This window comes from Blautia wexlerae DSM 19850 (genome assembly GCF_025148125.1).
GTDB classification, from domain to species: Bacteria; Bacillota; Clostridia; order Lachnospirales; family Lachnospiraceae; genus Blautia_A; species Blautia_A wexlerae.
The window spans coordinates 92672-182500 of the sequence record NZ_CP102267.1 but is presented as its reverse complement, the minus strand read 5'-3'; the positions used below and the strand labels follow the sequence as shown (position 1 = coordinate 182500).

The 89829-nt window shown below is 41.7% G+C and carries 66 protein-coding genes and 1 other annotated feature; of the genes, 12 read left to right on the top strand and 54 right to left on the bottom strand.

What is annotated here, in order from left to right:
* Window positions 1–238 precede the first annotated feature (238 nt).
* Together NQ550_RS00765 and NQ550_RS00760 are read right to left on the bottom strand one after the other, a co-directional pair.
* Entirely contained in the window at window positions 239–514 is a 276-nt protein-coding gene (locus NQ550_RS00765; protein ID WP_029677159.1) for an acylphosphatase, read from the bottom strand.
* A 247-nt stretch (window positions 515–761) separates the two neighbouring features.
* A complete protein-coding gene (locus tag NQ550_RS00760) occupies window positions 762–1280 on the bottom strand; it encodes a nitroreductase family protein (protein WP_025580404.1) in 519 nt (172 codons plus the stop codon).
* A 218-nt stretch (window positions 1281–1498) separates the two neighbouring features.
* Here NQ550_RS00760 and NQ550_RS00755 point away from each other — a divergent pair, with 218 nt between their 5' ends.
* Window positions 1499–2695: a DUF4317 domain-containing protein gene (locus tag NQ550_RS00755; protein WP_022379957.1), complete on the top strand. Its 1197-nt coding sequence runs from the start codon at window positions 1499–1501 to the stop codon at window positions 2693–2695.
* Window positions 2685–3485 (top strand): HAD family hydrolase, encoded by an 801-nt coding sequence (locus tag NQ550_RS00750; RefSeq protein ID WP_025580406.1) that lies wholly within the window; start codon window positions 2685–2687, stop codon window positions 3483–3485. The genes NQ550_RS00755 and NQ550_RS00750 overlap by 11 nt, the downstream gene beginning before the upstream one ends.
* A 188-nt stretch (window positions 3486–3673) precedes the next feature.
* Here the strand turns inward: NQ550_RS00750 and NQ550_RS00745 are convergent, their stop codons facing one another.
* From NQ550_RS00745 to pth, 3 genes are all read right to left on the bottom strand, one after another.
* The gene (locus NQ550_RS00745; protein WP_025580407.1) at window positions 3674–4915 is read right to left on the bottom strand and encodes a peptidylprolyl isomerase; all 1242 of its coding nucleotides are present in this window, start codon (window positions 4913–4915) and stop codon (window positions 3674–3676) included.
* A gap of 122 nt (window positions 4916–5037) precedes the next feature.
* Entirely contained in the window at window positions 5038–8355 is a 3318-nt protein-coding gene (gene mfd / locus NQ550_RS00740) for a transcription-repair coupling factor (protein WP_025580408.1), read from the bottom strand.
* A 99-nt stretch (window positions 8356–8454) separates the two neighbouring features.
* The gene (gene pth / locus NQ550_RS00735) at window positions 8455–9036 is read right to left on the bottom strand and encodes an aminoacyl-tRNA hydrolase (RefSeq protein ID WP_008707705.1); all 582 of its coding nucleotides are present in this window, start codon (window positions 9034–9036) and stop codon (window positions 8455–8457) included.
* 28 nt (window positions 9037–9064) lie between these two features.
* Here pth and NQ550_RS22740 point away from each other — a divergent pair, with 28 nt between their 5' ends.
* A complete protein-coding gene (locus NQ550_RS22740) occupies window positions 9065–9208 on the top strand; it encodes a DUF6783 domain-containing protein (protein WP_416386861.1) in 144 nt (47 codons plus the stop codon).
* Here NQ550_RS22740 and NQ550_RS00730 read toward each other — a convergent pair.
* From NQ550_RS00730 to NQ550_RS00695, 8 genes are all read right to left on the bottom strand, one after another.
* Window positions 9201–10151, bottom strand: a complete 951-nt coding sequence (locus NQ550_RS00730) for a TIGR03943 family putative permease subunit (protein ID WP_025580410.1) — start codon at window positions 10149–10151, stop codon at window positions 9201–9203. The genes NQ550_RS22740 and NQ550_RS00730 overlap by 8 nt on opposite strands.
* Before the next feature lie 156 nt (window positions 10152–10307).
* Window positions 10308–11450: a CobW family GTP-binding protein gene (locus tag NQ550_RS00725; protein ID WP_025580411.1), complete on the bottom strand. Its 1143-nt coding sequence runs from the start codon at window positions 11448–11450 to the stop codon at window positions 10308–10310.
* 336 nt (window positions 11451–11786) lie between these two features.
* Window positions 11787–12020 carry a hypothetical protein gene (locus tag NQ550_RS00720; protein ID WP_022379952.1) on the bottom strand — a complete coding sequence of 78 codons (234 nt, stop codon included), beginning with the start codon at window positions 12018–12020 and terminating at the stop codon, window positions 11787–11789.
* A 213-nt stretch (window positions 12021–12233) separates the two neighbouring features.
* Window positions 12234–14120 (bottom strand): 1,4-alpha-glucan branching protein GlgB, encoded by a 1887-nt coding sequence (gene glgB / locus NQ550_RS00715; RefSeq protein ID WP_025580413.1) that lies wholly within the window; start codon window positions 14118–14120, stop codon window positions 12234–12236.
* A gap of 413 nt (window positions 14121–14533) precedes the next feature.
* Window positions 14534–15859: a polysaccharide deacetylase family protein gene (locus tag NQ550_RS00710; protein ID WP_243881478.1), complete on the bottom strand. Its 1326-nt coding sequence runs from the start codon at window positions 15857–15859 to the stop codon at window positions 14534–14536.
* Window positions 15860–16002: 143 nt separating this feature from the next.
* Window positions 16003–17283, bottom strand: coding sequence for a trigger factor (gene tig, locus NQ550_RS00705; RefSeq protein WP_025580416.1), 1281 nt, complete (start codon window positions 17281–17283; stop codon window positions 16003–16005).
* A gap of 18 nt (window positions 17284–17301) precedes the next feature.
* Complete coding sequence (locus NQ550_RS00700; RefSeq protein WP_025580417.1) at window positions 17302–18756, bottom strand: polysaccharide deacetylase family protein; 1455 nt, start codon at window positions 18754–18756, stop codon at window positions 17302–17304.
* A 36-nt stretch (window positions 18757–18792) separates the two neighbouring features.
* Window positions 18793–20586 (bottom strand): polysaccharide deacetylase family protein, encoded by a 1794-nt coding sequence (locus NQ550_RS00695; RefSeq protein ID WP_306452292.1) that lies wholly within the window; start codon window positions 20584–20586, stop codon window positions 18793–18795.
* A 349-nt stretch (window positions 20587–20935) separates the two neighbouring features.
* Here NQ550_RS00695 and NQ550_RS00690 point away from each other — a divergent pair, with 349 nt between their 5' ends.
* Window positions 20936–21391 (top strand): hypothetical protein, encoded by a 456-nt coding sequence (locus NQ550_RS00690; RefSeq protein WP_022379933.1) that lies wholly within the window; start codon window positions 20936–20938, stop codon window positions 21389–21391.
* Between the two features lie 123 nt (window positions 21392–21514).
* On the opposite strand, the gene NQ550_RS00685 is transcribed toward NQ550_RS00690, so the two are convergent.
* The 9 genes from NQ550_RS00685 to NQ550_RS00645 all read right to left on the bottom strand — a co-directional run bounded on the left by NQ550_RS00685 (window position 21515) and on the right by NQ550_RS00645 (window position 30407).
* The gene (locus tag NQ550_RS00685) at window positions 21515–21961 is read right to left on the bottom strand and encodes a YwiB family protein (protein ID WP_020993305.1); all 447 of its coding nucleotides are present in this window, start codon (window positions 21959–21961) and stop codon (window positions 21515–21517) included.
* 81 nt (window positions 21962–22042) lie between these two features.
* The gene (gene murI, locus NQ550_RS00680) at window positions 22043–22864 is read right to left on the bottom strand and encodes a glutamate racemase (RefSeq protein ID WP_008707727.1); all 822 of its coding nucleotides are present in this window, start codon (window positions 22862–22864) and stop codon (window positions 22043–22045) included.
* A gap of 42 nt (window positions 22865–22906) precedes the next feature.
* Complete coding sequence (locus NQ550_RS00675; RefSeq protein WP_008707729.1) at window positions 22907–23182, bottom strand: hypothetical protein; 276 nt, start codon at window positions 23180–23182, stop codon at window positions 22907–22909.
* Window positions 23183–23312: 130 nt separating this feature from the next.
* A complete protein-coding gene (locus tag NQ550_RS00670) occupies window positions 23313–24998 on the bottom strand; it encodes a GerAB/ArcD/ProY family transporter (RefSeq protein WP_025580663.1) in 1686 nt (561 codons plus the stop codon).
* Window positions 24995–26488 (bottom strand): spore germination protein, encoded by a 1494-nt coding sequence (locus NQ550_RS00665; RefSeq protein WP_025580665.1) that lies wholly within the window; start codon window positions 26486–26488, stop codon window positions 24995–24997. Before NQ550_RS00665 ends, NQ550_RS00670 begins: the two co-directional genes overlap by 4 nt.
* 176 nt (window positions 26489–26664) lie before the next feature.
* The gene (locus NQ550_RS00660; protein ID WP_008707732.1) at window positions 26665–27384 is read right to left on the bottom strand and encodes a GntR family transcriptional regulator; all 720 of its coding nucleotides are present in this window, start codon (window positions 27382–27384) and stop codon (window positions 26665–26667) included.
* The gene (gene ispE / locus NQ550_RS00655; RefSeq protein WP_022379930.1) at window positions 27374–28252 is read right to left on the bottom strand and encodes a 4-(cytidine 5'-diphospho)-2-C-methyl-D-erythritol kinase; all 879 of its coding nucleotides are present in this window, start codon (window positions 28250–28252) and stop codon (window positions 27374–27376) included. Before ispE ends, NQ550_RS00660 begins: the two co-directional genes overlap by 11 nt.
* 159 nt (window positions 28253–28411) lie before the next feature.
* On the bottom strand, window positions 28412–29962 hold the full coding sequence (locus NQ550_RS00650; protein WP_025580667.1) for a DUF3794 and LysM peptidoglycan-binding domain-containing protein: 1551 nt from the start codon (window positions 29960–29962) through the stop codon (window positions 28412–28414).
* Window positions 29963–29984: 22 nt separating this feature from the next.
* The gene (locus NQ550_RS00645) at window positions 29985–30407 is read right to left on the bottom strand and encodes a protease complex subunit PrcB family protein (protein ID WP_025580668.1); all 423 of its coding nucleotides are present in this window, start codon (window positions 30405–30407) and stop codon (window positions 29985–29987) included.
* Window positions 30408–30660: 253 nt separating this feature from the next.
* Between NQ550_RS00645 and NQ550_RS00640 the strand changes: the two genes are divergently transcribed.
* Window positions 30661–31407 carry a lysophospholipid acyltransferase family protein gene (locus NQ550_RS00640; protein ID WP_025580669.1) on the top strand — a complete coding sequence of 249 codons (747 nt, stop codon included), beginning with the start codon at window positions 30661–30663 and terminating at the stop codon, window positions 31405–31407.
* A 57-nt stretch (window positions 31408–31464) separates the two neighbouring features.
* On the opposite strand, the gene NQ550_RS00635 is transcribed toward NQ550_RS00640, so the two are convergent.
* Entirely contained in the window at window positions 31465–32970 is a 1506-nt protein-coding gene (locus tag NQ550_RS00635) for a recombinase family protein (protein WP_025580671.1), read from the bottom strand.
* A gap of 381 nt (window positions 32971–33351) precedes the next feature.
* On the opposite strand from NQ550_RS00635, the gene NQ550_RS00630 reads away from it, so the two are divergent.
* The gene (locus tag NQ550_RS00630) at window positions 33352–34617 is read left to right on the top strand and encodes an ATP-binding protein (RefSeq protein ID WP_025580672.1); all 1266 of its coding nucleotides are present in this window, start codon (window positions 33352–33354) and stop codon (window positions 34615–34617) included.
* Between the two features lie 156 nt (window positions 34618–34773).
* Here NQ550_RS00630 and NQ550_RS00625 read toward each other — a convergent pair whose 3' ends face one another.
* Entirely contained in the window at window positions 34774–35748 is a 975-nt protein-coding gene (locus NQ550_RS00625) for a hypothetical protein (protein WP_025580673.1), read from the bottom strand.
* A 429-nt stretch (window positions 35749–36177) separates the two neighbouring features.
* On the opposite strand from NQ550_RS00625, the gene NQ550_RS00620 reads away from it, so the two are divergent.
* Window positions 36178–40056 carry an autotransporter outer membrane beta-barrel domain-containing protein gene (locus NQ550_RS00620; RefSeq protein ID WP_055059006.1) on the top strand — a complete coding sequence of 1293 codons (3879 nt, stop codon included), beginning with the start codon at window positions 36178–36180 and terminating at the stop codon, window positions 40054–40056.
* Window positions 40057–40179: 123 nt separating this feature from the next.
* Here the strand turns inward: NQ550_RS00620 and NQ550_RS00615 are convergent, their stop codons facing one another.
* Complete coding sequence (locus NQ550_RS00615) at window positions 40180–41430, bottom strand: ATP-binding protein (RefSeq protein WP_025581292.1); 1251 nt, start codon at window positions 41428–41430, stop codon at window positions 40180–40182.
* Between the two features lie 559 nt (window positions 41431–41989).
* Here NQ550_RS00615 and NQ550_RS00610 point away from each other — a divergent pair.
* Together NQ550_RS00610 and NQ550_RS00605 are read left to right on the top strand one after the other, a co-directional pair.
* Window positions 41990–43216 carry a hypothetical protein gene (locus NQ550_RS00610; protein WP_025581291.1) on the top strand — a complete coding sequence of 409 codons (1227 nt, stop codon included), beginning with the start codon at window positions 41990–41992 and terminating at the stop codon, window positions 43214–43216.
* Window positions 43217–43410: 194 nt separating this feature from the next.
* Window positions 43411–44367, top strand: a complete 957-nt coding sequence (locus NQ550_RS00605) for a PD-(D/E)XK nuclease family transposase (protein WP_055058971.1) — start codon at window positions 43411–43413, stop codon at window positions 44365–44367.
* 153 nt (window positions 44368–44520) lie between these two features.
* Here the strand turns inward: NQ550_RS00605 and NQ550_RS00600 are convergent, their stop codons facing one another.
* The gene (locus NQ550_RS00600; protein ID WP_025581123.1) at window positions 44521–45153 is read right to left on the bottom strand and encodes a transglutaminase domain-containing protein; all 633 of its coding nucleotides are present in this window, start codon (window positions 45151–45153) and stop codon (window positions 44521–44523) included.
* Window positions 45154–45197: 44 nt separating this feature from the next.
* Between NQ550_RS00600 and NQ550_RS00595 the strand changes: the two genes are divergently transcribed.
* Window positions 45198–45389 carry a hypothetical protein gene (locus tag NQ550_RS00595; RefSeq protein WP_025581124.1) on the top strand — a complete coding sequence of 64 codons (192 nt, stop codon included), beginning with the start codon at window positions 45198–45200 and terminating at the stop codon, window positions 45387–45389.
* A 1-nt stretch (window position 45390) separates the two neighbouring features.
* Here NQ550_RS00595 and NQ550_RS00590 read toward each other — a convergent pair whose 3' ends face one another.
* A complete protein-coding gene (locus NQ550_RS00590; protein ID WP_025581125.1) occupies window positions 45391–45855 on the bottom strand; it encodes a hypothetical protein in 465 nt (154 codons plus the stop codon).
* Window positions 45848–46582, bottom strand: a complete 735-nt coding sequence (locus NQ550_RS00585) for a DUF3990 domain-containing protein (RefSeq protein ID WP_025581126.1) — start codon at window positions 46580–46582, stop codon at window positions 45848–45850. Before NQ550_RS00585 ends, NQ550_RS00590 begins: the two co-directional genes overlap by 8 nt.
* A gap of 609 nt (window positions 46583–47191) precedes the next feature.
* Here NQ550_RS00585 and NQ550_RS00580 point away from each other — a divergent pair.
* Window positions 47192–49543 (top strand): Ig-like domain-containing protein, encoded by a 2352-nt coding sequence (locus tag NQ550_RS00580; RefSeq protein ID WP_025581127.1) that lies wholly within the window; start codon window positions 47192–47194, stop codon window positions 49541–49543.
* A 103-nt stretch (window positions 49544–49646) separates the two neighbouring features.
* Here the strand turns inward: NQ550_RS00580 and NQ550_RS00575 are convergent, their stop codons facing one another.
* The 11 genes from NQ550_RS00575 to ileS form a co-directional block, all read right to left on the bottom strand.
* On the bottom strand, window positions 49647–50510 hold the full coding sequence (locus tag NQ550_RS00575) for a NifB/NifX family molybdenum-iron cluster-binding protein (RefSeq protein WP_025581128.1): 864 nt from the start codon (window positions 50508–50510) through the stop codon (window positions 49647–49649).
* A 72-nt stretch (window positions 50511–50582) separates the two neighbouring features.
* Window positions 50583–51551 (bottom strand): N-acetylmuramoyl-L-alanine amidase, encoded by a 969-nt coding sequence (locus NQ550_RS00570; RefSeq protein ID WP_025581129.1) that lies wholly within the window; start codon window positions 51549–51551, stop codon window positions 50583–50585.
* 133 nt (window positions 51552–51684) lie between these two features.
* Window positions 51685–53073, bottom strand: a complete 1389-nt coding sequence (ltrA, locus tag NQ550_RS00565; protein WP_259838938.1) for a group II intron reverse transcriptase/maturase — start codon at window positions 53071–53073, stop codon at window positions 51685–51687.
* Between the two features lie 608 nt (window positions 53074–53681).
* The gene (locus NQ550_RS00560) at window positions 53682–57797 is read right to left on the bottom strand and encodes a hypothetical protein (RefSeq protein ID WP_259838936.1); all 4116 of its coding nucleotides are present in this window, start codon (window positions 57795–57797) and stop codon (window positions 53682–53684) included.
* Between the two features lie 342 nt (window positions 57798–58139).
* Window positions 58140–58853 (bottom strand): IS200/IS605 family accessory protein TnpB-related protein, encoded by a 714-nt coding sequence (locus NQ550_RS00555; RefSeq protein ID WP_259838934.1) that lies wholly within the window; start codon window positions 58851–58853, stop codon window positions 58140–58142.
* A 138-nt stretch (window positions 58854–58991) separates the two neighbouring features.
* A complete protein-coding gene (locus NQ550_RS00550; RefSeq protein ID WP_044956342.1) occupies window positions 58992–59948 on the bottom strand; it encodes a PD-(D/E)XK nuclease family transposase in 957 nt (318 codons plus the stop codon).
* Window positions 59949–60142: 194 nt separating this feature from the next.
* Entirely contained in the window at window positions 60143–64060 is a 3918-nt protein-coding gene (locus tag NQ550_RS00545) for a hypothetical protein (RefSeq protein WP_195277999.1), read from the bottom strand.
* 269 nt (window positions 64061–64329) lie between these two features.
* Window positions 64330–64923: a hypothetical protein gene (locus NQ550_RS00540; RefSeq protein ID WP_025579910.1), complete on the bottom strand. Its 594-nt coding sequence runs from the start codon at window positions 64921–64923 to the stop codon at window positions 64330–64332.
* Between the two features lie 6 nt (window positions 64924–64929).
* Window positions 64930–65385, bottom strand: coding sequence for a DUF4869 domain-containing protein (locus NQ550_RS00535; protein WP_025579909.1), 456 nt, complete (start codon window positions 65383–65385; stop codon window positions 64930–64932).
* A 152-nt stretch (window positions 65386–65537) separates the two neighbouring features.
* A complete protein-coding gene (locus NQ550_RS00530) occupies window positions 65538–68000 on the bottom strand; it encodes a glycogen/starch/alpha-glucan phosphorylase (protein ID WP_025579907.1) in 2463 nt (820 codons plus the stop codon).
* A gap of 321 nt (window positions 68001–68321) precedes the next feature.
* Window positions 68322–71477, bottom strand: coding sequence for an isoleucine--tRNA ligase (gene ileS / locus NQ550_RS00525; protein ID WP_025579905.1), 3156 nt, complete (start codon window positions 71475–71477; stop codon window positions 68322–68324).
* Window positions 71478–71607: 130 nt separating this feature from the next.
* Window positions 71608–71843, bottom strand: a binding site (T-box leader).
* A 286-nt stretch (window positions 71844–72129) separates the two neighbouring features.
* Between ileS and NQ550_RS00520 the strand changes: the two genes are divergently transcribed.
* The gene (locus NQ550_RS00520; RefSeq protein ID WP_008707771.1) at window positions 72130–73365 is read left to right on the top strand and encodes a D-alanyl-D-alanine carboxypeptidase family protein; all 1236 of its coding nucleotides are present in this window, start codon (window positions 72130–72132) and stop codon (window positions 73363–73365) included.
* On the opposite strand, the gene NQ550_RS00515 is transcribed toward NQ550_RS00520, so the two are convergent.
* The 15 genes from NQ550_RS00515 to argF form a co-directional block, all read right to left on the bottom strand.
* Window positions 73336–74295: a 3'-5' exonuclease gene (locus NQ550_RS00515; RefSeq protein WP_008707772.1), complete on the bottom strand. Its 960-nt coding sequence runs from the start codon at window positions 74293–74295 to the stop codon at window positions 73336–73338. The two genes, NQ550_RS00520 and NQ550_RS00515, sit on opposite strands and share 30 nt — an antisense overlap.
* Before the next feature lie 60 nt (window positions 74296–74355).
* A complete protein-coding gene (locus NQ550_RS00510; RefSeq protein ID WP_008707773.1) occupies window positions 74356–75480 on the bottom strand; it encodes a DUF362 domain-containing protein in 1125 nt (374 codons plus the stop codon).
* 89 nt (window positions 75481–75569) lie between these two features.
* Window positions 75570–75833: a DUF1292 domain-containing protein gene (locus tag NQ550_RS00505; protein ID WP_008707776.1), complete on the bottom strand. Its 264-nt coding sequence runs from the start codon at window positions 75831–75833 to the stop codon at window positions 75570–75572.
* Between the two features lie 215 nt (window positions 75834–76048).
* Window positions 76049–77731 carry a phospho-sugar mutase gene (locus NQ550_RS00500; RefSeq protein WP_008707777.1) on the bottom strand — a complete coding sequence of 561 codons (1683 nt, stop codon included), beginning with the start codon at window positions 77729–77731 and terminating at the stop codon, window positions 76049–76051.
* Window positions 77732–77831: 100 nt separating this feature from the next.
* Window positions 77832–78719 (bottom strand): ABC transporter permease, encoded by an 888-nt coding sequence (locus NQ550_RS00495; RefSeq protein ID WP_008707779.1) that lies wholly within the window; start codon window positions 78717–78719, stop codon window positions 77832–77834.
* Window positions 78716–79720, bottom strand: a complete 1005-nt coding sequence (locus NQ550_RS00490) for an ABC transporter permease (RefSeq protein ID WP_008707781.1) — start codon at window positions 79718–79720, stop codon at window positions 78716–78718. Before NQ550_RS00490 ends, NQ550_RS00495 begins: the two co-directional genes overlap by 4 nt.
* Window positions 79720–80631, bottom strand: a complete 912-nt coding sequence (locus NQ550_RS00485) for an ATP-binding cassette domain-containing protein (protein ID WP_020993320.1) — start codon at window positions 80629–80631, stop codon at window positions 79720–79722. The genes NQ550_RS00490 and NQ550_RS00485 overlap by 1 nt, the downstream gene beginning before the upstream one ends.
* Window positions 80624–81637 (bottom strand): ABC transporter ATP-binding protein, encoded by a 1014-nt coding sequence (locus NQ550_RS00480; RefSeq protein WP_025579901.1) that lies wholly within the window; start codon window positions 81635–81637, stop codon window positions 80624–80626. The genes NQ550_RS00485 and NQ550_RS00480 overlap by 8 nt, the downstream gene beginning before the upstream one ends.
* A gap of 145 nt (window positions 81638–81782) precedes the next feature.
* Window positions 81783–83324 carry an ABC transporter substrate-binding protein gene (locus tag NQ550_RS00475; RefSeq protein ID WP_025579900.1) on the bottom strand — a complete coding sequence of 514 codons (1542 nt, stop codon included), beginning with the start codon at window positions 83322–83324 and terminating at the stop codon, window positions 81783–81785.
* 274 nt (window positions 83325–83598) lie between these two features.
* Window positions 83599–85635 carry a lysine--tRNA ligase gene (lysS, locus tag NQ550_RS00470; RefSeq protein ID WP_008707788.1) on the bottom strand — a complete coding sequence of 679 codons (2037 nt, stop codon included), beginning with the start codon at window positions 85633–85635 and terminating at the stop codon, window positions 83599–83601.
* A gap of 248 nt (window positions 85636–85883) precedes the next feature.
* On the bottom strand, window positions 85884–86366 hold the full coding sequence (gene greA, locus NQ550_RS00465; RefSeq protein ID WP_008707789.1) for a transcription elongation factor GreA: 483 nt from the start codon (window positions 86364–86366) through the stop codon (window positions 85884–85886).
* A 225-nt stretch (window positions 86367–86591) separates the two neighbouring features.
* Complete coding sequence (gene dusB, locus NQ550_RS00460; RefSeq protein WP_025579898.1) at window positions 86592–87551, bottom strand: tRNA dihydrouridine synthase DusB; 960 nt, start codon at window positions 87549–87551, stop codon at window positions 86592–86594.
* Window positions 87552–87603: 52 nt separating this feature from the next.
* Window positions 87604–87969 (bottom strand): DUF6145 family protein, encoded by a 366-nt coding sequence (locus NQ550_RS00455; protein ID WP_008707791.1) that lies wholly within the window; start codon window positions 87967–87969, stop codon window positions 87604–87606.
* Window positions 87970–88007: 38 nt separating this feature from the next.
* Complete coding sequence (locus tag NQ550_RS00450; RefSeq protein ID WP_025579897.1) at window positions 88008–88811, bottom strand: biotin--[acetyl-CoA-carboxylase] ligase; 804 nt, start codon at window positions 88809–88811, stop codon at window positions 88008–88010.
* Window positions 88811–89812 (bottom strand): ornithine carbamoyltransferase, encoded by a 1002-nt coding sequence (argF, locus tag NQ550_RS00445; RefSeq protein WP_008707793.1) that lies wholly within the window; start codon window positions 89810–89812, stop codon window positions 88811–88813. The genes NQ550_RS00450 and argF overlap by 1 nt, the downstream gene beginning before the upstream one ends.
* Between the last annotated feature and the right edge of the window lie 17 nt (window positions 89813–89829).

Below are 89829 nucleotides of genomic sequence, written 5' to 3'. Positions count from 1 at the left end.
TTTTAGCTGATCTTCCCGGGCTTAGTTTTTCTTAAGACCCGAAACCGAGCTGAAGAGAATTGTTTGGGGCTGCGTCCCCCTTTTAGCAGACTTCCCAGCCTCAGCTTTTCTTAAGGCCCGAAACCGAGCCGAAGAGAATTGTTTGGGGCTGCGTCCCCCTTTAGCAGATTTTCCGGGGCTTAGCTTTTCTTAAGACCCGAAACCGAGCCAAAGAGAATTGTTTGAGCTTGCGTCCCTTTCATCTGGAATAAAACCCACTCTCAACCTCCACCGGAATCACCCTCTCCTCAATCCCCTCAATCTCAATAAACCTCTGTCTCCCCAACATCTCCACCATCTGCGCAAGCAGCTCCCTGCTCCCCTGCGCCTCCATCTCCACGCGGTCATCCCAGTTATTTCTCACCCAACCGGTAACCCCCAGAGAACTGGCAATATAACAGGCCCGATAGCGAAATCCAACTCCCTGCACTCTCCCCGAAAACCAATAATGCTTCCTTATCAGATTCTCTCTCATCTCCGAACCCTTCCCATCCTGAACATCATGCTTTTTCCAGACTCCCCGGCCTTTCTCATACTCCTCAGCAATCTCCTCACCTGTCTCAGAATCCTGCAGAAACGTTCTGTACTTCTTTCTCTTAAAATCAAATATACTCAACAGCAACCCTCTCTCACAGCTACTGTGCCGGCAACTTGATTTCCCGAACATTCTCACATCTTTCCTGCCAGCCTGTTTCAGGAATCACTCTGCCGCCACACTACAATCACACCCTGATCACAAATCCGTCTTTTCTCGCTTTCGCTTTCGGATATTCCCCGGAGCGATAACCAAGCACACAATGACCAATTCCAACATAAGACTCCGGCACACCCCACTCTGCCTTCAATGCCTTTCCTTCTTCAGAAGCAAACACCTCTCTTGCACGATGAATCCAGCAGGAATCAACCCCAAGGGCATGAGCAGCATTCATCAGATTTCCCATAACCAGACTTCCATTTTCCACACATGTAGGCATATTACTGTCTGCAAAGACCACAACAACTGTCGGTGCCCCATAGAACGGATTACTCTCAGTCCCCATCACATCCGCATTCATTTTAGAAAGCTTCGCAACAAGTTCCGGATTCTGTGTTACTACCATAAGTGTACCCTGTTGTCCCATTCCGCTTGGTGCGTATTCCCCTGCTTCAAGAATTTCATTCAACACTTCTTCCGGCACCAGATCTTCTTTATAACCACGTACACTTCTTCGTTCCAAAAGATTTTTTATTGTTTCATTCATGTCTCATATCCTCCTGTATTTATTTTCATCACTGTCAAAGCAACATTACTGTCCACCACGTTCTCAGCAACACAGTCAGGCAACAATATCTTCCTATATTATAGCACTACATCTACCAAAACTCACCTGTATTTCCCATAATTTTCAGGCAATTTTCCTTGCCCCTGCATCACAACTGGTCTATAATAAAGAGCAGACTAACATGAGGTATAAACTATATGAACAAAAAAGAAATTTCTGAAATCAAGAAACAGTTCACTCCCGAGAACTGTTCTCTCACCCGCATCTGCGGATGTTACGTTGACGGAGAAAAGAATAAAAAAACCGAACTGAAAGAAGCATTTCTCTCTTTATCAGAAGAAGAAATGTTCAAATACTTTGAAATTTTCCGCAAATCCCTTTCCGGAACAATAGGAAAAAATCTGATGAACATGGAATTTCCTCTCGAGCAGGAAACTGAGGGCGGAACTCAACATTTTCTTATGAAACTGAGAGAAAGCAAACTGACCGATGATGCACTGGTAGAAAGTTTCTACGATAAGATCATTGAAAACTATGATTATCCCGAAAACTACTACATCATCCTGATCCATGGAGTATATGATATCCCCGGAAAGTCTTCCGACGGTGCAGAAATGTTTGATGCATCTGATGAGATTTATGAGCACATCATGTGCTGTATCTGTCCTGTAAAACTCTCTAAGGCAGGTCTTTGCTACAATGCCGAAACCAACAGCATCCAGGACCGTATCCGCGACTGGATCGTGGAACTTCCGGATGTTGCTTTCCTTTTCCCGCAGTTTAACGACCGCAGCACTGACATCCATGGTGTCCTTTATTATAGTAAAAATGCAAACGAGCTTCGGGATATTTTTATCGATGAACTGCTTGGATGTACAGCACCTCTTTCTGCAGGAGGACAGCGTGATTCCTTTAACGCACTGGTTGAAGATACTCTGGGCGACGACTGCAGATATGACACTGTATTAAGCATTCACGAGAAATTAAACGACCTGATCGAATCACAGAAGGATGAGCCGGAACCTGTAGTTCTGACCAAATCTGAGGTAAAACGCCTCTTTGAAGAATGCGGCGTAGAAGATGAAAAACTACAGTCATTTGATGAACAATACGAGATCACAGCCGGGGAAAAATCCTCTCTGGTCGCTTCCAACATCACCAATACAAAAAGATTCGAGATCAAAACCCCGGATGTTGTAGTCCACGTAGATCCTGAACGTGCCGATCTTGTGGAAACACGCGTAATTGACGGACGCAAGTGCCTTGTGATTCCAATGGAAGGCGAAGTTGAACTGAACGGAATCCGCGTACATACAGGAAATGAAAATCCTTCTGATGACGAATTTTATGACAATACAGATACTGAGACAGAGGAGACATCTGATGGAGAATAATCGTAAACTCTTATTTTTTGACATTGACAAAACCCTGTTAACCCCTTACCCATGGACAGTTCCGGACAGTGCGAAACAGGCTTTAAAAGAAGCCCGCTATAATGGTCATCTCCTTTTCATCAATTCCGGACGTACCTATACAATGATTCCGGAAATCATTAAAGAAATGGGATTCGACGGCTATGTATGCGGATGCGGCAGCCAGATTTATATGAATGAAGAGCTTTTGTTTTCCAGTTCTATTCCAAATCCACTTTGCCGTAAAACAACAGAATTACTGCGGGAATGCAGAATTCCTGCGTTTTTTGAACGCCCGGATAAGATTTTATATGACAGCAATTCATGTGCTGTTCCTGAAACTGTTCAGAAGCTGAAAGCAGAAGTTATAGTAGAAGATCTGGCTCTCTACCCGCCCGAAACATACAACCATTTTACATTTGACAAGTTTCTGGCTTTTCCGTCTGCTGATTCTGATATGGAAACTTTCCGCAAATTTGCAGATGAACATTTTCTGTGTTTCATACATGAAGACAAGGCCTGGGAACTGACTCAGAAAAATCTCAGCAAAGCAACCGGAATCCGGTTTCTGGCAGACCGCCTTGGGGTTCCGGTCAAAGCCACCTATGCATTCGGCGACAGCACGAACGATCTTCTTATGCTGCAGTTCGCCGGAAACAGCATCGCAATGGGCGACTCGGATCCCCTGATCCTGCCTCACTGCACTTACCAGACAACCGATATAGAGGACAACGGAATTGCCAATGCTTTGAAGCATTTCCATCTCATTTAGCAGAACATACAAAATAACGTATTATCATATCTCTATTTATCTGTGTTATTTTTGCATATTTAGGAGAATGATTTCGGATTTATTTAAACTTAAAAACAGCTATGTGAAAACACTCAGGTTTTCATCATAGCTGTTTTAATTTACAATAATCAATTCCCATCAGCAGGCTACTGACAGTTCGGATTTTCTTATTTAGCTGCTTCTGTCGGTGTTGCTTCCGGTGTTTCAGTAGTTTCTGCTGCTTCTTCCTCTGCCGCAGGTGTCTCAGTCACATCTGTATCTTCTGCTGCAGGTGTTTCTGTAACTTCCTCTGTTTCCGGTGTTGGAGTTGCCTCTTCTGTCACTTCAGGTGTCGGTGTTTCCGGAACCGGGGTAGGAGTCGGTGCCATGAAGGTATGTTTGTCAGTAATCTTAAGTGTCTTAATGACTTTCTTAACTACCTTTACATCTGCCTCATCCAGCCATTTAGCAGTTGTATCTGTAAAATAGGTACTTTCTTTGGAATTCTGAAGAGATTCTCGCTTGGAAGCTGTGGCATCTTCATCATTGATCTTGTCAAGTCTTACTACATAGTATCCTGTGTCAGTCTCAATAATATTGTCTGCAACTTCTCCGTCTTTCAGTCCTCTCAGAACCTTCAAAACCTCATCCGGATATGCCTCGCTGCCGGAATCTTCATCCTCGTCTTCGCTCTCTTTGGTTGTAAAATTACCCTGTACTGCAGAATAACTGTCATCTACACCCTTGGCAATCTCACTCATATCTGCTGTAGGATCCTCTTTCATCTTATCCAGAATCTCCTGAGCCTGTTCTTTCTTAGTCTTTTTCTCCTCATCAGTTATATCATCACCGCTTGTAGAGATACTTACATAAGTGAAGGTTGTCTGATTCGCTTCATCATCAGAAACTGTGATCTTTCCTTCTGCTACAACCGGATCATACATCTTTTTCTGAATTGTCTGAAGCTCCAGAAGTGTTTTTACCTGATCTTCCGTTACCGCAAGTTCCTTAATTGTCTCTTCACTGTTTGCAGCCATAAACTGTGATGCTGCATCTGCGATCGCTGCTTCATCATCATCTGTAAGCTCTATGTTATAATCCGCAGCCTTCTCTTTGAGAATATACATCTTCTCAACCGACTCCAGACTGCTTGTCACTGCCTGATCACCATAAGTCTCATCTGAATCATCACCTGCTGTCTGATCCCAGATATTATCTGCACTTCCCATATAATTTAAATACATGGTTGTTGTCTGCTGTTGTTGTTCGCGGGCATAAAGACTTACAACTCCAAGCGGAATATCTGTTCCGTCAACAGTAGCCACTGTCTTTGTTCCATCTAATGTTTTACTTCCACAGCCGGAAAGCATACCAACTGACATCACACCTGCCAGTGTCACAACGGCTGTTCTCTTTACCATTTTTTTCATTTCTTCCTCCATATTATCAATCTGGTCTTTCTTCCATACCACTTTCCCAGAATGTACTGTTATTAGAGTATAAACTTTTTTCCTGCGAAGGGCAAGGCAAATCGAAAAATATGTAGTATATTTCACATATTTTCCGCCATGCTCTTAAGTTCCTCTGCAAATTCCGTCAATGCCAGGATCAGATTCCCCTGTGGTTCCAGGATAAATTTCGGTTCCTGCTCATTCTTAAACTGCAGACCTCTTCTGTATTTCTGCATAAGAGCCGGAAAGCCTTCTGTATTCAGCCTTGCTTTCTCATAAAGGGTAAACCGGACTGTTTTTCCAGTCTGCTTTATTTCCGTTACGTACCCCTGATGAGCAATCGCCTTTAACTTCGCAATCGCCAGAAGATTCAGCACTGCCTTTCCGGGTTCTCCGAAACGGTCCAGAAGTTCTTCCAGCATATCATCATAATCCTGTTGTGTCTCAATCCCCGCAATTCTTTTATAAATATCCAGCTTCTGAAATTCATTACTGATGTAGGAATCAGGAATATACGCATCAACATTCAGATCAACCGATGTCTCGAAATCCTCCATTGTATGAATACCCTTCGCCTCTTTCACTGCTTCATTGAGCATCTTACAATAAAGATCATATCCAACCGCATTCATATGTCCATGTTGCTGCGCACCCAGCAGATTTCCGGCACCTCGAAGTTCCAGATCTCTCATTGCAATCTTAAATCCGCTTCCCAGATCCGTATACTCGCGGATCGCAGCCAGACGCTTCTCAGCCGTCTCCTTCAGCATCACATTCTTTCTGTACATCAGAAACGCATAGGCAGTTCTGTTGGAACGCCCGATCCTTCCCCGAAGCTGATAAAGCTGAGAAAGCCCGTATCTGTCTGAATCATGGATAATCATAGTATTTACATTGGAAATATCCAGCCCTGTCTCAATGATCGTGGTGGAAACCAGCACATCAATATCCCCGTTTACAAAGGAATACATCACATTCTCCAGTTCCCTCTCACTCATCTGGCCATGAGCAAAATCCACCCTTGCGTCCGGCACCAGCTTCGCAATACGCAGGGCAACATCTGCAATATCCGTCACTCGATTATAAACATAATAAACCTGTCCGCCTCTGCGCAATTCCCTGTTGATAGCCTCTCGGACTGTCTCTTCATCATATTCCATAACATATGTCTGGATCGGCATTCTGTCCATAGGAGGCTCCTCCAGGACACTCATATCCCGGATTCCGATCAGGCTCATATGAAGAGTACGGGGAATGGGCGTTGCAGTCAGTGTAAGGACATCCACATCCTTCTTTAACTGCTTGATTTTTTCCTTATGCGTAACTCCAAACCGCTGTTCCTCATCAACGATCAACAGGCCAAGATTTTTGAACTGTACGTCTTTGGAAAGGATTCTGTGCGTTCCAATGATCACATCCACCTGACCTTTTTTCAGATCTTCGATTGCCTTCTTCTGTTGTGCCGGGGTCCGGAATCTGCACAACAGTTCCACACGTACCGGAAATTCCTTCATCCTCTGCACAAAGGTATTATAAATCTGCTGCGCAAGGATCGTTGTAGGTGCAAGATAAGCTACCTGTCTGCTCTCCTGTACTTCCTTAAATGCGGCACGCAGCGCCACTTCTGTTTTGCCGTATCCCACATCCCCGCAGATAAGCCGGTCCATAATCCTGGTACTCTCCATATCACGTTTGGCATCCTCAATAGCACTGAGCTGATCCTCTGTCTCTTCATATGGAAACATTTCTTCAAATTCTCTCTGCCATACAGTATCAGGACCACAGACATATCCTTCCTTTTCCTGACGCACTGCATAAAGCTCTACCAGTTCTTTTGCAATATTTTTAACTGCCCCACGAACCTTGCTCTTTGTTTTATTCCACTCCTGAGTACCAAGTTTGTTCAGCTTCGGAGCCTTTGAAGCATCTGCCCCTGAATATTTCTGCAGACAGTCAAGCTGAGTAGCAGGAATATAGAGATTGCTTCCGCCTCTGTATTCAATTTTAATATAATCTTTAACGATCCTGTCTACTTCAACTTTTTCAATTCCTCGGTAAATACCAAGACCATGCTTTTCATGGACAACAAAATCGCCGATAGAAAGCTCCGCAAAATCCTGAATACGGCTTCCACTGTAATTTTTTTTCTTCTTTTTCTTCTGTTCCTGTCCAAAAATGTCAGATTCTGTCATTACCGCAAACTTGATCAACGGGTATTCAAAGCCCTTCTTTGCATGGCCATAAACCACCATGATCTCGCCCGGACAGATCTCCCTGTCATAATCTTGTCCATAAAAGGCTGCCAGTCCCTCTTCCTGAAGATCCTTTGCCAGCCTCTCGGCCCTTGTGCGGGAACCGGAAAGCAACGCGATCCTGTATCCCTGTTTCTTATACTGATGAAGATCTTTTACCAGAAGTTCAAAACTGTTGTTATAAGCGCTGATTGATTTTACCTCCAGGTAAAATTTCTCCCGCACTTTCCAGCCTGCCTGTTTCGGTTCCAGCGCACATACAGAAATACAATTGCGTTTATTCAGTTCTTTTTGAAGCTGTTCAAAAGAACAAAGCCAGTTTTCCGGCAGATTCCGGCTGCCTTTTTCCTCTCTGTGCATACGGCTCTGTCTGTACTCTTCTTCTACAGCCCCGCCTTTCTCAGTCAGTCGGTTTGGTTCATCCAGAAAGATTATGGTTCTTTCCTCCGGAAAATAATCCAGGAAGGAAACCATATCCTTGTCCCCTATATGCTCCACCGCCGGATAGATCGTAAGTTCTTCCAGATTTTCCAGAGAACGCTGACTCTCCGGATCAAAACTCCGGATAGAATCAATCTCATCTCCCCAAAGCTCGATTCTCCATGGATTTTCCTCAGTGAGACAGTAAATATCCACAATATCGCCACGCACAGAGAACTGCCCCGGCATTTCCACCTGTCCTACCCGCTCGTAACCTAAAGCCACCAGCTGGTTCTTCAGCTGTTCTGTGTCTATGGTGCTGTCACTTTCGTAATGAATCAGCTGTTCTTTTATCTTTTCCAGAGATTCCAGAAAATCCATACATCCGTCAATACTTGTAACAACTGTCAGTTCTTTCTCTTCCAGTAATGCCTTAATGACCTTCATCCTCTGACGTATCAGCAGATTTCCATGGATATCTGCCTGAAAGAACAGAAGATCTTTCGCAGGATAAGAATACACTTTTCTGTCATAAAATCTGTAATCTTCATAAATTTCTCTGGCGCGGCGTTCGTCCTCCGCCAGGATCAGACGATAAGGCGCAATCCCGGAAAGTCCGTACATCAGATGAGATTTCTGCGATTCCATACACCCCGAAACCTGCAGGATTCCCTTATTCGTTTTGCTTTTTTCTTTAATCTGTTCAAACTCTGCAAGCCCCTGCAGAGGTGTTAAAAATGCTTTCATCTTCACCCCTCATGATCCTTCGACGTAATAAAAGCGGCTTCTGTTTCCAGTTACCGCTTTCTATACCTTTTGCTGAACAATCATCTGTTTCCTGTCTGCTTATTTCTGTACAGGTACTTTTCTGTTATATTCGTTCATGGCTGCATCTGTACCCTGTGAGATTATGATATCCACAGCCTTTGCCGCCTTTGCTATTGCTTCATCCACAAGTTTCCTGTCTTCTGTGGAAAATCTGCCAAGTACATGATCTGCCAGATCCCATCCCTTCGGCTTTGCACCAACTCCTACTTTGATACGGAGAAATTTCTCTGTGCCAAGCTGGCGGATAATATCTTTGATCCCGTTATGTCCACCCGCACTTCCCTGCTTGCGGATGCGAAGCTGCCCGGGCTCCAGATCAATATCATCATAAATAACAATAAGCTCTGATTCCGGATCAATTTTAAAATAATTCGCCATCTCACGAACAGGACCGCCACTCAGGTTCATAAAAGAAAGCGGCTTCATAAGAATCACTTTCTCTCCACCGATCATGGTTTTACCGTACATGGCATTAAATTTCACACCACCCTGAGGGACATTGTAATCCTCTACCAGACGGTCAACGGTATCAAATCCCATATTGTGGCGTGTTGCTTCATACTGTTTCCCGGGATTTCCCAGGCCAACTACTAAATACATATATGTGTCTCCTGCTTAATTTAACACCATTTTCCGGAATTACCATACCTGTCCTGATGTCAAATTTATTTTTTTACATCCTCTAAAGTGTGTTCAAAAAACCAATCCTGCAAATTGTAACGCACATCTTGCGGAAAGCATTTTTCAAACACACGCTAAGATAATTAATTAAAATATACCATCTCTTCCTTAAGCGGCTCGCATTCTTTCACATCACTTGCATAAAGAACAATGCCCTCACCCTGATATTCTGTACGGTTCTCAAATGCGGCCTTCGCTGTTACTTCTACCCAGCTGCCTTCTTTGATATGCGGTGCATAATCGCTTCTGCACACGTATCCAAGGAATGTGGTATCATCTGCGCAGCAGGTCATTGCCACACGTCCCGGAACAAAGAATTTACTTCCCATTCCACGTGGTTTCATGACACGTCCTTTAAAGCGGACAATTTTGTCTACATATTTATCCGGATTATCCATGGCATCCACAAACCAGATACCATAATCTTCCGGTGGAATCTCAATAATCGGTGCATTGATATCAAACGGCATCTCATCCTGGAAAATGTCATCCATCTCGCCCTCTTCATTTTCAAAGATAACCTCTGCACTCTGATTTGCGACCTTGATCCCTCGTCTGTATGCAGGAAGCGGATCTCCCTCTTTACAGCGGTTAAATACAACCATATCTGTATTTCTGATCATATCCATGAACAGAGATTTCATGTTTGCCATATAAACCTGATAAGTAGTTGCATTCACACAGGTAATCTCCTGCTCAATGCCCCAGCCTTCCGGAAGCTCCATCTGCTCAAACTTACTTACAAGCCACATTCCGTTGTACTCGATCACAACGCGCTCCGGCTGATGGATGATATCCATGGCAGCCAGACGCTGTGGTGTCAGATCTTCTTCATCCTCGATCACTTCCACAACTGTGTTTGTAAGTTTCAGTTTATCCATATCATATTCTTCTTCGCCTTCTTCGCAAAGGATCAACAGAGTTTTGCCGTCAATGGCAAAATACTCCTGCTGCAATGTAAAATCCAGGAAAGTAGTCTTTCCGCTTTCCAGGAATCCCGTAACCAAATAAATGGGAACTCTGATATCATCCATCATATAATTTATTCCTTTATCTTTATTCTGATTCTGTTATTATCTGCCGAAATCATTCAGTCTCGCATCTATGACACAGGATTTCATGCTCCGATGAGCTGAATCCAGATGCAGTATTTTAGAGGATTGCCATAAATCGCTGCTTCCTCATGATCATTATGCAAGCCCGAATAATTCTGCAAGCTTATCTTCTTTCAGTTTGGAGCCGATCACGCAGAGACGACCTGTGTATTCCGGTGCACCTTCACGGATCTCTGTTTCCTCCGGAACCATATCAAAATAAATCCATGTTCCGTCTTCTGCAGGAAGCATTCCCTTTGCACGAAGAATAATACCGTAATCTTCAGAAGCGGAAAGAGCCTCAAGCATCTTCTCAAGACCTTCTCTTGTGTATTTCTTAATCGTCTCACGTCCCCAGCTTGTAAATACCTCATCTGCGTGATGATGGTGATGATCATGATGATCATGTCCGCAACCGCATTCATGGTCGTGATCGTGGTGATGATGCTCATGTTCCTCATGATCATGTCCACAGCCGCATTCATGGTCGTGGTCATGGTGATGATGTTCTTCGTGATCATGTCCACAGCCACATTCATGATCATGGTCGTGATCGTGATGATGATGCTCTCCATGTTCATGTACATGTCCGCACTCCGGGCATACCTCTTCCTCAGACATCAGTTCTTCCTCAAGAGATACCGGTTTCTCCATAACCTCAAGGATTTTCTTTCCGTCCAGTTTCTCAATCGGAGTGGTGATGATAGCAGCTTTCGCATTAATTCCACGAAGAAGTTCCATTGCCTGCTGTGCTTTCTTCTCATCAATGATATCTGTACGGCTCATGATGATCGCACCTGCATATTCAACCTGATTATCAAAGAACTCACCAAAGTTTCTCATATACATTTTGCACTTCTTTGCATCAACTACAGTTGTATAGCTGTTCAGAACGATATCCACATCTCCCTGAACACCCTGTACTGCCTTAATAACATCTGAGAGTTTACCAACACCTGATGGCTCGATCAGGATTCTGTCCGGATGATATTTGTCCACAACTTCTTTCAGAGAAGTGCCGAAATCTCCCACTAATGAACAGCAGATACATCCGGAATTCATTTCCCGGATCTGGATTCCCGCTTCCTTCAGGAAACCACCGTCAATGCCAATCTCACCAAATTCGTTCTCGATCAATACAACCTGCTCATCTGCATAAGCCTCTTTCAGAAGTTTCTTAATCAATGTAGTTTTACCGGCTCCAAGGAAACCGGAAATAATATCAATCTTAGTTGCCATTATCTTATTTCTCCTCTTCGTTAAAATTTATATTTCTGAATAACTGCCATATAGCCGTCATTTTTTATATTCTGCCATTTTTATGAACAAACAGAATAACTTTGGGAACTGCCATCATTATCTGTCTGTTTATATATTTACCTATAACGTACTCATTATACATAAGATGTCCAATGTATTCAAGTCTGCCATCAACGCACTTTGACCAGGAAACGCCTGTGCCCCCTGGTTTACAAATGTCCTGCAGCTGTTCAATACCTTCAGAACAACCTGCCTGTTCACATCAAAGAAAGGGGCATGATCCACCATCATGCCCCCGCCTGTATACACTAATGATCAACCGTTGATCATAAAGCTCATTAATTTATCAATATCGTCTTTCTCATAAGCAACGATCTCAAGTTCCGGAATCTCTCCGCCTGAGAAAATATTTGCCAGAGATACATACTGGGATAATTTAGATTTAAGGTTCAGTCTGTCACCTTCGCCTGTTACTAATTCTACTCTGCCTTCGCAGCTGTCAACTACAGAAAAAAATTTATCGATGTCTTTAATGTTAGATACTTTCATGTTCATTCTCCTTTCAACATGGAAACCATTATTCTCTCTATTCCTTATGTTCGCGATAATTATAACGCAGATAAATTTCAAAAGCAATTATTTATATTTCACGAATTTTTCATATATTATCATGCTTACTCTGCAATATTGTCAAATAAATAACATACCCCTGACAATAATTCTCTCAGATATTCACATATACCCTGAAATCATCCCTCAAAATTAATATGTAAAAATCGCAACCCCATAAGCCGGCAACGGATATGCGAAGGAAAACTCTCTGTTATCACATTCCTGTTTCACTGCCTTAAATGTCTTTGGCTGCTCCAGAAGTCCATTCTCGTCCATAATCAGCTTGTACTGTTTTTTCTTCGGAACACCAACCCTGTAATCCGGACGGTCAACAGGTGTAAAGTTAACTATGTAAAGAATATTGTTTCTCTTTGTAGGAGACTTTCTCACAAAGCTGAAAATACTTCTGTCCCCGTCATCCGCATTGATCCACTCAAATCCTTCCGGATTATTATCACCGGCATAAAGTGCCGGATATTTCTTATAAATAGTCAGGAGATCATGCACATAATTCTGAAGTTCCTTGTGTGGCTCTTCATTCAGAAGGAACCAGTCAAGTTCTCTCTCCTCACTCCATTCACGAAGCTGTCCGAATTCCTGTCCCATGAACAGAAGCTTCTTACCCGGATGGCAGTTCATAAATGAATAGGCAGCCTTTAAATTCCTGAATTTGTCCGGTAACTCTCCCGGCATCTTCTCAATCATGGAGCATTTCAGATGAACCACCTCATCATGAGAAAGAACTAATACATATCTCTCACTGTATGCATATGACATGGAGAAAGTCATCTTATTATGATTAAATTTACGGAAATACGGATCCAGCTTCATATATTCCAGGAAGTCATTCATCCATCCCATATTCCACTTCAGACTAAAACCAAGTCCGTCCTTCTCTGCATCCCCTGTAACCATCGGCCATGCAGTAGATTCCTCAGCGATCATCACAGTTCCATGATTCCTTCCAAGAACTACTGTATTCAGATGCTTAAAGAATTCAATAGCCTCCAGATTCTGATTTCCGCCATATTTATTTGCGATCCATTCTCCATCCTTCTTACCATAATCAAGATAAAGCATGGAAGCAACAGCATCCACACGAAGTCCGTCTACGTGGCACTCCTCCACCCAGTAAAGGGCATTTGCGATCAGGAAGTTCTTAACCTCCGGGCGTCCGTAATTATAAATCTTGGTACCCCAGTCCGGATGTTCTCCCTGTCTCGGATCTGCGTGCTCATACACTGCGGTTCCGTCAAAGTTCGCAAGACCATGGGCATCTTTCGGAAAATGTGCAGGTACCCAGTCAAGGATAACTCCAATCTTATTTTGATGTAAATAATCCACCATATACTTGAAATCCTGCGGCGTTCCATATCTGGAAGTCGGTGCATAATATCCGGTCACCTGATATCCCCAGGAACCGTCAAAAGGATGCTCTGCGATTCCCATAAGCTCTACATGGGTATATCCCATTTCCTTCACATAAGCTGCCAGGGCATGTGCGAATTCTCTATAGTTATAAAATCCTTTTTCATTTTCCTCTGACTGCGGATGCTTCTTCCATGAACCCGGATGAACCTCATAGATTGCCATAGGCTCTACCTGCTCATCAAACTTCTCTCTGTTCTTGATCCATGTGGCATCCTTCCATTTATAGTCTGTGATATCTGTGATCCTGGAGGCTGTACCCGGACGGAGTTCAGCTTCATTTGCATAAGGATCTGCTTTATATAGCTTCTCTCCATGCGCACCCACGATAAAGAATTTATACAGCTGTCCGATCTTTGCCCCCGGAACAAACACTTCATAAACACCGATCGGCCCAACCTTCTCCATCGGGTTTGCTTCTTCCTCCCAGTCATTAAATTCACCGATTACAGAAACAGACTGTGCATTCGGTGCCCAGACCGCAAAATATACACCTTTTTTTCGTCTGTATGTAGTCGGATGGGCACCCAGTTTCTTATATACTTCATAATTGGTTCCCTGTCCAAATAAATATTGATCCAAATCCGTAAATTTCATACTCACACCCATCTGGAGTCCTCCCTTAACTTCGGTTTCTATCTTTTTTGCAGATACTGATTCCATAAAATAATACTGTAACAGGATATCTTACGTTACTGTTCACTCCATTCTCAGTAACGTAGCCAAAGTTCATTCCAGATTGCCTGCGGCAATGGAATTTTGGCGTATGAACAGTAACTATCTTACAGCAAGTTCAATCAGGAATACGAACTGACTTTTAGTCATTCTATAAGCCTTATTATACCAACGGACATTCCATACGTCAATTAAAAATATGTGTATATTTAACAATTTTTTTATATATTTTATGTGTTTTTTGTAAAAAACATAAAGAGCAAAGAAGTACCATTGCTCTCTTCTTTGCTCTTTCGTATATTCGTAATTCTTCTGTATGGTCCACACTGCAGGATTGCATATGTTTTTTATTCCGTTCCATCTCCGTAATCTACAGAATCATCACTGTAATCTTCCGAATCATCTGAACTTCCATCATCATAACTTCCGTCATCCGAACTTCCATCATCCGAACTTCCATCGTCTGAACTTCCATCCGAATAATCCCCACTTCCATCTGAGGAATCTGTGCTTCCGTCAGAAGAGTCTGCACTTGCATCAGATGTACCATCTGTTCCGTCTGTGGAAGCTGACGCATCGGAACCGCCCTGATATCCCGGCACGCCTCCATTACTGAGTGTGCTCGGCCAGAAATCCACATAACATGCATTCTGTAAGGTCACATTCTTGGCTTCTGCCATCTCACTTACTGTTACAAGCTTATATCCCTGTGCAATAAGATCCGGTATCAGTCTCAAAGCAGCCTTTACAGATGGCTCATGAATATCATGCATCAGGATGATAGTTCCATCTGTCAGATCTCCATTCATTACTGCACTGTAATCCGCATCTGCATCCAAAAGTTTCCAGTCTTCTGTGTCCAGCGACCACATAAAGAATGGCTTATTTACAGTATTATAAATATCTGAATTTCCATCACCGTAAGGTGCACGTGCCACACTCGCAGCCTGGCCACATGCCTGAATCAATGCGTCATCTGTATCAGAGAACTGCTTTGCAACTGCATCAAGATCAATTCTCGTCAGCTGTGTATGATCCCAGGAATGACTTCCAATCTCACATCCAAGTTCAAGCATACGTTTTGGTGCATCCGGATATGAACTGACATTCTGACCAAGCATAAAGAATGTTGCATGAGCATTATTCTGTTCCAGACAATCCAGTAATTCATCTGTATACTGTCCCGGACCATCATCAAAAGTCAGTGCCAGCATCGGACGTACCTTACTCGGATCATAAGATCCGTCTTCATTAAAGTAATAATCCTTCACTCCCTTTTCTACCCATCCTGTCTGTATATATCCGTTTCCGTCAAAAGAATAGGTAACACCATCTATATCCTGAAATCCATTTGAAAAATATGTACCGTCTGTATTCTGATACCACTTTCCGTTAGCATCCTCATGCCATCCGGCTGTCATCGCGGCAACCTTATCTGTATCTGATTTACCCTTCAATGGCTGTCTCACAGCAGCATCGGAATTTGCCTGAACTTCCTCTGTATCTGCCTGAGCCTGTACAGTCTGATCACTGCTTCCGCCTCCGGCTACATGATGTGCGATTGGAATAATAATTCCTCTCACCACAAACACCACCGCCAGGATCATGCCAATGACACAAAGTCCGACCTTTGTATAATGCCTGATCATCATCTGGCGTTTTTTTCTGCGCATTCTTTCGCGCAACACCCTCTTATCCATGGTTTCCTTTCCCCGCTTCTTTTTGTTAATTAGTCCCTGACAGCGTACATCACAGTACGGAGTAATCCACTTTTATCAATAATCATAACTCATTTATCAGGTAAATACAATGCCAATTATTCACTCTGATCAACATCTTCCGTACCTAATTCCTCTTCCAGATTCTCATCTACATCTGAATTGTCCTGTCCGGAATCATCAGTATCTTCATCTGATACATTCTGATCACTGTCCTGTTCCGCATTTTCTGCCACAGCATCTGCATCATCTGCCAGCACATCACCGTTTGCGACTTTCTCACTCACACTCGCATTTTTTATAATGAACTCCTCCACTCTGAGAAGTCCGACTGATTCATCTACATAATCCTGTCCGTAAGTTCCAACCAGCTCTGCAATACTAGAAACACCCATCTGTTCTACCAGTTTATCCTGCAGCTGAAGGCTCTCTTTGTCGTCAAGTGACAGTCCCTCTGCATCCATAATCCCCTGCACGATCAGGTTCTGCTTAACCTTACCCTCTGCATACTGCTGACATTGTTCATCAAAATCATCCTGCGAAATACCCTGACTGTCTGTAAACTCTTCCAGAGTCATGTCGGCCTGTTTTGCATAAACTTCCATACTCTTCTTAAATTCAGAAACAGCCTTATCCACATCTTCCTGTGGGTATTCTTTTACTTCAGAGTTCTCAAGCACTGTACTCCATGCAGTATTCTTAAGAACCTCTTGCGCAGATTCCTTTGCGTTTTTCTCAAGTTCACTGCGAATACTCTCACGATAATCATCTACTGTTGTATAATCAGTGTTCTTTGCAACCCATTCATCTGTAAGTTCTCCTTCACGCCGCACGTTCTGCACCGTAACCTTGTATATAACTTCCTTACCTGCCAGAGTTTCGTCTGCATAGTCTGACGGAAAATCAATTTTAATCTCCTTTGTGTCACCTTTTTTCATCCCGATCACACCATTTTCAAATTCCTCAAACATCTGTCCGTCGCCGATCACAAAGTCATAGTTATTGGCAGTACCACCGTCAAAAGTCTGTCCGTCTTTAGTGCCTGTATAATTTACAGTCACCAGATCCCCTTCTTTCGCTGCATCAGATACAGGTTCTGCCTTATCTTTCAGATCCTCATCGATCTGCGCCTGTACATCATCGTCAGTGATCGCATCCACCGTATTGTCCAGAGTCAGTCCTTTATATTCTCCGATCGTAATATATTTCTCTACATTCTCAACAGAAACAAGACGCGTAGTTCCTGTCTCTGCTTTCTTCCCGTCAGCAGCTCCTTCTGTCTTTGTACCGTCTGTGATAACAGCACCGCCATCACCACACGCAGATGCTGTCAGTGCAAAACAAACTGCAAGCATGGCAAGATATATTTTTTTCTTCATAATAATCAATACTCCCTTCTACATTCCAGGTACCGGAGTTGGTCTTGAAGAATCCCATACTTCCGATACATCAAAAAGATCACTGAGCATTTCCGGATTATAATACATTCTGTATCCATCCAGATTTCTTCTTCCCTGTCGAAAATAATCATCTGTAATCTGTACAAAATACTGACTGGAATCTACATTACAGAAATAGCGGTATCCCTGACTCTTATAAAACTCATATTTCTCATTGTCTGCCGAATATCCTTCCCAGCTTCCGATATCCGCACCAAATGCAAAAATGATCATATCTGTTTCTCCAAGTATGGGAGCCACATATTTCTTCCATTTTTTATCATCTCTTTTCAGATCATCCAGAGAAGTGGCAGCCACATCCTTATGTCCCCATGTATGGCTTGCAAATTCCCAGCCTTCTGCCTTCATAGCCTTAGCTACCTTTTTTGCATTTTTCACTTCCTGCTTATAGTTAAAATCCGGATGATCTTTCAGGAATTTTTTCTGATCATCCTGCAGTTTTTTTCCGGTCTTATATGCAATATCCGTACGATATCCCAGAACACCGTCATAACCTGTCATTGCAAGGATTCCCTTTCTTCCATGATAGGAAAAATCCGGATGTTCTTTTACAAAAGTATCGATCAGCGGAACCATATCATAATCCCCTGTGGAAACACTTCCGTCATCCTCAATATATTCGTTCTTAACCTCACCATTGGAATCCACTACAAGTTTCGATGCGAAACCATCTCCGTCCATATAGTGATAATAACTTACATCATCCTGAGAAAGCACAAATGGAATTTTTCCCGGCGGCAGCATAATACTGCCTCTGGACATAGTTCCGTCCTCATTGATAACCGCCATGTCGTGCGGACTGACCATGACATATCCCTTATCATACATACTCTGTATGATTTTGTTAAACTCATCAATTGTTGTCATATACTGGTTATATCCATTAGTGTCTGAATCCCCGTCAAATGCTCTGGCAGTGTCTTTGATCAGTGTATGGAAGAACACATGCGTGATCTGCTCCAGCGGATATTCTGTACAGGTGGATTTCGTATTTTCGTAATCCGAAACTGCACTCTGCATATCCGTATTACTTTCGTAATCCGGCTGACTCTTAAGCAGTTCTATGGCGCCATCATAATCATACTGTACAGCCATAAGCGCTGCCTGCTCCATAGGATTTTCCTGTTTCTCATCTGCCTCTTCTGTATCTTCGTTGTCAGTCTGCTCTCCCTCATTCAGACCATCATCCTGCTGTGTATCTTCTGTACTTTTCTCTGTATCAGCATCCTGTTCATCAATTGTCTGCTGTTCTGTTTTTTTCTCAGTTTCCACATTTTCAGCTCTGGAACTCAGAAATGGAATATCCTGTTCAAACGGAATGAGCCCACATCCGCTTACTCCTAACGAAATACTCAAAATAGCTGCTGTTACACATGCTATCCTTTTTCTCATATATTGTCCCCTTTCAGTTATGCACAGAGATCATACTCACCCCATGGTTGGAACCGGCACCGGTCTGGAAGAATCAAACACAGACTGTGCATCAAACAGATCTGAGAGAAGTTCCGGATTATAGTACATTCTGTATCCGTCCAGATTTCTTCTTCCCTGCCGGAAATAATTACTGCGGATCTGCACAAAATACTGGCTTGAATCCACATTACAGTAATAATTATAGCCCTGGCTCTTAAGATATTCGAACTTCTCCCCCGAATAATCTTCAACACTGGTAAGATCTGCTCCAAATGCAAAAATAATAATATCTGTTCCGCCTATCAGAGGATCAACATTCTCTTTAAACTTCTGTGTATCTGCCTGTAATCTCTCCAGACTGATCTGACTTACATTCTGATGTCCCCAGGTATGGCTTGCAAACAGCCAGCCTTCATCTTTCATAGCCTGCGCTACTCTGGCTGCATTTTCTCTCTCTGTATTCAGATTAAAATCCGGATGCTCATCCAGCCATTTTACTTTATCTGCATCCAGATCATCCGGACGGGTTTCATAACTGCTGTCTGTGCGATAACCAAGAATTCCATTGTAACCGGTAAGGGCAACAATTCCTTTAGCACCTCTGTAAGAAAAATCAGGATGTTCCTCTACAAAACGATCGATCAGAGGAACCATATCATAATCGCCTACGGAAATACTGCCATCATCTTCCACATATTCATTGCGGATTTTTCCTTCCTCATCTACGATAAGTTTGGTTGCAAATCCGTCCCCGTCCATATAGTGATAATAACACACATCGTCCTGCGAAAGCACAAACGGTACTTTACCCGGAGGAAGAAGAATCTCCCCTGCATTCATATTCCCATTTTCATCCGCTGTCGCCATATCATAAATGCTGACCATGACATATCCCTTATCATACATGCTCTGAGTAATCTGGTTAAATTCATCAATCGTTGTCATAACCTGATCGTAATCTCCTGACTTGTAATCCCCGTCAAAAGCCTTACCGGTATCTTTGATCAGAGTATGATAAAAGACGTGTGTTACCTGGTCTAACGGCCAGGAAACGCAGGATTCCTTCTTTTTCTGATAAACCTTAACCGCATGCTGAAACTTCTCACTTGTCTGATAAGTCTCACTGTTTTGCAGCATACTTATTGCTTTATCATAATCATACTGTTTTGCAGCATACTTTGCCTGCCTGTAAAGAGTTTTGTCCTCTTCACTCAGTCCATCCGTATCCTGAACTTCAGGTGTCACCGCATTCTCAGCTTCTGCCTCTGCATTTGTCTGCTGAGCTGTTTTTTCTTCTTCTGTTTTCCTGTCTGCAGATTTCACCATCTGCGCAATCTTAACCTGCTGCTCACTGACAAAATTCTGCAGTTCTTCCCCGTAAAATCCTATTCCAATCCCAATTGCAGCGGCTGCCGCCACCACTATGCAGACTGCGATACGCAGTCTTTTTTTTCTGCGGCGAAGTTTATTGCGGCGTTCCAGTCTGGCTGCCCTACGGGCTTCATAAGCTTTATTATCATCAAAAAAGAAATCTTCGTCCTCGCTTGCTGCCGGAGGTTCTTCGTTTATCTCTTCTGTATTTGGTTTTTCTTCATTTAGTTTTTCTACATTTGGTTCTTCTGCATTTGGTTCTTCTGCATTTGGTTCTTCTGCATTTGGTTCTTCTGCATTTGGTTCTTCTGCATTTGGTTTTTCTGCATTTAGTTCTTCTGCATTTAGTTCTTCTGCATTTGTCTTTTCTGTATTTACTTTTTCCTTATCTGAAAGTCGCTCCTCTTTCTTCTCAGAGTCGGGCTTTAATTCGCTCATGCTTTTCTCCTTTTTATCATATCCGTTTTTTACTCACAAATTATTCTTTCACAAAATAACTCCACAATTCCCGTTACATATATTATAACCACACATTATGATTCCATCCTGTAAAAATGTCTTTAACTATTCCGCATATTTCCCATTACTGTTCGCTCCGGCAAATATTGTCGCATTACAGTTTTGCTACAATTATAACCTTTCATAATGTAAATTTCTACCGCTTTCCATCCATTAATTCTTTTTTTGCAATTGCGTTTTACCTTATTTAATGATAAAATAATTTTTATGCAATGGACTGTCCGTACCAACAGTCCCTGTGAAAACACATACATTAGGGAGGATGCAAATGAGTACAGTAACAATAGTCCTTCTGGTCATTCTTGTTATCCTGATCGCTGCACTGATCGGTTTATATTTCTTCGGAAAAAAAGCCCAGAAGAAACAGGAAGAACAGCAGGCTCAGATTGAAGCAACTAAACAAACCGTTTCCATGCTGGTTATCGATAAAAAGAGGATGCCACTGAAAGAATCCGGACTTCCTCAGATGGTAATTGAACAGACACCTAAACTTATGCGCCGTTCCAAGCTTCCAATCGTTAAAGCTAAAATCGGACCAAAGATTGCGATTATGATCGCAGATGAGAAGGTTTTCGACCTGATCCCGCTTAAGAAAGAAATCAAAGCCGAAGTAAGCGGTCTTTATATTGTAGGCGTAAAAGGAATCCGCGGTTCCCTTCAGACACCGGCTCCCAAAAAGAAAGGTTTCTTTGCAAAATTCAAGAAAGACAAAACTGCCAGATAAATGCAGTCAGACATATAAACTAAAGGTCAGTGAATCGTGTCATCCATACACACAGATCACTGACCTTTTTCTGTTTGGATCAGACAGATATCTGCAGCGAAGCAGAGAACTTACCAGATCTGATCAAATTGTAAAATTCTTACAGTCCTTTGGCTGTGCCTTAATCGCAAGATAACAGTCTGCCACATGCTCCTGGTTCATATCAAGCGCATAATCCACTTTCATATCAAGACCGCCATCACTCTCCTGCAGATTCAGATTCGTCGCCGCAATCCCCATTTCAATAGTTCCATAGGGAGTGGTATAGTAAGTCATATTCTTCTTACCCTGTTCAAAAACCATATGAACATTGACCACACCTTTCTTGCGGACCTCCATTCCCTTCCGGGAAATTTTTATGTAATTGACGGTAGGTTCTGCAAAATCCTCCATGACTTCCTCATAGCGCAGATAATGACTTCCGTTCCGGAAATAATACTGTCCCGGTACAACAATCTCCAGAGGTTCCTGTTCACCGTCTGCATCCATTGTCTGAAGTCCCCTTACATGAATCAGCACTTCTTTATCCATTCTTCTCATACTCCTGTTTTTATACTGTTCAAAACCTGTTTTTATGTATCTATATTATAACCATTCAGCAATCTGCTGTTTTTAATACTTCTCAATATCTATTTTTTTCGTCATCTCCACATCATATGGAAGAATCGAATTGGCAAATGCCTTAAACTCATCTGCCAGATCACTCACATAGAAGCGATACGGAAATTCATTCTTCTCTGTACCTTCACCGGCAAGTCCTTTTTCCTCCAGAAGCCTTCCCAGCTCCAGTGCGGTTTCATAAGCCGGATTCACCAGACATACTCCGTCTCCCATGATCTTTCTGATGGTGGAACGAAGCAATGGATAATGAGTACATCCCAATATCAGTGTATCCACCTGCTTATCCTGAAGTTCTTTCAGATATCTGGCAGCGACCTCATCAGTCACCGGATCATGAAGCCACCCTTCTTCTACCAGTGGCACAAACAGCGGACATGCTTTGCCGAAAACAGTGATCTCCGGATCCAAATGCTTCAGATACTCTGCATGTATCCCACTTCCTACAGTTCCCACAGTACCAATGATTCCTACCCTCTTATTTCTGGTCTGGGCAGCCGCCACCTTCGCACCCGGTTCTATCACGCCAATGATGGGAATGTCAAACTCATCCCTCACTGCATCCAGGGCAAAAGCGCTGGCTGTATTACATGCAACCACAATCGCCTTTACCTGCTGCTGCTGAAGAAAACGAATGATCTGCCGGGAATACCGGATGATAGTTTCTTTCGATTTACTTCCGTAAGGCACTCTCGCCGTATCACCAAAATATACGATTTTTTCTGAAGGAAGATTACGCATGATCTCACGCGCAACAGTCAGCCCTCCCACACCGGAATCAAATACTCCTATCGGTGCCTCTCTGTCTATTTTCATTGATTTCTATTCTCCATCTCTATTGATTGTCTCATTATTCTATCACCAATCAAGAGCCTGTGCAAGCCAGAAGGATATCTTTATGTCATCTTTCTGTCCTTTATTTTCCTCAGGGAACTGCGAGAAGCAGAATTTCGGGTACAATGTCCCCCACCATGCAGTAACTGCAGTCTGTTCCTGTCGTCTTTCAGCGATTTTTGCTATCTTCCCGGACATTCCCGGCATTGCTCTCATCATAAGAACACCAACAGCTGCCACGAACAGAACAAACGACAGTTTTCTTCTTAATTTTTTGTTCTTACTCTTTTTATTCATCATTGTCCCTCTCTCCTGTTATATCTTATCAGTTACCATATCTGCCTTTGTTATTTTCCTATATATTTTCTTATTTTATATGGAATTTTCAGGCAGCACTTTAATATTTGGATTATGCCAATATTTTCCTGATTTATACTTCCACTTCCAGACTTCCATTTCTGATCTTCACAATCGGAAGTCGCAGGATTTTATCTTCTTTATATTTTTCATAGAAAAGCTCTCTGAGTGTCACAGCCGTAATATTTCCTCCTGACATTCTGTTTCGGATCAGTCCTGTAATATATTCTCCTGCTGATGAATTATCCTCCCCATGCCAGTTCAGGATCTCCCCTGCGTCCTCCGCTTCAAACACATAAAGATCTTCCCCCACAAAAATCTCCTGTTTCAGATAATCCAGCACCATTCTCCATCTTCCGTCCTCCACCAGTGTCCTCCCCATGACCAGAACCTGCAGATGCCCCATATCAAGAAGTTTTTCCTGTGACTGATCATACATTTTTTCAATCCGGGTGAAATCAGCACCACTGATCTGCAGAACCCGGGAACCGCCATCTTCTTCCTCTTTTCCCTGCCCCGTACTCTCAGAAAGATCCGGCATCCCATAGGTAAGACAGATTCCTTCTTCTGAGGCATCCACGCCAAGTGCCATAGGATACATTCTCTTCTCCGGTTCCACAGCCACACCACATCCGCTCATAAAAAGACTGACTGACAAAATCCCGGTCACCACACCGACTGCCCTTTTCCTCTGCTTCCTGCGGTGTCCCTTTCCTCTGATAAACATATAAAACTGGCAGATGAGAATTCCCGGGACGAAAATATGCGCCAGACACCATCCAAAATAATCCAGTATTCCTTTTCCCTCTTCTTCCAGAAGCGAAATCAGGAAAACCAGTGCCGGAAGCCAGAACCTCCCCCTACCAGGATGAGATTTCCCGATAATCTGATTTCCATAATACAGCAGACTCCCTATTGCAAAAAGCAGGCTGTAAAGCAGAAATCCCATCCACAGGATGTCAAATCTGGCCAGTACATTTCCCGGAAGATCTGCGCCTGCCAGCAGAGGCAGGACCGGATAACTTTCCGCCGCTACCCTGTCATATCCCAGAACTGCCGGAAGCAGAAGCTCCATTCCAATAAGAATCCCCCCAAGTGTCAGGATCCCTCCTGCCACCGTCTTTCCTGCACTTCCGTATTTCTCCACATTTCCCAACAGAAATGGCAGCAATGCAACCGGCGAAAAAGCACACAGAGTTCCATAAAAAGACTGACTGACATTTCTCACTGTAAGCTCCTCCCACCGGATTTCTCCCATAAGATATTCCGTTTTTGCCTGTGGCACACAAAGTATCATCATTATCATAATCCCGCCAAGAAGCAGGCCACCTGATACTTCCGCCATTCTTCCTCTTCTCTGTACACCTTTGCAGGTTCCGACAGAACATACCAGAACCGCCCAGAATGCGATCCATCGGCCGGATACTCCTGTGATCAGCTTTGCAGGAACCAGCCTCCTGAGAAGTGCCAGCAGATATCCTCCCGCCATCAACACATAGATCAGAAAAAAAATCCCGATCAGCCTTCCCGCAAAAGCACCTGCAGACTTTACCGGATCTTCAAATGAAGGTGTCAGCCGTATCAGCCAGATTACATAAAACCCAAGCAATATCAGCGCAAAAATCATTCCCGCCACTGCACTGATTCCGTTCATTCCACCCTTTCCGAAAACGCAGAGCATAAATGGTGCCAGTAATGCCAGTATCATCTGCCTGTACAGCTGCCTGTGGGAAATTCTGTTATTCTCTGCAAATCTCATGAGCCGGACTCCTTTCTCTTTAAACGGATCTTCTGCTCCTCTCTTGCATAAAGCGGTCGTAATACCCTCTTGCGCAGCGGAACTCTCAGAACCCCTTCTCCTCTGCTGCCCTTCTGTTCTTTCTTTATAAAAGGAACCAGGTAAGGAATACCAAAACTTATCAGGCCTGCCAGGTGCCCTATAACCAGATATACTCCCAGCACGATTCCGTAAATTCCCAGATAACCTCCCAGGATCAGAAACCCATACTTCACCAGCCGAAATGCTGCTGCAAACTCTTCATTTGGAACAGTCATAGAGCCAAGCGCAGTCAACGCCACGATCATCACCACGATCGGACTCACAAGATTTGCCTCTACCGCTGCCTGTCCGATCACCAGTCCGCCAACAATGCCAATAGCATTTCCCAGAGATCCCGGAACTCTCACCCCAGCCTCCCGAATCAGTTCAAAAGCCAGTTCCAGAAAAATCAGTTCCACCACACTGGAAAAGGGCACTCCTTCCCTCGCCTCCGCAAAAGACAGTATCAGTGCAGATGGCAGAATCTGTGTATGGAAACGTATCACTGCCAGATAAAGTCCCGGCAGAACGGTCGCCATGATCACAGCCAGATATCGCAGTATTCTGAGAAAGGAAGCCATCTCGAACCTGTGATACCAGTCCTCGCTGCTCTCCATGAAACTGCTGAAATTTCCCGGAAGGATCAATGCTTCCGGAGAATTATCACACAGAATCACAACCTTACCTTTCAGGATTTCCTGCACAGCACGATCCGGACGTTCCGTTGTCTGATACTGAGGAAAAGGAGAATACCACACATCTTCTGTCAGCTGTTCAAGCATACCGCTGTCAAGGATTCCGTCAATCTGAAATTCTTCCAGCCGTTCCTTCACTTCTTCCAGAAGTCCCTCATGTACCAGGTCATCCATGTATAACACCTGCGTTAAGGTATGAGAGCGCACACCGATTTTATATTCTTCCACCTTGAGTCTGGTATCACGAAGCCTTTTTCTTACCAGTGCACTGTTACTTTTCACACTGTCCGAAAATCCTTCCCTGGAACCCCGCAGCACCTTTTCCGATTCTGCCTCCATCACACCTGTGGATGGATAACCTTTGCTGGAGATTTTCATCGCCTTGTCATATCCATCTATGAAAAACACTGCATTCCCTGCAAGCATGGCATCTATGGACTCGTCAAGATTCTCCAGTTTCTTTACATCTGCGATTCCAAGACTGTTATGCCTGACAAATTCCTGAATATCCTCCGGCGAAATCTCCCAGAAATGATTGATCATCTTTCCAAGAGCAGAATCATCCAGCATCATATTGGAAACCGCAACTTCTATATAGACCATAAGGCAGTCCACCTTATGTTTATCTCCCAGCCGCATGGGACGGATCAGAATATCACTGCAATTTTCCAGCCTGCTTCGCAGATATTTCTCATTCTCCCTCAGATTTGCAGATACTTTCCGGGATTCTTCCAATTTCTTCAATAATTTCCCACCTCGTTTCATACCGGTACATCGTTTTCGATGTACCAGACAGATCTGTTGCCAGTCGGCAATATTCCTAAACTCACTTATACACACATAGATGCGCAAAAAAAGAGAGGCATCCCGCCTCTCTTAGAATTTCCCGATATTCAGATATTATACCATTCTTATCTGTGTCCCCTGGATTTCTCTTTCTCTGCACGTTCACGTTCTGCATCCTCAGCCTCAATAGAACGCATGATAGCCATTCTCTGATTCTCGATATGCTGGAAAGAAAGCTGTTTCGCGCGTTCCACGTCGCGCTCTCTGATCGCCTTTGTCAGTTCCTCATGTTCCTTCACCAGAACATCTCGTGTTTCACCTTCTTTCAGATATTCTACACGATAACGATAAATCTGCTCACGCATATTGTTGAGCACCTGGATCAGTCTCTTATTATCAGAAGCCTGATAAATGACCTCATGAAATGCAACGTCAGCCTCCGCAAGCTTAACAAGATTTCCCTCTGCGATCGTATGTTCAAACTCCTTGGCAGCAAGCCAGAGTCTCCTCATTTCTTCTTCAGTCATACGGGCACATGCTTTCTCAATAGCCACATTCTCAAGAGCAATACGGACCTCCAGAACATCATTCAGATCCTTCTCTGTGATATTGGCAACCTGGGCACCACGTCTTGGGATCATCACTACCAGACCTTCCTGCTCCAGCTTACGCATTGCCTCTCTGATAGGAGTTCTGCTCACGCCAAGTCTCTCTGCCAACGCAATCTCCATCAGTCTCTCACCAGGTTTCAGTTCGCCCTTCAGGATTGCCTGACGCAGCGTATTAAAAACCACATCCCTTAATGGAAGATATTCATTCATATTTACTGAAAAATCACTTGTCATTTGTATTCCCTCCTGCTTTCGTTACTTCTGTGGCAAAAACCGTCTTCGCCAGCCGGCTCTCTCTGAGAACCTCTGCTGCCGCCTCCATCTTCTCACGATCATCAAAGATTCCGAACACTGTAGGACCACTTCCGCTCATCATCGCCTTTAACGCACCATGACTCTCCATCAGTGCTTTGATTTCGCCAATTACAGGATATTTCTCTATAATTCCCGGCTCAAAAACATTTCCCATCTTCTGTGTCATTGCCAGAAGATCTCCACGTTCTATATCTCCTATCATCCCGTCAATATCCGGATGAGAAGAAATCTTATCCAGCTGAAGGCTCTCATAGGCAGCTTTGGTGGAAACATTGATTCCGGGCTTACCGATCAGTACAAAACAGTCCGGCACCTGAGTGATCCTGGTCAGTTTCTCCCCGATCCCCTCTGCCAGGGCAGTTCCTCTCATCACACAGTACGGAACATCTGCCCCGATATTCACAGCACGATCCATCAGCTCCTTCTGGCTCAGTCCCAGTTTAAAAAGCCGGTTGATCCCCACCAGTGCAGCTGCCGCATCCGAGCTTCCGCCTGCCATACCTGCTGCCACAGGAATAAATTTCTCAAGATGGATATCCACACCACCCTTAACCTGAAATTCATCCATCAGAAGCTTCGCCGCCTTATACACCAGATTTCGTTCATCATTCGGAATATAGGAATAATTGACAGACAGGGAAATCCCCGGCTTCCTCACCCTCTTCATCTCCAGAACATCATACATCTGTATCGTCTGCATGATCATCCGGACTTCATGATAGCCATCCTCTCTCTTTCTGAGAATATCCAGTCCCAGATTTATCTTCGCCAATGCACGTAAACGCATAAAATCCTCCGTTTCCAACAATATCATCCGTATATAACTGTACTTTCGCAATTATATTTGTACTTTGTATACAATAAAACTCTTTGCGCATATTTTAAATCATTTTTTTTTAGTTTTCAATATAGGAGTTTTCATTTTTTCCGGAAATTTTTTTCATTATCATCCCTGCCTGACAAGAATTAACGACTGCCCCGGCTTTACCTCTTTTTCCGTAAGACTGTTCACACCCGAAATCTCATCCACAGTTGTATAAAATTTCTTTGCAATATCCCACAGAGTATCTCCGGCCTTTACAATATAGACCGTAATTCCCGGCATACTTTCCAGTTTCTTACGATCCAGCGGCTGTTCTTCCACAGATTCAATAAGCTGCTCTTCCCACTGTCTGAACACAAGCACATTCAGTCCCACCGCCGCCTTGACTTCAATCTCATCCCCATCTGCCATTGCAGTGGAAAGCTGTTCAAGGTCAGCCTGAAGTAAATATGTGCAATCCTTCCCGATCTCTTCTGCCTCGATCAGATGGGTAAACGGAAGCATGGCATCCATAGAATAAAACGGCATTTCATCATTTCCAATAATATACAGGATCTTGAGTGCCACAATTCCTTCTGCCACAATTCCCTTATCCGTAATCCTAGTCTTATCTACTTTTACCTTACCGCTGCTGTGGCAAAGCTGCAAAACTTTTCCCTGACTCTCCTTAACTTCTATCCGGTCTGTCAGACGACACCTGGAAAAATTCCGTACCAGAAGACTTTCCAACATTTCCTTTTTCCGATGAAGAACACATTCTTTGTGTGGGCTGTATGCATCAAGAAGAAGTTCATGCTCCTCTTCCCTGTACATTTTCATATTTAATTCCAGTACCACATCCACCTGCAGGATACGTTCTTCACCATCCGGATCAGGCTTTACCTCTATCCCCTGATGAAGAAGAGACACCTCAATATGTGGAATCAGATCTTCCATACAGCCACTGCATTCCATCTCATTGGAAAAAGGCATGGTATACTCCAGCCACTGAGGTGGATTCTCCTCTTCATACCCTGTATACAGAAGAAAAACTGCAAGCTCTCCTTTCACCCGGAGTTTGTTCTCTCCCGGCCGCAGATCCAGATTCCTCGGTTCAGCCATATACCACAGAAGGTTTTCTACATTCGGTCTGTTTGACGCAAGAGTAATATCATCCTTAATGCGCAGAGTATCTTTTTTATGTACACGAAGACTCATAAGCCGGATTTTCTCCGTTTTCACAGAGACTTCCTGATCCTCTGCGGAAACCGGAAGTTCAACGACTGCCAGTTCATCTACCACTGCATAAAAAGTTACAATTGCTTTAATATTCAGTTTTCTGGAATGGATCATATGAACACTGAGATCCTCAATCTCCCATTTCAGACACAGCTTATCTCCCCCTTCGATTCCCTCCAGATTAATCATCTCATCCAGCGGAAGCTTCGCAGAAAGGCTGTAAATCCTGCCCTCTTTTTCCCCCACATAAAGCAAATCTGCATTTAATGTCCCTTTAAGAAGCGCTCTTCCTTCACTCAGCCTCACTTCCTCCATGGAAACATCCGCTTTGCTCTGCACCAGTCTCCCGATATCCGGTTTCACATCGGGCACATTATAGTCCTCGTCAAAAGTCGCCTGCGCTGCCGCTTTGTTTTTGATCCGCAGCATCTGAATACTTTCTTTTTTTAATTCCAACCTGCTTCCTTCCTTTCTCTGTTTACTTTATGATAAAACCCAAAAATTCTATCGGTTTCTCTGTTTCTCTAATTTTCAGGACAATACAGGGATAAGACGGTTCACTGCCTGCATCCGCTTTCTCCGGACCTATCAGCCTTGTCTTGCAGAATACTGCGTTCTCTGATTCGGAAACCTCCTCCACCTGAATACTGTACCCTCCTGTAAGCTGCTCTCCATATCCCTTCATCAGATATCTTATATCTCCCACCTGATAAGTCATCTGAAATACATTCTTTTTCTTCTGTTCCATCAGTTCTGAAATCTCTTCCGGAATTTCCTCCTGCTTTACGATCGTATATTCCAGAGGTGTACGTTCGCCCTCCTCAATCCTGATAAACTGACAGCCCGCCGGCAAAAGAGCCAACAGCAACACACAGAGCAGTCCTCCTGTCCTTTTGCCCATAATGCACCCCTGCTCATTCTTCGCTAAATATTCTATGCCGGATACAGCCCTGTTATTACCATACTCTATGCTATATATCTGACAGTAACTGCTTTTCTGCAGGAAAGAATCCCGTCCGGAATGATTTATTTAACGCCAAAAAATCGTTATACCATAATTTATTTCTTGCAGGATATCTCATAATTCCTTATAATAACTTCTATACTTATATATGGGCATCAGCATTATATAATGCCCGGAAAGGAATTAACGAATGATACGATTTATCCTCGTCTGTATTGTTGTGATCGGATACCTGATCCTGTCCATCCCCATCCTGCTGGTCGAATGGATCATCGGCAGATTTTCTCCTGAAAAAAAGGATATCAGCTCCCTTAGGATCATCCAGGCAGTATTCCGATTTATCCTTAAGATCACCGGTGCAAAAATTACTGTGATCGGAGAAGAAAATGTGCCAAAGGACACACCTGTACTTTATATCGGCAACCACAGAAGCTACTTCGACATACTTCTTACTTACTCCCGCTGTCCGATCCGTACAGGCTACATTGCCAAAAAAGAGATGGAGAAAATCCCTCTTCTTTCCACATGGATGCGTTATCTCCACTGTCTCTTCCTTGACAGGAAAGACATCAAACAGGGACTCAAAACGATCCTGACCGCAGTAGACAAAGTAAAATCCGGAATTTCCATCTGTATTTTCCCGGAAGGAACCCGAAACAGAAATAAAGATGAGCTGGACATGCTTCCCTTCCATGAAGGAAGCTTCAAAATCGCTACCAAGGCCAAATGCCCGATCATCCCAATTGCGATCAGCAATTCAGCCAACATTTTCGAGGCACACTTCCCGAAGATATCTCCTGCAAGAGTTGTAGTAGAATACGGTAAGCCGATCTATCCGGATGAACTGAGCAAAGAAGATAAGAGGCATGTCGGAGAATATACGCAAAACGTAATTCGCAAAATGCTTATAAAGAACAAACCACTGACCGAAAAATAATAAGACCATCACCAGAGCGTAAAGACAAAAATTTACGCTCTGCCGGACTGTTATATATCAGAATTTCCATTGTATCTGGACTGATCCGGGAAATACCTTAAGTGACCTGATCATCTTATCAACTGTAAACCTCTTCTCCTCAAAATCAATCTCTCCCCACAGACTTATATTAGATGCTACCTTTTCCATCTGCTCCGGTGTCGCATGATTCTCCGCAAGCACCGATAATTTCTCCAGCTTTAACTGATGCATCTGGTCTATTTCTTCCACTCTCTGATTGATATAATCTGTCAGTGTTTCTCCGGCACCTGCCAGAGAATCCACAAGCAGAGAAATCTCCTTTTCCATTTCCTCAATCTCCCTGTAAATCTGCTTTACCTGCGGATTTTCCTTTAACTTCGTATAAGCGGCAGGAGACTGTCCTTCGCGCAGCTTACGTACCATCTCTTTATATACATAATTCTCCACATCTTCAGTATAAACCTTCCCGCACCCCGGGCAGGCTTTGTTGTTCAGACGCTTCGTACATCTCAGGTACTGTTTACCGGACTGTATTTTAATACTCATAAGTGCGTATCCGCAATTGCCACATTTCACTTTCCCTGCCAGCCATGTATTCACAGCTTTTCGGTTGGCCTGAATCGTTTTATTTCTCATAAGCTTGATCCTGCAGTTCAGCCACTGCTCCGAAGACACAAGCCCCTCATGAGGTGCCACCACCAGCATATGTCCCTTAAGATTCTGCAGCTTATCTGTCTGCGCATCCCGCCCCTGATAAAGATAACATCCATGAATCCCGTCAAACTGCTCCGGACTGCTTACTATATTGGTTCCATGGCTCCTGAAAAAACGGTACACATCCATATCAGCCCGCACATATACCGGATTTCTCAAAAGCTGGGCCAGCATGGAACGTATCAGTTCCTTTCCGTAGAACTGCACTCCCTTTTCCGCATAATATCTGGTGATATCCCCATAAGAAGTGTCCGGTTGTTCGTACATATCAAAAATTTCCCGCACAATTGCCGCTTCCCCGGGTTCTTCCACAAGCTTCTTTGTATGGATTCCTTCCATCAGGATCTCCTCTAGCCGATAACCATAAGGAGGCTTGCCGCCCATTCGAAAACCTTTCTGACTTCTGGAATAATATGCGTCGCTGACACGCTTCTGAATAGTCTCACGTTCCAGTTGCGCAAACACAATGCAGATATTTAACATTGCCCGTCCCATAGGTGTCGAAGTATCAAATTTCTCTGTAGAAGAGACAAATTCCACCTGATACTGCTGAAACAGATTCATCATATTGGAAAAATCCAGAATAGAACGGCTGATCCGATCCAGCTTATACACGATCACTTTCTCCACTTCCCCTCTGCGGATATCTGTCAGAAGCTGCTGAAGCTGTGGTCTGACTGTATTCTTGCCGCTGTAACCCTTATCCTTGTACTCTTTGAAACTTCCACCTTTTAACTCGTACTTGCAGAACTCGATCTGACTTTCAATAGAAATACTATCTGCTCTGTCCACTGACTGCCTTGCGTAGATTGCATTGATTCTCTTCATAGGGGTCCTCCTTTGTGAAATGAAATAATTGTTGTTTTGCCGGGCAATGTTGTTACCGTTCACCCTGCATTCCGCAACACGTCTTGCAATGCACAGAATAAACAGTAACCGGCACTGTAACCATTCAACAATTCCTCCTCCGGGAAGAAAAACCTGAGCGATTACATTTTGTCTATACAATTACGATAACAAATATTTAAAAATGTGTAAATCGACTTTTTTCTATCTTTATGTATAGATTTTTCCGACAGTTTCATTGTATAATGATGTCATAAATATTCCTCTACAATCAACTCGTTCCTCTGCTGATCATTTATAACTGTCCTGTACCGTTACCGTTCACTCTATACCTGTGTCACCGACTAAAAGGAGATTTCCCATATGAGAAGAAAATGTACCGATTCCCTGATATACTGGAAAAAAAATCCCGGCCGCAAACCTTTAATCCTTCAGGGGCTTCGCCAGACAGGCAAGACCTGGCTACTTATGGACTTCGGAAATAAGCAATACGAACATACACTCTACATCAATCTGGAAACAGACCGCTCTGCTACAGACTATCTGTCTGTTCCACATGATCCACAGGAAGTACTGCTTTTTCTGGAAACCTGTGCAGGAAAACCACTGCGCCCTGCCTCTTCCCTTCTGATTCTTGACAATATCCAGTGCATTCCTCAGATTTCCACACTTCTTACCTCTATTGCCCTGGACTTTCCACAATATCACATTGCCTCTATCTATAAAGGTGTGGTTAACTCTGATTCTTTCTCCGTCCACGACTTTGATATCCTGACTCTGTATCCACTGGATTTTGAAGAATTTCTGTGGGCCAATGCTGAGTTTGCCCTTACAAGAGAAATCCGCAATCATTTCTCCGATTTCAGCCCAATGGGAAAGAAACTCCACGAAAAAGCCCTGTCACAGTTCCGTCTCTATCTGATTATCGGCGGAATGCCTGCTGCCATTATGGAATACAAAAAAGAAAAGAAGCTCCTGCTGGTACCTGACACCCAGCAAAAGCTCCTTAATCTTTTTCTCAGCGATATTACTGCCCTGGCTCCAAAAGGAACCGCCCGCCACTGCCGCAATGCCTGGCTCTCGATCCCTGCACAACTCGGCAGAACCAGCCGTAAATTCCAGTACACCCGCATTGCAAAAGGTGCTACTGCCAAAGTCTATCATGAACCCCTGCAGTGGCTGATCAGCACCGGACTTGCCATTCCCTGCCAGACAGCTGTCTGCAGTAAACCTTCGGAAACCTCCTTACATCTGTATCCTGTTGACACCGGATTATGCTCATGTATACTGAAAATCCCTGCCTTCCAGCTTCTGTCAGGAGAAGAAACCACCGCCGGTACAGCCTGTATCGAAACCTTTCTGGCACAGCACTTTATCCGGAATGGCTATACCCTCTCCTACTGGTCCAGCGGCAACCAGGCGGAAGTTCCCTTTTTACTGTCCAAAAACAGTCATTTTATTGCCATAGACTACCGCACCACCCCACATCAGAAATGCAGGAACCTTATGCAGCTGAATAAATCTTCTCTCTCTCCTGCACCCACGCAAATGTATTTAATCTCTGCCGAAGACTTCAGGCAAAAAGAAGCTTATCGAATCGTGCCTTTATATGCGGTATTTTGCATATAGAACGTGGCAGATACAACCGGCAAAAGCAGACTCCGGCCGGTAGTTCTTCTCGCTTTCACATCTTCGGAAACGAAGAAAAAACATCTTCAGCCATATCTCTCTGATATGGCTGAAAACTTTTTACGCATTGTTGATGATTTTTTAGTTTGTCATTAACTAAATCTCAAACTCCTTATATAATTGTTCCCTGTATTTTTCATCTTCAGATGCCCTCTCTGCGTCTGCATAACGTTTGTCATTTAAAAGCATTTTCATAAGCATCCCAAGACGGTTTTCACCTTTCTTTATACCTTTTTTTTCGCCTTTCTTTTCGCCTCTTTTTTCACCTTTCTCTTCTGCATAGGAAATCATACTCAACATATCGGACACCTCCTTCTGTCGGATCTGACTGTCTGAATCCGGAATGTAGGATAGTACTTTCTTCTGATCACCGGAAAATACACCATATAAAAGATCCATCAGTCCCTTTTCATTTTGTTCTTCCCCGCCAAGCCGTACTATGACAACCTCCATAAGGTCTGCTTCCGCAGCATCGATCTGAATGTCAGGTATGCGGAAACCTTCATTTTTGTAATTATGTATCTTGTAATAAGATACGGTATTCTGCTGTTCTTTGGGAATATTCTCAAGGCAGATCCAGATACTGTAGACCTTTTCCAGATATTTATAGCCTTTCCCATTTTTCCCTACTTTATCCAACTGTGCAGATAATTTCCGGCATCCGTAGTATATGCCTCTTTTAATAACAGGATACCCCGGCCGGTAGTTCTTCTGTAATTCAAAATCCACATGGAGATTTACCAGGATATTTCCTTTTTTCTTTGGAAGCAGCGAACGAAAAAGGATATCAAAAACTGCCGGTGCCTCATCTGTTGTGTTGAATTCCGTCTGTTCGCCCCGGATGCTTCCTGCCATGTCTTCCTCTACAAATGCTGTTCCGGTCCGGATTGTATCTCCCTCAATACAGTTCATGATCTCTTCCAGAGAACAGTCCTTGTATTCTGCTACGGTGTACTTTAGAATGTTGCCCATAATCGGCTTATACGAAAAAATATTTTTAGCCGCTTTATCTTTTGTTTCTCTGCCTTTTAAGGTTCTCATTGTTGTAGAAATACTGTTTTTTACTTTCATGAGATACTCCTGCAAGTGAAATTTTCTATTTATATTTTTATGATACCTCAGAAATAAAACTTCGTCAAATGCTTCTTCCCGGTCCGAGCAGACGCCAGAGGAGGTGTCAGATTGGAGTAAATTTCCTTCACCAAAATCAGAACCGGGTTCCGATTTACTGCGTCAATTTTTCAGGCAGATCCCCTGGATATTCTATATTTTATAAACTTCATTATATATCGTTACTTTTTACAATCAGCGTAAAACCAGAAGAATTTTTCAATACAGCAACCAGTTTATTTGTAATAACTGCCTGTTTTTACTACGATTGTCAATAATTATCCACTTATAAATCATAAAATCCGGATATTCCTCAAGTTTGAAATCAATTCCCCATACGAAATTTTCTCAAAAATCAACCTGTCCATCACCCAAAGGGGAACTATAATCATGACAAAGATTAAAAACACAAAGAAGGGCATGGCAAAAAAGACATTAAGTATGTCACTTGTTGTTGCAATGCTTGCTACTTCTAATGTGCCGGTATGGGCTGCTGAGTTCAGCGATGGTACTGATGCTGCCGTTGAGACTGAAGCTCCGGCTGCTGAAACATTTTCTGATGATGCTACAGAAGCTCCGGTTGTAGAAAATACTACTGACGTGACAGATGTTGCAACTGCAACTGCACCTAAATTAACATTAGCAAATTGGACAGGCGCTTTGGCTGTATCTGGTGATCTTAAAGATGGTAGCACTGATGTTGCAAACTTTGATTATAAAGTTCGTATTGATGGCAAAGAAGTTGTTGGTCATTCAGGAACTTATACTGGAAGTGCTACAAGTGTTGCTGATTTAAATAGTAAATTAACATCAGCTACTTTTGTATCTACTGATGCTGGTCATATTGTATCTGTAGAGATTACAGGAACGGGTGCTAATGCTGGATTTAAAACTACAATTGAAGGCATTGAAATTAAGAGTGTAGATGTTTCATCTGCGACATTAAATCTTGGTGGCGCAACTGTAGCTTATACTGGTAAACAGGTGGCATTTAGTGATACTCAGATTGCTGGATTTACAATTGCTGGTATTTCAGGTCTTTCATATAATGACTTTAAGTATACATATGAGGGAGACGATCTTGTAAATGCTACACCTGCTGGAAAAACACTTCAGGTTGTTGCTACTGTAGACAAAGCAGGATATACAGGACAGATTAAAGCACCTTTTATAATTAACAAACGTACTCTGAATCCAGACAAATTAGAATTAACATTAAAGAAAAATACTGTTTCTTATGCAGAAAGATCTAAAATCTCTTCTGATTATGTAACAGTTAAAGACACTGTAACAGGAGAAACTCTTCCAACATCTGTATATACAGTTACTGGAAGTGGATTAACTGCTGTTGGCACTGAAAGCACATTGAGCATTGCTACAGACTCCTTAGATAAAGATGAAAAAACAAATCGCAATTATACAGGTAATGTAATAAAAGTTACAACAGATAAAGTTAAAGTTGTTGCTAATCAGATGTCAGATTTCAAAATTGTTACTGACAGTATTGGAAAAGATGATGCATCTAATGCAACAGCTGTAAAGAATGCAATTCATTTCTACATTGGCGACACAGAGGTAACATCTTATATTTCTTCTGCTATTACTGTTGCTCCAGCAACTTTAGCAAGTGGTGCGACAACTTTATCTGTTTCTGTAAATGGTGATAATACAAACGTTATCGGAAACACAACCGTAAATCTTTCTGTAACATTAAATAAACTTACAGTAGATGGATTAAGATATACACTTGGCACAACTAAAGATAAACAAGCAAATTCTGCTGAAGATTTAGGAGCTGAAACATACACTGGTGAGGCAATCACTAAAGATATTAAAGATGTTAAATTTGTTAGTGGAACTACAAATGTTAACTTATCTACAAGTGATTACAAAGTAGAGTATGTAAATGATAACACAAATGCTAAGGCTGTTTCCAAAAAAGACGTAGAAGTTTACATTGTAGGTACTGGAAACTATAGTGGCCGTGTTAAAATTGGTACATTTGCAATTAATGCCGCAGTAATCGAAGCTGCAGATATTACTGTTCCTGAAAAAGTTCAGTACAATGGAAGTCTTCAGACCGCATCTGACTACATGGATGGAAAAGTTACTGTTAAAGCAGGCGCTACAGGAAAGAAAAAAGATGTTCCGGCAGATGCATATAAATTAACATATACTTCAAGCACAACTCCTGTTTCAGTAGGTGCAACAATTACTACAAAATTAGTAGAAACAGATATTAAAAACAAAAACTATACAACTGGTACAACTGAAGTTACTGCTTCCAAAACAACAACTGTAACTAACAAAGATATCGCTGATACTAATGCAAAACTTGAAGTTGTAGGATCTTATACTTATACTGGAAAAGCAATTACACCGACTGTAAAATTAACAGTTGATGGTGTAGAACTGGCATCTGGTATTGATTATGAAATCCAGTCCTGCTCTAACAACAAAAATGCTGGTGAAGCTACAGTAACTGTTGTAGGAAAAGGTGATTATTCTGGAACTCAGACAGCTAAATTTACAATTAACAAAGCAAATCTGAGTGATGTTAAAGTTGAAGCAAAAGCTACTACTGACGCAGAAAAAGAAGCATTTACCTATACAGGAAGTCAGATTAAGCCAACAACTTCTAATTTTAAAATCACATTAAATGATGTTGAACTGAGCGCTTCTGATTTTGCAATTACATACCCAACAACTTCTAAAGTAAATGTAAATGTTGGTGATGCAACAGTAACATTAGCACCAGTAAAAACAAATACTAACTTTGTTGGTGAAACTAAAGAAGTTGGATTTAAGATTCTTCCTAGAGCACTTACTACCAGCTATTTAAATGGTACATTCTACGCATTTGATGAAAACGGTGATAAGATTGACTTTACCAAAACAAATTATGTATTTGGATATGACGGAACAGAAAAAACATTTAAAGACATTAAATTTGTTCCAAGCGTAGCTAAATATAGAACTATGAATCTTGTTGAAGGTAAAGATTATGAAATCAAGTATTTCAATAATATTACCGGACCAAAAGCATATGTTTATGTTACAGGTATTGGAAACTATGCTGGTTCTACAAAATTTGAAGGAAGCGATGTAACTTATACAAAAGCTCAGGACTTCGCAATTGAAGGAGTTACTGTAGGTCGCAAAAATATTACTGTATCAGACACAGAATATGCTGGTGGTGTAGCTGTTACACCAAATGTAATAATTAAGGTTGGCGATAAAACATTAGTAGAAGGAACTGATTATGAATTCACAGGACTTTCTAACAATGTAGATGTTACAGCTTCAAATAAAGTATTAAAAGCTACATTAAAGCTTAAAAATGGATATAAACTGAGCAATGGTACAGGTGAATGGACTGGAGTATTCAGCAATCCAGTTGTAAATGACACTACAAACACATATACTATTGATATAACATGGAAGATTGTTAAAAAAGACATTGCTAATACAACAGTTGAAATTTCCGAAACAAACGGTAAATTAACAACTACTGTACTTAATGGTAGCGTAATCGTTCCAGCAACAGAATACGATGTAAAAGACAATGGTGATGGAACTGCTACTGTAACAGCTAAAGCTGATAGCAAGAGCTATACAGGAAGCCAGAAAGTATCTGTAAAGAAATCTGAAAATGTTGGTGCTCCAGTAATCAGCAATGTTAAAGTTGTTGGTAACAAAGCAACTGTTATCCTTTCTGGTGAAGCTGACGGCGCTGCAGGTTATGATTATGTAATTTCTACAGACCGTGATTGCATCACAAACAAAGATTATACATCTATCAGTAAGAATCAGGTACAGACTTCTACTACATTCAAATATGTAGATCAGGGTATGTACTATGCATACTGCCACGCTTGGACACGTGATGAGAACGGTAAGAAAGTATTTGGTGAATGGTCCAATGCTTATCCATTCTCTGTAACAGCAATCACACCAGATGCTCCGGTTATCACAAACGTTAAAGTAAGCGGATCTACTATCAAAGTAACATACAAAGCAGCTGCAAATGCAACTGGTTACGATGTAGTACTTGGAACATCCTCCAAGAAAGAAAACGGTGAGACACGTCCATATCACTATGGCGATCACAAAGTACTGAACCTCAAAGAAGGTACAGTAACAGCAACATTCAAGAAAGTACCAAAGGGAACATGGGTAGTTGGAATGCATGCATTCAACAGAACATCCGAAGACGGAAAGAAAGTCTTCAGCCCATGGTCAAACCTGAAAAAGGCTACTGTTAAATAATCCATTTGGGTAATTAATACAGATTCCTAAAAAGAAGGCTCCGGTCATTGCGATCGGAGTCTTTCTTTTTAATAAACCTATACCATATATTCTAACAGAATCTTATCCTTATATTGCTTTCTGCTATTTCAAGGTGTATCTGACTCCCCTGCCTGCACCTGTTTTTTTCAGGATTTTCTTTTCAATCAGGCTGTTCAGAGTACGTACTGCTTTACTCTTTTCCATTTCTGCTGCTTTCTCAATTTCTGATCTTGACATTTTTTCTTTTCCCTTAAGGATGCTGACCAGTATCTGTTCGGCTTCGCTCAGGTCATAGTTTTCCCTTATAACAGGAAGAATTACTTTGATAGAATTAGAAAAACACTGATACGATGGTTTTATCAGTGCGTTCCTGTAAGCATGATTGATCCTCATGATTCCGGTTCCAAATTTCTCAATATATTTCAGCCGGAAGAACACATTTCCGATAATAGGATTTCTGAGTATGGATATCTGACCATTCAGGTATTCCTCTTCGCTGATTCCGGCAGGAAGCCCTCCCGGAGAACTGATCTCAATCCTGTCCGCATACATACTGACTTTTATAGATGCCGGGATATCCCACATTCGATGGATCAGAGCATTGGCTATTGCTTCCCTGAAGGCTTTTTCCGGGATTTTGTCAATACATTTCCTTTCGGCTCCCTCTATTTTTTCATACTGATAATACTTTCGGAACATCTGAAGTGTTTTTTCCAACTGAGAAAGTATGGAAATATTTTCTAGTGATTCCCTGTCCATGATCTCATCTATGGTATCACCAAAACGTATGATATCTATTCCCGTAAACTGATTATCATCAGCAAGAAGTGCAGCTGCATTATTGAACCCACTCTGATCAGAATACAGTTCAAGAGTTTTTAAAATATCTTTATTGATCTTCTCAATGCCCATCACCCGGATAAATTCTGTTTCCAATTTAGCAAAAGTAAGCTGCTGATTGAATGAAGTGATCTCCTCAAAAGTCTGATTACAGCCCTCCAGGATCAACCGGTTATATTCCAGACGATCCACTTCAACTGTAGAAGAATCATTTCTTTTATAAGCTTTACCTTTATAGAGATAAGGCTTATACCTGCCTTCATAAACAGTGAGCACGATCGTATTTTCCTGTATCTCCAGACGGAACTCCGGCACAGGACTGAGACTGTCATTGATCTTATTCTCCAGATTCAGACATCCGTTCACTGGATCTGTTATGCCGATGACGTTCCCCTGATCATTGATTCCAAATATAATCTTTCCTTCGCCATAATTAGCATAGGCACTGATCGTTTTCAGAAACGTGTTAGATGACAGATTTTCCTTATATTCCAATGTTCTGCTTTCCCTCATGATACATTTTCCTCCACATTTTCAATCCTTTGAAACCCAATATTGATTTGTAATATATAGTATAAAATCGTTCCAATCGAAATGCAACGATTTCTTTTTTCGTTTCATATAGAATACAACGATTTATATAATCATCAAATATAATTCCGCCGATCAAAAGCCAACGTAATTGTATAATTGTGAAATAATAAATATTATACGTAAATAATGCACTAAGATTACAATTACAAATAAAAATTTCTGGGGTGTTGATGCAAGCGGAAATAATATTACTACACAGCCTGCAGCTGTATACCGTTATTCTAAAATCAGCAAACCACAGGCAAGTGCTTGGACTGTTTCTACAGAAAAAGCATCTTATACTTACACAGGAGAAGCAATTATTCCAGAACTGATTGTAAAGGATGGAACAAAAGAGCTCGAAAAAGATGTAGATTACGAAATTAAGTCTATTGCAAACGGTACAAATGTAGGTACTGCAACTGTAACAATTGTTGGAAAAGGTGATGATGACAATACATCTACTACAACAACTACATTTACGATTACACCAGCTGATATGTCTTCTTTAACTGTAAATGTAAATGATCAAAGCTATACCGGACATCAGATTCGTCCTACAGTAAAAGATTCCAATAACAATACACAGATTACAGCTAAATTAGGTACTGTAAATATTGATCTTGGTCAATTTACAATTAGTTATCCAGATTCAAAGGATGCAAATGGAAAAGAAGTTAATGTAGCTAATCAGTCATTTATCTATGATGGAAAAGCTCATACTTTTGCAAGCGCAACATTCAACTATTCTTATACTGATCCGATTACACATAAAACTGTTAAATTAGAAGAAGGAAAAGATTTTGAAATTAAATACTTCCACAATGTAACAGGTAATGCCAGCCATGAAGCATATATCGCTGTAGTTGGTAAAGGCAACTATGCTGGCAACAACGATACAACAAATCAGGTTTTCGAAGATGAAAATGGTCAGAAAGTAAACGCTATTACTTATAAGAAATTTACAATTACTCCAGTTCAGCTGTCAGATCAGAACGTAACTGTTTCTAATGGTACTTATGCTGAAGGAATGGCAGTAAAACCAGTTGTTAAAGTATCATATGGTAGAGATGCTCTTACATTAGAAGAAGGTAAGGACTACAAATTAGTTGGTGTGGGTGCTTATACAGAGCCTACAACAAAGAAATATACAGTAAGTGTTGAAGGTATCAATGGATATACAGGAACAACATCTTCTGTTAACTGGGGAATTGATAAAAAAGATCTTGCTGACTGTGATATTACAGCCGCTAAGAATTCTAAAGGTTCTGTATCTGTTGTTGTAATGAACGGAAATGTTAAAGTTCCAACAGAAAAATATGTTGTTACAGAAAATGCTGACGGAACAGTAACAGTTACTCCGGCAAAAGATAGTAAATACTACATCGGTTCTAAGACAGTTACATTAGCTGGTTCTGAAGCTAATGAAAAACCAGGAACACCTATGATCAGCAATGTTAAAGTTGTTGGTAATAAAGCAACTGTAATCCTTTCCGGTGATACAGATGGTGCTGCAGGTTATGACTATGTAATCTCTACAGATCGTGACTGCATTACAAACAAAGATTACACATCTGTAAACAAGAATCAGGTTCAGACTTCTACTACATTCAAATATGTACAGCAGGGAACCTACTACGCATACTGCCACGCTTGGAAACGTGACGAGAACGGAAAGAAAGTCTTCAGCCCATGGTCCAACCTGAAAACAGCTACTGTTAAATAATCCATTTGGGTAAATAATACAGATTCCTAAAAAGAAAACCCCAGTCATTTTGACTGGGGTCTTTCTTTGTCAAAACTTATCCTGCGATTGTCGAAAAATTTTTCTGGTAAATAAATATCTGCTCTGATAAAATATAAGTACAAAATATGTGACAGGAGGTGACATCCATAATACGTCAAACGAATCTGGCACAAATGATAGACTTTGCCGCAGATCGTGCAAGATATGATGAATGTGCCAAGAAACTATTAACCTATAAGGCAGTCATTGCCTGGATCCTCAAATCCTGTACAAAAGAATTTTCCCAATATAGTGTCAATTTTATCTGTGATAACTGCCTGAAAGAAAATATCGAAATTTCCAGTCGGGCAGTACATCAGGACCATCCTGACCGCAGTAAATTACTGGATGGAAACGAACAAATAGACTGCCTTAATTCCGAAGCAAATGCTATCAAAGACCAGACTGTGTATTATGATATTCGTTTTAAGGCATATATTCCGAACACCGAAGAACCCGTACAGCTGATCATCAATTTGGAAATCCAGTTAAATGACACACCGGGGTATCCATTAGTTACAAGAGGATTTTATTATTGTGCAAGAATGATTTCCGAGCAGTATGGAACTATTTTTACTGGTGAACATTATGAAAAGCTTCAGAAAGTCTACAGTATTTGGATCTGCCCGGATCCGGCGAAAAAACGTAGAAATGGAATCTTCAGATACCATACAGTACAGGATACAGTATTGGGAAAGCCTTATGAAACTCTTGGCAGTTATGACCTTATGGAAGTTGTTATCGTAAATTTAGGTGATGCAGATAAAGAGAGTGATCTGGAGATCCTTGATCTGCTGAATACACTCTTCTCTCTTTCTACATCCTCTGAGACAAAGAAAAAACGTCTTCAGAAAGATTTTGGCATCGCCATGACAGAAGAATTTGAAAGTGAGGTGCAGGATATGTGTAATCTGGGAAAAGCACTTGTTGAACAAGGCATTGAGCAAGGTGTAGAAAAGAAAAATCTATCTCTTGCAAAAATGATGATCAAAGATAAAGAATCTCTCGATAAGATTGAAAAATATACTGGTTTTTCTGCCGATAAGTTAAAAGAGATTGCAGCATCTATCGGAACAAACCTTACTGCTTAGAATACGTCTCCTATGGCAGCTATACATAATAAGACAATAGAAAAATTTGGTACTTAAAATAAGCCCAGAATGCTGAAAATTCAACGATTCTGGGCTTATATTCTGGATTTTTTTATATAAATAACATAACATCCGAAGACGAAAAGAAAGTCTTTATCTCTTATAATCTGTTTTACTACAGGTTGGTAGTCCTTTTGTATCCCAGGACATCCCGGCCTGTTTTATCCAGGTATTTGTCCCGAGAAGAAAGCCGTTTGACTGAGCATCCAGTATGTACCATTTACCACCAACCTTTACCTGATTCCACTGGTGGCTTGGGTTACTGGCTTTGGCATTTGCATGGACGTAACGGCAGTCTACCCCGCTCGCATCACAGAGTGCTTTCATGGCTCTTGCATATCCGGAACACTGTGCCTCTCCATATACCAGTGCACCCCAGGCTGTATTTGCATAATTATACTGCCATCCCCTGTATGCATATCTACAATTGCTGCGGAGATAATTAAAAGCAGTCAGGACTTTATCATAATCTGACATTCCTTTTCGGATATAATTCAGTTTAAAGCTCTGTACAACACTTCTTACCTGCGCCAGATGGGCAGTATCCAGATATGGACCATACACACTGCCATAACTATAATCACCTTTTACAGTAGGAGATTTTAAGGTTATCTTTCTGGCTACGCTCTTATCACTATATATGTTTTTCCCATTTACATTCTCTGTTCCGCGAAGCTTCTGCAGATGAGGCATTGCAGAAATCGTATATCCGGTTACTTCGTGCACTGTTTAAAGGGGTACAGATATCTCAGTTCCTAGCAGGTTCTTATATGACAGGAAGCCTGCCAATAAAAAAATATGGAACACCGTCTGCATTGACAGACTTTCGTGAATTTTCAATGCTGGAACCGGGGCTTCTGGCAGAATATGTTAGCTTTACGGAAAAAGAAGTCAGGGATTTATGCCAGACAAATTATATGGATTTTGATGGATTAAAAACAGCAATCCAGATGCTCTGGTAACTCAGTTGCCGAGTAGTTCACTATGATGCATATATAAGTCTTTCAAATGATAAATCTCATATATTTTTGTAACCGCATTGGTAAGAGATGTTTCGTGCAGTGGATAATACTGCTTATATAATTTTTCCGGTTTTACAATGTCAATTATTTCAGAAGACCAGAGCCGGTACTTCCATTGCAGAGTAATATAGCAGTCAGACATCCATTCCAGAATAAATTCATCATAAGTATTACTTATTTCTGCATTTAAATCTACAGTAATTCCCATATTTCCCATAATCTGTTTCGGAGTTTTACATAAATACAGGGGATTCCCCATATCCATATATCTACGATAATCACTTTTCATATATTTATAGATTATACCAAAACAGTCAGAACAATTTCGAGCTATCAATTTAAATAAATATCTTCCAGATAGTTTTGCACTGTTCAGGTAACCTGAATCATATGCCGGATTATTCATAAAAATCGCCCTCCTGATGATAAATTAAAAATTTCCCCATAGCAGTTCTCACCGTAATTCCCGGAACTTCGAATCCTTCCAGCAAAATTGCACGGTTTCTTGCAGAAAGAAATTGATTTACTTCTCTGCGAGCGTGAAAGTCAGCTGTTACATCTGATTCGTCTTTGTATACCTGCCATGCATCTTTCCATTCAATCTGTTTAAATGCTTTTTGTGATTTCAAAAATATCTGATTACCAAGAGAACCTTTATAGAAAAGTTTCTTTATTTCTTCAATATTGATCTGATTTAGCAAAAAAGCTTCTATGACCTGTGTATAACTGTCATCTGCACGATAGCCTTTGATAATATCAAAATCTGCTGTAGAAATACGGTACATTTCTACAATCCGCGAACCTGTGATTTCAGCACTCTCCAGGCTTGTTCCCCTGTTGGCAATGACCTCTGCGATCCAGGCTAAGATACCATAATCGTTCAGATCCATTATTTTCAGACCAGAAGTATTCAAAATATACCGGTTAACAAAAGAGTATTCCGGATCACCATTTAAAACAGCCCAACTTTTTGCACGGTCTTTATATTCAGTGGTATAAAATCCATTTCCATAATCATTATCTGTTTTTCCACCCTGATAAATTGGTTCTTTTAAAATATGATCAGAACCATGATAAACAATTACATTCTCATATGCTATATCAGAGTCCATAATATTAACATGACTTTTCATTTTATACCCTCCTTAAATTCACTTTTCAGCTGATTTTATTATAACATTGTTCTAACATCTATGTCAGTATAAAGATTTCGACACAAAGCGTTTGATTTTTACCGACAAAAATGGAAGTGGTAAAACAAGTATATTAGATATAGTAGTATATTATATTTTATCCCAATATAAATAAAGAGCCCCTGACCAGATGGATCAAAAACTCCTGCTGATGTTTTTTTGTTTACCAGTATTTTTTTATATAGTTGACAGCTATAGTGGTTCAGTTGTCAAGACAAAAATTTAAGCATTTTATAATGAACTGATATATGTAACTGGGTAGGGGAGAAAATCCCCCCCTTAGGCTGCATGATTATTCAGTAACAGGATTGGATAATAGCAGGATGAGTAGGGTCTCCCGAGGTAAGACACTAATCTTTCGTTATATCCGCTGAGCAGTTTCTGGCTGGCAATTTCACACATTAAATCAACATAATCTGTCATAGACGTTGCAGAAGTTGTATGCTATATTGATTATATAAGAATATTTCTTTCGATGTACCAGACCACTGATTGGTACAATGCAACTCCAACACAAAACCACCATTATTTCCAAGGAGGATTTGAAAGATGAAAAAGAAATTGTCAGCTTTATTACTGGCTTCTTCTATGGCTCTAATGAATGTTGCTCCTGCATATGGTACAGATATTTTTACTGACCCGGATAATGCGGCAAACGAAGATGTAATTTCTGTTCCTGAGGAGCTTGATAACAATGGAGAGTTCAATGACACTGAAGATGAGTTTACTTCGGAACAGACAGATGATGATTTCTTTTCGGATGAAAAGGAAATGCCTTCTGTCCAGGAGGGAGATACGCTGGTTGAAAATGCTGGTCAGGGAATAACATCCGGTACTTCCACCTATTCCTCAAAATCCTCCTTTGGTAGGAGAAAAGTTCTCTCCCAGCTTCAGGGTATGGGAATCAACAGCGGATCTTACAGCTGGAACTGGGCAAGTCCTGAATATACTTCTTACTATACAGATGAAACAGGAAATCTTCACATTGTTGCCTGGAAAGATCAGACTTTATATGATGCTGTCTGCAATTCCGATCTTAATGTTACCAATGTAACAACAGTAAAGCTTCCGCTTCCATTGTGGGGAGGGTTCTACGCTGCACCCGATGGGAATTTTTATGTTGCAGTAGGACAGAAAAATCTGAATGAAGACAACAGCATAACTGCTGTCCGGATCCTCAAATACAGCCGTGCCTGGAAACTGCTTGGTGCAACGGACATTGGCGGCGGATACACAAATATGTTTGAAGGAATCTACATTCCTTTTGATGCTGCTTCCCTGCGCATGACCCAGACTGGTTCTACCCTGATCGTCCATACAGGACGGGAAATGTATGGAATGGAAGGAATACACCATCAGAGTGATGTCACTTTTGTCATCAACACTCAGGATATGACGCTTATTAATTCAGATATGCCCTATTGCAGCCATTCCTTTAATCAGTTTGTTGTAAATGACGGCTCTCATGTATATTTTCTGGATCATGGGGATTCTTGTTACAGAGGTCTGATCCTGTCCTCCTTCTCCGCATATTCCGGCGGATATATCGCTCAGGAGCGTGCGGTAAATATCTTTCCTTTTATGGGGGCTACAGGTGATAATTATACCGGATGCGAGGTAACCGGATTTTCTCTGGCCGGAAATAATCTGATCACAGTAGGCAAATCTGTTCCCCATGGCTTTGCTGTGAATGGACAGACCGGATATGAGAATCTTAATAAAAACATCTTTATGATAATCACAGATAAGAACAGTATGGCTTCCAGATTTATCTGGCTCACTCAGTATTCACCATCAGGAGCAGAAATAACTCTGACAGAACCAAAACTTATCCCCGTAGGAAATAATCAGTATGCAGTCCTTTTCTCAGAGGAAACCTCAGACCAGAGTATTCTGCATTATCTCCTTATGGATGCTTCCGGGAACGTAATATTATCCAAGTTATACAAGAATGTAACGATCCAGACGGATTCCCAGCCGATCTTATGGGGACGTAATATTGTATGGGTATCCGGAAATTATGATAACGGCAACTATGACAGTTCCCGCACATACCTGTATGAAATCCCCGTAGTGACAACTCCACTTAATGGAATTGCTCTGAACCAGACAAATCTGACAATTGACGAAGGAAATACACAAAAACTCACACCTTCCTTTACACCATCTAACTCTGATGATGTAAAAGATGTGGTCTGGACAAGCAGTAATCCTGGGGTTGCGTCTGTCTCAGAGGATGGAACCGTTCAGGGAAATGGTTATGGCCAGGCAGTAATCACTGCTTCTGCCGGAGATTTTCAGGCCCAGTGTCAGGTGACGGTAAAGGTATCTGAGAACAACACACCACTGACAAAACCTGTGCTGAAACTTTCCCAGAAATCTGCAGATCAAATACATTTAACCTGGAAAAAGGTTTCGAGTGCCAAAGGATACCAGATTTACTGCAGGACAGATTCCCAGTCTTCTTATAAGCGGATAAAAACTCTGAAAACAGGAGCTGTCAGTTTCGATGCAGCTGTAGTACCGGGAGTAACCTATTCATTTAAAGTCCGTGCTTATGGAACCAATGCAAGTGGAAAAAACAAATATTCTAAATTTTCAGCGGTGAAATCAAGAAAAGCTGCTGTCCCGGCTCCATCTAAGGTTTCATGTAAAATGAGTAACGGTGGTACAGAGGTTTCCTGGACAAAAGTAGCCGGTGCTTCCGGATATGTGATTTACCGCAATGGTTCCGCTGCCAAAACAGTGAAGTCCTCTGTCTCAACCTGGAAAGACACAAAAGCTTATGATTCCCAGACAGGCATGTACTGGGTTTATAACTATTATGTAAAAGCTTTTAAGACAGTAAACGGTAAGCGAATATACAGTAAGCCCACAAAAACAGTAAATTTTTACTCGTAAATTATAAAACTACAAAAAGCACTATCACTTTGGTAAATAAAGTATAAAACAGGGCAGTCTCATCGGCAAAATTTTTGCCAGGAGACTGCCCTGAGTATTTGTCTTATTTCACTTCTACTAATTCAATCTTGAAGTTAAGTTCTTTTCCAGCCATTTCGTGGTTTGCATCAAATGTGATATTTTTCTCATCTTTAGCTGTTACTTTAACAGGGAATGGCTGACCGAACTGGTTTGACAGGTATACCTGCTGGCCAACTGTCAGGTCTTCGGAACCTGGAAGCTGCGCGATTTCCATAGTGAAGATAGCGTTTGGATCTGCCATACCGTATGCTTCTTCAGGCATAAGGTGAACATCAATGATCTGACCAACTTCCATGTCAGCTACAGCAGCATCAAACCCTCTGATCATCTGGCCTGCACCGCAGATGAATTCCAGCGGTTCGCCACGGTCGTAAGAAGAATCAAACTGTGTTCCGTCATTGAAAGTTCCTCTGTAATGTGTGCGGCAGGTTTTTCCTACATTGCGTCCTGTAAGCGGAGGCTGTGATCCGCCACATCCACCGCATCCACCACCGCAGCTGTCTCCACAGGAGTGTCCCTCCTCATGACTGCCACAGGAATGACCTTCTTCATGATGGTGATGGTCGCAGTTAGCTCCGGAAGATACTAATTCGCCTTTTAAATAATTTTCAACTGCCTGGTCGGTATTTCCCTGGGCTCCGGCGCATAATTCGATTCCTGCCTCTGTGAGAGCTGTCTGAGCACCACCGCCGATGCCACCGCAGATCAGAACATTTACACCCTGCTCAGCAAGCAGACCTGCAAGTGCGCCATGTCCTGTACCGTTAGAACCGATTACTTCACTGGAAACTACTTTGTTGTCTTCCACTTCATAAACTTTAAAAGACTCTGTTTTTCCAAAATGCTGAAAAATCTCTCCATTATCATATGTTACTGCAATTTTCATTTGAAAAATCCTCCAAATTATTTTTTATACCCATTCAGTCCAGTATAAACTGTCTGCGACTCAAAAGCAAGGCTATTTGATCAGGTAATTCTCAATTCCATTTGCAATTCCCCGTACCATTTTTTTCTGATAAGAACTCTGCTGCATACGGCGGTCTTCGGAGGGATTGCTCATATATCCCATTTCGATAATCGTTGTCGGAACTTTGCTCCAGTTGTTTCCGGTCATAGAGTCTGTCTCCCAGATGTATTCTTTTCTGCATCCTGTAGTTGCCACATATGCATTGAGTACAGCCTCAGAAAGCGCTTTGTTTTTTCTGTACATAGATGAAATATAAGGACTGTTTCTGGTTGTACAGATAGTCAGTGCTCCACTGATAGAGGAATTATCACTTCCATTGGCATGGATACGGATATACGCATCTGCTTTTGCCTTATTTGCCACTTTTGCACGGTCAATACAGCTGAGAGCTACTTTACTGTTGGTTCTGGTCATTATTACCTTAAAACCTCTTTTCTGAAGAAGGGTTCTTAGCTGAAGACCAATGCTCAGGTTGAGCTTATATTCCTCCACACCTGTAGCAACACCCTGGGTTCCGGACGTATCTTTCTCCTTCAGCTGACTGGAACCAGGACCAAGAGGCTCATAACCATCGGCAACGACAGCAGAATGCCCCGGATCCAGTACAACAACAGGAGTCCAGACACCTTTGCTGTTGATCTTTCGTCCATTTACAGTCTGATTGATACGCATTCTTCCGGTCTGTTTGCCAAAATACCTGAAACGATTATGAATACGGTACCATCCTGTAAGCATGGTACCGTCTGCTGCAAAACAGTAATAATACTTGCCGATTTTGTGCAGGTCTGTCAGCTTTTTGCCATTCTTATAATAGTATTTTTTTCCACCGTAGGTTTTCCATCCGGTGAAAGTACTGCTGACAGATGCTGCCTGGACATCTGTAAAATCTACAGAAGGTAAGGCTGTGACCAGGAGAAGAATGCACAAGAGCCAGATAAAACATGATTTTCTTTTCTTCATACATGACTTCCTTTCATTAGAGATATTTTAAGTGATGGTTCTCTAGTAGATATGGGGATTACTCCCCATACCCCTACGCAAAACCGTACGTGCGCTATTAACGCATACGGCTTTTCACTTTATATTTCATACTTTATCTATAAAACAAACTTACCTTAATACTTGGTTCTAACAATGGGAATGTTCGAAGCAGTCCATTAAAAAAGGTATCCGACGTATAACTTCTTTTCTGGCTTCTCCGATTCAGCCATTTATACAATAACCATTTTGTCTGTACTAGGAAATTCTTCACTTCCCTTGTATTGTCGGTCACTCCATAATACTGATAATGTCCCCGCAATTTTGCATTCACTGTTTTAAATATCAGTTCCAATGGCATTGCTCGATGTGCCTTTATCCATTCTTTCATTGCTTTTATCTTACTGCGAAATTTCTTCTTGCTGGTCTTTACCCTACAACGGAAAAACTCTCTCTTTCCGTCCATTCCGCAATAAAATGTGAAACCAAGAAAGTCAAGGGTATCTGGTTTTCTCTCTCCTCTTGCTTTTCTGTTGTGCCTGGCAAACCTCCCGAATTCCAATATCTTCGTCTTTTCTCCTGCCAGTTCCAATCCGTATTTTGCAAAGCGTTCTTCCAGCCTCTGCTTAAATATTTTTGCTTCATACTGGTTCTGAAAACAACAGACAAAATCATCACAGTATCGGATAAGATAACACTCTCCTTTACACTGTCTCTTCACGATTACATCAAACCAGTTATCCAATACATAATGCAGATATATATTTGCAAGTATCGGACTTGCTCCATTTCCCTGTGGGGTTCCCTGTTCGCTGTCGAGATATTTGCCATTTTCCATGACTCCGGCTTTCAGGAATTTATCTATAATCTCAAGAAATTTCCGGTCTGCTATATCATGTGCCAACATCTTCATCAGCCATTCATGGTCTACATTATCAAAGAAACCTTTAATGTCTGCTTCTACCACATAGTTTGTCTTTCGATACTGCACCATTTCTATGATTTCCCTTACTGCCTGATGGCAGTTCCTGTTCGGGCGGAATCCAAAACTCTCATTATAAAACTTCGGTTCATAAATCTGCTCCAGTATCTGTGCAATCGCATTTTCCACCAGTTTATCTTCATAACTGGAAATTCCAAGCGGTCTCATTTTGCCTTTTGTTTCCTTCGGAATATAAACACGCCTTGTTGGATTCGGGCGATAGCTTCCGTTTTTCATCCTTTTCACAAGATTTGCGAGATTTTCTTCCAGATTCTTTTCGTAATCCTCTTTTGTCACCTTATCAATCCCATACGCTTTCTTTCTGTCCATAGTCTTATGGATTGCTCTCAGCGTATCCGCATTGATGTAGGCTGCAAGATTCTGAACCTTTCTGTCGGTTCTGTTTGCTTTTGCGATATTATACTGTATTCCAAGTAACTCATTCACCATGTTCATCAGCTCTCTTTTGTCTGCATAGTTCTTTGTTCTTGAAGCTATAAAGTGCACAGCCCTTTTCTCCATCTGCTTTCACAGACTTCTGCGATAATATGGCTGTGTCGGACTTCCTGCCATTCATTTGGATTCCTAACGCATTTCTTTGTTTTGGTTTCCATACCTTTTTTTAAGGAAATGACAGGATCTCAGCTGTTCCGATAACATACTTATCATCAACCTCGCCAAGCTCTCAGACTGGGGGATGCCGCTATAACCTTGCCATATCGGTCATAACAGTATTGTCTGCTGTGTAATAGAGCACATCGACCATTTCCAACCTCATAATAATTTCCCAGCTCAATCACTTCACTTTCGTTTCGGCTCTGTTGCTCCCTGTCCTACGCTTAAACCTAATGTTACCATTTCGGTTCCAAGGACTCGGTACAGGCGGTTGGCTAGACCTTACCTGATAGGATTTTTTTTTCCTATTGTATGATTATCAGCTTACCAAAGCTTACAGAATTTCTTCCGCTCGCTAGGGGAAATCAGCTATGCTGATTTCACAGCTCGCACCTATATGTTGATTATACCATAGGATTATCTGATAATGTGGTAAAAAGCACCTAAAAAGAAAGACTCCGGTCGCAATGACCGGAGCCTTCTTTTTAGGAATCTGTATTAATTACCCAAATGGATTATTTAACAGTAGCCTTTTTCAGGTTTGACCATGGGCTGAAGACTTTCTTTCCGTCTTCGGATGTTCTGTTGAATGCATGCATTCCAACTACCCATGTTCCCTTTGGTACTTTCTTGAATGTTGCTGTTACTGTACCTTCTTTGAGGTTCAGTTTCTTGTGATTGCCATAGTGGTATGGACGTGTCTCACCGTTTTCTTTCTTGGAGCCAGTTCCCAGTACTACATCGTAACCAGTTGCGTTTGCAGCTGCTTTGTATGTTACTTTGATAGTAGATCCGCTTACTTTTACGTTTGTGATAACCGGAGCATCCGGTGTGATTGCGGATACAACGAATGGGTATGCGTTTGACCAGTCGCTGAATACTTTCTTACCGTTTGCGTCACGTTTCCAAGCGTGGCAGTATGCGTAGTATGTTCCCTGCTGTACATATTTGAATGTAGTAGAGGTGCTAACCTGGTTCTTGTTTACAGAAGCATAGTCTTTGTTTTTGATGCAGTCGCGGTCTGTGGAGATTACATAGTCGTAACCTGCAGCACCTTCGGAATCACCGGAAAGGATTGCTGTTGCCTGATTGCCAACAACTTTAACACTGCTGATCATTGGAGCATTTGGCTTCTCATCTTCAGCTTTTCCATCAGCTGTTACGGTAACAGAACCTGTATAGTTTTTGGATGTACTTACAGCAGTTACTGTGTATGTGCCGTCACCGTTGTTCTTGGATGTGTATTCTGCTGATGCTACAGGGATATATCCGTTTACTACGGAAACAACACCATCTTTTACAGTTACTTTGCAGTCTTTGATGTTCTTCTTATCAACACCCCATTTTAAAGCCTGTTCAGCTTTAGTACCATAATTACCAAATGATGTCTTGACATCTGACATGTTATATCCGTTGATACCTTCAATATGAACACCGTAAATATTTGCAACAGTTGCTTCTGTAGGTGTTATAGTATCGTCATTTTTATCAATTAAAGTAAGTTTGTAATCTTTTCCTTCAACTAATGTACTTCCGCCAATCTGGATTGTTACTTCCGGTTTAACTGGAAGACCGGCAGCATAGGTTCCATTTTTAAGGCTTACATTTTTAGCAACAAATCTGACACTGTCAATAGAGAATGCTTTGTATGCTACAACACCTTTAATGATTGTTCCGTCAGCAGTCACGATAGTCTGGTTTCCGGCAAATCCGGTACCTTCTTTGGCAACAGCGTAAACATAGCCAACATTCTTCTTGCCTTCAACCATCTTACCGGATACGTTATCTACATATTTGATTTCAAAATCACTTGCTTTTGCAGAAGTTTTACCTGTACCAACGCGCGTGATGTCAGATAACAGAACTTTAGCAAAGGTATGCTCGTTACCGTCAAATGTAAATGGTGTATTTGCATTTGCTGTTATCTTTCCATCTGAATCTACAGTTGCAAATTTATCATTGCTTTCTTTAAATCCATTAGCATCATATGCTGTTAAGGTACCAGATACGATTTCTTTTACAATATTGAATTCAGCAGTAATATTTGAACCTGTAAAGTTCTTGTTTCCATCAAGTGGTTTTAATACAACAGTACCCTTTCCAGCTTCGACATTAGTACCATAAGATACAACCGCAAATTGATTAGTTACATCATTTCCGTTTAATGTTACCTTGAAATCACGAGGTCTTACCTGTTTTCCAGTATACTGCTGATCATCAATCGTCACTTTAACATCAGCTGTATTTGCCGGAGTAATAGTAAATGTACCTGATGCAGTTCCAGCATAACCAGATTTAGTACTTGCATCGTAAAGACCTTTTACAGTAACTTTACCTGTTCCTACATTTACAGCATCTGTGATAGATACTTCTTCATATTCTGCTTTAATTGTAGCTGTTTCAGTGATATCTCCTTTTTTGTAAAGGGCAATCGCACCATCAATTACTGCATAAGTAGGAATGATCTTACCACCAGTGTAAGTATAAGAAGATGGATTAATCACTACCATAGAATCAGATAACTGTTTTGCAGTGATTTCTGTTTTAGTTGATGCAGTAACTTTATGAGTCAATTTAATATCATTGCTATCAAGACCATAAATATAGTTCGGATTGGTGATAGTGATAGATGTTACAATTTTAGTACCGACAGCATTAGTATCATTATCATTTTCCCATTTATAATTTACTGTATAGTCAGAATCTGTTAATGTTTTTTCAACTTTCTTTCCAGTAGTTGCATGATCTTTCGCAACAACTGTTAATGGCAGTTTATAATCTGCGGCATTGGAATAAGATTTGTTGATAGAAACTTCTTTCTGTACCTTGATTGTATCTGCAGTAACCTCTAATGGAAGGATAGTAAATTTAACAGCACATGTCTTGCCTGCAAATACACCTTTGGTAATCTTGATATTTACAGTTGCATTTGGCTGAGCTACTTTACTACTATCGTAAATTGTGCTAGCATTGACATTGTTTGAATATCCGGTAATCTCATATGCATCGGTATCTAAGGTAGTTTCTACAGGTACATTTCCAGTCACCTGTGTAACTTTCAGTTTTCCTAAATCAGATTTAGAAGGTGTAATCTCGGAACCTGTATATGCTGGTTTATAAGTATTTGCATTTTCATAAGATACTGTTTTAAATGCTGCAGTTGTAGCAACAACCTGAATGTCCTGATGATTCTCACAAGTACCGCCTACAGATACACCGTTAACAGTTTCTGCTTTCTTTGCAGTAATTGTAATCTTATATGTACTTCCATCTTCAAATTTGGTAGCTTCACTTCCATCACCTGTATAAACTTTGATAGTGTAGTCTTTATTTACCTGAAGCGCAGTAAGAGAAGTACCTTCTGTACCGGTTAATTTTAAATACTGACCAAGATCGCTGACGGAAATATTGGTAGGGATTTCACCAGTTACTGTCTTGATAGAGATTTTTGTTCCTGCAGCTGAAAGATCACGTTTCTTGATTTCAACAGTGTCATCTGATTCTAACTGCTCTGGAGTACTAATCTGATCAAAGTTTTTGAACAATCTTCCATCTACATTTACATGAACTTTCTGGTTTCCAATAGCTCCACTAGCTGTTACTGCATTAATGATTGTATCAGATAAGTCAGCTCCACTGAATTTCTTATCATCGCCATTATTGTCAGATTTAGATTCTTTAACAGTTACATCCTTATTTGCAACTACAATTGGAGCACCTGTATACTGATAACTTAAACCTTTATTTGGGTTGGCGATAATATTCGCCGGTTCGCCGGTTGTTTTATTATCGGTTAATACAGCATGTTTTTTACTGATTGCAACTTTTGTTTCAATTGTTCCAGTATAAGGAGAGTCTTCTGTTGCTGTTGCTGTAACTTTTACTTCATCGCCAGCATTTGTTGCACTTGTAGATGAAAGCTCATAATAAGTTTTTCCTGATGGAACAACAATAGTCTGTCCTGCAGAATCTTTCACAGTAACTGTAGCTGCATTATCTCCTTCAAATTTAACTGCCTGTGCAAAACCCTTATATGTGAGAGTTGCGCCTGCACCACTGAGTTCAATGCTTCCAAGGCTCTGTTTTTCAACAGAAACAGTAATGCCTGTGTTGATATTATATAATATCTGATCATTATCTTTTTTGTATACATATAATGTTAAAGTTTTTCCGGCATCATTTACACTAGGTGTGAAAGACATTTTATTTACTGTTTCACTTGTTGTCACCTCGCCGAAATGCTCGCTTGCAATACCATTTGCATCAACCCACCGGTAATCATAATCTAAAGCTTGGCTGTCTGTTTTTGTAACAGTTCCTGTAATAGTAACTGTATCCTTTCCCCATACAGCAGTTTTTCTATCTGCTGTTAAATTTACAGTAACATCACCTTCTGTTACTGTTGTAGAAGCTGGAGTTGCTTCAGTTGTATCGTCAACAACCGGTGCATCTGCAGTTTCATCAGAGAATGTTTCAGCAGCCGGAGCTTCAGTAGCTACAGCGGCATCTGTACCATCGCTGAACTCAGCAGCCCATACCGGCACATTAGAAGTAGCAAGCATTGCAACAACAAGTGACATACTTAATGTCTTTTTTGCCATGCCCTTCTTTGTGTTTTTAATCTTTGTCATGATTATAGTTCCCCTTTGGGTGATGTACAGGTTGTTTTTATGGAAATTTTCGTATCCAGAATAGTTTTCGAGATTGCAGAGTATATAAGATATATCATTTATAATTATGTTTTTTGTGGGTTTTTATATTTAAATCATCAGTTATATTAAGAAATCGTTATGTTATCACATAAAAAGCTGTGAACCTCACATGACTGAAGTCACGTGCTTCCAGACGCTTTAGGCGTCAGACTGAATATCGGCGGATACGCCTGTAACTTAAGTGCGCAGTTATGTGCATTTCCCATGCCGGATATGGCAGGTTCCCACATTACAGGTAGTCCGCTGTATATCTGCCTGTATCTATGCTGCTTTTAAGAGTTCCATTTCTGAATGGAGTTTCTTCAGATCTGCATAGACACATAAGGTTCTACGCTTTACAGGAGGGACTTTTGCCTCCAGTAAAGACCTTTCCGTTGCCGGAAGGGGTTTTAAAAGTTCCCTTATAAAATATCTCGCCCCTATATTATAGGATGCTGACAGGTCACAATTATATCGTTTTCCTGTCTGGAAAGTACAGAGGCTGTGATTTTCCCAGTCACGTGTTACCGCCCCGGAACCATCATAAGCCAGTCTGCTGGTATTCCATGCGCAGATCCTGGATACCCGCATCCCTTTCCTGTGTGCCTGATGTTCACAACACTTCTGGATATCTCTTTTTCTCCACAGGTGCAGTTTCTGTTTTTTCTTTCCCGATATCTTCCCCTGCATCTCCAGATACTCGAACACGATCACATCTGCAAGGTTTTCTTCCGCATATCTTACAATCGCACCTGCAATCTTTTTACCCAGTTCTGTGTTCAGACGTTTCGTATATGCCCATCTTCCCTGTGTCTGCGCAGAGCCATGTTCCCTCTGGAATCTGCGGATCCGTCCCAGTGTGCGGTATATCCGGTCTTTTTCACTGGGATGATCTATGAATCTTCTTCCCAGGACAGTTCCGTCTGCCCGCATGATAGTACAGACTGCATCGGTATTGATCCCTAAGTCCACGCTGCAGATAATCTGTTCTTTCATAGGTGTTTTGGTACTAAAGTAACGAGAATGCGACGCGCAGTTATTCAACTATATCAACGAGATACAATTGAAAGCTCTATTTTAAGTACCAAATTTTTTTATTGTCTTATTATGTATAGCTGCCATAGGAGACGTATTCTAAGCAGTAAGGTTTGTTCCGATAGATGCTGCAATCTCTTTTAACTTATCGGCAGAAAAACCAGTATATTTTTCAATCTTATCGAGAGATTCTTTATCTTTGATCATCATTTTTGCAAGAGATAGATTTTTCTTTTCTACACCTTGCTCAATGCCTTGTTCAACAAGTGCTTTTCCCAGATTACACATATCCTGCACCTCACTTTCAAATTCTTCTGTCATGGCGATGCCAAAATCTTTCTGAAGACGTTTTTTCTTTGTCTCAGAGGATGTAGAAAGAGAGAAGAGTGTATTCAGCAGATCAAGGATCTCCAGATCACTCTCTTTATCTGCATCACCTAAATTTACGATAACAACTTCCATAAGGTCATAACTGCCAAGAGTTTCATAAGGCTTTCCCAATACTGTATCCTGTACTGTATGGTATCTGAAGATTCCATTTCTACGTTTTTTCGCCGGATCCGGGCAGATCCAAATACTGTAGACTTTCTGAAGCTTTTCATAATGTTCACCAGTAAAAATAGTTCCATACTGCTCGGAAATCATTCTTGCACAATAATAAAATCCTCTTGTAACTAATGGATACCCCGGTGTGTCATTTAACTGGATTTCCAAATTGATGATCAGCTGTACGGGTTCTTCGGTGTTCGGAATATATGCCTTAAAACGAATATCATAATATACAGTCTGGTCTTTGATAGCATTTGCTTCGGAATTAAGGCAGTCTATTTGTTCGTTTCCATCCAGTAATTTACTGCGGTCAGGATGGTCCTGATGTACTGCCCGACTGGAAATTTCGATATTTTCTTTCAGGCAGTTATCACAGATAAAATTGACACTATATTGGGAAAATTCTTTTGTACAGGATTTGAGGATCCAGGCAATGACTGCCTTATAGGTTAATAGTTTCTTGGCACATTCATCATATCTTGCACGATCTGCGGCAAGGTCTATCATTTGTGCCAGATTCGTTTGACGTATTATGGATGTCACCTCCTGTCACATATTTTGTACTTATATTTTATCAGAGCAGATATTTATTTACCAGAAAAATTTTTCGACAATCGCAGGATAAGTTTTGACAAAGAAAGACCCCAGTCAAAATGACTGGGGTTTTCTTTTTAGGAATCTGTATTATTTACCCAAATGGATTATTTAACAGTAGCCTTTTTCAGGTTTGACCATGGGCTGAAGACTTTCTTTCCGTCTTCGGATGTTCTGTTGAATGCATGCATTCCAACTACCCATGTTCCCTTTGGTACGTTCTTGAATGTTGCTGTTACTGTACCTTCTTTGAGGTTCAGTTTCTTGTGAGCGCCATAGTTGTATGGACGTGTCTCACCGTTTTCTTTCTTGGAGCCAGTTCCCAGTACTACATCGTAACCAGTTGCGTTTGCAGCTGCTTTGTATGTTACTTTGATAGTAGATCCGCTTACTTTAACGTTTGTGATAACTGGAGCGTCCGGTGTGATTGCGGATACAACGAATGGATATGCGTTAGACCAGTCGCTGAATACCTTCTTACCGTTCTCATCACGTTTCCAAGCGTGGCAGTATGCGTAGTAGGTTCCCTGCTGTACATATTTGAATGTAGTAGAAGTCTGAACCTGATTCTTGTTTATGGAATCGTAGTCTTTGTTTGTGATGCAGTCGCGGTCTGTAGAGATTACATAGTCGTAACCTGCAGCACCTTCGGAATCACCGGAAAGGATAGCAGTTGCTTTGTTGCCAACAACTTTAACGCTGCTAATCATTGGAGCAGCTGGTTTCTGATCCTGTGTTGCTGCATCTACAGTCTTAGAACCAGTGTAGTTCTTACTGTCTTTCTTAGCTGTTACAGTAACTTTACCGTCTTTCTTTTCTACAGTATATTCAGATGTTTCAACATCAACACGACCGCATTTAACAGTAACTTTGTCACCATCTACAGTTACATTTGCGTTTGCAAGATTGAATTTATCAATTCCCCATTTGAATTTAAGATCATCTGGAGCTGAAGTTGTATAACCGTTTTTAGGCTTAACAGTAACGTCCAAGCTGTTAGAGATAGTAGCGTTTGCAACGTCGGTGTTTGAACTTACATCTAAATCATAGTCCTGGCCTTCTTTTAAAGTAACACCATTTACCACAACATTTACAACTGGTTTTACAGGCAGACCACCGGCATAAACACCGTTAGAAACAGAAACATTGCTCTTTACAACAGACAGCTGTTTAAGATTAATGTATGTTACTGCCATAACATTTGTGATCTTATTGCCTTCAGCATCAGTATAAATGCCATCTTTTAAACCATAATCATTAGTTTTGCTGCTTGCATATTTTCCTTTGGCAACAGCAATTACAGCTACATACTGAGCTTTAGGGAATTCACTAGTGTATTTTCCTTCTTTTCCATATACATTATCTACATATTTAATCTCATAATCCTGGCCTTCTGTTAATTTTTTATTAGAATCAAAGTATGTAAATGTAGTTTTTGTATACTGATGTTCTTTACCATTATAAGTAAAGGATGGAGAAGCAACTTTTATACCATTTTCGTCATAGAAAGTAAATTTTCCACCCTCATTCAACATTTCACCTGAAATCTGGAATGTTGCTGTTAAGGTACCTGTAAAGTTTCCGTTTTTAGGTGTTAATGTAACAGTACCCTCACCAATCTGGATATTCTCTCCAGATGTTAATGTAAAGTTGCTTGCTACATCAATAGGATTTCCTTTTAAGGTCAAGTCAATATCACTGGCAGAAACTTCAATACTGTAACCAGTGTATTCTTTACTTCCAATAACTGCTTTTAAGTCTGCTGCATTTGCAGGTTTGATTTCATAAGTTATTTTTGCTTCGACGTCACTGTAATGTGTTCCATCGCCTTTAACTGTTAATGTTGCTGTTCCTGCATTCAGATTATTGCTATAAGTTGCTGTATAATACTGAGGATTAATTACTTTTCCATCAATTACAACATCAAATTTCGGTTCAACAGCTTTTCCGGTATAAGTGAAGTTTGTTTCTTTTAATTTAATGTTTTCTGACTTGATTGTTTTTGCAGTTAATGTAGATGTATCACTCAGTGTTACGTTTTTATTAATGAAGTTTTTATTTGTAATTTCTGTTACTGTCGCAGTAACAGCTTTACCAATTATATTTCCTTCTGTGCATTCGTATTTAACTTTGTAATCTTTTCCTTCTACAAGAGTAAATTCTTTAGCTGGTTTTGCACCATTTTTAGCTTTTACTACAAGTTTCATAGAATCTTTATAATCAGAGAAATCTGTAGTATCCAGCTTTTCAACCTTCTCATTTGTAACTTTGACCTCAGAAATTACGGCAGGATTAATTGCAAATGTGATTTTCTTTTCACTTCCAGCATAATCGCCAAGACCTTTAACGATTACATAACCGCCATCTTCTACGTTCGTATTAGTACCATTTACTAATTCATATAAGGTCGGGGAAACTGGCTTTCCGCCAATTGTAAGAGTACCTAAGTCATCTTTTGTAATGACAATCTGTTCTCCCGTATATTCTTTATTGTCAAGTTTACCATTTTTTTCGTTTGCAAATGTACCACCGGAAATATCAGTTCCTACAATATTGAAGTCCGCAGTAGTTGTTCCTGTAACATTTTTATTAAGTTCTTTTGGAGTGATTGTTACTTTGTAACTACCAATGTCTGTTGCATTATCCGGTACAGTAATAACAACATCCTTGTACAGGTCTAAAGTATTACCATTTTTATCAGTAAATGTAATATCATTTTTGTCAATGGTTACTTTCTTCTTATCGTTATATGTTTTGGCTTTTATAGAAACATTAACGTCTGATAAATCTCTACTGGTTACTTTGAAAGTATTTGTTGTTTCGATTGTTCTATGGTTGTCTCCTTCAGCAGTAATATTGTAATTTTTAAATTTACCAGTTTCCGGAGTACCGATAATCAGATTAATACGTGCATAAGCGACATCGTCAACATTTGTTGCTAAATTATTGGCGCTTCCTGCAGAAATAGATACATATCCATCTTTATCTGCATAAATATAGTTTGATAAATCTTCTTTTGTCTCTTTATCAATTAGTTTAATATCATCTTTTTTTACACGAATAACTTTTCCGGTATAAGTGAAAGCAGATGTTAATAAAGTTGCTTCCATATGTTCAGAAATGAGCTTGTCGTTAGTACCATCTAATGTTTTTGGCTCAATTTCATATGTTGTAGAAATCTGTCCTGTATATCCATCTGCCTGTGGAACTAAAGTAACAGTTGCTTTTTTAGTTGCATTTGTATGATCACCAGACTGAACTACTTTAAAGTTAGCGCCCACTGTTGCAGCATTTGCTTTTACTGTTTCATGTGTTTGTTTTCCATCGTTTAATGTTAATGTAATATCGGAACTAGCTATTTCCTGAGGCTTTCCATTATAGGTATGTGTTCCATCAACAGATGCGCTAAGATATACCTGAGATACATCAATTGCTTTTACAGCAATACCTTCTGAAGTGTAAGACCATACAGTTCTGTTATTATCATTAGAATCTGTAGCATATACAAACAATGTAAGTGTCTTTCCTGCTTCAGCTGCTACAGTAGCGCGTGTTACCGTCTGCTCATTTGTAGGTGTTTCGATATCAGTGGCTGAATCAGCAGTTCCATTTACTTTCCAAGCATAATGAAATTTAATATTTGAATCAATGGCTTTATTATCTTTAGCGGTTACTTTGAATTTAGCTTTAACAGTTGTTCCCCATGTTACAGCATTATCTTTAATAGCATTATTTGCGTTATCAGTAAATTCTGGAGTCACACTGAATGAATCGCTAGATACTTCTGCAGCAGTAGCTACAGCAGTATTGTCCGTAGTATCTTCTACAACCGGAGTTTCTGTCACGTCATCAGAGAATGTTTCAGCAACTGAAGCTTCTGCGTCAGATGTTACAGCAACGTCAGAACCATCGCTGAACTCAGCAGCCCATACCGGCACATTAGAAGTAGCAAGCATTGCAACAACAAGTGACATACTTAATGTCTTTTTTGCCATGCCCTTCTTTGTGTTTTTAATCTTTGTCATGATTATAGTTCCCCTTTCCTTAATATAACTATTTCTTTTTTGGGTAAAGATTCCTAGACATAATCTGTCTGTTATGGTTAATAATAGTGCTTTCACCACTTTTTGTCAAGGGTAATGCTCAAGAATTTTACGATTTTTTTAAATTTCATACACTTCAAAAGCATTTATTTTCCTTGATTTTTCAGGTTTAAAATCTATAACTTGTTACAAATGTGGTGAGTTTTTCTTGTTTATCACAAGATGATGTAGTATTCTCTTTTTTACCGATTCTAACAGTTAATCCTGATCTGTTCTGGAAGCTGGCTTACAATCTTTCTTTCTCCGAATAATTTATGATAGAATTCATATCCTGAATTAGAGTCTTCTGTTATTACCAGATCTGGTTGGATATCCTCTTTTGCCTGCAAATTATATAACTGATAAGTTTCATTATATATTCTTTTGGCGTTTTGATATTTCTGACTGTCTCGCTCTTGTCTCATGCCGTAAATTTCTTCGATACTATATGGTAAATGTTCCAGACTATCCCTTGTGACCAAAACGAAATAATTGTCACTGCCTTTTACCATTCTGGTAAATTCTTTACTGCGCAAAAATGGTGCTCCTTCATCAATAAATATAATGCATTGCTGCAGGGTGGCAAGCCTTTCTTTCCATGAAGCGTTTTCCATTACTACACATCGTTTTTCACATATTTGGGTAATTCCTGATGATATGCCATTGTTCTCATAATCAGAAATCATTCTAAGAAGTTCTGTTTTTCCTGTTGCAGAATCTCCCTGAATGACTGTGATATTTCTCTTTACTGTAAGATGATAATGAACTCGTTTGTTGTATATTTCAATATCATACTTTCCTGTCATGTTTTATTATCCCCTCAATAATCGGTTTACAATGATTTCGTCATCCAGTTCCAGCATGGAATGAACCGTTTTTCCTGTGTTTACAATATAGATATCAAATGACTGTTTTCCAAAGTCCATGATATAGCCCAGGCGAATTGTGATGTCTTTTTGTTCTGCCAGTTTTAAAATCCATTGTGCACAGTTGTTTCCGCAGGCAGATGCGTTAAATATATGATCTGGATCATTTTGCATCAATATCAGAGTTTTTACTCCTCCTGAGAGGCGTTCCGGTGGAATCGGGCCGAGAAATGGGCTGTCAATCATACATGGACCTTTTACCTCTGATCCATCTATATCTTTGATCATTTTTCTGGAAGTTTCTGATGTGATCCACTCATCTTCATATGTGTTATTGAAAAACACATCAGGATTAAAAATATAATTGTCTCCCGGATTGTCCCCAAAAAATATTTTCAGCATCTTGTATTCCTCCATTCTGTCAAAACTGATTATCTTTTCTTATTTTATCAAAAATATCTTCCTGTTTCCAGCATCACAAAAACAGCAGAGAACTTTTTTATCATTCTCTGCTGTTTCTCTACCATTTGCTTTAAGGTGTTAAAGCAAACATATTATTTCTTTCTGACAATAACCTTATCCAGATGCCAGATATCATCTACATATTCCTGGATGGTTCTGTCGGATGTGAATTTACCGCTGCATGCTGTGTTGAGGAGCGCTTTCTTAGCCCAGCCTTTTTCGTCTCTGTATGCTGCTTCTACGCGTTTCTGTGCGTCTGCATAGGAACGGAAGTCTGCGAGGATGAAGTAGCGGTCTGCTCTGTCTGTGTTCTTTGTGTTGAGAAGTGAATCGTACAGGTCACGGAAGAGTTCTGTATCATTGGAGAAGGTTCCGTTGATGAGCTGCATCAGTACCTGACGGATTTCTTCGTCTGTGTTGTAGATCACGTTTGGATCGTATCCGCCGTTGTTTTCGTAGTTGATTACTTCGTCGGAGCTTAAACCGAAGATGAATGCGTTTTCTGCGCCAACTTCTTCTACGATCTCTACGTTAGCACCGTCCATTGTTCCAAGTGTAGGAGCACCGTTGAGCATGAACTTCATGTTACCTGTACCGGATGCTTCTTTACTTGCTGTGGAAATCTGCTCGGAAACGTCTGCTGCTGCGAAGATCCACTCAGCGTTGGATACTCTGTAGTTTTCGATGAATACAACTTTGATCTTGCCGTTGATGGAAGTGTCGTTGTTTACTACATCTGCTACTGAGTTGATGAGTTTGATAATCTTCTTGGCTGTTGCGTAACCTGCGGATGCTTTTGCACCGAAGATGAATGTTCTTGGATAGAATTCCATTTCCGGATGCATCTTGATCTGGTTGTACAGATAGATAACATGCAGGATGTTCAGGAGCTGACGTTTGTACTCGTGAAGTCTCTTAACCTGTACATCGAAGATGGAGTGCGGGTCTACTTCTACGCCATTGTGCTCAAGGATGTATTTAGCCAGACGCTCTTTGTTCTTGAACTTAATGTTCATGAATTCCTGGAGTGCTTTCTCATCATCAGCATAAACTGCCAGTTTCTTTAACTGTGGAAGGTCTGTAACCCAGTCCGGTCCGATATGCTCTGTGATCCAGTCTGCAAGGAGTGGATTTGCGTGGAGCAGGAAACGTCTCTGAGTGATACCGTTTGTCTTGTTGTTGAATTTCTCAGGCATCATTTCATAGAAGTCTTTTAATTCCTGATTCTTCAGGATCTCTGTATGAAGGCGTGCAACACCGTTTACAGAGTAGCCTGCTGCGATTGCAAGGTGAGCCATCTTAACCTGTCCGTCATAGATGATTGCCATCTTTTTGATCTTCTCATAATTTCCCGGATATTTTGCCTGGATCTCAAGGATGAAACGACGGTTGATCTCTTCGATAATCTGGTATACACGCGGAAGCAGTCTGGAGAAGAGCTCGATCGGCCATTTCTCAAGTGCCTCGGACATGATTGTATGGTTTGTGTAAGCAACAGATTTTCTTGTTACTTCCCATGCTTCATCCCATCCAAGCCCTTCTTCATCCATGAGGATACGCATTAACTCTGCTACTGCTACAGTCGGATGTGTATCGTTCATCTGGAATGTTACTTTTTCATATAATTTATGGATATCGTCATGTTTCTTTTTGTATTTGGCAATTGCTGCCTGGAGGCTTGCAGATACAAAGAAGTACTGCTGTTTCAGTCTCAGCTCTTTACCTGCATAATGATTGTCATTCGGGTAAAGAACTTCTACGATATTGCGGGCAAGGTTCTCCTGCTCTACTGCTTTCTTGTAATCACCCTTGTCAAAGGAATCAAGCTCGAAGTCTACGATCGGCTCTGCATCCCAGATACGAAGTGTGTTTACTACATCATTGTCATATCCTGTAATCGGCATATCATAAGGAATGGCTTTTACTGCCTGATATCCTTCATGGATAAATTTGTTTCCGCCCTTTTCAGGATCGTACTCTACTCTTACATATCCACCGAAGTGTACTTCTTTGGCATATTCCGGACGACGCAGTTCAAATGGGTAGCCGTTCTTTAACCAGTTATCCGGTACCTCGATCTGATAACCGTTCTGGATTTTCTGTTTGAACATTCCGTAGTGGTAACGGATTCCGCAGCCATATGCTGCGTAATTTAAAGTTGCGAGAGAATCAAGGAAGCATGCAGCCAGTCTTCCCAGACCACCGTTTCCAAGTGCCGGATCCGGTTCCTGATCTTCGATACAGTTAAGGTCAAATCCCAGCTCTTCGAGAGCTTCTTTTACTTCACCGTAAGCGCAAAGGTTGATCAGGTTGTTTCCGAGAGCACGTCCCATCAGGAATTCCATGGACATATAGTATACGATCTTCGGATCCTGTTCGTCATAAGCTTTCTGTGTTGCAAGCCAGTTATCAATGATAACGTCTTTTACAGAGTAGCTTACTGCCTGGAAAATCTGCTCCTGTGTAGCTTCTTCAATTGTTTTTCGATAGAGGAATTTTACGTTGTCTTTTACGCTTTTCTTGAATGCCTCTTTCTTGAACATTTCGTTTGTCATTTCATACCTCCCGTAATGGTTTCACTGTTCACTTTATTCTCAGCAATACACCTTGCGGATATTGCCGGTGAACCTCTTCATTCCGTCAACTCTTCTGTTTTCTCATATCAGAGAAATTGGGGGCAAAGAATCTCTGCCTCCAATTTCCTCTCTGAAATCAGACTGTCAAGGATAATGATACTCTTTTTTCGACAGTCTGTCATGTGTATAATTGCCGAATTTTATAACAATTTTTTTTCGTGCATTGCGAAAGTAGTATATTTCCTGTGAAATACCTGTAACTCATCAGTTTCTTGTCAGTAATTGACCGAATGTTGTCTATTACAGTTTCTTAACACCCATAGTTACTGCTTCTTTGTTGATGTTCCACTCTTTCACATAACCATCGGTCTCGCCAAGTACCATTTCGTCCGCAAGTACTTCTGACTTGATCTCATCTTCGTGTGCTTTCATGACATCCTGAATCTTGTCGTTTCCGTGAGCGTATACTACGATCTTGTCCATAACTTCGAAGCCGGCTTCCTTTCTCATGGTCTGGATCTTGCTGATGATCTCACGTACAAATCCCTCTTCGATCAGTTCAGGTGTCAGGTTTGTATCCAGGACTACGGATGTTTCACCGTCAGATTCAGATACATAACCCTCTGTCTGTGCTGTTTCAATAAGAAGGTCTTCTTCTGTAAGCTCTACATCGTTTCCGTTGATATCCAGTTTCAGGACACCGTTGGTTCTCAGTTCGTTCATTGCTGCTGTTCCATTGATGTCTGTGAGAGCCTGTCTGATTCCTCCAAGGAGTTTACCGTATTTCGGTCCTACTGTACGAAGCTGTGGTTTGAAGCTGTAGGAGATAAAGGATTCTACATCATCTGCGAATTTTACTTCTTTGACATTCAGTTCGTCTGCGATGATGTCAGTGTAGAATTCACTCATTTTCTTCTCAGCTTTTACATACATGGTTCCGATCGGCTGACGGTTCTTGATGTTTGCTGTATTTCTGCAGGCACGTCCCAGAACTACGATCTCCAGAAGCTCTTTCATGTCTGCTTCCAGATCTTTGTCGATCCATGCTTCGTTTACAGTTGGGAAGTCGCAGAGATGGATACTCTCCGGAGCATCTTTATCCACGCTTCTTACCAGGTTCTGATAGATATCTTCTGTCATGAACGGAATCATCGGAGCTGCTGTCTTGGCGATGGTTACCAGCGCATGGTACAGGGTCATGTAAGCATTGATCTTATCCTGCTCCATTCCCTTTGCCCAGAAACGTTCACGGCTTCTTCTTACATACCAGTTACTCATCTCATCTACGAATTCCTGAAGTGATCTTGCTGCTTCCGGGATCTTGTAGTTTGCCAGATCATTGTCTACAGCCTGAACAGTTGTGTTTAATCTGCTGAGCAGCCATTTGTCCATTACAGGAAGCTGGTCATAGTTCAGTTCATATTTGGTCGGGTCAAAGTTGTCGATGTCTGCATATAATACGAAGAATGCGTAAGTATTCCACAGTGTGCTCATGAATTTACGCTGTCCTTCCACAACTGCCTTGCCATGGAAACGGTTCGGAAGCCATGGAGCACTGTTGATGTAGAAGTACCATCTGATGGCATCTGCGCCGTATTTGTTCAGTGCATCGAATGGATCAACTGCATTTCCTTTGGACTTACTCATCTTCTGTCCGTTCTCATCCTGGACATGTCCCAGAACGATTACGTTCTTGTATGGTGCTTTATTGAAGAGCAGTGTGGATTCTGCAAGGAGTGAATAGAACCATCCACGAGTCTGGTCTACAGCCTCGGAGATAAAGTTTGCAGGGAACTGCTGCTCAAATAATTCTTTGTTTTCAAATGGATAATGATGCTGTGCGAAAGGCATTGCTCCTGAGTCGAACCAGCAGTCAATAACCTCCGGTACACGATGCATTTCTCCACCGCACTCCGGACACTTCAGTGTAATCTCATCGATGTATGGACGGTGAAGCTCTACTGTCTTGGCTCTCTCATCACCGCTCATCTCGAATAACTCCTGACGGCTTCCGATGGAATGCATATGTCCACATTCACACTGCCAGATGTTCAGTGGAGTTCCCCAGTAACGGTTACGGCTGATACCCCAGTCCTGAACGTTTTCAAGCCAGTCGCCGAAACGTCCTTTACCGATGCTCTCAGGGATCCAGTTGATTGTATTGTTATTTCTGATCAGGTCATCCTTAACTGCTGTCATCTTGATGAACCAGGATTCTCTTGCATAGTAGATCAGTGGTGTGTCACATCTCCAGCAGTGTGGATAATCATGCTCGAATTTCGGAGCATTGAAGAGCTTGCCTTCTTTGTCCAGATCTGTGAGGACCATAGGATCTGCTTTCTTTACGAAAACGCCTGCGTATGGTGTCTCTTTTGTCAGGTTACCCTGTCCGTCTACGAACTGTACGAATGGCAGTTCATAGTTACGTCCGATTCTGCTGTCGTCTTCACCGAATGCAGGTGCGATGTGAACAATACCTGTACCATCACTCATAGTAACGTAGTTATCACAGGTTACGAAATGAGCTTTCTTTTTCTGTTTTGCTGCTGCCTCTCCTGCACATGCGAAAAGCGGCTCGTATGCTTTGTATTCCAGGTCTGTTCCTTTGTAGGTTTCCAGAACTTCATATGCTTTCTCGCCTTCTTCTTTTGCAAGCTTGCCAAGGACTTTGTCAAGGAGTGCTTCTGCCATATAATAGGTATATCCGTCTGCTGCCTTTACTTTGCAGTAAGTCTCATCCGGGTTTACGCAGAGTGCAACGTTGGACGGAAGTGTCCATGGTGTTGTTGTCCATGCAAGGAAGTATGCATCTTCACCAACAACCTTGAATCTTACAACTGCGGAGCGCTCTTTTACAGTTTTGTATCCCTGGGATACTTCCTGTGCGGAAAGAGGGGTACCGCATCTTGGACAGTAAGGAACAATCTTGAAGCCTTTATACAGAAGCTTCTTGTTCCAGATTTCTTTCAGTGCCCACCATTCGGATTCAATATAATCGTCATAGTAAGTTACGTATGGATGTTCCATATCAGCCCAGAAACCAACAGTAGAGGAGAAATCCTCCCACATTCCTTTGTATTTCCAGACGCTTTCCTTACACTGTTTGATGAATGGCTCCATACCGTATTCTTCGATCTGCTCTTTGCCATCCAGACCAAGTTTCTTCTCTACTTCCAGCTCTACCGGAAGTCCGTGGGTATCCCATCCTGCTTTACGCGGAACCATGTAGCCCTTCATTGTACGGTATCTCGGAATCATATCCTTGATAACGCGGGTAAGTACATGGCCGATGTGCGGTTTGCCATTTGCAGTGGGCGGTCCATCATAGAATGTATAGGTTTCTCCTTCTTTTCTGTTCTCCATACTTTTCTCAAAGATATGGTTTTCTTTCCAGAATTCTTCTACTTTTTTCTCACGGTCTACAAAGTTTAAGTTCGTATCAACTTTCTGGTACACAGTAATTTACCTCCTGTTTAAATTATTTGTATCAGACACCTGAAAATATGCAGGACGTTTATATACGCTAAAAAATATTTCCAGTGTCCTTTAAGAACGAAAATAAGCCCATAAAAAAATCGCCCTTTTGTAAAAGGACGAAGGTTTATTGACGTTCGCTATACCACCTGTTACATTGTACGGGCATCCTCTGCCGATACATGAATCTTTTAACGGGGATTTCCGTCAGCTCTTACCTGTCTGTACACCCTTCAGAGCTGCAACTCCGGAGTGATCTTCACTGCATTTACTCACCACCGGACTCACACCCTCCCCGGTTCGCTGTCTGCTTTCCTCTGCAGTTACTCTCTCCATCAACGTTTTTGTGGACATATCATTTATTTAACTATGCGGATTCATTATAAGGTCACAAAATTCACTGTGTCAAGTATTTTTTTGAATATTAGGGTAATCCTGTTACTGTTTAATAACACTGGTTACTGTCAAACTCCCGAACAGTAACACACTGTTAACATACTATCATATAAATTTTACACAGGCATTGTAATTAATGATATAATAAGGTAGAATATTTTGTCCGAACGTCATTTAAAACGATGTACTAGGATATGGAAAGCAACTACTATGTATATTTAATGAAGGGTAATTTCAAATGTTTAAAACAAAATTTCATAAATTAATGAAACGTTTCCTCACCGGAATGCTTTGTGCAGGGATTCTGACCTCCCAGCCTGCAGTCACTTACGCTGCCGAGACCTCTGCCACTCCTGAAGCCGGTCATTCAGAAACCTATTCACAGGCCTCAGATATCGATTCTGTCAAAGGATGGCCCACAGGTCCTAATATCGAGGGACAGTCCGCAGTGCTGATGGATGCAGTCACTGATACTATTCTTTATTCCAAGAATGCCAAGGATAAGCTATATCCCGCCAGTATCACTAAGATCATGACCGCTCTTCTGGCCTGTGAATATCTGAATATGGACGATACGATCACCATGTCGCAGGAAGCGGCTTATGGGATTGAGGCCGGAAGCTCCAGCATTTATGCAGAAACAGGAGAAGTTTTCACAGTAGAGCAGGCCCTGATGGCTCTGATGCTGGAATCCGCCAATGAGATGGCTCTTGCTCTGGCAGAAAAAACAAGCGGTTCTGTAAAGAAGTTTGTTGAACTGATGAACCAGAGGGCAGCTCAGCTTGGCTGTAAGAACACCCATTTTAATAATCCAAATGGTCTTCCGGATGAGACGCATTATACCACCGCAGGTGATATGATGAAGATTGCAAAGGCAGCCTGGTATAATCCCAGATTCCGTAAATTTGTGACCACACAGGTTTATGAGATTCCTCCGACTAATAAGCAGTCTGAAACCCGTTATCTTCTCAATCACCATAAGATGATGCCCGGACAGTCTTATGCATACGATGGGGTTCTGGGAGGAAAGACCGGATACACCGATGCAGCGGGAAGTACGCTTGTCACCTATGCCAAGAGAGGAAATTCCATTCTCATTGCAGTTGTGCTGAATTCTACAAACGGTGCTTTTCCTGACACAACTTCTCTGCTGGATTACGGCTTCGACAATTTTGAAAAAGTAGACTTGAATATAGATACCGATCCGGTACCGGCAGTATTTCTCCCATGCGAAAAGCACCTGTTAAAGGACTGGAATAATCTGTGTTCCTTCTATTATATGAGGCATGTGTACGTAACTGTCCCCACAGGAACCGATGTGAGCCAGCTTGTAAAGAAGCAGAAACTTCTGAACAATTCTGTCGGTCCAAAGCGAATTAAAAGTAAATATTATTTAGACGGCCATATGGTCGGATATGGAATGCAATATGAAAAGGAAATCCTTTCAGATTTCCTTCTCAACGCTTCTTTTTAGTTTTCGCCTGAGGCGGAGGACTTCTTTTCTTTCACGAAGTTCCTCTGCTTCTTCTGTATCTGTGAAACGCAATGTCTTCACAGCGAAATATTTCTCATCTTCTGTTTTTCGGATGCGGATCTTGCCTCTTATCAGCCCATGTTCTTCACAATTGGATATGCTGTAATAAACCTTTGGATTATTCATAAACCATCGGAGTTTGCGCTTTGCAGGCAGATGACAGACCGGACATCTGGTGCTGGTCACCTCGCGGTCTTTCATGATTCGCTCTCTTGTGGCAAATTCTCTGGATACATATTTGTCATGATCCGGATAGGAAATATGTATCTCGTCTTTTTTCTTCTTTGGATTCTGGTAAACATCCAGTGACGGATGATTGATGATGATTATGTTATTTATTTTCTCCAGGACTTTCGCTGTATACCAGGCATCTGCAAGCGCCCGGTGAAATCCCCTGGATTTCTCTATTTTCAGCTCATCGATCGCATGCTCCAATGCACACCTGTGTGTACCGTCATCATAACTGATACTGTATAGTTTCTGCACATCATAATAGGTCACAGGTCCGGGAAGCAGATCCAGCAGGCCATAGAACTTCATATTTCTCTGAAGTTCCATCACGTCCTGATTTCCCCAGGTAAAAAAGTACCAGTCTTCTCCGCACCAGTCAATAAATTCCCTGACTGCCTGCTCAAAGGGCACTCCTTTCATAAGATCTTTATAATCTACATGAATTACCTCATGGATGCTGTCATGAATCCATTTATAGACCTGTGGTTTGATCAGTCGGTGAAAATGATCCGTTATTTCTTTTTTGCTGTTTACTTTTACAGCCCCAATCTCGATAATCTCAAATGGAAGCCTGTCGTTACGTGTTTTCTTTCCCGAAGGATTCTGATTCCATTCCAGGTCAAAGACAATATAGTTCATTCATCCGGTCCTTTTTGTTTATTACTTTTTCGCATTTATTTTCCACTGCTGATAGACATATTATTTCACAATCTTCAGTTCATACTGTCTGGTTCCCAGACCAATCTTCTCTGCCTGATCCAGTGTTGCCTGCCATTCAATGTTCGGGTTGGAATCTTTGAAATGGTCGTGGTGGCAATGCCAGTCAGGTTTTGCCAGATGTTCTCCAAGCTGGCTGTTCTCGATCGGAGTTGCTTTCAGACAGGCATCTGCGCAGGCCTGGTCCAGAGCAACCGGGTCAAAGCTTGCAAACATTCCGATATCAGGAAGGATTGGTGCATCATTTTCGCCATGGCAGTCACAGTTCGGGCTGATATCCTGAACAAGTGCTACATGGAAATGCGGACGGCCATGACAGACTGCCTGTGCATATTCTGCCATCTTACGGTCAAGAAGTTCATTCGCACTGCTGTTTGGATTGTATACTGCATCAAAACCGCAGGCTCCGATACAACGGCCACAGCCTTTACATTTATCATAATCAATGACTGCTTTTTTATTCGGATATGTAATCGCATCACTTCCGCACTCTTTCGCACAGCGACGGCATCCGCGGCAGAGTTCTTCATTTACTGCAGGTTTTCCGCTGGCATGCTGTTTCATCTTACCTGCGCGGCTTCCGCATCCCATTCCGATATTCTTCAGTGCACCGCCGAAGCCGGTTGCTTCATGTCCTTTGAAGTGGCTTAAGCTGATAAAAATATCTGCATCCATGATCGCATGTCCGATCAGTGCAGTCTGACAATATTCACCGTTAACTACCGGTACTTCTACTTCGTCTGTACCGCGTAAGCCATCACCGATGATGATCTGGCATCCTGTTGAAATGCTGTTAAATCCGTTGAGATTTGCGCACTCCAGATGCTCCAGTGCATTCTTACGGCTTCCCGGATAAAGAGTGTTGCAGTCTGTGAGGAACGGAAGTCCTCCCTGCTCTTTACAGAGATCAGCTACTGTTTTTGCGTAATTCGGGCGCAGGAAAGCCAGATTGCCAAGTTCTCCGAAATGCATTTTAATAGCCACGAATTTTCCATCCATATCAATGTCTTTGATTCCGGCTGTAACGCAGAGTTTCTTCAATTTATCAAGCTGGCTGGTGCCAACCGGACATCTGAAATCAGTAAAATAAACGGTTGATTTTTCCATCGTTTTTCCTCCTGTTTTTATTGATCAAAATTTGATTTTCTTTTTTATTTTATCACAAGATGCAGGTTCTTTTCGAGATATTTTTTTGCTTACATCTGTTCGTAAAATTTTGTCACCCTTTTGTATTCTGCAGGCAAAGTGATCTGCTCTACCACAACATCTCCATCTTCTGCATTGTGGTAACGGTAAATGTAAACGCCTTCCTGGATCTCATCTCCTTCGATCAGAGAAACTGCCAGATATCCCTGTCCTTCAAATTCAAAGGTATCCATGATTGCAAAATCCCGTTCTGTTCCGTCAGATACCGGAATGCTGATTACTTCATATTCTTCCATAGTATGTTTTCCTTTCATTCATAAGCAGTCTTATTCTTATTTTCGCTGTTTTTTATTGTAGCAAAGAGTGTTAATTATATCAATCCTATTTAACCGAATCAAGTAAGTCGTTACTGTTCACTCCGTTCACAGTAACAGTAAGGCCCCTGCGGGTTACAAAAAGAAAGACTGCACCTCCAATGAGCACAGCCTTTCCGGTTTGGTATATTTTATTCAGTTCTGCTTACAATTGCTTATGCCATAATCGGTTTTAATGCTTCTGCAAGCTTTTCTTTCTCAGCTTCTGCCTCTTCCAGATTCTTGCCGAGAGTTGTGTAATAGATTTTGATCTTTGGTTCTGTTCCGGATGGGCGGACAACTACTGTCTCGCCGTTATCCAGCTTGTAGATCAGTACGTTTGCTGCAGGAAGTCCTGTTTCTTCCGGTTTCTGGTAATCTGTTACTTTTACTATAGTATGACCTGCGATCTCTGTGAGAGGTTTGTCACGAAGTCCCTGCATCAGAGCTGACATCTTATCCATTCCGCTTAATCCCGGGAATTCGAAGCTGTCTACTTTATTCAGGTAACGTCCGTACTGTGCATAGATCTCTTCCATTCTCTGTTTCAGGGAACTTCCTATACTTCTGTAATATGCAGCCATTTCACAGATCAGCATAGATCCGATAACAGCATCCTTGTCACGTACATATGGTCCTGCAAGGTATCCGTAGCTCTCTTCAAATCCGAAGATAAATCTGTCTACTTCATCTGCTGCTTCAAGCTGTGCGATCTGATCGCCGATCCACTTGAATCCTGTAAGTACGCTTCTGAGTTCTACTCCATAGTGCTCTGCCACTGCATCTGCAAGTGGTGTGGAAACAATGGATTTCACTGCTACCGGGTTCTTTGGCATTGTGCCTTTTTCAATGCGGCCTGCACAGATATAGTCAAGAAGGAGTACACCTACCTCATTACCTGTTACCAGTTCATAGGAACCATCCGGGCATTTCATTGCGATACCAACACGGTCTGCATCCGGATCAGTTGCAAGCATTAAGTCTGCACCTGTTTCTTTTGCGAGATTTAATCCAAGCTCCAGAGCTGCAAAGATTTCCGGGTTCGGATAGCTGCAGGTTGTGAAGTATCCGTTCGGATATTCCTGTTCCGGAACGATTGTGATATCTGTGATTCCGATATCTTTTAATACCTGAGTTACAGGTACAAGTCCTGATCCGTTTAACGGGCTGTAAACCAGTTTCAGTCCTGCTGTCTTGCAGAGACCCGGACGAACCTGACGGGATTCGATAGCTTCATAGAGAGCCTGCTTGCAGTCATCTCCTACAAAACGAATCTTTCCCTGTTCTACGCCTTCTGCGAAGGACATATATTTCGCACCTGTAAGTACGTCTGTTTTCTGGATCTCTTCATATACAATGGCAGCTGCATCGTCTGTCATCTGGCATCCGTCAGGACCGTATGCTTTGTATCCGTTGTACTTAGCCGGGTTGTGGGATGCTGTTACCATAATACCTGCATTGCATTCATAGTAACGTGTTGCAAAGGAAAGTGCAGGTACAGGCATCAGTGCGTCATAAATTCTGACATTGATATCATTTGCCGCCAGTACGCCTGCTGCTGTTTTTGCAAATACATCACTCTTAAGACGGCTGTCATAGCTGATGGCTACTGTCTGATTACCGCCCTGTGTTTTTACCCAGTTCGCAAGTCCCTGTGTTGCCTGGCGAACTACATAAATATTCATACGGTTGGTTCCGGCTCCAAGTACTCCGCGAAGTCCGGCAGTTCCGAATTTCAGCGCTACTGCGAAACGATCTTTGATCTCTTCGTCATTTCCTTCGATTTTGGATAATTCCGGATTAAGATCCGCATCCTGCAGATCTGCTGCCAACCAACGTTTGTATTCTTCCTGATACATTTTGACCACTCCTGCCTTATTTTTTAGATTTTTTAAGATATTTCCATAATATCATAAATCAGACAAATCAGCAACAAGACAGCGAGATTTCAATCAAATTTTAAAAATTACTTTCTTTTCTGTTTGTCCGCTCTCTGCAGGCGTTTCCTATATTGGTCAGGCAGAGCACTGTGGTGATCAGGAAAAGTCCGGGGATCAGAATGATCCACCAGGAACCTGTCATTAATGCCTTATCTGACAGAGACAGCATACTTCCCCATGTGATAACCTCTATGGGAAGTCCAATGCCCATAAAGCTTAAAGTAGCTTCAGAGATCATTGCAGTTCTTACATTCATGACTACCATAAACATAATGGATGAGAAAAAGTTCGGCACCAGATGCTTCCACAAAATACGGAAGAATCCCGCTCCCATACATCTTGCAGCGATGATATACTCACTGTTTCGTATCTGCCGTACCTCTGTGCGTACTACTTTCGCAATACTGGTCCAGCTGGTCACACCGATCACAAAGGACAGACTCAGGATATTTGCATCTCCCATAATAGCCTGCAGCAAAATGATCAGGAGCAGAGTTGGTATACTTAAGAATATTTCTGTAAATCTCATGATCAGTTCATCAAGCCAGGCAGGTGCCACTCCACTGAAGGCACCGACTACCACTGCAATAAAAGTAGAAATAACTGTGGCTAATCCACCGATCAAGATCGAGATTCTTCCTCCATACCAAATCATGGAAAAAATATCCCTTCCCATAGTATCTGTTCCAAAAAGGAACTCCCTGTCAGGAGCTTTATTATAGTTTAACAGATCCATATAAGCAGGATCCTTTGTCATGATCAGTTCCGCACACAGGCAGCCCAGTACGATAAGAATCAGGATTGCTGCTGAAACAACGGGTTTTCCCTGATACCACTTTTTCTTTGATTTGGGAATTACGGTTTCTGTCTTTCTGTTTCCTGCCAGTTCAAATAAATGATTGGTCATCCTTCTACTACCTCCGATTTCTCGGTTATTACTTCATCCTTCATACGGGGATCTATCTGTTCATTAATAGTCTGACTGACGATATTACAGAAAATAACCAGGATTCCTGACATCATACAAAGCAGCATCAGCAGATTGTAATCATGATATCTGGCACTCTCATAGGACAGAGCTCCGATTCCGGGATAAGAGAATACACTTTCTACCACATAGGTTCCTCCAAGTACATGGGGGACTGCAATGGCCATAATACTCAGATAAGCAGGCATTACATTTCGGACACAATGTCTGAACATAAGCTTTTTCTTATCCAGGCCTTTTGCCTTTGCCAAAAGTACATAATCTGCGCGAACCTCTTCAAGGATCTTATTTCGGATCATGTAAGCATAATACCATAAATGCTCCATGACCACGATGGTCAGAGGCATGATCAGATGCAGCACTCTGTCACCGATATCTCCTGCATTTCCTGTACTGTAAGCTCCACTGCTTGGCAGGATCTTAAGATTTACGGAAAAAACAAGGATCAGGACCAGAGCCATCCAAAACTCAGGAATACAACTGGATATGGTTCCCAGCTTACACAGGATCCGGTCTGCCAGCCGGTTTTCGTACCAGGCACACAGGATTCCCAGGAGCAAGGCTCCGGCAAACATAATGATAAATCCGATTCCTCCAAGTACAAGTGTATTGCCAATACGGCCGCCGATCACTTCTACCACATCCTGTTTATATTTAAATGAAATTCCAAATTCTCCATGAAAGGCATTTTTTACCCACTTCACATACTGCACAGAAATCGGTTCGTTCAATCCCAGTTTTCCCATAGCCCATTCACGTTCTTCCGGACTCATCTTCTCTGTACGGTCACCATAATAGGAGATCAGCGGATCTCCCGGTGCAAGACGGGCTACATAAAATACAGCTACAGACAATATAAATACTGAGATCAGGAATATCAGGCATTTTTTACCATAGTAGACTAACTTTTTTTGTCTCATTATATACTGCACCCCTTTCCTTCAGCCGGAAGCATTGCAAAATGTCCGGGTGACACTTCTGTCCACACGCTGTTTTCCATTCCTTCGCCATCATAGTACTGCAGAACTCTTTTTCTCTCCCTGATCGGGTCAGGAACAGGAATTGCAGACAGCAATGTTTTTGTATAAGGATGCACCGGATTGGAATACAATTCTTCTGATGGCGCCAGTTCTACCAGTTTTCCATGATACATAACTCCCACACGGTCACAGAGATACTCAACCATAGCCAGGTCATGAGCTATAAACAGAAATGTAAATCCATGCTCCTCCTGCAGATGACGGAACAGATTGACGATCTGTGCCTGTATGGACACATCCAGGGAAGCTATCGGTTCATCAGCCACCAGAAATTCCGGTTCCATACACAGAGATCTGGCTATGGCCACTCGCTGTCTCTGTCCCCCTGATAATTCAGATGGATAACGGTCCAGGAAACTGTTCTCAAGTCCTACATATTCCATCTGAAAAGCAGCTTCCTTCACAAAGCTTCCTCTCGGAGGTGTGATATGCTGGATTCTCATTGGTTCCGTAATAATATCTGACACCTTCATTTTCTGGTTCAGACTGGATGCGGAATCCTGGAATATCATCTGGCGGCGGGTCTGCAGCATTTTTTTATGCTTTTTAAATTCCTTTTTGTCGCAGATATTTACATCTTTATACCAGATTTCTCCCTGAGCCGGCTGATATATATTCATCAGACATCTGGCAACTGTGGACTTTCCTGAACCAGATTCCCCTACCAGACCAAAGATCTCACCTTTATGGATCTGAAATGAGACATCATCTACAGCCTTTACCTTGATCTTTTTTGTCAGATGAAACTGCTGAGTCAGATGCCTGACATCCAATAAAATTTCTTTACTCATGGACGATTCCTCCCATAGGTGATTTGATCTGCGGTGCTCTTGGATCCAGCAGCCAGGTTGCCGCATAATGAGTATCTGTTATCTTAAACATAGGCGGCATTTCTTCATAATCAATATTCAGGGCATATTCGTTTCTACATGCAAAAGCATCACCTTTCGGCGGATCTATCAAAGTAGGAGGCATGCCGGGGATAGTGTACAGGCTTTCTTTTCCATTTGCAAATGCAGGCAGTGATCTCATCAGCCCCCATGTGTATGGATGTCTGGGATCATAATACACTTCCTCTGCTGTACCGATCTCTACGATCTTGCCTGCATACATGACTGCCACTCTGTCTGCCACACGTGCAACCACTCCCAGATCATGGGATACCAGTATGGTAGCTGTTCCAAGCTTCATCTGTATTTCCCGCAGAAGATCCAGAATCTGTGCCTGTATGGTCACATCCAGTGCAGTAGTTGGTTCATCTGCAAATAAAATATCCGGATCTGCTGCCAGAGCGATGGCCATAACACATCTCTGACGCATTCCTCCGGAGAACTGCCACGGATACTGATGATATCGTTCCTTTGGATGGGAGATACCTACCAGTTCCATCAGTTCCAGAACCTTCTTATTTACCTGTTCCTTCGTGTAGTTCTTATTGTGGATCACCACTGCTTCCCCAATCTGTTTTCCAATTTTAATAGTTGGATTCAAGGATGTCATAGGATCCTGAAAGATCATAGAAAAAACTCTTCCACGCAGTTTCTGCATCTCCTTTTCCCTGTAACAGGTGATATCCTGTCCGTTCACACAGATGCTGCCCTCTTTAATCTTTGCACTTGGAGGCAAAAGCTTCATGATACTTTTGCAAAGCACACTCTTCCCGCATCCGGATTCTCCGACTATGGCCAGCACCTCTCCCTTTTTTAATGAAAAAGACACATCTCTTACTGCCTGGACTTCTCCGACAGGACCGTCAATGCTGACTGAAAGATTTTTAACCTCTAATAAATGTTCCATTTTTAATCCTTTTTCCGCTCGTGTAAAAAGGGGGCACCTTTAGTGCCCCCGTCACAACCTTTATCTTTTTTATGATGTTAGAGTCAAAGGTCTTATGGCGCAAGCATGAATGGCTTTTTGACCTTTTGACCCTGATATCATTTTATTATTCAATAGTCCAGTCTGCTACATTCCAGAAGATTCCAACTCCATGATGTCCCATAATTGTATCAGGATCAATTCCTTTAATATTGCTGTCAGCAACATAGTTGGCATCAATATAGCAGATCATTGCATAAGCCGGATCCTCTGCCAGAGCTTTCTGGAAATTAGCATAGGCTTCTGCACGAACTTCCGGATCAGCTGACTGTCTTGCTTCTGTCAGATACTTGTCAACGTCTGCATTAGAATAGCCGGAGTAGTTTGCTCCCTTATTTGTTCCGAATACTTTGTATGTATGGTCGTCAGCGTCAAATGGGCTTCCCCATCCGATCAGGAATGCCATCTGTCCTGCCCAGTCTGTCTGTGCAGGGATCTCTACTGATACATCCATGCCGATCTCTTTCAGTTCCTGTGCTGCGATCTGAGCCATATCAATACGTACCTGATCTCCTGCACTTACGCTGATTACAAATCCCACTTTTTCGCCGTCACGATAATAGAATCCGTCATCACCCATCTCGCATCCTGCAGCTTCCAGAATTTCTTTTGCTTTTTCAGGATTGTAATCATAATGCTCTACATCTTCATAATTGTAGATATTTCTCTGAAGAGGTCCATAAGCCGGCATTCCCTGTCCAAGGATAACTGCGTCGATGATCGCCTGACGGTCAAGCCCATAGCATACTGCCGGGATCAGATCACGGTTTTTCTGCCAGTATTCATTTCCAAAGTTAAACATGATTCCACGATAATCAGAAGTCTTCATATCGTAGCATGTATATGCCTCATCATCTGCAAAAGCAGCTGCATCCTTTGGTGTTAATAATGCCAGATCAAGTTCTCCGGATTTTAACTGAAGTGCTTTCGCATTGTCATCCGGTACGATCTTGAATACAATTTTATCGATGGAAGGCTCACCCTTGAAATAATCTTCATTCTTAACCAGTGTGATCGCCTGTCCCTCATCCCAGGATTCAATCTTGTATGGACCTGTTCCTACCGGGTTACGGAAGAAGTCAGAAGTCTGCATATCTTCTCCCTCAAGCAGATGCTTAGGAAGAACTGCCATTGTCATATAGTCAAGGAATGCAACGTTTTTGTCCTCAAGCTTGAACGCAACCGTATGATCATCAATCACATTGATCTCTTCTACGTCCTCGTAGTTGGGTGCATTCTCAGAACCATTTTCCGGATCCATGATCGCTTCAATAGTAAATTTAACATCCTCTGCTGTCACAGGTTCGCCGTCCTGCCACTTGGCATCTTCTGCCATATGGAATGTATAAGTATTGGTTTCATCATCAAAATCCCAGCTCTCTGCCAGTCCCGGAACTACCTGATTATCTCCGTCATGTGCAGTTAAACCGTTGAAGATCAGAATATTGATCTCTCCATGTTCATCCATAGCAGGATTGATCCTGGTATAATCTCCGCTTCCGTATACCAGTGTTGTTTCTTCCTCTGCCAGTACAGGCACTGTTGTTCCGGCACTGACCAGTGATACAGTCAGAAGCACTCCGGCCATTGTCAATAAACCCTTTTTCATTTCATGTTCCCTCGCTTTTTCTTTATTGGTAACTGGCTTTTATGATATCAGACAATTCTGACATCAGTAAGCCCTGCGGGGGGATATTGACATATTCCTTTTTGTGCCTTATATATGCCATATATGGCATACCTGCAGCCGTATCATTACTCTCCATCGCAGTGCGATCCTGCCCGGAGTGTTATTTATATTATAGGAACATTACAGAGTAATTTCCTATAATATAAATAACACTCCGCCTTTAGTATTTCACTAAAAGCGAAGTGTCCTGATATTAATATAATTTTGCACCAGCCGGAATATGGTCATCTACCATCAGAAGATGAAGTTTTTCTTCGCCCTCTTCTTCATGGATTGCACTAAGTAACATTCCACAAGATTCAATTCCCATCATTGCTCTAGGTGGCAGATTTGTGATAGCTATAAGTGTCTTACCTACCAGTTCTTCTGGTTCGTAGAATGCGTGAATACCGCTTAAAATGGTACGTTCTACGCCTGTTCCATCATCCAGAGTAAACTGTAAAAGTTTCTTTGACTTCGGCACTGCGACACACTCTTTTACCTTTACTGCACGGAAATCGGACTTGCTGAAAGTCTCAAAATCTACCTCATCTTTGAACAATGGTTCGATTTCTACCTTTGAAAAATCAATCTTCTCAACTGGCTTTTCTGAAACCGTTTTAGCCTGCGCAACGTTGTTTGCTTCGTTCTTAGCAGCGCCCTGGGACTTCATTGTCGGGAACAGCAGTACGTCACGGATTGCCTGGCTGTCTGTAAGCAGCATAACCAGACGGTCGATTCCGTATCCGATACCACCTGTAGGCGGCATACCGATCTCCAGTGCATTCAGGAAGTCTTCATCTGTGTGGTTTGCTTCCTCATCTCCTGCGTCAGCAAGAGCATCCTGTGCTTTGAAACGCTCTCTCTGGTCAATCGGGTCATTGAGCTCGGAATATGCGTTACACATTTCCCATGTATTAATGAACAGCTCGAAACGCTCTACCTTATTCGGATCAGAAGGTTTCTTCTTTGTCAGCGGAGAAATCTCAATCGGATGATCCATGATAAAGGTTGGCTGGATCAGTTCTTTTTCACAGTATTCCTCGAAGAACAGGTTGATGATATCACCCTTCTTATGACGTTCTTCATATTCAATATGATGCTCATCTGCAAGCTTCTTAGCTGCTTCATCATCTGCAACTTCATCAAAGTCAATTCCTGCATATTTCTTGATCGCATCATTCATGGTCAGACGTTCAAAAGGTTTGCTGAGGTCGATCTCGATACCATTGTAGGAAATCTTCGCAGAACCACAAACCTTCTCTGCCAGATAACGGAACATAGACTCAGTCAGTTCCATCATGCCTTCATAATCTGTATATGCCTGATAAAGCTCCATCAGAGTAAACTCCGGATTATGACGGGTATCTACACCTTCATTACGGAATACACGTCCGATCTCATAAACTCTCTCAAGACCACCAACGATCAGTCTCTTCAGATAAAGTTCAAGAGAAATACGAAGCTTAACATCTTCGTTCAGTGCATTATAATGAGTTTCAAACGGTCTTGCTGCAGCACCGCCTGCATTTGCAACCAGCATCGGAGTTTCCACTTCCATGAAGTCACGGTCTGCAAGGAAGTTACGGATTTCTTTCAGAATCTGGGAACGTTTGATAAATACGTTCTTGCTGTCCTGATTCATGATAAGGTCTACATATCTCTGACGATAACGCATATCTGTATCTGTCAGTCCATGGAATTTCTCAGGAAGAATCTGTAAGCTCTTGGAAAGAAGAGTCATGCTTTCTGCATGGATAGAAATCTCACCTGTTCTTGTTCTGAATGCAAAACCTTCCAGTCCGAAGATATCACCGATATCGGATTTCTTAAAATCTGCATAAGAATCTGCTCCGATCGCATCTCTTGCTACATATACCTGAATATTTCCCTGTAAATCCTGGATATTGCAGAAAGAAGCCTTACCCATAACTCTCTTGAACATCATACGGCCTGCGATCGCTACGTGGATCGGGCTTGCGTCCATGATTTCTCTTCTCTCTTCATAATCTTTCTTAACAGCTTCCTTTGCCTGTTCTTCATCAAGACCTGTTACATCTACTTCTGCACGATCTTTGAGAAGTTCTGCCTCATGTGCTTCATAAAGACTCTTCACTTCCATTGAGTGATGAGTCTGGTTAAACTTTGTGATCTGAAATGGGTCTTTTCCATTAGCCTGAAGATCTGCCAGTTTATCGCGACGTACCTTCAGTAACTGGTTTAAATCCTGTTCCTGCTTCTGCTGTGCCACCTTGGTTCCTCCTTATATACTTGTATAATTATTATTTGTTCTACATTTCCATGTGATATTAGATGTAACAGAAGATTCCATTCAACAGAATCCTGTATTTTCAAATATCAATTTATCAGATATACAGACAAAAATAAGAAATAACAAACTTCTTATTGTCTTCTTATTATCTGCTTATATAGTCAGAGAAAGGTGCGCGTTATGCCTTTGCATGATAAATCTCTACGCGCACCTCAGTCATCTGTCTCTTATACGTTTCTCTGGATCTCCAGAACTTTGTATTTCATGATTCCTGCCGGCATCTCTACTTCTACTACATCACCTGTATGCGCACCGATAAGTGCTTTTCCTACGGGAGATTCGTTGGAGATTTTGCCTTCAAGGCTGTTAGCCTCTGTGGAACCTACGATCTTCAGCTCGATGTCTTCTTCGAATTCAAAATCGTGTACTTTAACCTTACATCCAACGCTGATCTTGTCCAGATCTACTTCGTCCTCTACAACAACTTCAGCATTCTTTAAGATCTTCTCGATTTCTTCGATACGTGCTTCAATGTCTCTCTGTTCGTCTTTCGCTGCATCGTATTCCGCATTCTCAGATAAGTCGCCCTGTTCTCTGGCTTCCTTAATTTTCTCTGCTACTTCTTTTCTCTTTACTACCTTTAAATCATGCAGCTCTTCTTCTAATTTTTTAAGTCCTGCATAAGTTAGTAAGTTTTTCTTTTCTTCCATAATAACCTTACTCCCTTTCAACATCCGGTATAGTCTTCTGCGTTTCTTTTCGCCCCGGATCACTACATGGATTTATGTGCTTCCTGATACATCATACCTGAAAAAGGGCAGACTTATTCTAGGATATTCACAATTTCTGTATTATACAAAAAAGCACCCGGATTGTCAAGCATTCCGAGCGCCTTTGCTATTGTTTATATTTCTCATTTCACATGGTTTTAACTTTTATTGTAATCTTGATAAAAGCGCCTCCAGCGCTTCATAACTTTCTATGGTGTTTGACTCTCTTCTGAGTCCTGCGCTGTGACGCATGCCTGCAGTATACCAGGCAACGTGTTTACGCATCTCACGGATTCCTACGAATTCCCCTTTTAATTCAATCTGTTTTCTGGCATGACGCAGGATCATTTCACGTATTTCCTCTACAGACGGACGTTCCAACAGTTCTCCTGTCCGGAAATAATGGTTCAGTTCGCGGAACAACCAGGGATTTCCCCTTACTGCACGTCCCACCATAACAGCATCACATCCGGTCTGTTTCACCAGTGCTTCTGCTTTCAGCGGAGAATCTACATCTCCGTTTCCAATTACAGGAATGGTAATCGCTTCTTTTACCCTGCGGATCGTATCCCAGTCTGCAGTGCCGGAATAGTACTGCTGTCTGGTGCGCCCATGCACTGCAAGTGCTGCTGCTCCCGCATCCTCAATACGTTTCGCGATCTCAACAATATCTACCGGTTCATTCTCAAATCCGATTCGCACCTTGACAGTCAACGGTTTACTGATTGCAGATGATACTTTTCGAACGATCTCTTCAATCAGATTCGGGTTCTTCAACAATGCAGATCCCTCACCGTTATTGACAACCTTCGGCACAGGGCATCCCATATTGATGTCCAGGATATCGAAATCTCTGTCCTCAATGGATTTCGCAACCTCTGCCATAAGATCCGGTTCACTGCCAAAAAGCTGCATGGAAACCGGGTGCTCACATGGATCAATCTCCATCAGGGCAATAGTGTTTTTATTGTGAAAAGAAATCGCTTTTGCACTGATCATTTCCATACAGATCAGTCCGGCCCCCTGCTCTTTACAGAGCGTTCGAAATGGCAGGTCTGTGACACCTGCCATTGGTGCAAGAACAAACGGATTATCAATTTGTACGTTTCCTATTTTCCACTGCATCTTCATGAATGGTTCTCTTGCCTGTACCGGCTCATTCCTTGTCTGCATGGATTCAGTCCTCACTGCCCGATGTTTTCTTCAGTTCTTCTTCCGGGATGTCTCCGAGAAAGAATACTTTATAATACATTTCCAGAGATTCCAGAAGTTCTTTCTTGTCCTGCTGAAGCTGTTTGATCTTCAGTCCGCTTCCGATCTCATCGTAGCGGGCATCTGCTTCCAGAGCTTCTGTTTTAAACTGAAGTCTGCCGTTTTCGTCAAATTCCAGAGTCAGGATTCCTCCTACATCCTCTGTGTAAAGAACACACATGATCTGAAGCTCTTTCTTCACATGATCCGGAAGTGCATTGAAATCCTGATTAAAATAAAATTTCTTCTCATAGGCGCTTGCGCCGCAGAGAGTAATGTTGTCCTGATACATAAATTACTGTTTCCCTCTTTCGAAATTATTCAGAATCTTTATACATAGCTGTAAAGCCCACGCACCGAAACCTCTCCTGCGCTGACTTTCACAACTTCTTTATTCTGCCTTTCCACAAGCAGTTCACCTTTTTCATCAATCCCCCTGCAGATTCCTTCGAAACTTCTGTCACCATCGATCACTCTGACCGGCTGGTTCAGATTTGCAAGGATTCTGTGGTAATCATCCAGCAGATGAGTAAAATCACAGGTCTGGATAAATTTCTCATAGTTGATCTCGAAATATTTCATCACCAGTGCAATCACCTGATTTCTGTCATATTCATGACCGCCCTCCAGAATCAGTGAAGTCGCTTTGTCCTGCATCTCTTCCGGAAATTCTTTCAGGTTTACATTGATTCCTACTCCGATGAGAACATAATTGATCTTCACACCATTTGTTCCCATCTCGGTCAGGATACCACAGATTTTCTTCTTAGAGATCACAATATCATTGGGCCATTTAATACTTACGTTAAACCCCAGTTCCTCTGCTGCCTGTGCCACTGCCATTCCCATAACCAGTGTCAGCATAGACGCATACTGCGGTGAAAATTCCGGACGTAAGAGCAGTGTCATCATAATAGAGCTGCCCTCCGGCGCTTCCCATTTTCTGTCAAAACGCCCTCTTCCCGCAGACTGGAATTCCGCAACTGCCAGAGTTCCATGCTCTGCACCATCTTTTGCCAGACGCTTGATCCATGAATTGGTAGAATCTGTTTCTTTTGCAAAATGGACGGTTTTGCCCGCCCATTTTGTGTCTATCGCCTGTGAAATTGTTTCTTCATTATACAGATGTGCCATTATTTGTTCTCCGGCTCTCCTAATGTTGCTACCATAACAGCTTTGATGGTATGCATACGGTTCTCTGCCTCATCAAACACTTTGGACTGCTCAGATTCAAATACTTCGTCTGTTACTTCCATGTCTGTCAGATTGAATCTCTCGCCCATTTCCTTGCCGATCTTTGTCTTAAGGTCATGGAATGCAGGCAGACAGTGAAGGAAGATTGCTTTCTCTCCTGCGTTCTTCATAACGTCCTTTGTTACTTTATAAGGTGTCAGATCATGGATTCTCTCTGTCCATACCTCATCCGGCTCACCCATAGATACCCATACGTCTGTATAGATAACGTCTGCATCCTTTGTTCCTTCCTGAACATCCTCTGTCAGAGTGATGCTTCCGCCGGATGCTTTTGCATATTCCTCGCACTGAGCAACTAACTCTGCATTCGGGAAATATTTCTTAGTTGTGCAGGCTACGAAATGCATGCCAAGTTTTGTGCAGGCAATCATCAGGGAATTACCCATGTTGTAGCGGGCATCACCCATGTATACAAGCTTACGTCCTTTTAAATCTCCGAAATGCTCACGGATTGTCAGCATATCAGCGATCATCTGTGTCGGATGATATTCGTTCGTAAGGCCATTCCATACCGGAACACCTGCATGTTTTGCAAGCTCTTCTACGACTTCCTGACCAAATCCACGATATTCGATACCATCATACATTCTTCCCAGAACTCTTGCTGTATCTGCAATGCTTTCTTTCTTACCGATCTGAGAACCTGTCGGATCCAGGTATGTGCTTCCCATTCCAAGATCATGGGCAGCTACCTCAAAAGAGCAGCGGGTTCTTGTACTTGTTTTTTCAAAAATAAGTGCAATATTTTTGCCTCTGTAATATTCGTGAAGCTCGCCGGCTTTCTTCTTTGCTTTAAGTTCTGCGGATAAATCAATAAGATATGTGATCTCCTCCGGTGTAAAGTCTTTCAGTGTCAGAAAGTTTCTTCCTTTTAAGTTCATAATAATTCTCTCCCCGA

Excerpts from the sequence above, each read along its gene's own strand:
- NQ550_RS00690 (WP_022379933.1), top strand. The coding sequence starts at position 20,936 with ATGAGTACAGTAACAATAGTCCTTCTGGTCATTCTTGTTATCCTGATC.
- NQ550_RS00670 (WP_025580663.1), bottom strand. The coding sequence starts at position 24,998 with ATGAGATTTGCAGAGAATAACAGAATTTCCCACAGGCAGCTGTACAGG.
- NQ550_RS00485 (WP_020993320.1), bottom strand. The coding sequence starts at position 80,631 with ATGAGTAAAGAAATTTTATTGGATGTCAGGCATCTGACTCAGCAGTTT.
- NQ550_RS00450 (WP_025579897.1), bottom strand. The coding sequence starts at position 88,811 with ATGGCACATCTGTATAATGAAGAAACAATTTCACAGGCGATAGACACA.
- NQ550_RS00720 (WP_022379952.1), bottom strand. The coding sequence starts at position 12,020 with ATGAAAGTATCTAACATTAAAGACATCGATAAATTTTTTTCTGTAGTT.
- NQ550_RS00505 (WP_008707776.1), bottom strand. The coding sequence starts at position 75,833 with ATGAAAGGAAAACATACTATGGAAGAATATGAAGTAATCAGCATTCCG.
- NQ550_RS00480 (WP_025579901.1), bottom strand. The coding sequence starts at position 81,637 with ATGGAACATTTATTAGAGGTTAAAAATCTTTCAGTCAGCATTGACGGT.
- NQ550_RS00455 (WP_008707791.1), bottom strand. The coding sequence starts at position 87,969 with ATGTATCAGGACAACATTACTCTCTGCGGCGCAAGCGCCTATGAGAAG.
- pth (WP_008707705.1), bottom strand. The coding sequence starts at position 9,036 with ATGTATTTAGTAGTTGGCCTGGGAAATCCCGGGAAACAGTATGAAGCA.
- NQ550_RS00625 (WP_025580673.1), bottom strand. The coding sequence starts at position 35,748 with ATGAAAGTAAAAAACAGTATTTCTACAACAATGAGAACCTTAAAAGGC.
- NQ550_RS00595 (WP_025581124.1), top strand. The coding sequence starts at position 45,198 with ATGACAGGAAGCCTGCCAATAAAAAAATATGGAACACCGTCTGCATTG.
- NQ550_RS00550 (WP_044956342.1), bottom strand. The coding sequence starts at position 59,948 with ATGATAGACCTTGCCGCAGATCGTGCAAGATATGATGAATGTGCCAAG.
- dusB (WP_025579898.1), bottom strand. The coding sequence starts at position 87,551 with ATGCAGTGGAAAATAGGAAACGTACAAATTGATAATCCGTTTGTTCTT.
- NQ550_RS00570 (WP_025581129.1), bottom strand. The coding sequence starts at position 51,551 with ATGAAGAAAAGAAAATCATGTTTTATCTGGCTCTTGTGCATTCTTCTC.
- NQ550_RS00560 (WP_259838936.1), bottom strand. The coding sequence starts at position 57,797 with ATGACAAAGATTAAAAACACAAAGAAGGGCATGGCAAAAAAGACATTA.
- NQ550_RS00495 (WP_008707779.1), bottom strand. The coding sequence starts at position 78,719 with ATGACCAATCATTTATTTGAACTGGCAGGAAACAGAAAGACAGAAACC.
- NQ550_RS00675 (WP_008707729.1), bottom strand. The coding sequence starts at position 23,182 with ATGATGAATAAAAAGAGTAAGAACAAAAAATTAAGAAGAAAACTGTCG.
- ltrA (WP_259838938.1), bottom strand. The coding sequence starts at position 53,073 with ATGGAGAAAAGGGCTGTGCACTTTATAGCTTCAAGAACAAAGAACTAT.
- NQ550_RS00575 (WP_025581128.1), bottom strand. The coding sequence starts at position 50,510 with ATGAAAATTGCAGTAACATATGATAATGGAGAGATTTTTCAGCATTTT.
- NQ550_RS00540 (WP_025579910.1), bottom strand. The coding sequence starts at position 64,923 with ATGACAGGAAAGTATGATATTGAAATATACAACAAACGAGTTCATTAT.
- glgB (WP_025580413.1), bottom strand. The coding sequence starts at position 14,120 with ATGGGTGTGAGTATGAAATTTACGGATTTGGATCAATATTTATTTGGA.
- NQ550_RS00745 (WP_025580407.1), bottom strand. The coding sequence starts at position 4,915 with ATGAAAAAAATGGTAAAGAGAACAGCCGTTGTGACACTGGCAGGTGTG.
- NQ550_RS00750 (WP_025580406.1), top strand. The coding sequence starts at position 2,685 with ATGGAGAATAATCGTAAACTCTTATTTTTTGACATTGACAAAACCCTG.
- NQ550_RS00500 (WP_008707777.1), bottom strand. The coding sequence starts at position 77,731 with ATGTATCAGGAAGAATACAAACGTTGGTTGGCAGCAGATCTGCAGGAT.
- NQ550_RS00515 (WP_008707772.1), bottom strand. The coding sequence starts at position 74,295 with ATGAACTATATTGTCTTTGACCTGGAATGGAATCAGAATCCTTCGGGA.
- NQ550_RS00755 (WP_022379957.1), top strand. The coding sequence starts at position 1,499 with ATGAACAAAAAAGAAATTTCTGAAATCAAGAAACAGTTCACTCCCGAG.
- tig (WP_025580416.1), bottom strand. The coding sequence starts at position 17,283 with ATGAAGAAAAAAATATATCTTGCCATGCTTGCAGTTTGTTTTGCACTG.
- NQ550_RS00510 (WP_008707773.1), bottom strand. The coding sequence starts at position 75,480 with ATGGAAAAATCAACCGTTTATTTTACTGATTTCAGATGTCCGGTTGGC.
- NQ550_RS00620 (WP_055059006.1), top strand. The coding sequence starts at position 36,178 with ATGACAAAGATTAAAAACACAAAGAAGGGCATGGCAAAAAAGACATTA.
- mfd (WP_025580408.1), bottom strand. The coding sequence starts at position 8,355 with ATGAAAGCATTTTTAACACCTCTGCAGGGGCTTGCAGAGTTTGAACAG.
- ispE (WP_022379930.1), bottom strand. The coding sequence starts at position 28,252 with ATGCGTTTACGTGCATTGGCGAAGATAAATCTGGGACTGGATATTCTC.
- NQ550_RS00710 (WP_243881478.1), bottom strand. The coding sequence starts at position 15,859 with ATGCGCAGAAAAAAACGCCAGATGATGATCAGGCATTATACAAAGGTC.
- NQ550_RS00645 (WP_025580668.1), bottom strand. The coding sequence starts at position 30,407 with ATGGGCAAAAGGACAGGAGGACTGCTCTGTGTGTTGCTGTTGGCTCTT.
- NQ550_RS00640 (WP_025580669.1), top strand. The coding sequence starts at position 30,661 with ATGATACGATTTATCCTCGTCTGTATTGTTGTGATCGGATACCTGATC.
- NQ550_RS00610 (WP_025581291.1), top strand. The coding sequence starts at position 41,990 with ATGTCTTCTTTAACTGTAAATGTAAATGATCAAAGCTATACCGGACAT.
- NQ550_RS00615 (WP_025581292.1), bottom strand. The coding sequence starts at position 41,430 with ATGAGGGAAAGCAGAACATTGGAATATAAGGAAAATCTGTCATCTAAC.
- NQ550_RS00695 (WP_306452292.1), bottom strand. The coding sequence starts at position 20,586 with ATGAGCGAATTAAAGCCCGACTCTGAGAAGAAAGAGGAGCGACTTTCA.
- NQ550_RS00660 (WP_008707732.1), bottom strand. The coding sequence starts at position 27,384 with ATGACAAGTGATTTTTCAGTAAATATGAATGAATATCTTCCATTAAGG.
- NQ550_RS00590 (WP_025581125.1), bottom strand. The coding sequence starts at position 45,855 with ATGAATAATCCGGCATATGATTCAGGTTACCTGAACAGTGCAAAACTA.
- NQ550_RS00520 (WP_008707771.1), top strand. The coding sequence starts at position 72,130 with ATGTTTAAAACAAAATTTCATAAATTAATGAAACGTTTCCTCACCGGA.
- NQ550_RS00760 (WP_025580404.1), bottom strand. The coding sequence starts at position 1,280 with ATGAATGAAACAATAAAAAATCTTTTGGAACGAAGAAGTGTACGTGGT.
- NQ550_RS00700 (WP_025580417.1), bottom strand. The coding sequence starts at position 18,756 with ATGAGAAAAAGGATAGCATGTGTAACAGCAGCTATTTTGAGTATTTCG.
- NQ550_RS00725 (WP_025580411.1), bottom strand. The coding sequence starts at position 11,450 with ATGGCAACTAAGATTGATATTATTTCCGGTTTCCTTGGAGCCGGTAAA.
- NQ550_RS00490 (WP_008707781.1), bottom strand. The coding sequence starts at position 79,720 with ATGAGACAAAAAAAGTTAGTCTACTATGGTAAAAAATGCCTGATATTC.
- NQ550_RS00555 (WP_259838934.1), bottom strand. The coding sequence starts at position 58,853 with ATGAAAGAACAGATTATCTGCAGCGTGGACTTAGGGATCAATACCGAT.
- NQ550_RS00580 (WP_025581127.1), top strand. The coding sequence starts at position 47,192 with ATGAAAAAGAAATTGTCAGCTTTATTACTGGCTTCTTCTATGGCTCTA.
- NQ550_RS00630 (WP_025580672.1), top strand. The coding sequence starts at position 33,352 with ATGAGAAGAAAATGTACCGATTCCCTGATATACTGGAAAAAAAATCCC.
- NQ550_RS00685 (WP_020993305.1), bottom strand. The coding sequence starts at position 21,961 with ATGGATAAAGAAGTGCTGATTCATGTAAGGGGACTTCAGACAATGGAT.
- murI (WP_008707727.1), bottom strand. The coding sequence starts at position 22,864 with ATGAAAATAGACAGAGAGGCACCGATAGGAGTATTTGATTCCGGTGTG.
- NQ550_RS00475 (WP_025579900.1), bottom strand. The coding sequence starts at position 83,324 with ATGAAAAAGGGTTTATTGACAATGGCCGGAGTGCTTCTGACTGTATCA.
- argF (WP_008707793.1), bottom strand. The coding sequence starts at position 89,812 with ATGAACTTAAAAGGAAGAAACTTTCTGACACTGAAAGACTTTACACCG.
- NQ550_RS00585 (WP_025581126.1), bottom strand. The coding sequence starts at position 46,582 with ATGAAAAGTCATGTTAATATTATGGACTCTGATATAGCATATGAGAAT.
- greA (WP_008707789.1), bottom strand. The coding sequence starts at position 86,366 with ATGGAAGAAAAGAAAAACTTACTAACTTATGCAGGACTTAAAAAATTA.
- NQ550_RS00605 (WP_055058971.1), top strand. The coding sequence starts at position 43,411 with ATGATAGACTTTGCCGCAGATCGTGCAAGATATGATGAATGTGCCAAG.
- NQ550_RS00730 (WP_025580410.1), bottom strand. The coding sequence starts at position 10,151 with ATGGATGATATCAGAGTTCCCATTTATTTGGTTACGGGATTCCTGGAA.
- NQ550_RS00530 (WP_025579907.1), bottom strand. The coding sequence starts at position 68,000 with ATGACAAACGAAATGTTCAAGAAAGAGGCATTCAAGAAAAGCGTAAAA.
- NQ550_RS00765 (WP_029677159.1), bottom strand. The coding sequence starts at position 514 with ATGAGAGAGAATCTGATAAGGAAGCATTATTGGTTTTCGGGGAGAGTG.
- NQ550_RS00635 (WP_025580671.1), bottom strand. The coding sequence starts at position 32,970 with ATGAAGAGAATCAATGCAATCTACGCAAGGCAGTCAGTGGACAGAGCA.
- NQ550_RS00545 (WP_195277999.1), bottom strand. The coding sequence starts at position 64,060 with ATGACAAAGATTAAAAACACAAAGAAGGGCATGGCAAAAAAGACATTA.
- NQ550_RS00535 (WP_025579909.1), bottom strand. The coding sequence starts at position 65,385 with ATGCTGAAAATATTTTTTGGGGACAATCCGGGAGACAATTATATTTTT.